Below are 115,029 nucleotides of genomic sequence, written 5' to 3'. Positions count from 1 at the left end.
GCGAGCACGACCACATATGGGCTGGGGCTGTGTTTAGACATGACGCTGTCCTTTGTTCGATTGGAGATATGTCGCCACGAATTCGCGCGACGGCTGCTCCCCTTCAGGTAGATTGGTCGAGGTCTGGGTGAACCGTCAGTCTGCGGCAGGCTGTCTGCCGGGATCCGGAAGGATCTGCGGGATGCCGTCAGGTAGGACTGCGGCGTGCGATAACGTCCAATGCGGACTGGTAGAGCTTTCGCGTCAATTCCTCGGCACCAACTTTTATAGCAAGACGGGAGGCCTGCCCCGACCAGAGGTTCGTGAAATCGTTCCTCGACTCCGCCTCGGCTTTTGCTCTGATGGGAACGAGAGCTCCTCCAGCAGTTGGAAATGCAGGCACGGCATCTGAGATTGGACCTAGATCGCGCATCAGACGGTTTACGATGCCTCTCGCTGGACGGCCGGTAAAAACGTTCGTTATCGCGGTGCTGTCGTCTCGGGCCGAAGCCAGCGCCTCTGCCTGAACTGCGGGAATTCTCGCCTCAGGGCAGAACAGATAGGCTGTCCCGACCTGGACGGCGGAAGCTCCGAGCATCAGGGCGGCGGCGACACCTCTCCCGTCGGCGATCCCGCCGGCGGCGATGACCGGCACCCGCACCGCGTCGACCACCTGGGGCAGGAGCGCCAAGATTCCAACCTGTGTCGTCATGTCCTGGCTCAAAAAATTCCCGCGATGTCCGCCGGCTTCGAAACCCATGGCGATGACTGCGTCGACGCCGTATTTTTCGAGCCAGACGGCCTCGGCCACGGTCGTGGCAGATGATATGATCTTCGCGCCTGTCGCCTTCACACGCTCGACGAGTGACTTTTCGGGCAGCCCGAAATGAAAGCTCACGATCTGCGGTTTCAACTCCTCGACCACCTCGCAAAACGAAGAGTCGAATGGTGCACGGCCCGCCGCGGCGATCGGCGCGGCGGGGTCAATTCCTTCGTCTACGAAGTAGGGCGCGAGCAGAGCTCTCCATCGCATCTGCGCTGCCAGATCTTCGGCGGGGGTTACATGTGAAAAGAAGTTCACGTTCACAGGCGCGTGGGTAGCGCCGCGGATCTCATGGAGGGCCTGACGCAGCCCCTCGACGTTTAACTGAGCGCTTGGCAGAGACCCCAGACCGCCGGCCTTGGCTGCGGCGACGACCATTTCGACCGTCGTGGCTCCGGCCATCGGCGCCTGGATGATGGGAAGCTCGATTCCAAACAGGTCGAGAATTCGGCGATCCGGCCAGCGGGTCATGTGGACTCCTTGTCATGCGTGACGTTGCAACGCTGATACCTTCGGCCACGACCCGCGTCTATTGGACCTTGATGTCCTGAAGAGCGACCCAATCCGAAGGTATCGGGAACACCTTGGTACAATATCGGGTCCCGATTTTCGGCGCGATTGTCGTGGCAGAGCGGACGACGGCGCGACCGCCGGGAAGCTCCCGGCCGATCGCTGGATCAACGCATCACACGAGGAACAAAGCGACCGACCGCCACCTGGCGGACGAAGGGTACCCGCGTCGCCACAACGGAGGCAGGCATGAGCGTGCATAAGACTGTTATCATCACAGGCGCGTCGCAAGGGATTGGAGCCGGACTCGTCAAGAGGTTCCTGGACAAGGGCTGGAACGTCGTCGGAACCTCTCGGAACATCAGCGAGAGCACGCTTTTCGACCGTGCGGGGCGACTGGAACTGATCAGCGGCGACGTCGCGGATCCCAAAACCGCCGAGCGGGCGGCGGCGGCGGCGATTGAGCAGTTCGGCTCGATCGACGCACTCGTGAACAATGCCGGAGTGTTCTTCACCAAACCGTTCCTCGAATACACTATTGACGATTTCCGGCGCCTGTGCGCGACGAACGTCGAGGGATTCCTCCATTTCACGCAGCGCGCGATCGGACAAATGCTGCGCCAGAAGTCCGGCGGGAGCGTCGTGACGATCACGTCGTCGCTGACGGACCATCCGATTGCCGGCGTGACCGCGTCACTTCCTATGGCTACCAAGGGCGGCCTCAACGCCGTCACGAAGAGCCTGGCGCTGGAGTTCGCCAAGGACAACATCCGCGTCAACGCCCTGTCTCCGGGGGTGGTCGACACTCCTCTCCATGCGAAAAACCCGCGGTCCTTCCTCGAATCCTTGTCGCCGATGGGGACTATCACGGCGGTTCAGGAGATCGTCGACGGCGTTGTCTATCTGACGGAATCCTCCAACATCACCGGGGAGGTGCTGCACGTCGACAACGGCGCACATCTGGGCAAATGGTAGTCGCGAGCGCTGAGGCGCGCATCAAGGAACTGGCGATAAGCCTCCCGAAGGCGCCCACGCCATTCGGCGCGTATGTCGAAGCGTTCCAAAGCGGCTCGCTGCTTTTCCTAAGCGGCATGCTACCGGTCGCCGGACATTTGCCACTCTATACGGGCCTCGTCGGCCGCGAGCTGTCCGTCGCCGAAGGCTACGACGCGGCGCGAGCGGCCTGCCTTAGTGGTCTAGCCGCCGCGCTGTCGCAGCTAGGAACGCTGGACAGGATCCGATCGGTCGCCAAGCTGGGAGTTTACATCGCCTGCCCCGCCGATTTCCATGAACACCCCAAAGTCGCCGATGGAGCGTCAGAGCTGTTGCTCGACGTATTCGGTCCCGCCCGGCTCCCTCCCCGTGTCGTCCTCGGCGTTTCCAGCATACCGCTTGGAATGCCCGTCGAGGTCGAACTGGTCTTCGAGATCGGGCCAGCGTTCGCCTCACAAACTCAAGAACGGAGCCAAGTATGAAGTTCAGACAACCAACCAGGACAAGCGCCATCGCGATGTCGTCGAAAGCCCTTACCGCTGCGGCGCTACTGCTGCTTCCAGCGCTCGCCCTTTCCGGTCAGACGAAGGTCGCCGAGAAAGTGGATCGTGCTGCAGAGGTCAAGGCCGACCCAGGTCGGGAACATGCACAGATCAAGGTGGACAAGCGGACGCCCGCCTACTGGCGCGTCACCTTCGACAACCCGCCCTTCAACATCTTCGGACCGGAGACGATCCCTCAGATGGAGAAAGTGGTGGCCGAAATCGAGAGCGATCCTAATCTTCGAGTCGTCGTCTTCGACAGCGCTGTGCCGGGGTTCTTCCTCACCCACTACAACTTTACGCCGCCTCTCGCCGAATCCACCAGGCTCCCTTCTGGCCCGACCGGTTTGCACCCCCTGCCCGACATGCTGGTCCGTATCAGCAAGTCGCCAGTCGTCTCGATCGCGCTGATCCGCGGCCGCGCGACGGGGGTCGGAAGCGAGCTTGCTCTCGCCAGCGACATGCGCTTCGCGAGCCGTCAGAAAGCAATTCTCTCTCAGTGGGAGGTCGGCGCGGCACTCGTCCCCGGCGGCGGCCCGATGGCAAGGCTGCCGCGGCTGATGGGGCGCGGTCGAGCGCTGGAGGTCCTGCTTGGCTCCGACGACATCAATGGCGATCTCGCTGAGAAGTACGGATACGTTAATCGCGCCTTCGACGACGACAAGCTCGATCCGTTCGTGGACGCTCTCGCCACCCGGATCTCTGGCTTCGACCGCCAGGCGATCGCCGACACCAAACGCCTGGTCGACTTCGCGAGCCTTCCGAGCGACCCAGAGATCGCCGCAGGCTGGGACGCGTTCATTACGTCGGTCCAGCGTCCGGCGGCGCAGAAGAACATCGGACGCCTGATGGACATGGGCCTGCAGAAGGACCCGGACATCGAGGCCAGGCTCGGACACTACACGCAAACTCTGGCCGACGAGTAGGCCGAGGCGGTGCCCGCGCAAGGAACTCGGCAGGTCGCGCGGGCATCAACATCCTTCAACGCACTCAACGACAAAGGAGAAGTCTCATGCACAGCCTTGAAAACCAGATCGTCGATTCCAGCTTTTCGGCCATCATCAACGCCCCGATCGAGAAGATCGATATTCCGACATGGTGTTTTAACCTGCCCGAAAAGGAATACCAGGGATGCTCGCCTGCCCACATCGCAGCGGGCTTCACGACAGCGGACGACGGCACGCGGATGTCGATAAATGTCGAGACAATCGGCGGCAGTCTGATGGTCCAGCATTACCACGAAACAATCGGCGAAAAGGATCATCTCATCCTCGACTCCGATTCCGACGTCTTTACGCCGAACGGCCGGGTCACCATCCACGTCACCTGGGAACTGAGTGTGAAGAAGCTCGATGCGAACCGCTGCGAATTCACCAACCGCGTCCAATCCTATGCGACCGACGAGATGATGGCCTTCCTTGATCGCCAGGGCATCCCGTTCGAACTCTTCCGCACGCAGCGACAGCCGATGTCGATTGCTCACAACAAGGGCGAGACGCCGCTGTTTGCGGCGAGCATTGAGCGCGCGGCCCTGAAGAACTCGGCCACGAAAGCGGCTTAGCCGAAGGAAAACATCATGACAGAACTTTCCTTTGATCGGGACAACACTGGCCTGCTGGTGGTCGACCCCTACAACGACTTCATCTCGGAGGGCGGCAAGATTTGGCCCCGGATCAAGGAGGTCGCCGAGGCAAACAACTGCGTGCCGCACATGCTCGAAGTGCTAACCGCCGCCCGCGAAGCCAAGCTCCGGGTCTTTTTCGCGATGCATCATCGCTATCGGGTCGGAGACTACGAGAACTGGAAGTATGTGGCGCCGATCCAGCGTGCGGCCTGGCACCGCAAGAGCTTCGAGTTCGGCACGTGGGGCGGTGAGTTTAGAGCCGAGTTCGTGCCCGTGGCCGGCGAGGTCGTCGCATCGGAGCATTGGTGCTCGAGCGGCTTTGCCAACACCGATCTCGATCTCGAGCTGAAGCGGCATGGCATCCAGCGTGTCATCGTGATCGGATTGGTGGCCCACACCTGCATCGAAGCAACCGTCCGGTACGCCGCCGAACTTGGCTACGACGTGACCGTCGTTAAGGATGCGGTCGCCGACTATTCGCCGGAAATGATGCATGCGGCACTGGAGGTCAATCTGCCCAGCTATGCCAGCGCCATCATCGACACCAAGGAAACCGTGGCGGCGATCGCCCTCACCCAGGTGGCGTAGGCAGCCATTTTACGGGCTACTTGCATTCGGGAGGCATCAAGCTTGCCGGATGCAGCTCCATTTGAAAAGTAATACTATTTGCATGCCGAGGTTGGCAGGCCTCGCGTCGACGCCTATTTGAGGTCAAAGCCAACTGCCAAAGGTTCGCGTCGAGCCTCCCACATGAGTGGAGGACAGTATTGGCTCTTCGTTTCGAAAGGATCCACAATGACACTCTCAAGCGACCTCCTCATCGGCGGCGCGAGCATGCGCGGCGCGGCCGCGACATTCTCCGCGACCAACCCAGCCAACGGCAGCTCCATGGTGCCGAGCTTTGCGGGCGCGACCAGGGAGCAGGTCGAGCAGGCCGCGTCTTTGGCTTGGGACGCCTTCCCGGTCTACAAGGAAACATCGCTCGATGATCGGGCTCGCTTCCTGGAAGCGATCGCGGAAGGAATTCTAGCCATCGGGGATGAACTTGTCCTACGAGCAATCGACGAGACGGGACTGCCGCGCGGCCGCATCGAAGGAGAGCGTGCCCGAACGGTCGGACAGCTTCGGCTCTTCGCGAAGGAAGTCCGCGACGGCGTTTTCCAGGAACTGCGTTTCGATCCCGCCGACGCCGACCGCAAGCCGGTGGCGAAGCCTGATCTTCGGCTCCGCAACATCGCTCTCGGACCGGTCGTAGTGTTTGGGGCGTCGAACTTCCCCCTAGCCTTTTCCGTCGCTGGCGGCGACACTGCCTCCGCCCTCGCCGCCGGCTGTCCGGTGATCGTCAAGGCCCACTCCGCCCATCCCGGAACCTCTGCACTGGTTGGCAGGGCCGTCGTCGACGCCGTCGCGGCATGCGGGCTCCCGTCGGGGACTTTCGCGCTGTTGTTCGACGCAGGATTCGAGGTCGGCCAGACCCTGGTCGCCGACCACCGGGTACGCGCAGTTGGTTTCACCGGCTCGCGCCGCGGCGGCACCGCGTTGATGAAGATCGCGTCGGAGCGGAAGCAGCCGATACCCGTCTACGCCGAAATGAGCAGCATCAACCCCGTCATCCTCTATCCAAATGCACTGCTGGGCCGGGGCGCGGAAATCGGGAGATCGTTCGCGGCTTCGCTGACCCTCGGCGCCGGTCAATTCTGCACGAATCCTGGGCTGATCATCGCCATCGAGGGAGCGGGCCTCGACGCTTTCATCGAGAGCGCAGCGGAGGCGTTGGCCGAAGCGCCGGCTCAGACCATGCTCACAGGCGGCATCTACGAGGCGTATCGAAAGGGCGTGGCAAGGCTGTTGTCTTCACCGTCCGTCTCACACGTCTCTGCGGGGAAAAACGGAACGGCTCATCAAGCGTCCGCCGCGCTTTTCGAGACGACGGCGGCTGCCTTTCTCGCCAATCCAGAGCTCGAGGAAGAGGTGTTCGGCGCGGCGGGGCTGATCGTTCGTTGCCACGACGACGACGACCTCCGTAAAGTGGTCGAATCCTTAGAAGGACAGTTGACGATCGCGCTACACGTGGATGCCAAGGACGTCGATGCGGCCTCGCAGATGATCCCCCAGTTGGAACTTCTCGCCGGCCGGCTCCTCGTCAACGGCTTCGGGACGGGCGTCGAAGTCTCCCCGGCGATGGTCCATGGTGGACCTTATCCGGCGACGTCGGACGGAAGATCGACGTCGGTGGGTACATTGGCGATCTATCGTTTCCTGCGACCCGTCTCCTACCAGGACTTTCCGGTCGACCTGCTTCCTGCCCCTCTCAAGGACGGTCGGTCCGCCCCTCGCGTGTAGAAGATAAAAACGGAGCGGGACGGCTCACGCCCCCGCTCCTTGTCCGGCAAGGGTTAGACCTCTGAAGCCTTCGCAGCCATCGTGGCCTTCGCCCACCACACCAGCTCGTCGAGCGCAGTCTTCGCCGATGGCAGGAGATTGGCTTCGATTTCTTCGATCGGCTTGTTGCCGCCCATCGAGAAAACGGTGAAGAAGTCGCTGCCGCCAATATGAACGGCCGCATGGGTCGAAACCATCTGCAGCTCTACGCCGATGCCGCGAAGATGCTCGAGAGCACGCGACCCGCCCGCGGTGCCGTAGGCGATCGCAGTGAACGGCTTGCGCGCCCATTCCACATAGGACTGGTCGAGGGCGTTCATCAGCACGCCGGTGATCGAGCGATTGTATTCAGCGACAACGAAGATGTACCCGTCGTAGCGGGCGACGGTGTGCTGCCAACGAACGGCTTCGGCACTCTGGCTGGGTGCGTAGGCGTTCGACGCCACCTCGTCGAAGAACGGCAGGGGATGGTCACGCAGATCGACGATTTCGACGTCGATATCGTCGCGGGCCTGAGCCTGCTTCAGTATCCACTGTGCGGGCTTGTCGGCGAAACGGGTCGGCCGGGTGGAGCCGATGATGATGGCGATCTTTGGTTTCGTAGGCATGGCGTTCCTAATTTTATGTCGGTTGATGATAATGACCCTCTGGGAGAGGATCAGTCGCTACTCAGGGCGTCTGCATAGGCATAAAGCCCAGGAGAACCTCCCGTCATGACGAACAGGACGTTGGATCCTGGCGCGATGACTTCGTTTTCGATATCGGACAGCAGGCCGGCAAAGGCTTTCGCTCCGTAGACGGGATCCAGAAGCAGACCTTCAGAGCGGCCGACGAGCCTGATCGCATCAATCATTTCGGACGTCGGCATGCCGTAGCCGCCACCAAGCTGCGCGCCGTCTATCGCCAGCTCCTCCGCTCGAATGCGGTTTTTCTTCCCGAGGAGGTCGAGGACCGCATTGACCTTCTCCACCGTCGCGGCGACGCATTTCTCCGCTGGCGAGAGCACGGTGTATGCTTTGATCCTGGAAGGATTTTTTCCGACCAGGGCATCTCCCACGGCCAGACCGGCGTGCATGCCGCCGCTACCGTTCGGGATGACGACGTGGTCGAACGCGATGCCGATCTCAGTCGATTGCGCTGCGATTTCGAATGCGCAGTCGACGTAACCCAGAGCTCCGACCGGCGTCGAACCGCCAAGCGTGCCCACGAAAGCCTTCCCTCCGGCCGCGGCGATCTCCGACGCGCGGGCCGTGGCGAACGCGCTCGCATCATCGCCCGTGCCGAGGAGGTGTACGCGGGCGCCAAAGATCCAGTCCAACAAGACGTTGCCGTTGGCCTGGTAGATCTCGGTCCCGCGGGGCACCATTTGAGCCAGAACGACCTCGCATGCCAGTCCGGTTCTGGCGCAGGCGGCCGCGGCCAGACGGGCGAAATTTGACTGCACGCCGCCGGTTACGACGAGGGTATCGCAGCCTTTCGACCGGGCCTCGCCGATCAGGAATTCAAGCTTGCGGAGCTTGTTGCCCCCACCCCCGAGTTCCATCAGATCGTCTCTCTTCGCCCAGATCGAGACGCCTCTTCGGCTCTCGCCGAGCACTTGCTCCAGACGATCCAGCCGCTGGATCGGCGTCGGTCCCTTCACCAGGCGTACGCGCGAAAACCGGTTCAAAAGGTCCCAGTCGGACATCTTTGCCTCGCTTCTTGAGTGTTGTCGCACGGGTGTCAGGACGCCAGTGCCGACGTCCGGTAGCGCGGGGCGGGAACGTTGCGAGAGAGGTTCGGCATCAGCTTTTGACGAGCCGCCTCATATGAGTTCCAGTCGGCGATGTCAGGAACCGAGGGAAGAGTGATCAGCTCGCCCATGTCGAGACCGGCGAGTGCCGCATCGACGGCGTCTTCCGCCTTCATGACGATCTGGTCGGGAAGACGGTCGAGCGAGCCCCCCGACGCTTCCCAGAACGGAGTCTCCACCGCGCCGGGAAGGACTGCCTGGATTCGAATATTCTTTTCGGCCAGCTCCTTCTGCAGCGAGAAAGTCAGGGCGATGACGAACGCCTTCGTCGCGCCGTAGACGCCGTTGAGGATCTCAGGCGCGATCCCCAATGCGGAAGCCATGTTGACGATCGTGCCGTGCTCGCGGGCCACGAACGACGGCGCGACGGCATAGACAAGACGGGTCAGGGCCGTGACGTTCAGCTTGATCATCCGCTCCATCGCCTCGACGTCGGACATCAGGAGAGGCTCGACGGCCCCGACCCCGGCGTTGTTGATGAGCATGGTGATCGACGGGTCGCTCCGAAGGATTCCCTCGACCTTGAGAAGATCGTCTCTCTCGCCGAGATTCGCGCGAACCGTTTTCACGCTGCGGCCTGTCGCCTGCGCGATGTCCTTTGCAACCCTTGTGAGCGAATCCTGACTACGCGCCACGAGTATGAGGTCGTAGCCGCGTCGCGCCAGCCTGTCGGCATAGAGCGCACCGATGCCGGACGACGCGCCGGTGATGAGGGCCGTGCCCGTTGGGAAGTTCGTCATGGAAGTTATCCTTGCTAGAGTGAAAAACCGTGGGCTGTCAGCGTAGCGTCCTGAACGCGGCCCGAAGCTCAGATGCGAAAAGGTCCGGTTGCTCCCAAGCCGTGAAATGGCCGCCCTTGTCGACTTTGTTGTAGTAGATGAGGTTGTGGTACGCCTTCTCCGCCCAGCTCTTCGGAACCTGGTAGATCTCGCCGGGAAACACCGTGATCGCGGCCGGAATCTTGATGTCGACGGCGTTGAAGTTGTTGGCGTTGTTCTCCCAGTAGAGCCGCGCGCCCGACGTGGCGGTCCCTGTGAACCAGTAGCGGGAGATGTCGTCGAGCATCTCGTCCTTTGTCAGAGACTTCTCCGGATCGCCGCCGCTGTAGGTCCAATCGGCGAACTTGTCCTAGTACCAGGCGGCGAGACCGACGGGTGAATCGGTCAAGGCATAGCCCAACGTCTGCGGCCGCGTTATCATCATGAGGGCATAGCCGGCGCCCTTTGTGTAGAGCGCATTCATCTGTTCGTCGGCGGCCTTTTCGTCCTCGGAAAGACCGACCGGCGCCGGTTTGCCGTCGGCGAGTGCCTTCGCAATGTCCGGAGGAACGGTGGCAGGCATGTTGGTATGGATGCCGAGCGGTCCTTCAGGCGCCTGGGCGGCCATCTTGTCGGATACGACAGCGCCCCAGTCGCCACCTTGCGAAACGTATCGATCATAGCCGAGCCGCTTCATCAGCACGTGCCATGCGCGCCCGATGCGGTCCGGTCCCCACCCGGGATCACTCGGCACCTCCGAGAAACCGTAGCCGGGCATCGACGGTATAACGACGTGGAAGGCGTCCTGCGCCGCGCCACCGTGCGCGGTCGGATCTGTCAGCGGCCCAATGGTCTTGATGAGTTCGAGCACAGATCCCGGCCAACCATGTGTCATGATTAGCGGCAACGCGTCCGGGTGTTTGGACTTGACGTGAATGAAGTGAATGTCGAGACCGTCGATCCTGGTCATGAACTGCGCATGCGCGTTGAGCTTCTTTTCGCCCCTCCGCCAGTCGTATTCCGCGCCCCAGTACTCAACGAGCGGCTTTAGCTTTTGAAGTTGCGCGCCTTGCGAACGGTCGGAAACCGTCTCCTTGCCAGGCCAACGTGTCGCACGCACACGGCGGCGCACCTCGTCGATCTCCTTCTGCGGTATAGCGCATTTGAACGAACGAATTCCATCTTCTGCCGTCGTCGCCCGGACGGGCTTCGGCAGGATGCTGAGGGCCGCGGTCGCGGCCGTGACTGCACGCAGTTCCCGCCGCGTCGGGGACAGTGCGGTTGCCGTTTCTACTGCTGCTCTCATGACGTCCTCCATTGAAACTGAGTGGTTTGATTGCGTCCTAGGGATCATCCTGCAGGGCTGCCGAAGATATTGTTCGAAGGTATCGGCGATACCAATGGATCGGTGCTCGCGCATCAACACCTTCGGACAATGGACATCGTGATCAGTGACGGCGCATCGTGCCCATCGCGGTGAAAATGACCGCGATTAACAGGGAGATCGAGATGGCTATCCAGGAACCCACCCCAACCAATTCCGTCAGCACGGATCACATCGACACGAAGCTCGAAGTCGTCGTCATTCCCGTGTCGGACGTCGATCGGGCCAAGTCCTTTTACACCGGCCTGGGCTGGAGAACTCGACGCCGACGTGTCGGGCAAAGAAGGCTTTCGCGTCGTGCAGGTGACCCCGCCGGGCTCGCCTTGCTCCGTAATCTTCGGATCGAATGTGACCGCCGCCGCACCCGGTTCCGCTCAGGGCCTCCACCTCGTCGTCACAGACATCGAGATGGCGCACGCGGCCCTTGCCTCCCGCGGCGCCGAGATGAGTGGCGTCTTTCACGACGCCGGCGGCGTCTTCCACCACAAGGGCGCCGACCAACGGCTGCCAGGACCACATCCGTCCCGGTCGAGCTACGGTTCTTTCGCCTCCTTCTCAGACCCCGACGGCAACGGCTGGCTGCTACAGGAGGTCACCGCGAGGCTTCCCGGTCGCATCGACGCCAAAGGCGTTGCGTTCGCATCCGCCGGCGACCTCGCACAGGCGCTGCGAAGGGTCGCTTCCGCTCATGGCGAGCATGAGAAGCGCGACGGCGGCAAGCACGACGACGCCTGGCCGGACTGGTACGCCGACTACCTGGTTAAGGAGCAGGCTGGCCAAACCCTACCGACGTGACCGCTTCAATCTTTCACTTCACGGCTTTCTGACCGCCCACCCCTCCGGGTCTGAAAGCCTGCGCCCCAGGCGATCCTCCCCGCCTGAGCGTCGCGCAAGAACGCCGGTCCTCTCCGGCCGGCGTTCCCTCTGCCTACCGGCGGCACTCGTCCGTCCGCCTCGGATACGGACGCTGAGCAGGTACCGAGCTCTTCACCGCAACTATGAGATTAGCTGGGGAGAACGCCGCGGAGAACCGTCATTTACCCGCAGACAGCCAACCGCTTTCGGCACAATTATTCGAGGCTGCCGGATTCCGCGGCGATGCGTCCCAGTTCCGAACGTAGACGTGGGACTGCAAAGTCGATGAAGGCTCGTACTTTCGGAACGGCTGCGCGCCCTTGAGGCGTTAGGATGTGGACAGGTAGCGCAGGTGGCTCCGCCTGAGCAAGGACGACTTTGAGGCGGCCGTCTCGGACATATGCCGCGACATGATAGGAATAGAGCCGGGTCACGCCCATTCCTTCGGCGGCCGACGCCGCGGCTGCTCGGACGCTATTGACCAGATAGCGTGGGGTGAAGTGAAGGGTTCTTGGAACGGAAGTACCTTTGGCCGGCGCAAAGCTCCAGGATTCGAGCCCGAAGTTCGAGAAGGCGATCAAGTCGTGGCGAGAGAGTTCCGACGGCTCGTTGATGGGAGCTCGGCTGTCGAGATATCGCGGCGCCGCGACCACGACGCGGCGGACATCTCCGCCGATGCGGGTGGACATGTGAGTCGAGTCGGCGAGATTCCCGATCCTCAGGGCGACATCCACTCCCTCGTCGACGAGGTTCACGAACCGGTCGAGCATCAAAAACCGAACTGAGACGTTGGCGTTCTCACGCAGAAAGCTGTCGAGGATCGGCCGGAGCACCTCTTCACCTAGGATGGGGGCGCCGAAATTGTCAACGTTCCTCGCGGAGAGGATCGCTCGGAGCCGGCGATCATGTCCGCCTCCTCGAGATCGACAAGCACCCTGCGGCATGCTTCGACATATCGCTGGCCCGCTTCGCTGAGCTTTAGACTCCTTGTCGTGCGGTGAAGGAGCTCCACGCCAACATGTTGCTCGAGCAGACCCAATGCCCGGCTGATCGCAGTCGGCGACCGCTTCAGCCTACGAGCGGCGCCCGCCAGGCTTCCTTCTTCAACCGCAGTGACGAAGACCTTCATTGCATCGATACGATCCATTATCTGCTCCCGACCCGCTCTAGGCACCGGCGACCCGCGCGAAGTTGCCGGTCACCGGCCTTCTACCCAACAAGCAGGTGACGCGCGACCCTTCAGGCCCGATACCATCGTACAATGGACTTACCCGCTGGACTGCTCATTCTGTCCAGGCTTGCTAAGCGAACTGATGAGTTTGTCGCTAAGCCACGTTTCAGATACCTTTTTCGGGAAGTTGGCGACGACCTGACAGCGCTTTGGGAGAGCACATGTACCGGATGACCTCCACGGTGACCACTTTGAACCCAAGCGATCAGGATCGACCGACAGTTTTCGTCGTTGATGACGATATTTCCGTGCGAGAATCGCTGGAGCTGCTGATTGGCTCCGCCGGGTGGCTCCGCTGCATTTTGATTCCGCGCAAAGTTTTCTCGAAGCACCGGTTCTGGCCTCTCCCTGCTGCCTGGCTCGACGTGAATATGCCAGGACTAAACGGCCTCGATCTCCAGAGCATGATTGCGATAAGCCGGAGTAGGATGCCCATCATATCGTGTCCGGTTTCGGCGACGTTCCGACGAGGGTGAAAGTCGGTCTTTCAGTCTGTCGCTCCATCATTGAGAGTCATGGTGGGCAGCTTTGGCTGAGCCTAATCAGGGGTCGTGCGTTACCATGCACTTCTCCGTACCAGCCGCCGAAGAGGCGACAGTCGGAGGAACCAGCCAATACCAAGGTGTTGTGCATACCTTGGTGCAATTGTTGCAGAAGGCCTTCAGTGCGAATTTCCTCCTCGTCAAAGAACAGCGCACGAGCGAGGAGGACGCCATGTCCCGAGTAGAGTCAAAAATAACCCGTCGAACACTGCTTGCAGTCGCTGCGTCCGCCAGCGCTATCGGGGTCTTTCCCGAAGCGTTCGCAGAGACCAGTACCGTGTCTGGGTTCCGACCCTTCAAGTTCACCGCGTCCAAGGATCAGCTGGCCGATCTCCATCGACGCGTTGCCGCCACCCGTTGGCCGGACGAGGAAAACGTCACAGACGACAGCCAGGGCGTCAGGCTCGACACGATTAAGAAGCTCGCCAACCATTGGAAGACCCATGACTGGCGAAAGGTCGAAGCTCGGCTTAGTTCCCTTCCACAGTTCCTCACAGAGATTGACGGCCTCGACATCCATTTCATTCATGTCAAGTCGAAGCACGAAAATGCGCTGCCGATAATCATCACCCATGGCTGGCCTGGATCGGTTATCGAACAGATGAAAATCATAAAACCCCTCACCGATCCGACCGCCTTCGGTGGCACCGAAGCTGATGCCTTTCATGTGATCATTCCTTCTCTGCCGGGCTATGGATTCTCCGCCAAACCCAGGAACGCGGAGTGGACGCCACCCCGAATTGCCAAAGCATGGGCTGTTCTAATGCAACGCCTCGGCTATTCAAAATATGTGGCCCAAGGTGGCGATTGGGGCAATGCCGTCACAGAACTGATGGCGGTGCAGGAGCCCGCGGGGCTCCTCGGTATCCATACCAACATGGCGGCTACCGTCCCTACCGAGATAACCAAGGCGCTTGCCGCCGGCATTCCACCTTCCAATCTCTCAGCAGACGAGAAGCGGGCCTACGATCAGCTCGACGATTTCAACAAGAATGGGCTTGGCTACGCGATTGAGATGAACAACCGGCCACAGACCCTCTATGGAATCGTAGACTCGCCGATCGGGCTCGCGGCCTGGATGCTGGATCATGACATCCGGAGCTACCGAATGATCGCAAGGTCTTTCGATGGCGAACATGAAGGCCTTACGCCAGACGACGTCCTAGACAATATCACCCTTTATTGGCTTACGAACACTGCGATTTCGTCAGCACGACTCTATTGGGCCAACGCGCATTTCCCGTCTGGCGGTTTCTTTGATCCGCGTGGCATCAAAATCCCGGTCGCTGTCAGCGCTTTTCCGGACGAGATATACCAGGCGCCACAAAGCTGGGCCGAAAAAGCATACCCAAAGCTGATCCACTACAATCGGCTACCTAGGGGTGGGCACTTCGCAGCCTGGGAGCAGCCGGAGCTGTTTACCTCGGAGCTGCGGATAGCTTTCAAGTCTTTGCGCGACCAAATCTAGGTCGAGCCTTCAAACCCCACCCCTCGTGCCATCTTCAGTATGCGGCGCCCACATCGGGCGCCGTGCGGGAAATCCGCCGATGTGTATTGGGAAGGTTTCCAGCTTCCTGCACTTCTGCGCGGGAGCATGACGTGGGCGACGTCCTCCGCCTGTCCGACACTTGAGAAGACCGACAGCGCTTCCGCGCCGGCGCGCGTGTCCGGCGAGGCCAGCTATTCGGCATTCATATCGGTTTCTTTCACACCCGGCAGCACGGCATTGACGGTAATCCCGAGCGTTGCAACTTCAGGGGCCAGCGCCAGTGTCAATGTCTCCAGCGCTCCCTTGGAAGCAGGCGGGATCTCGAACTCAGTTGCAGTCAATTACAACTCAAGCTTCGCTCACTGTGACCTTGTCCCAGGTCTTATCCCCACCTTTGAGTTCGCTCCTGCATATCCCTCCGGGAGAGTGGGCAAACACTCCGCGCAATGGGCGTTCCGCTAGACGGTTGTTCTGCCGGCGATCCCGAAGTTTGAAACCAGCGTGGCTTTCTCTCTCCGCAGTCACTTCAACTATTTTCCATAGATATAGGAATGTACTGTACGTGTCTCCCTTCGCGCCCGGTTGAGAAAACATCCGCCTCTGTGGCACACTCGCCAGTACCCTATCGCGCCGATTATGTGATGTTGCTTATGCATCTTTCGGGAGGCACACCAGACCGATGTGTTTTTCGGCCGGGCATCAAGGTATGGTATCAGCATCACCGAGGCCAAGGGAACAAAAGCTCTCGCCGGCCTTTCTTTGCGGAGAGGCCACTTTGGACACGCGCATGGAAGCTCCTCCTCTTGATCGAAAGCTAGCCGCCATCCTCGCTGCCGACGTGGAGGGTTATTCCCGGCTCATGCATGTAAACGAGGAGCGGACTCTGGCTACTCTGACTTCGCATCGCACGATCGTCGACGGCATCATCGAACGGGCAAAGGGGGAAATCTTCGGGACGGCTGGTGACAGCGTTCTTGCTGAATTCCCATCGATCGTGCTCGCGTTCAATGCCGCCGTTGCAATGCAGCAATCTATCTGGCGCGCCAACCAAGCTTTACCTGACGAAGAGCGCATGAATTTTCGTATCGGCATTAACGTCGGCGACATTCTAGTCAAGAACGGGAATATCTTTGGCGATGGTGTAAATATCGCGGCTCGGTTGGAAGGCATGGCGGATGTCGGCGGCATCTGCGTCACCCGCGGTGTCAGAGACCACCTGCGGGATCGTGTCGACGCGACGTTCGAAGATCTTGGTGAGCAGACATTTAAAAACATCGCAAGACCGCTGAGGGTCTTCCGGGTGCAGTTCGACCGGGAGGCAGACCCGATCATCGATGGACCCGAGCCCCGCTTCCCGTATCTCGACGATGGGAGCGACAAAGGCACTTGGGTACAGCATGCCGAACCGATACCGACCGATTACCGAACCCCCGACGACATGCAGCAGGTCGAGATTGCTTACTGGGACTCTGTACGGGAAAGCAATGACCCCAATGAGTACCGACAGTATTTGACGCGATATCCGAACGGCAAGTTTGTCGATCTGGCGCAGGCTCGCCTTGAAAACGGCAAGCCGTCGACGGAAGAGCTGGCGGTCGAAGTTGCCTTCTGGGACACGGTACGCAGTGATGGGAATGCTGCAATGATCGAAGCCTACCTTGCCAGATATCCCCAAGGACAATTTTGTGACTTGGCGCGTCTGATGCTCGCGGGACCGGGCAGGTAGAATTATCAAACACAGAAGCTGCCGCGTTTATTGTCTTTACCTGCGGCTCAACCAAGGCGCACAGCTGCCACAAGCGAAATCGAGGATCGCATGTTTTTCCTTTCAGTTGCGGCAATCTGGGCCATCGCCTCCATGACGCCCGGACCAAACACGCTGCTGTCCATCCGCTATTGCCTGACATCGACACGCAAGGTTGCGCTCACCGCGGCTTGCGGTACCGTCACTGGGACGTTCGCTTGGGGCCTGGCGGGATGGTTGGGCATCAACGTGTTGTTTCAGGCCGCTCCGTTTGCCTATCTGGCTCTGAAATTCGCCGGCGGGCTCTACCTTGTTTGGCTCGGGCTGAAACTCTTCCTCGACGTACGGAAAGCACGCGGCGGCGATGCGGACATTTTGCCGGCGTGCATTGAAGTACCATTAGCCACAGCTTATCGCATGGGTCTTGCGACTAACCTTGCCAATCCGAAAACAGCGCTTTTCGTCGCGTCGCTTTTCGCCGCGACAATGCCGGCGGGCACACCCTTCTATTACGGCGCGGCTGCAATTGCCGAGATGATGATGATCTCAACCATCTACTACACCTGCCTGATCAGCCTGATTACCCATCCAGCGGTGGCCGCCGGCTATCTCAGGGCAAAGCGCAAGATTGATGTCGGTGTGGCGACCGTGTTCATCGGCTTCGGCACAAAACTTCTCCTATCGCGGCAGTAGGATCAACACGAAAGTTTCATGCCAGAGCTGAATTGGACCTGGGAAATCCGTTTGCGTGGGCTATCATTGTGCTGAGCGCCGTTGCACCGTTGTTTTGGTTCTGGCGCAGAGGGTGATTTTGAGCCTATACTATCGGAAACCTTGCTTGCCATCCTACCGACACCCAGCAACACATCTCTGGCCTTTGAGGATCGGTCGCCGAGCGCGCCCACCTTGGACAGCGCCCGACGGAGGGGTCGAACAACCTTTGTGCATCCTGCCGGCGACCAGTGAGCACATAGGCATCAGCCAGCCAGAAGCTGCACGCCAGGAATGCGCCTTCCCGGCCGCCGACCCCATCGTCGGTCTCGTTCGTGGAGTAGCGCATAACGAGCCCACCCTGCAGAAGCTCCCGCTCCACCGCGGCGATTGTACCAATGACGCGCGGGTCGTCGGCTGGCAAAAAGCCAACCTGTGGCATCAGCAACAGGCTCGCATCGAGCGTGTCACCGCCTTAGTATTGCACAAAGCTGTTCTTTTTCTCATCGAAGCCTTTGGAACAGATCTCGGCATGAATTTGCTGGCGCATCTCACGCCACTCCGCGACAGGGCCTTCAAGACCATGCCGCTCGGTGCAGATGAAGGCTCGGTCGAATGCCACCCAAGCCATCATGCGCGAGGGCTGAATGCCCGCGCCGGCCCCCCGACTTCCCAGATGCCCCGATCCAGCGTTTGCCACGCAGTCATCAGGTGAGCGAGCAGCACCTTTTGCAGCCGCCACGCCTCCTCTTGCGGCTGCAGTTCGGCATCGCGCGCAGCATTCAGAGTGTCGATCAGTTCGCCATAGACGTCGATTTGTACCCAGGTAGTTTATTGCAACTCGTGCACCCTCGGCGGCGAAGGCCCTAGAGATCGCCGCGCCGAGACCAGAGTTGCCCCCCGTCACGAGAACACGTCTGTTGTTAAGTCCGAGGTTCATCGTGATGTTCGAGCATCGATCAAAAGGAAGCTTCATCGCCACGACCAATAACGCCAATCGGAAGCGCGTTGTTCCTGGCAAGTGAATTGCGTCAGCGAACCGCAAATCGGAGCGCCCTATCCCATTTGATGGTGTCGTCGAATTCCAATGAGCTTTGCTGATGTCTTCAACATGTAGAGCAGCCGTTCCTGTTGGCCTGCCGCCATGGTCTCTCATGCGCGAGAACACCCATCTCGGTGACAATGGCAGTAGAATTTGCCCAGCCTCTCGAGTTGCAGCTCGAACCGAAATCGGATTCCTTCCTCCCATCAGGAGGCGTCAGGATGAGCCAGAACGAGTTTGCTTATGTAGGTTTGGAGCGAGATCGAGCCGCGAATAGGATTCTCGGGATACTCGGGACCATCGGCGGTGAGAGCCGTCATCCTTGCATATGACCGAGCCGCTGCGTCGGAGAAGCCAAAGCCGCGAAATGCGTCTTGCCAGCTTTCGCGCGGGATCACGTCGACGCGAACGGTCCGGCCGAGAGCGCCTGCGAAGGCCGCGGCGACATCATTAGGGGAGTACCGGTTCGGCCCCTCTACGGGATATGTGCCGATCTGTTCGACCGGCGCCTGCAATAGCTGCGCGGCCACCTTTCCTAGATCCTCCGGCGCGACCATCGGCAGCTTGAGGTCGGCGGGGAGCATGGTCGATAGCACCCCGTCCTTCGTGACGGATCCCACCATCGCATCCCAATTGCTGTAGAAGTAAGCTGCGCGGATGATACTGGCAGGAATTGGCTGGTTCCTCAGGCCCAATTCCAGTTCGTAAAGGACGTTGAGATCGCCGCATTCCTCGCCCGGCTGCGCGCCCATGGTTGAGTGCGCCACCACCTTCTCGAGTTCCGGACCCTTCAATCGCCTGAAGCAGGCAGCGCACGGTCTCGCGTTCCTCCCGATCCGTGTCGCTCGATACGTCCGCGTTCGGGTTAAGTAGGAAGGCCCGCTTCTCTTGGCGGAACGCCTCCCGCATCGAGGCTACGTCGTGGACGTCGACGAGCGCGACCTTCGCGCCCTGCTGGCGCCAAGCGGCGGCCTTATCAGGGTTTCGCGTGACGACGGTGACGGCCTCGCCCTCGTCGAGAAGCGTCTTCGCCACGCCGAAGCCGACGTGGCCCGTCCCGCCGACAACAATGTACATGGTGCTGTCTCCATCAAAGATGCGGGACGAAACGTTTCACGCGTGCAAGGGGTTCCTTCCGGTTTCTCACTGATGCGGAGCACTTTTCGCCTGGACTTGCCATAACCCGGCGGCTGCTCATTTGTTGGGCGAGGCAACGTTGACGAGGCCTTCGAGCAGAAAGTCCGGGACCTGCGCGGCGCCAAATCGATGGTTGAAGCCGTTCTTGCCGGCGGCCTGCCACGCAACATCGCGATCGGCGGTTCTGGTTTGCCCCCTGCGGATCAGCGTCGTCGGTTGCGCCCTTCCAGGCTCTGCCTGCGGTGCCATTGCTCAATTGAACACTATCGCGATATTAATCGGAACAGTCGACGGGACACCCGAGTGTCCGTTCGCCGCCTCTTTGATTTTGAAGGCGCTTCGCGATCTTTTATGAAAGGGTTGCGCGCAGGCATCGGCTCCTACAAGGACACAGATGGCGCCTCGGCCGCGCGCAACCCCCTGCTTCGCCTTTACTTGGCCCTACTGACGCTCGCCTCAATCCTCCCCAATTGAGAGCTCGCGTAGTCGCCGTGGCGAAGCTTTGCGAATTCGTCGGTGGCTTGTGCCGGTGCGCTCTTGAAAACGTACCATTCACCGTCCGGTTCGCGTTTCTGATAGATCAGGCCGCCCTTCTTGCGGTGGCTGAAGCAGGTGATTGCAGTCGCCGTTCCGGTCTTGGCGTGCCAGTCGGCGTTGAAGCAGAGTTTACCCGTTTCCGTGATGAACCAACGGCCCGTGCCGAAAGACGGCGAGCCGCTTTCCCGCGACCAGGCGGTAAAGCGGCGCGCCTTTGTGGAGAAGTAGCCGGCACCGGCTTTCCACATCCAGGATTTCTGGTTGTAGAGCTGATAGATTTCCGCGCTGCTCATCGGCTTTGCGGTCTCGCTCCCCGCGGGCTCATTGGTTCCGGCAGCGGACGCGGCCGTGGCGATACTGCTGGTCAGGGCCACGGCCAGGAGCATTTTTTGAAGTTTGGACATGTTGAGGTTCCTTGTTGTTCAATTGATGCTTTCGCGGACGACCCGCCAGTCGGGGCGGCCATAGCCGTCCGGCCACGGATAGACTTCGCGGTCGTTGAAGTAGATAACGGCGCTCAGGGCCGGGAACTGGGGATAGCGTTTTGTTACGCTCTCAGCCCAGTTTCGCACGAAGGAATCGCCGCCTTCGTAGCCGAGTTCGGCAACCATGATGGGCTTGCCGTAACCGGCGACACGGGCGTATCCGGGCGCAAGGTGTTCGGCAAACGTCTGGTCACGGCCAGTCTTGTACCTGTCGTATTGTTCCAGACCAAAGACCGAGAGCCCGATGAGATCGACGACATCATTGCCGGGATAAAAGGCTTGAAGCCCCTCATTGCCCTTCGGTGACCACATGTATTTGGCCGTCTTCAGGTGGACCTTGCAGACCTCCACCATCCGCCGATAGGCCTTGACATAATCGGCGCCCTGCCAATGCGACCATGAGAACTGGCTGTCGGTTTCGTCCATTTCCTGTCCCCAGCGAATGATGACCGGGCTTTTCAGCTCGGCAGCAGTCGAGCAGACGGCAGCCATGTTCGCATCGCGCGAACCGTCCAGGATGCTGTGCAGCAGTTCCTGCGAGGTTTGGCGCCAATCGGGTGACCAGGTCCAGGGCTCGACCGAGATCAGCAGCGTGCGGCCACGCGCCTGCGCATAATTGTCGGCGACCGCGAGCGTGCCCAGATCGACATCTTCCCAGGGCAGGAAGAGGTGTTCGATCTTCGAATCGGGCGAGGCGCCTGAGATCTCCATGCGGATCATAGGCGCCGAACGTGATCGACTCCTTGGTGACGACCGGCATTTTGGCCGGCGGCGCGATCGACGATGTCGTCACTGTAAGCGGCTGCCCTTCGGCAAAGCTGCCCAGAGCGGTCGGCAGGACCGTGAACTCCCGACAGCAACAGGCCGGTTAACGACAACAGGGCTATTTTGGATGGGCTATGCATTGTGTGTTTCCTCCACGCTCGGCCGCACATCCGGGTGAGCGGCATCGGTTCTCAGTTGGATCTCCTCCGGATCGGAAATCCATCGTGGTTTGAAAAAGATCGTGCGCAGGGCGCTCCCGCCCCGGCCTGCACCCGAGACGGCATAGCGCTCTTCGAACAGCTGAAGGCGACCGCTGCCCCAGGCGAGTGCCTCGGTCGCATCCTTGCCGCGCATGGTGGTTGCAACCCCCGGCAGCGCGACGAGCGCAAGAAGCACGGTCGCCATCGCCGGACGGTAGAAACGCGGGGCCGCCGCAACCATATTTTCCTTCGAATGACGCCCGACGATGACCAAGAGCAGCGCGCAGTAGATTGCCGCGTTCAGGATGGTAAAGAAGTAAGCCCCCTTGGAGGCGCCGGCATCGCCGATTGCCAGGGCGGGCAGCACCGCCATGAGCGCCAGCAAAGCGTAGGGCGCCAGGACACGCACCGGCAGCAGATCGACTTCGGACCGCCCTTTCGGAGTGACGCGGAAATCGACGAAGGAGCCCGTTACAAAATCGTGCATCGCAGCCAGCGTGCCGGCGAGCGCCCAGGGCCAGCGCGCGAAGAGAAATAGCATGCATTCCCAGCTCAGGATCTTGGCGTCGTAAGGGCGAAACGAGCTGCTGGCGCGCCAGCGATAAGCCATCACCACGAGAGCGATAGAAAGCGGTGCGAAATGCGCCAGGAAATCTGGGTAGGTCACCGTCACGAACTGGCCGCGCACGAGCGCGATGATCGGCAACGCAAACATGAGCAACATAAAGAACGCAAAAAGCGGATACCAGAGTTGCGAAAAGAGGAACTGGAACTTGAGCCGGGGCGGCAGCCGGCCGACGAGGCTCGGCGAGTACCGCAACAGCACCATGACCAGGCTGCGCGACCACTGGAATTCCTGCGTCACGAGATCGCTGAAGGTTCTGGGGCCGTCACCATGGGCGATGGCATCCAGCGCATGCACACCCCGCCAGCCGCCGGCATTCATCATCAGTGTCGTCGAATGGTCTTCAGCCAACTCCGGACCGAGGCCGCCGATCTGTTTGAGGGCGACGGTACGTACCGCGTAATGCGACCCTATGCACATCGGCGCCAGGCCGCCATTGTAGCCGGCTTGGAGCGAGCCATGCATGCTGGCCTCGGCATAGAGCCTTCCACGTGCCGACCAGCTTTCGGAAGCGTTCTTGTCGCAAATGCTGGGGGCCGAAACATAGCCGACCTTTGGATCGGCGAACGGACGCAACATGTGGAAGAGATAGTCGGGCGCGGGAACATGATCCGCATCGAGTTGCGCCACGAAATCGTAGCGGCTGTAGCCGTAGTGGTCGTAGAAGAAGGCGAGGTTGCCTTCCTTGCACCGCATGCGTCGGGGCCACGACGTCCGATGATAATCGGATCGCCCCTTGCGGGTCGAGACGAGGACCCCGTGCCGGGAGCACCAGTTAAGAGTCTCGGGGGAAGGGTCTTCATCGGCAAGCCAGGTGTCGTGTTCCACCTCCTGGGCCAGCATTGCCAGCAGGGTTTCACTGACGACCGAGAAGGGTTCGGCCGGCGCCTTGGTCACGACCATGGCCACTCGACTGCCCGCCGGCAGGCGCAAGGGACCGTTCGGTCTTGCCGCCCGATAGAAGACGACGATGAAATAGGCCGGCAGAGCGGTAACCCAGGCAAGAACGAGGCTCACTGTAATCGTGCCGAAAGCATCGACGTGATGGCGCGGCTCCAACCACCAGATCCAGAAATAGGCGAAGGCCCAGGCCCATACGGCCGCCGAGAACAGATATTCGGCCCGCCGATGTCCGGTCAGAACCGGGACAAGAAGCGGCTCGTGAGAGGGTTCCGGAGCACGCGTCGCTTGGGTAATCGCAAGTTCGGTCACGCGCGCGCCTCCAGTCCGAAGAACGGAGCTGCCGTTCGCACGATGGTTTCGAGGTCGGAATATCGAGGTTGGAAGCAGAGCGTCTCGCGGGCCAAGCTGGCGTCGGCGTAGAGGCTGGGCGGATCGCCCGGCCGGCGTGGATGAATGACGACCGGGACTTCGCACCCGGTCGTTTCCTGGATCGAGCGCAGGACTTCCCTGATGGAAAAACCCCGCCCGGTGCCGAGGTTGACGGCGAGGTTTGCTCCGCCTTTGGCGAGATGGGTGAAGGCCTGAACATGGGCGCGCGCGAGATCTGCGACGTGAATATAGTCCCTTATGCAGGTGCCGTCAGGGGTGTCGTAATCATCGCCGAATATTTCCAGGTGCGGAATCCGGCCGGCCGCGGCCAGCAGCGCCCGCGGAATGAGATGGGTTTCCGGAACGTGCCATTCGCCAAGCTCGCCGTCCGGATCGGCTCCACAGGCATTGAAGTAACGCAGGGCAACATACCGCAGGCCGTAGGCCGCCGCATAATCGGCGAGCATATGCTCGAAGATCAGCTTGGTCTTGCCGTAGGGATTGATCGGAGCCTTCGGCAACGTCTCATCGATCGGCAGCACGGAGGGGACGCCGTAGACGGCACAGCTCGATGAGAAGATGACGTTCTGAAGCCCCGTCTGCCGGCAGGCATCGATAAGCGACAACGCACCGCAGACATTGTTGTTGTAATATTTCGCCGGGTTTTGCACGGACTCGCCCACGTAGGCAGAGGCAGCAAAGTGGATGACGGCATCGGGAGCATATTTCTCGATGGCCTCGATCAGACATGGCGAGTCGAGGACGTCACCTTCGACGAAAGGGCCCCAGCGCACGGACGAACGGTTTCCGGTCGTAAGATTGTCGTAGACGACAGGCTCAATCCCCTCCGAGCGGAGGAGCTTGGCAGTGTGGCTGCCGATATAGCCGGCACCGCCGGTGACAAGGACCCGGGGCGCATCCATCAGACCGCCTCCAATTCGCGTGCCGGACGGGTGAGAAGACCATCGAAATAGTCGATCGTCTGACGCAGGCCGCTCGACAAGTCGATCTTCGGCCGCCAGTCCAGTTCCTGCATGGCGAGCGAAATGTCTGGGCGACGCTGACGAGGGTCGTCAACCGGCAGAGGGCGATGGATGATTTGCGACCGGGAGCCGGTCAATTTGATCACCTGTTCGGCCAGCTCCCGGATCGTGAATTCGCCCGGATTGCCGAGATTGACGGGCCCCGTCAGCGACGACGGTGAGGCCATCATGCGGACCATGCCGCCGATGAGATCATCGACGAAACAGAACGAGCGGGTCTGCGAACCGTCGCCATATATCGTGATGTCTTGCCCTGTCAGGGCCTGAACGATAAAATTCGAGACGACGCGGCCGTCGTCCGGACGCATCCGCGGGCCGTAGGTGTTGAAGATGCGGATGATCTTGATCTCGACGCCGTGCGTGTTGTGGAAGTCGAAAAACAGGGTCTCGGCGCATCGCTTGCCCTCGTCATAGCAGGAGCGCGGGCCGAACGAATTGACGTTGCCCCAGTAGCTTTCGACTTGCGGGTGGACGTTCGGGTCGCCGTAGACTTCGGAGGTGGATGCCTGGAGGATGCGTGCGCCGGTGCGCGCGGCCAGCTCCAGAAGGTTGAGGGAGCCCAACACGCAGGTCTTCGTGGTATGGACCGGATCGGCCTGATAATGCGGGGGCGATGCCGGGCAGGCGAGATTATAGATCTCGTCGACTTCCAGATCGAGTGGCTGGACGATATCGTGGGCGACGACATTGAAGCGCTCGACGCCCTTCAGATGGGCGATATTGCGCCGCATGCCGGTGGAAAAGTTGTCGAGGCAGATCACCTGGTGTCCGGCGGCCAAAAGCCTCTCGCACAGATGTGATCCGAGGAAACCTGCGCCGCCGGTGACAAGAACTCTCTTGGGCGCACGAGAGTTTTCGGATGAATAACTTTCATCATGAGACGAAGTCTTCGCAGTGCGCGCACGAATCCTACTAAGGTAGTTCATGACTATCCCCCGTGTTTTTCAGATTTTGCTGTGTTCTTTTCGATCTGTACTTCGCCATACCGCGAAGCTAAGTCGTTCGATCATGCGAATATTTTATTCGCCCGGTTTTTCTTTTGGAAAGAACCGATGTTTATTTAGATACAGCTAAGGGAAGCAATTGTCGTTATCCCTAGATCCTGGAAATTATCGCTCCGTACATTTCAGAGCGAAAGGAGTATGATAACAACTTATGGATGAGACTCTTCCGGCACTTCCGCTTTCTCAGACGGGGTTCTGCGGAGATTTCAGCCGGAAAAACAATCGCTTTTCTGAATTTCCATGGCTTGGGTCGGGTTATGCGCTGGAGGAGTTAATGGCTATAGGGTCTGAATCCGACGATGATCCTGTCGGGGAACAGCGGCCGGCGCATATGGAGCGGCGACGCTGGGCGCGTGAACCGGCCATGGGCAAGGAACGACCACCCAATGCCTCCCCTGCACTCGTGCCGCTGCGATTCTCGACGCAGGACCTGCCACCGACAGAACAGTTCCCGGCCTGGCGTGCACATATGGCGCCGCTCGTGGATGTTCATTTGCCGGAGGGAAAATCACCGGATGACGGGTTCATCGCGGAGCAGATCGGCTGGCATCTCGGCGATATCCTCGTCGTACAGCAGCGCGTGCATGCCCACAGATATGTCCGCGATCAGGCCATGCTCCGATCGAGCCCCATCGACCACTGGAATGTCGGCCTGCAGCGCAGCGGCCAGGCCTGGACCGAGGTCAACCGTCGTGTCACCGAGACAGGTGCAGGCGAGATATTGTTCATGTCTCTCGGCAGCCCCTATCGCGGACGGATGACAGATAACGAAGCTTTGCTCGTGTTCCTGCCGTATGAGCTGCTGGCGCGCGATGCGAGCCTTCTCCAGAGCGCCGGCAACGCGGTTCTTTCGGGCAGCCACGCCGAGTTGCTCACGGGCTATCTCACAGGCCTCGAAACGAACCTCGGCAATCTGACGATCGAGGAAGTGCCCCGGATCATCCAAACCATCGGCGATATGGTCGTTGCGGCCGCCGCATCATCCGCAAGGACTGATACCGGTCAAAACCAAACCAACATGGGACTGATGGAGCGGGCGCACCGCTACATTCACGTCAATCTCCATTCGGCGAACTTGACACCGGACATGATGTGCCGCGCGTTAGGGATTTCGCGTACGCGGCTTTACCAGCTGTTTGAGGCGAGCGGAGGTGTGCTCAACTATATTCGCAAGCGACGATTGCTGCAGGCCTATGCGGATCTCAGCAATTCGGCCGACCACAGGCCGATTTCAGAAATCGCAGAAGCTGCCGGTTTCGAGGTCGCTGCCAATTTTACGCGCGCCTTCATCCACGAATTCGGGCTGAGCCCGCGTGAAATCCGAAGGACTGTGACAACCCAACAGCGGCCAGCTCCGGCCATCAGCTCCACGCGGCGCTACGGAAAAACGATCGGAGATTGGCTGGCCCCGAGGGGTTGATCCGGGTCGGGCTGAAATCCAAACTCGAATCACGTTAAGCGGCGGCCGACGCGCTTGCCGAAGGCACCGCGGGCTCACTCCAGACCGATGGCCAATCGCCTGTTGCGGTCTACGATGCCTGCTGCTCATCATCTTCGCAAATGTGCAGCGACTCCCCCTCCTGCCCGGGCCAGTCCGCAGCGGATGGCTCCCGCGCTCGCCACCTCGTCCAGCATGCCTTTGTGTGCCGATTCCAATAAAGCCGCGCCTTCATTCCAAGACGATTGCGCCCCCGGATTCCGGGATGACCTCGCCCCTCGTCGCCCGGGCGATTGGTGCCACGCCAGAATATGAGCAGTCCCGGCATCGTCACAAGAAGGTCGAGATGCTCCTTGCACACTTGAAACGCATTCTACGGATGCCCCGTTTGAGGCTGCGAGGTCCGTGCGGCGCGCCAGATGAATTCCTGCTTGCGGCAACCGCCCCAAACCTCAGGAGACTGGCCAAACGGACATTATAAAGGTCGCTGCACGGCGGCATCGCTGTATAAGAGTGGCATAAATCGATACCTTGCGCACAGGCGCAGGGCAAATAACAACTCCCCGCCCAACAGGCCTAAACGACGGGTTAAGCGACTAATCCATAGAGTTTTTTAACGATATCGGCGCGCCGCGGAGCTATAACCTTTACGGGCCTGTCGTGTTCGTCCCCCGTGGACGGAACTGCTTTCATAGTTGGGCGTTTGTGTCAGTTAGATCGGGTGCTGCTGGCATTCCGCGGGCACTGCCGAATGGGAGAAAAATCATGAGAACGATATTGATCGCCTTAGGTGCGTTAACTGCTTTAACTGGGTCTGCTTTTGCGGCCGAGCCTGCCAAGATGGTGGATACGAAAATGGGCAAGGTCCTGGCTACTGAAAAAGGCATGGTCCTTTACACCTTCGACAAAGATACAAAAGGAAAATCCAATTGCGATGAGGATTGCCTGAAGAAGTGGCCGGCGTTCCACGCTGGAGCCAAGGCCAAGGCAGAAGGCGAATGGACTCTAGTCAAGGCTGCGGATGGCAAGGAGATGTGGGCCTACGAGGGCAAGCCGCTATACACCTATGTCGAGGATAAGAAAGCCGGTGAAGCCAACGGCGATGGCGTTGGGGGAGTTTGGCACGCGGCCAAATAGCTGAACCGACGGCCGTTTGAACGGACAGTCGTCGGATCGCCGTGAACCGAAAGACCGACCTCTGAAACTATATATCCCTTCTCTACGGCTTTCGCCGACAAAACCGGCCTGGCTCGAGCGAGAAAGCTGGCCTTGGCGTCGAGAACGTCTTCAGCGTCGACGTCCTAGATGTGAGCTTTCCGGAGGTTGTCCATTCGGAGCGGATTTAGGAGACTGGAGTTACCACACCTCAGTTTTCCGGGATCACTCTGAATGGTATCGCCAAGTTGTTTGAAGCAAGTTGCGCGCGATCAGCTGGACTAAGCTCAGGCGGTCATTTCCGCGGTATAGTCATGCCAGAGGGCAAACGCATCCGCCCTGGCGTGACGGCAAGACGCGGCGTGATTTTGTGGCGGTGGGGCCGGAAGATCAGATTGACCCGGCGGTGGGCAGCGAGAAACCTCTGTGCTTGCCGCGGTGACTTGAACCTGCCGAATATCTTCTCCCGCTTTCGTGTCGGCCTGTGCGAGACTTCGACCGCACTATTGAGTCCTTTGTGCGCCCGATGCTCGGCCGCGAGGGGTTCGGATCGGCTTGATGTAGCTGCGGAGTTTGTCCGTAACGACAACCCTTGGCATGCCGAACCGAGCAACCAAACCGCGCAGGAAACGCCTTGCGGCCTTCGCATCCCGACGTGGCTGAACCAGAATGTCGAGCACACATTTATCGCGAGGCGCAGGTCGATCTCGCCGGACACAGACTGCAAAATGCCGCCCGAAGCGATTGACCCAAAGCCGGATTGCTTCCCGCTGACAACGACACCGCGTTCGGCAAGCAGGTCTTCCACGTCGGCGGTGCTCAGCGCGAAGCGATGATAAGCCCATACCGCATAGGCGATGATTTCACGGGCAAAGCGAAAGCCTTTCAGGCGCGGCATTTGGCACGGGATATTCATCCGGGCTCGAATAGCCGACGCAGACAAGTCAAACAACTTGGCAATACCGCTCAATGTTCATGGCCAGGTGACGGATGTCATGCAGATCGGCTGGCTCGCAGCTGAACTCGGCATCCCGGTCAGCCTCGGCAACGCTTTCCTGGAAGCCGGCGTCCACATGGCTGTCGCACTTCCGGAGGTCGAGTGGCTCGAATGTTCATTCCAGAATTTCTTTCATCTCGTAGAGCAGCCAATAGACGTCCGCGATGGTTTCGCCCATGCGCCGACCCGCCCGGGACATGGCCTCGTTTTGAGCGAGCCAGCCCGGCAAGACTGGGCGCGTCTAAAGCGGTGGATCGATCAGCCCTTGGAAGGTTGGCGGGCGCAGCGATGTCGCCTGCGGCTGCACAAGTGGGTCACATTCGACGAACGTCAGGCATTGCAGCTAGTTCAGACGTCGCCCTGTCGATTTGTCGAAGAGATGGATTGCTCCGGCATAACCCTTCAGATGGATCTTTTCTCCGACGGCGATGTCCGTTTCGCGGGGCAGTTCCACCGTCAGCATGCGAGCGTCTCCGATCTCGACATACGCGTAGGTGTGACTTCCGAAACGTTCTGCAACAGACACCTCTCCCGAAAACCATGCCTCCTCGGGTGAACAACGGGTGAGATCTTCCGGTCGAATGCCAAATACGATCGATGCCGCACGACCACCATGTTCCGCGATCTCGATCTGGTGTCCGAGCACGGTGATCGAATTACCGTCTGCAGGCGCTGCGTCGATTGTGTTCATCGTCGGGCTGCCGATGAAGCGCGCCACGAAAAGACTTGCTGGTTTGCGATAGAGATCCAGGGGCTTGCCGATCTGCTCGACCACGCCAGCGTTCATCACCGCGATCCTGTCAGCCAAGGTCATGGCCTCGACCTGGTCATGGGTGACGTAGACCGTGGTTGCCTTCATGCGATTGTGAAGCTTGGCGATCTCCAGACGCATTTCAACGCGCAGGGAGGCATCGAGATTGGAGAGCGGTTCGTCGAACAGAAACGCCGCCGGCTCTCGAACGATCGCGCGGCCCATGGCGACACGCTGGCGTTGGCCGCCAGACAATTGGGCAGGACGGCGCTTGAGGAAATCCTTGATCTTGAGGACGTTGGCAGCGTTTTCGACCCGCCTGTCGATTTCGTCCGATGCCGCACCACGCATCTTGAGGCCAAACGACATGTTGTCTTCAACCGTCATGTGCGGATAGAGCGCATAGTCCTGAAATACCATGGCGATGTTGCGCTCGGCGGGCGATAACGTGTTGACCGTGGCGCCGCCGATAGCAAGTTCGCCTCCCGTTATATCTTCGAGCCCAGCGATCATCCGCAGCAGAGTGGACTTGCCGCAGCCGGAAGGCCCGACCAGCACGAGAAATTCGCCGCTGGCGATATCGATGTCGATATCGTGGATAACCTGCAGTTCCCCGTAGGATTTGCTGATCTTGTTGAGCGTGATGCCGGTCACGACGTTCCTCCATGTCTTTTCGCCTTGACGGCCATTATCGATATCATTATTGATAACGATAAGACAAGCGAGATGCAATCGGCAACAGGTTCGATCAATGGCATATTTTTCCCCAGGCCCACGGTCACCAAGCCGCCCAAGGCTTCGCTCGCCTTCAATGCGCTGAAGCGCGACATCATGCTGGGGAACCTTGCGGCCGGAACCGGTCTGACGGAACTCGACCTCGCAGCGCATTTTCAATGCAGCCAGGGAACTGTTCGCGAAGCGCTGCTGCAGCTTCAGGAGGAAGGCCTCGTTCGGCGCCAGGGTCATCGCGGGACCCAGGTTTCCGAATGCACCGCGGATGAGGCGGTGGAGATGTTCCGCTTGCGCACCCACATCGAGTGCAGTGGTCTTCCTCGGACGATGCGGTCGCTCGGCAAGGCGTTGATCGCAGATTTGAACGCAATGCTCGACGATATGGTGGCCGCGGCCGAGGGCGACGATGAACTTCATCTCGCGGCAATCGACCGGGATTTCCATCGGCGCATTCTCGAAGCCGCCAATCTTCCGGCCCTCGATCCGATCTTGCACCGGTGCCTCGTACACAACCACCGCTTCAAGATATCGAGGAGCCGCTCGGCGCGCGACCTTCGCGCGACGGCGTTGCGCCATCGCAGCATCATAGACGCCATCGAAAGCGGCGACATTGCTAATGCCACCGCTGTCATGCGTCACCATATCGCGACGATCGTCGACTTAGGTCCCGATGTTTTTCCGGATGCGAACCAGTGAGTGCGGTCGCGGCAGATCCCGGAGTGCTGTCGGCCGAGATGCAGGCCCTGTGGGCGAGGGTTGCGGCCGACACGGGTCCGCAGACCGATCCGACACTCCTGCCAGCTGCCGAGGGCCGTGCGCAGTCGGCACGCAACAACGAGCGCTGGAACGTCAACCTGCCGCCGATGGCGGTAGACCGGCAGGTGTGGATCGCTGCCGACAGTGGACTTGGTTCTCACCCCTGCCGCATGCGTATCCTATCGCCGGCGGATGCCGAAGGCGGCGTCATATTTTTCGTGCATGGCGGCGGTTTTGCCTTTTGCAGCCCAGAAACACATGAACGTTTAGCACGCGTCTTGGCCGCGGAAGCGCGGATGACCATTGTCATGCCGGATTATCGGTTGGCGCCGGAAAACCCCTTCCCGGCCGGGTTGCTTGATACGGTCGCATGTCTTCGGGCCGTGCTGGACGGCAAAATCGAAGGTGTCGATTGCCGGCCTCTTCTTATCGCGGGCGATTCCGCTGGCGCCAATCTGGCGCTTGCCGCAATCCTGCATGAATTGCGCGACGACCGCGCCCTTCCTGACGGCGGACTGCTATTTTACGGCTGTTATCGGTGCGATCTCTCCGGCGAGTCCTATCAGCGCTTCGAAACCGGACCCGGCCTGACGACGGAGCGGATGCGCCGCTATTGGAATTGGTATGCAGGTGAGCAGGCAATCGCTTCTGATGAACTTGCCTGTCCACTGGTGGCAACGGATGACGCGTTGTCGAGGTTGCCACCGCTCTATCTGATGGCTGCGGGGGTCGATCCGCTCTTTTCAGATACGATGGCGCTTCATGCGCGCCTCAGGGAACTGCATCGCAATGACCCTATCCACATCGTTGCTGGGGTCACGCACGGCTTTCTGCAAAACACCAATGAGCTTGAGGCAGCGCGGGAGGCGTTGCGCTCGGCCGGTGCAGCGGCGAGGGCTTTGAAGAACAGAACGTGAGAATTGCTGAAACTGGAGGAGATAAAGGCAATGAAACTCTTGAGGAAACTGGCCTTGGGCGCGGCGATGGCTGCCTCCCTTGCGCTCAATCCAGCACGGGCCGCAGAGACAGTCCGCTTCTGGTACCACTTCGACAACCCCGCAAACCCGATGTCCGATCTGGTAGCCAAATTCGAAAAAGCCAATCCCGACATCAAGATCGAGGCCGAAAACGTTCCCTGGAACAGTTACTACGACAATCTCTACACGGCCCTTGTCGGCGGCAACGCACCCGATGCGGCCATGGTCAAACTTTTCGCGCAGCCGCGCCTTCTTGAAATGGGCGCGCTGGAGCCGATCGGCGACCGCATCAACGCGTGGCAGGGCAAGGCAGATCTTCTCGACAATCTGCTCGAACTGAACAAGGGCGCCGATGGCCAGCAATATTACCTGCCGATCCAGTATGTGGTGCTCTACCTCTATTACCGCGCCGATCTGTTTGAAGCGGCCGGTCTCAAGCCGCCGACGACTTGCGAGGATTTCCGCGAGGCGGCGATCAAGCTGACCAAGGCGCCCGACACCTACGGCTTCGGCCTGCGTGGGGGCAAGGGTGGCTGGGATCAGTGGGGCGCTTTCGTATTTTCGAAAGGCGCCGAACTGAAGCCCGGCGGCCTGACGACGCCAGAAGCCGTGGCCGCCAATCAATGGCTGATCGACTTGTTCCAGAAAGACAAGGTCATTCCGCCATCGGCGCCGAATGACGGTTTCCAGGAAATCATCGCGGCCTTCAAAACCGGCAAGACGGCGATGACGATCCATCATATCGGCTCGTCCAAGGATCTGGTTGCCGCTCTGGGCGACAAGGTTTCGGCGGTACCGGTGCCGAAATGCGGCGGCAAGCAGTGGACGTCCTATGGCGACGAAGTCGCTTGCCGTCTTCTCGTCGTCCTCGGTCAAGGATGCATCCTGGAAATGGATCTCGTTCCTGGCGGAAGGCGAAAACAATGTCGCCTTCAACACCGCGACCGGCCAGATGACCGTGACGAAAAGCGGGGCAGCCGATTGGAAGCTTCACGAACGCCGCTTCGTCGACGCTACTGTCCAGTCCCTGCCCTTCGCCCACGTCCTGCCCCAGAGTTCCGGGACGTCCGAATTCGTGAACACGGCCTGGCAGACGGCGATGCAGCAGGCCCTGACCGGCCAAACCACGTCGCAGCAGATGATGGAGCAGCTCAACACGCTCTTTGCGGAGTAAATGCCCGTGGCTCCGGTGGACCATCCACCGGAGCCACCCCATCGCGTAAATTTGAAAGTCAGGATTTTCGCATGTCGACGATCGTTTCCACGCCCAGGGAACAGAAGGTAAAACCGTTCTGGCAACGCCAGCATTTTATGCCCTATTGGCTGCTGGCACCGGCTGTTTGCGTCACCGCTGTGATCGTCTTCCTGCCGATGATCCAGGCCGTTTTCACAAGCTTCTACGATCTCGTCCTGTTCAAGCCGAATGCAAGCCGCTTCGTCGGATTCGGCAATTACGTCAAATTGTTCAACGACCCTGTGTTCTGGAGCGCCCTGTGGAACACAGTGATCTGGATCGGCCTGACGGTGCCGCTGCAAATGGGCCTTGGCCTCCTCACAGCGCTGCTTCTCAACCGCGAATTTCCCTGGCGCGGGCTGGCGCGCGCCCTTGTCATCATCCCCTGGGCGCTGCCAAGCGTCGTCATCGCACTGATGTGGCGCTGGATCTATGATCCGAACACCGGTGTCCTCAACGATATCCTGCTCTACCTGCACGTCGTCCAGACGGCGGTTCCATGGCTCGCCGATCCGGGCGTCGCGCTTTACGCCATCATCGCAACGCTGACGTGGCAGGGTTTCCCCTTCTTCGCGGTGATGATCCTTGCCGGGCTTCAGGGAATTCCGAAAAGCCAGTATGAAGCCGCCTCGATCGATGGCGCATCCGCCTGGCGGCAATTCGTGCACATCACCTTGCCGGGTATCGGCCCGGTTCTGGCGACGGCCGGCCTGCTGCGGGTAATCTGGGTCGCCAATTCGATGGACGTGATTTTCGTCATGACCGGCGGCGGGCCAGGCTATGCCACCCATACGCTGCCGCTCTACGCCTTCATCAAGGCGCGTCAGAATCTCGACTTCGGCTACGGCACCACCATCGCCGTCACCTTCACCCTTTTGCTCGGCGCTTTTGTCGCCGTCTATCTTGCCCGCACCATGCGCGATGTTGAACGATGAACAAATCCAGCACCTTACGCCGCATCCTGACGACCGACCTGCCGGTTCTCCTAATCGTGATCTTCGCCATGGCACCCTTTGCATGGATGATCTTGACATCGCTGACTCCAACGGCAGTTCTCAGTGCCACAGGCGTTTCCATTTCGCCCTCGGGCTGGAGCTTTGACAATTACGTCCGCCTGATCGAACAGACGTCATTTCTGAAGAACATGCTGGACAGCCTGATCATCGCCGTAGGCACCGTCGTTGTCGGACTGCTGGTTTCCGTCACGGCAGCTTACGCCTTCTCTCGCTTCAGGTTCGCAGGACGCAAAGCGTTCATGCTGCAGTTTCTGTTGATCAACATGTTCCCGATCGTGCTTCTGATCCTGCCGCTTTTCGTGCTGTTTCGAAAGCTCAACATCCTCGACACGCATTTCGCGCTGATCCTCGCCAATGCGACGGCGGCCATTCCCTTTGCCGTCTGGATGCTGACCAGCTATGTCGGCGCAATCCCCAGGAGCCTCGACGAAGCGGCGATGACGGACGGGTGCACGCGGCTGACGGCATTGCGCCGCGTCGTGTTGCCTCTGATGATGCCCGGCATCATCTCCACCGGAATTTACATCTTCATCACCGCCTGGAACGAATATCTCTATGCTCTGACGCTCGGCGGCAAGAACGTTCGCCCCGTGACCGTCGCGATCCAGACGCTGATCGGCGAATACCAGATCGAATGGGGCTTGCTTGCCGCCGGCGCCGTCGTGGGAGCCTTGCCGGCGACGCTGCTTTTCCTTCTCGTGCAACGCCGCCTGATCGGCGGGCTGACCCAGGGTGCCGTAAAAGGTTGACCACCATACCGCTCCGCGAATGCCGGGCCGGTCGATGAAAGAGGATACACACATGAACCCGATCGGGTTGATCTCCATGCAATATGCAAGGCCTTTCACGGCCGAGCATTTCCCGCTCTTTACGCGCATGCGCCAGCACGGCTACGATTTCGTCGAGCTGCTGGTTCCCGAAGTCGGCGAGATCGACATGAAAGAGGCGCGCAAGGCTCTGGACGATGCCGGGCTCGGCGTCGTGCTGGCCGCACGCGTCAATCTGCAGCGCAATCTCTCTTCGGCTGAGGGAGACGCCCATCGCGCCGGCATAGACTACCTGAAATACACGGTCGATTGTGCCAAGGCGCTTGGCGCGCAAATCGTCGGAGGCCCGCTGACGGGCAATCCCCTGGTCTTTGCCGGCCGCCCGCCCCAGCCCGTGGCGGAAGAAGAACGCCTTGCCCGCAAGCGGCGCTGCGTGGCGGGTCTGCGCGAGGTCGGCGACTATGCCAAGGCCGCCGGCATTCTGCTGGCCGTCGAGCCCCTTAACCGTTTCGAGAGCGACGTGCTGTGCACGACGCAGCAGGCCATCGAACTGCTCGATGCCGTTGACCACCCCGCGATCCAACTGATGCTCGATACCTTCCATATGCACATGGAGGAAAGCTCGATAGCCGAGGCCATTCTTCTTGGCGGCACCCGGATCGTGCATTTCCAGGCGAACGAGAACCATCGGGGCTTTCCGGGAACCGGAGCAACGGACTGGGTCTCGGTCTGCCGCGCCCTGCATGCGGTTGGCTATAAAGGGCCGATATCACTTGAGCCCTTCCGCCGCACCGACGATCGGTTCGGTGTTCCCTTCGCGCAATGGCGCCCACCTCATGAGGATGAAAGCGATCGTCTCAGCGCCTCCAGCGCCTTCATCAAGTCTCATCTCACACTGACGGAATATCGCCGATGACATTGAAAATTGGTTGGATCGGGTGCGGCGTCCACGCTACCCAGATGCTTCTTCCGCAACTTGTCCGCCATGACGTCCAGATCGCGGCGCTCTGTGATATAGACGGAAAACGGCTTGCCGATGCGGGCCGGCAGTTCGGCGTCCAGGTATTGGCCAGCGATGTCGAATCGCTGCTTCGCACCCCCGGCCTCGATGCCGTCGGCATGGCCGTCGGTCCAGATCAGCATCTCGCTTTCGGCAAGGCGGCTCTCGAGCGTGGTCTCGGCGTGTTCATGGAGAAACCGCCTTCGGGCTCGGCGGCCGGCGCACGAGAGCTTCTTGCTGCATCCGAAAAGGCCAAAAAGCCGCTCCTTGTCGGCTTTATGAAGCGCTATTCGATCGGCAACAAAATCGCCGCCAATATCGTCAAATCGGGCCGTTTCGGCGACGTTCTAGGCCTGACCGGCTATTACATGACGGCGCCCGGCTACTTCGCAGGCAACGTCGATTATACCGGCTTCTTCCTGCATCATTGCGTGCATTACATGGACCTCGTCTCCTTCCTCGTCTCGCCCGTGCGTTCGATGTCCGCGCGCAAGGTGGAAAAAACGCCGGGCCGCGTTCTCTTCCATATCGGCTTCGAATTCGAGTGCGGCGCCATCGGTAACATCGCCATGGGTACCATTCAGTCTCGGGGCACGCCTGTCGAACGCATCGAACTGATGGGCGACCATCAGCGTATCGAGGTCGAGAATGTCATCGAGGTCCGCTGGCATCGCAACCCGCCCTTCAAGACAGATGATCCGGCCGCGACACTTGCTGACCACGTCGATACCCTGACCTGGAAGCCGAACTTCACGGCTGCCGCGAATGAAGACCCAAAGGGTTATTATTCGCTGCTCGCCGACGTCGTCCCGGCGCTTGGCGGGGCTCAAACCGCGGCACCGACCATTGCCGACGGCGTCATCGCCATGGAGCGGCTGGAGACCATGCGGCGCGAGCTAAGCCTGTGACAGGACTGCCTGGTCAAGATTTCAACATACTCCCCAGCACCAGTAGGTCCGGTCCGCGCACTGCTGGACTAACCGTCGGTAGGAAGAGAGGAAAATCAATGCTGCATGCAGTCCGTGTTCTAACTGGTCTGGTATTCGTGAGCGCAGTTCCGCCTTTGGTGGCGTGTTCAGCTGGTACAACGTCCGAAGTTAAAAGTGGCCGATGCGATGCCGCGGCCGCGCAAACACTCATTGGAAAGCCCAAGCCGACCGACGAGGAGGCCAGGCGGACAACCGGAGCAACCATTGCGCGTCAGATCGCACCCGACCAGCCCGTTACACATGATTACAGAGCTGACCGAATTACCATCGAGACCGATCCCGCCTCCGGCCGGGTGCTGAGAGCCACCTGCGGATGATATTGACGCAAAATGCTGTGAGTGCATTGCACTTGGTCGAAACGGGAATGCGGCTAGCTGTGAGCCTTGGGACCAATAGCCGCGCAATGCTGGCTCACGGTCCGACGTCGCGAGGTGCTGCCAAACTCGCGCGGAATCGCCTGCTGTGGCCAAGTGTCCAGGCGGTGCCTGAATATCCTGCCGTCGCTCTCCAGCACTACCTGCGAGAGTGGAGAAGTCTTTCTAGATCATCGGACACACGCTCGAGAGCTACCCGATGACCATGTTTCTACCCGAGACTTTGGCCTGATAAAGGTTTTCGTCCGCGGCTTTCAAACAAGAGTGGGGATGGAACCCCGGCTGGCAATGAAACACGCCGACACTCGCCGACATTCGCACTTTCGAACCTGACGGAGATCGCAGATCGATACGCGCGATCTCTTCCCGAATTTCCTCGCAACGCATAAGCATCTCGGCAGCCGTCAAATTGCCTTGAAACAGACCGAACTCTTCGCCCCCGAGGCGTCCCGCGAAATCTGACTGTCCTTGGTAGCGGGCGAGGACACGACCGGTGCAGCGAAGAGCTTCATCGCCGGTCGCATGACCATATCGGTCGTTGATCGACTTGAAATAGTCCAGGTCCAGAAACAGCAAGGCGCCGGATATGCCGCGCTGACTGGTCGCGTCTAGATCTTCCATGAAGGCGCTGCGAGTGAGAATCCCCGTCAGGCCATCCCTGCGAGATTGGACGCGAAGGGCGTCATAAGCCTCGGCGATTGTTCAATGCCTCTTTTGTCGCAGCTTCAGCGCGTCGGACTTTTTCCGACTGAGTAAAATGCAGCGCCGAAGCCGGGATCGATATCGCCAGGGGGCAAAAAATCGTCATGAATAGCCCAGCGCCTGCCACTTGCCCGCCCAACAACGGAACAATGATCAACGTAAGAGCCAGGGAGGCGAACACTGAAAGCAGTCCAGTTAAAATAGCCTTTTCGACAATACGACGCATCAATACCACCGTGACGAAGTGAAATCGCTATGGGCTCATGAATTTAAAATGCGTTGAAACACATCGATAAAAATTGATTTATGCGTCCATTTCGTCGAGATTTCGCCGCGAATGGCCAAAATCCTCTCTTGGCTACCACATCGTTGCGACGCAGGGCGTCCTAAATTTCTCGAGCGAGCCAGCGGATCATATTGGCCATCAGCAGATCATAGCCGGGCCATCGCATGAACTCCTGCGACAGCCAGTGCGGGCCGATATCGGTCGTCCAAGCCAGGGTTCGGCCGGCGCCATAATCGCGAACCGATAGGAGCGGCATTTGTCCTGTGCGATGGCGGCAATGGATCAGTGTTTTCGTCTCCGTACCGCCGCGGGCGGCAACGCGGTTCATGCCAAGGAGATAAGGTATAGGCGATGGCACTCCCGCCAGTATCGAATGACCGATTTCATGAATGACCGGGTCCAAGCCCTCTGGCGCCTCTAAGCCATCCGGTCCGGGAAAACACTCGATAGGCAGGCATTCCTCGACAGCGGTGCCACGAAACATGGCAAGACCATCGATGCCTTGAAAGCTGCAATATCCGCCCGCCATCATCAGCGCCCCGCCTTTTTCCACCCAGTCCCTAAGAAGCTCGAGGCGATTGACGGAGCGGCGGCCCGCCCTCGTCTGCGGGGTATAGAGAAGCGACAGCGCACCCACATCGGAGAGCAGGACGACGGAATAGGCCGTAAGGCCTTCCAGTGTCGTCGGGAATTCGCTTTCGCAGCGCTCGCCGCCGATCTGGACGACCGCGATGTCCTGCGCCGCGAGGCCTTGAATATAGCGCTCGGCACCGTTGGAATAGCGTGACGATGCTCCAACCTCATATCCCTTGGCGGCAAAGGACGTGACGTGAAACGTCTCGCCGGCGAGCAACACTGGCTTCATGGTGGCCTCCCGATGTCAATTGGAACGGGTGGAGCCATGCGGCGCCACCCTTCAGCTCGAGGATTTCAGAACTTGAATTCTTCGACGTTTGCCGGCGTCACGATGTCAGCTGGTCCGAGAAGAACTTCGCCTTTTGCGCCAACCTTGTAGGAACCCAGCCTGCCGGCTTCGAAGGTCTCGCCCTCCTTGCCGGTCAATTTGCACTGCGCGACGGCCTGGGCCGCATAGTAGGTGAGATAGCCAAGATCCTTGACGTTCCACCAAATGTCCTGGACCGAGCCGTTCTGGATGTATTTCTTGATGAGGGTGGCTGGAGCAAGACCGGTCAGCTTGATCTTACCGAGAAGACCCGCCTGGTCCATGGCACGGGCAGCCGCGGGCAAGCCGATGCCTGCCGGAATGATGATGCCCTTGAGGTTCGGAAATGCCTGTGCCAGGGCCAGAGCCTGCTGCTGATTGACCTGTTCGCTCTCCTGGCCATAGGCGACTTGAACGAGCTTCATCTTGGCGTATTTCTTGTCGGCCGCCATGGTCTTCTTCATGAAGTCGATCCAGGCATTCTGGTTCGTCGCCGTCGGCGTCGACGACAGGATCGCAAACTCACCGTCGTAGTTGATCATCTGTCCCATCGATTCCAGCATCATTTCGGCCAGGCTGTCGCCGGCCGCCTGGTTGAGGAAGACGGAACGGGCGGCAGTCGACACGTCGGAATCATAGGATACGACTTTCACACCCTGCTTGGCTGCGCGGCGCAAAGCGGGGGCTACGGCATTGGCGTCGTTGGCGGAGATCGCGATGACACCGACTTTTTGCGAAACCAGATTGTTGATGAAATCGATCTGCGCCTCGGCGGTCGCCTGCGACGGAGCCTGCTTGATCGCCTTGCCGCCGATTTCCTTTGCAGCTTCTTCCGCACCTGTTTGCGCGACCTGGAAATAGGGGTCGGTGTCCAGTTTCGGCAGGAAGCCGACCGTGACCGGTTCCTTGGCGCATTCCTGCGCGTTTGCCGCCGCGATGCTTGCGATCACGCTGCCCGCGACCAGCAGGCTTCTAATAAGATGCGATGTCATGACGTTCCTCCTCAAGATATCCGGTTGAATGAAGCAGGCTAGCCCCGGAAACTACTCGCCTGCTTTGACTTTGAAATATCGCGTTCGAACGCTGGCAAAGACGCGCTCCGCCGCATTGCTGGCCAGCAGTGAAACGATGAGCAGAAGGCCGATGACCGTCCCCTGCGCGTCGCCGCCGATCTGCAGCAGACCAAGGACGTTGCGGATGGTGGCGACCAGAAGCAATGCCCACAGCACGCCGGTCAGCCGGCCACGCCCGCCGAAGACGCTGATCCCGCCCAGAAGCGCGATGGTGATGACGTCGAGTTCGATGCCGACCGCATTGTTGGCGCGGGCATTCGCCAGCCGGGCCGCGTAGACCATGCCGGCTGCCGCGCAAATCACACCAGATGTGACGAACAGGCCGAACACGGTGCGAGCCAGGCGAATGCCGGAATAACGCGCGGCGTCAGGGCTCCCTCCGATCGCATAGATGCGCCGGCCGAGCGGCATCTTTTGAAGCGATATGGCGAAAATCGGGGCAAGCAGCAGGAAGGGAAGAATAGTCCGCGGCACCGGCGATGTGCCGACAGTATCGATGCCGAAATCGAGGAAGCTGTCGGGAAAATCGTTGATGGAGTCCGAGCCGAGCAGAATATAGGCAACGCCGCGAAACAGGGCCATCGTTCCGAGCGTCACGACAAGCGAGGGAAGACCGAGCTTGGTCACCAGCACGCCGTTGAAGCCACCGCAAATTCCGCCGGCGACAAGTGTTACCGGAATGGCCAGAAGGAGTGGCGCGCCCTGCTGGATGAGCAAACCGAAGATCACGCTGGTGAGCGCCAATATGCTGCCGACGGACAGGTCGATTTCGCGCGCGATAATCAGCAGCACCATCGGCAACACGATGAGCGCCCTTTCCGAAATGCCGGCAACGGCCTGCGAAATATTGAAGACGGAAGCGAAGTTCGGCACGCCCAGGAGAGCGTAGGCGATAACGGCGATCGTCAGCGCCGCCAGGAAATTATCCCAGTTGGCAAAGCGGGTGACGAAGTCGGAATTGCGCTCGGAATTTGTGTCCATCAATGTGCTCCCTTGCGCTTGCCGGCGGCGCGGCGGGCGACGAGTGCGTCGATGCCGATGGCGGCGAGAATGACGAGGCCATAGACCCCCTGCAGCCAAAGTGGATCGACACGTACGAGTGTCAGCCCGTTGTTGATGATGAGCAGCATCAAGGCGCCGGCGGCGACGCCGAGCACCGTGCCGGAGCCGCCACGCACGGCAATGCCGCCGACGACGACAGCCGCAATCACCGTCAACTCGAAACCGTAGGCAACGCGTGCATCGACTGTGGCATAGCGCGAAGCCCAGAGCGCACCGTCGAACCCGGCCAGAAGCCCGGCTGCCGAAAACGCCATGAGGATGCGCGCCCGCGAGGGAATGCCGATGAGGCTCGCTCCGCCGGGATTGGAACCGATGGCGAACATTTCTCGACCGATCGAGGTATTTCGCAGGATGTAGGCGACGACGAGCAGCGTGGCGATGGCGATCAGGAGGACAGCCGGAACCCCGAGAATATTTGCCGCTGTCATATCCAGCCAGGCTTGCGGCACCTGGTCGGCACTCACTTGCGTTCCGCCGGCCCAGAGGCTGTTGATGCCCCGGAAGATGGACATGGTGCCGAGCGTGACGACGATGGCCGGTACGCGGCCGTAGGTCACGATGAGCCCATTCAGGAAGCCTGCGGCGAGCCCGATCGCACAAGCCAATACGACCCCACCCATCACGCCGATCTCGGGATGCAGATGGATCGTCGAGGCCGCTCCATAGGCTGCAAGGCCTATGATCGCAGCCACGGAAAGATCAATGCTTCGGGTGATGACAACAAGCATTTGGGCGACTGCGACGATCATCAGAAGGCCGGCATCCATTGCCAGGGCGGATAGATTTGCGCCGCTGAGCATACGTATGTTCAATATTGAAATCGGAATGACGACAGCTGCAATGGCCGCAAACAGGCCCAATTCCCGGCGGGCGAGAACCCGCCGCCATGTGCCCTGCGCCGCTCTTTCCGGGAGCTCCAATTTTTCCTCTTGATGCGGGACCGGCTTGGCGACAATCTCGCCGTCCACCTTCTTGACGATCGCGTCTGTCGCAGCACCGATCACCTTTTCTTGCGTGGCCTCGTCGTGGAGGAATTCGGCCGTAACCAAACCTTCTCTCAGCACGATCATCCGGTCGGCCATGCCTAGCAGTTCTGGCAGCTCGGATGAGATCAGGATGATCGCCATGCCTTTGCCGGCGAGATCAGCCATCATCGCATGCACATCGGCCTTGGTCTGAACGTCGATGCCTTGCGTCGGCTCGTCGAGGATAAGGATGCGAGGATTGGTCGCCAGCCATTTTGCCAGAACGACCTTTTGCTGGTTGCCGCCGGACAACGCGCCGACCGGCTGATCGAAGGATTTGAAACGCAGCCGAAGGCGATCGAGAAACGGCTTTGCAAGGTCAAGCTCCCTCTCGCGCGACATCAACCCACCTCGGGTCGCCTTGTCGAGCACGGTCAACGACGCATTGTTCAAAATGGAGAAATCCATCACCAGGCTCTGCCCGATCCGGTCTTCGGAAACATAGGCGACGCCATTGTCCATGGCATCTTTAGGAGAGGCGAAGCGCAGTGCCTTGCCATCGATCCTGATTGTTCCCGCAGTCGGCTGATCGATCCCGAACAACACCCGGGCAATGTCGGTACGGCCACTGCCGACCAATCCGCCGAACCCCAGAATCTCGCCCGCTCTCAACTGAAACGACACATCCTTGAACGAGCCATCGCAGGACAACCCCTTAACATCGAGAACTACCCCGCCCGGGGAGGCGCTGTTGCGAGGATAGAGCCCGTCCAGCGCGCGCCCGACCATCATCTGAACGGCACGTTCCCGAGACAGATCAGCCGCGACTTCCGTTCCGACATGTCGCCCGTCGCGCAGGACGGCGATACGATCGGCGACGCGATAGATCTCGTCCATGCGATGGCCGACGAACATCATCGCCACCCCTTGGGACCGGAGATTGTCCACGACTGTGAACAACCGCTCCACCTCTCTTTGGGACAGGGCCGCGGTCGGTTCGTCCATGATCAGAACGCGCGCGTCGAGCGAAAGCGCACGGGCAATTTCGACCAATTGCTGCTCTGATGTCCGAAGCCCCCCAAGGGCGCCGTGACATCCACCTCGAGGCCGACGAGCGTAAGGAGGCGCGCCGCTTCGGAGCGCATATACAGGTGGTCAAGTTTCCAACGCAGCCCGGTCTGTCCGATGAAGAGATTTTCAGCAATGCTGAGATCGGGAAAGAGACCCGGATGCTGATGCATAACCGCGACGCCGGCATGCTGGGCTTCCAGCGGGGACGCGAATGTGACGGCTTTCCCCAGAATGGAGACCTGGCCGCCATCTGGGCGATGCACGCCGGCGAGCAGCTTGACGCAGGTACTTTTGCCCGCCCCATTCTCCCCAAGCAGGGCCAGCACTTCGCCTGCGCGCAGTTGGATAGACACATCCGCAACGGCGACGGTGCCGCCAAAAACCTTCGTGACGCCTTCGAGCGACGCGACGACCTGGCCGGCCTCCATCGTTGGCGCCGCGGTTTGACGGCCTGAAATTTCAAGCATTCCGAGCGTCCGACATAACCGGAATCGCTAACCCTGCACAGCACGTCATCTGTTCGATGCCTCCTCATGACCGAGAGCGTATCTCTCGCCCCAACTCCCATCGGGCATTTATTAAAGCAATTTACTATAATAATGGTTGAATGTCGTCAAGCCTCGTCTTAATGATTATCTGGGGAGACGGTTTTTGCTTCCGGCGCAACGAGTTGCGTTCATTCAGCGGTCGCGCTAGGTGTGGCGCACCGGCATGCGCTTAAAGCAAAGTGCTTTTGACTATGGTTTTCAACGGTGGAATCGGATGGCAGGAAAAGGCAGCAATTCCGTCCAGCTCCGTCACTACAACGAGCGCGTTGTCCTGGATGCCGTTCGGCGTTTCGGCCAAGCGTCGAAGGCAGAGATCGCGCGGTTCGCGCATCTTACGCCACCAGCTGTCGCTGCGATCGTCGAGGCTCTCGTCGCCGGCGGCTACCTGGTCGAAAACGGCAAACGCTTCGGCGGCAAGGGCCAGCCATCTGCCATGTACGGACTTGCCAGCAGCGGAGCCTATTCGATCGGCTTTCATATCGGCCGCAGGGCCATGGATGCCATCCTGATCGATTTTGCCGGGCAAACCTGCGCATTCGAGACCCATGACTACGACCATCCGGATCCTGAGAGCATAAGGCGTCTCGGTGACGGGGCGATCGGGCGGTTCAGGACCCAGCTCGGGAGCGACGAAAGTTCGCGCCTGATCGGCATCGGGATATCAGCCCCTTATTTCATCGGCGGGTGGGACGAGGAGCTGGGCTTTCCCGGTGATGTCCAGCTCGCCTGGCGGTCCTTTGACCTGAAAGCCCATTTCTCAGACACGCACAATCTTCCCGTCATGATCGAGAACGACGCGTCAGCAGCCGCCGTCGCCGAACTGGTCTACGGATTGGGCAAGAAGTTTTCCGATTTCCTGCATATTTCGCTCAGCACATTCGTCGGCGGAGGGCTTGTCGTCGACGGAACGTTGCAGACCGGTCCGAACGGCAATACGGCCGCGTTCGGGCCTTTCCCGGTCACACATTCAACTTTAAGCTCCGCTCCAAAGCCGACTGGAAAATTCGAAGTCCTGCTGCATCGGGCGTCGATCTACACGCTCGTCCATCATCTTAAAACAAACGGGATAGACATAAAACGTGTCCGGGATCTCGACCCGATGCCGGCCGCCGCGCGGACCCTGGTCTCGGAATGGCAGGATGACTGCGCGGATGCCCTTGCCCAGGCAATCATCGGAAGCATTTCTGTCATCGATGTCGAAGCCATTGTCATCGATGGGCTTCTCCCCGCCCCACTGCTGATGGAGACCGTTGCCCGCGTCCGGCAATGTTTTTCGGAGATGGTGCCCCCGGCCTGATCGCACCCACGATCGCCGCCGGCGCTCTGGGAGCCCGGGGTTCTGCGCTCGGAGCAAGCATTCTTCCGCTTTACCTGATGTTCGGGCCAGATACCGGCGTCCTTATGAAAAAGGGCAACGATAAGAAGCCGCTCTTGATTGGCTCGTAGGAAGTTGACCGTGCCCTTGGTTTTCACCAAGGCGATTGAGGTTTCAGCCACAGCCCTGTCCATTAACGGGATATATCCATGTGATTAACCATGTTGCTTAGCCTTTGATTCATCCTCACGGAGCAGTTTGCGGCCGGGATGTATAGAAACCAGCGCGATCGGGAGTCGGGGCTGGGAAATCGAGTCGTAACGTAGCTTTTCGCAGGCATCTGCGGCATTCGAGATCAATTCCCGGAGGAAGACATCTTTGTCGGAGTAAGCCGAGTGCACCATCATGTGGAGCAGCCGACTGACATCCGCTTCGAACGCATGTTGCTCAGGCTGCCGCTCTTCTACTGTCGTCATCGACAATCCCCATTTTGCAGAAGTCACGCGTCAGATGGTTTTCCGCTGACGGATTTCAAGCGCCCCACCTTAGCGGTTGATAGCTCGGCTCCGAATGTCCGGGAACGTTAAGTGGCTTTTAGAGAGCGAGAAGTTTTGCGCAACGTTGCAGACGAGTTGCCCTGCACTTACCGGTCGAAAGATCCCATTGATTGCTCAAGTCGATCCTCCCTTGTCGAGACGTGGTGTTTCAGGCGTCGCGGCGATCAACATGTACCGCGGCTAGCCGGTCGCATACTTGCGCCGCCGTGACTGCCATCGCAGGCGCGCCTCCTTCAAACAATGAGCATATCAAGGCAAAGGCGCTTCCGCGCCGGCGCCAGTTCGCGCACGGCTTGACCGGTTCAAAGGTCAGCCGCAGGAGGGTTAGCAAAGCGCCGCTCGCAACGAGCGGAACCCGGGTCCGAAGCTTTGCGGGAGGAGTGCATTGCTTCGCTGACTTAAGATATCAGAGGGTGCCCCGACCGCCAGCGCTCAGGTCGCAGTGCAGCCATGCGCTTGCTGCAATGCAACAGAAATCTCCGCTTATTTTTCCACCATTGTGGTCGGGAGGCAGCGTTCTCAGGTACTGGGCTCGAAACCGACAACGAACTCGATCACCTTGGCAGTGGACATTTCGCACGGCTTTAGGATCGACCCCGGTCCAGCCAATCGATAGAGGTTGAAGCTGACGATATTTGTTCCGCTAAGCTCCTCTCCGTATAGCCAGATCCGTTTGCCATCCTGCGACCGCTTGACGGTCACGCCCCATGATCGCTGATCAAAATGTCCGTCGAGATAACCGTCGGGCAATTTCGCAAGCGCGTCTTCGAACGTCGCCAGAAGAGGTGAAGGTGTTTCTCTGCAAGCCGTCATGGTGTCAGGCATTCGTCGCAGATTCCGCAGCTATCGTCATTCATGATCGATGCCGGTCGTATCTTTCGACAGCAGGGACATGTCGTTGAGTCCGCCGTAAACGTTTCGCGCTCCGGCGGAAAAATTTCGATCCAAACTTTCGCTGCCAGCATATTGGGTGCTCATCGATCCATGGCGATGCTCCGGGTTTGGGCTTACACCAGAGATAGTATGCCTCGACGGCTGCACAAGCCGGCAGATCGCTGTCAGGCCGATCCCACTTCACCAGGGCCACAATCAGGTGCCATTTGACAATTTTCTCCCGTGATAATCAGACCTTCCGCGATTGCGGCCGCCACCGCAGGCTTGCTGGGAAGTGATGGTAGATATCGGCGGCCGACATTTGTTGCGGATTTTTGCTGGCTGTCTCTCTGCCCATGCGGTCACCTCCGCACACGATGCCCTAAAGGCCGTCAAGGGAGGTGGGGTCCCAACCATTGCCGTGGCCACACAGCGCCCTAATTGCAAGGACTTGGCGAGAGCGACCGACATGTCGATGTCTTCGAGCAACGCCAAGTTCACGGAGGCGGAATTGGAAAAAGACCTCGTCCCCCGACGTGTATATTCGACCTCGCCATCCTCCCCATCACGAATGCCTGCCTTCGCGAGTGTACTCGCTGTTATTGCTATTCTGTATTTCGGCAAGGAAGTACTTCTACCTCTAGCAATCGCAGTCCTGTTGACGTTCGCCTTGGCTCCCATTTCCTCCCGTCTTCGAAAGCTTGGCCTGCCTCGTATTCCGGCGGTCATTATCACTGTCGTGCTCGCTTTTCTTGTCCTTGTCCTGTTCGGGCTTGTCGTAGCGGGACACATTGCCGAAGTTGCGCAGAACCTTCCGGCCTACCAGGGCAATATCATAGCGAAAATCCGCTCTCTGCAGGAAAGTGGAACGGATAGTGGCATTGTGCGGCGCCTGACGTCAGTCGTTGAAAGCGTCGGTCGTGAGCTCAGCAATGCGGAGGAGCGCCCAGTTGCTCCCGGTACCGCATCGAGACCAAGGGAGCCTGTGCTCGTCGAGATATTCGCGCCGAGTAGACCAATTGAAACGCTCACTAGCCTGATTGGTCCTCTGCTTGGTCCCATCGCCTCATTGGGTTTGATCATCGTCGTGGTAATATTCATGCTGTTGGAACGGGAAGAGCTTCGCGATCGCTTTATCCGGCTCGTTGGCTATGGCGATCTGCATCGCACAACAGAAGCCATCCAGGAGGCGGGAAGCCGCGTCGCACGGTATCTTCTTATGCAGTTGGTGGTGAACTGCGCTTATGGCGTTCCATTGGCTCTTGGACTGTGGGCGGTTGGCATTCCAAATCCAGCGCTCTGGGGGATGCTGGCCATCGTCCTTCGATTTGTCCCCTATATCGGGCCTGTCATCGCTACAGTTCTGCCGCTGTTCCTGGCCTTTGCAGTAGACCCTGGCTGGAGCCTTGTTCTCTGGGTTTCGGCCATTTTCGTCGTGCTGGAACTGACCAGCAATAACGTCATCGAGCCCTGGCTCTATGGTTCTCGTACCGGCCTCTCTCCGCTGGCAATCATCGTCGCGGCGATTTTTTGGGCATGGCTGTGGGGACCAGTCGGTCTTGTGCTGTCCACGCCCCTGACCGTGTGTCTTGCAGTGTTGGGCCGGTATGTCCCGCAGTTCGAGTTCCTTGAGGTCGTTTTTGGTAGTGACCCGGTGCTCGATCCCAAGGAGCGGCTGTACCAGCGGCTTCTTGCCGGCGATCCCGATGAGGCGACCGACTACGCTGAGGAGTTCCTCGAGGAGGATTATCTGGAGGATTACTATGGCAAGGTTGCCATTCCCGCCCTTCTACTCGCGGAGAAGGACAGGCGTCGAGGCGTCTTGACCGCGGAGCAGATGGAACAGGTGTTCGGGACCGCCATCACACTGGTCTCGAACCTCGGGGAAATCGCGGAGGAAGAAGAGCAGGAAGAGGAAGACGAACAGAAGGAGACGGAAGCGGCAGGTCGGCCCACCACCCCCCTCAAGGAAGGAAATGGGGATGAAAGCGAACTACCTGATGGACGGGGCAAGACCGTCTTTTGCGTCGGAGGCAGGGGCCCGCTCGACGACGCGTCGGCTGCGATGCTTGCCCAGATTCTTCAGGTACAGGGAGCCGAGGTGGTCGCAGCGAGGCATTCTGACATCCCCAATCGCCGTGCCATGAGCCTCGTTCCGAAACAATCGAACGCCGTCGTGGTTTGCTTCCTCAACGAGGACTCCGCAAGGCACGCCACCATACTTGTTCGTCGGTTCAAGCGCATATACCCGGCCATTCGGGTCGGCGCGGTCCTTTGGGTGGAAAATCAGGAGGAAGAGCAACCGCCTGCGCTTCGGGAGGCGGATTTCGTTGCCACCACCTTGACCTCAGCTGCCCGCGAGGCACTCGCCGATGCACCAGCATCATTGGTGACGCCCGCGCGCAAAATTCGAACGAGGCGATCCTCGAAAAAGACAGGCATACCCCCCGCACAGTCCAGAATTTAGCGGCAAGTCTTGCCCGGATATGCCGGAACTAGATGTGATGGGACCAGAAGTCCTACGTCGTATTCGTCAACGCTCCAATGCGTCTCGGAGCGGCCGAACGCCAGGAGCTGCGCGTCATTCGTCCGTTCTCGGCCGACATTGATTCCACGAGGTAATGACACGGTGCTCGACCAATTAGGGTTAGGCCGATGTGCCCGTAATCCAAGAGGATGTTCTGCCCTTGCGTTCCACCGCGGGCTCCTGCTGGTCGGCGACCGTTCCCAGGACGCTCGATTTCACCGCCTCATTCACGACAATTTCCCCATCGGCTGGCGGGTTGGCTGCGGCCCCCCCGACTGACGGATGCCGCTGAACGGCTGATCAAATGACATCGATCTCCCGCCGTTGACATGAGCCTCCGGCCCCGCCGGAGTATCCGGCGCACATTGGGTCGATTACGAGGTTTACGGTGCGTATTTTCGTTAAGTGGAAGCGGCGCCGAGAATCCAATCTCTAAGGGCAGAAACTTTCAGATTGCTGTGCTTCTCTTCGGGATAGACCAGGTAATAGGCGAACGTCTCCATATGGGTCGGTTTCGCGAGCTTGACGAGGCGCCCTTCGTTCACATCGAGCGCCACCATCGCGGCCGGGAGCAGGCCTGCACCTTGGCCGGCGATCACAGCGCTGAGGAGTAGGCTGGAGTCGTTAAAGGAGGGGCCGCGAGGGACCTCGATCTCGTCGATGCCTTGCGCTTGAAACCAGAGGCTCCAGCCCTTCCGGTCGGCGTCGTGAACTTGCGGCCACCGCGTCAGTTCGTCAGACAGTTCCGGCATACCCAAGTGCTCAACAAGTGACGGCGCCGCAACTGGCACCATCTCGACGGAAACGACGCGATAGCTCCGCAAGCCAGGATAGCGACCGACGCCGTGGCGCACGGCAAGATCAACGCCGTCACGCGAAAAATCCACCAGTGCGCCGTTGGTAAGTATCTGAAGGTCGGAGCCGGGCGCGATGGGCGTGGCCCGACAGCGGATGGTGATAAAGTTTCATGTGATCGCTCCTGATTGAAGGCCGGGTCCGTTCCCGATCCATGCGAACAGGATGCAACGGGCGATCAGCGGCCTGAATACTCATGTTTGACAGTGCGCCGTTACGCTGTACGCAATAGTGCTTGGAACCGCCCCGCGCGGTGAGCTCATTCCGCAAAGCAACGCATAGTCGGATGGGCCTGCTGAAGTCTCCGGGTTACCGGAGCCCTGGCGAGAAATTCTTCAGTCCTGAGGCGGGCTCTCAATGTGGCTGCTATGCCGAACGTCCTTGATGAGATCGACGAACCGCCGCAGTTTGGCGGGGATATTCCGTCTTCCGGGATAATAGAGGCAGAGCCCCGGATAGGGCGGGGTCCAGTCGGCAAGAACCTGCTCCAGCCTTCCAGCGGCGACGTCGTCTGATACCTGCCGTTCGTTGAGATAGGCAAGTCCGGCTCCTTCTCGGGCCGCCCGGAGCATCAGGTCGCTGTCGTCGAGCGTGAGCTTGCCGGGAACGTCAAGCGTGAAGCTCTCTCCTCGCTTTTCGAACTCCCAGCGATAGAGCGTACCGCTCGCCATCCGGGCGCGGATGCACATGTGGTTCTGAAGGTCGGCCGGAACATGAGGCCTGCCATGGCGGCGAAGATAGTCGACCGAACCGACTATGGCCGGACCGACAGTGTCGCCGATCGGAACGACGACCATGTCATGGGGAACAGCCTCTCGGATTCTGATCCCGGCGTCAAAGCCCTTGGCATTGACGTCGACCAGCGCGCCCTCCGTGACAATCTCCACCGCCATCTGCGGGTTTCTGCGCATGTATTCCAGGATCAGTGGCGTCAGAATCATGCGGGTCGCACCCACCGACGTGTTGATGCGCAAGATACCCGTGGCTTCCGCACGATGCTCGTCGACATGCTCGACGGCGCTGCGAATTGCCTCCAGCGCCGGACCGACGCTCGCCACGAACTGTTCGCCCGCGGCTGACAGGACCACGCTCCGCGTCGAGCGGTTGAACAGTCTAACGCCCATACGCGCCTCCAGCGCGGCGATCTGCTGGCTCAGCGAGGACGACGGGATTCCAAGCTCGCTCGCTGCGGCCCGAAAACCACCTTGGGAAGACACAGCGAGAACTGCTTCGAGTTCGGCGAGCGAGCCACGCATCATTGTCCGTAATTCCCTATCAGGCTGAGCAATTTTAGCCAGCTTATCAGGACAATGGAGAAATGCCAGATAGGCCTGACAGTCGAAAGGAGTTAGACATGCGCAACCTCGACAACATCTATATCGACGGTGAGTTCGTCACGCCAAAGGGCACCGAAACGGGCGATCTTCATAATCCGTCCACGGAAGAGAAGATCGGAACGGTCCGGCTTGCCGGCGTCGAAGACGCGCGGGACGCCGTCGCCGCGGCGAAGCGCGCCTTCCCCGCATTCTCACGCACGTCGAAGGCCGAGCGCATCGACATGCTGAACCGATTGAACGCCGCCGTCGCCGGGCGCGTTACCGATCTTACCCAAGCAATGGCGCTCGAATATGGCGCTCCGCAAAACTTCACACGGTTCGCGCCCTTCGGCAGGCCCGCTTCATGCAGGCACTCGGTCAGGATCTGCGTCTGGGTCGCGCTCATCTCGCTTGGCTTGATGACGATCGTCGAACCGGCGGCGATGGCGGTTGCGAGCTTCGAGGTGATGAAACCGATGTTGCTGTTCCAGGGAGTGATGGCCGCGGCGACGCCAGACGGCTGCATGACCACCCGCGCGCGGCCCCTATAGCGTTCGAATTCATAGTCCTCCAGAACGGATGCCATGGTCAGAAAACTCGAAGCAGCATGGGGGATGGTGATCAAAAAGGGTTCCACGGTGTAGCTGTATTGCTGAGCCTCATCGGCCATCCATGCGCGGATAGCATCGCGTCCCATATGGGTCTTGCCCTTATCCTTCACGATGCCGTTTTCGGTGAAGGTGCCAGCGATGGCATCCGGACTGCCTGTCCGGTCTGCCTCGAAATAGGCTTCGATGGCCTTTGGTAATTTGATCGTCATTCGGTCCTCCAGTCATTCTCTCTGTATCGACGTGGTTCGACTCTTTGACGTCGACTGACAGAAAGGTAGACCACCCTTATTGACGGGATAAGCCGGATAAACGAGGATGAAACGTTGCGAAAAGAGGGACAATGACCCGATCCGTTCTCGCTGAACTCGATGCCGTTCTGGCGATCGCCCGCATCGGGTCCTTCCGAGCCGCCGCCCTTGATCTGGGCATATCCACCACTGCCTTGAGCAATTCCATCGGGAAGCTTGAGCAGCGACTGGGCATCCGCCTGTTCAACCGGACGACAAGAAGCGTGTCGCTGACCGATGCGGGGCGAACCTTTGTCGAGCGGGTTGGGCCGGCTGTGACCGATATCCGTGACGCGATGCAGGCGGCCCAGTCGCTACAGGAGGTTCCGACCGGCACACTGCGCATCAATGCGTTTGCCACCGCCGCCCGAGAGGTGATGGAACCGCTAATCCTCTCGTTCCTCCAGCGCTATCCGCAGGTGCATGTCGACCTGGTCACTGAAGGCCGGATCGTCGACATCGTCGCAGCGGGCTTCGACCTTGGCCTGAGGCCAGCGGATCTCGTCCCCGCTGACATGATCGCCGTACCACTCGGCCTCAAACGCAGCAACGCCGTTGTCGCGTCGCCGGAATTCCTGCGTACGCATGGCACGCCAAACGTCCCAGCCGACCTCTACCGGTTTCGCTGCATCCGCGCCCGTCTTCCCAACAACGCGCTGTTCCGATGGAAATTCGAGAGGGACGGGGAAGCGCTACAGATCGACGTGCAGGGTTCGATCACCTTGGACGAGTCAAGTCTTGTCAGGATCGCGGCGCGGAATGGCATCGGTCTCGGCTACGTTATGGAGGCGGACGTGCGGGATGACATCGTTGCCGGTCGGCTTGTACGTGTGTTGGAAGACTGGACACCGTCTCTGGCGCCACTAGCTCTGTACTACCCCGGCAGGAAGAACCCCCGGCCGCTTTCACCGCGTTCATTCAGGCTGCCCGCGAGTTCGCGAGAGGTTGAGCGCCCGAGGTTGCATCCTGCGACTGCTGCTTGGTCTCGATGTTGCCGGTTTCCAACATTGATCGAGACCGTGATTGCGTCTCCGCCGGTCGCCGGACACCGCCACACATTCATCACGATGTTGCGGACCGGATGCATTGACCGACCATGCGGTTCACACCATCTAGGCCGCATGGCGAAACACGAGAAGAGCGACATCGAGCTGATTAGGACGTGGACCTTGTCGACAGCGGTCACCATGGGGTCGTTAGTGAGGGCAAAGGGGCTTCTCCAGGAGATCCAGGCGCGACTCCCACCTATGTTCCAAGAAAGCGATCTCCCTCGAAGGAGTTGATCTTATCTTGGCAATGCCAGCCGATGCTAAGGCTGCTTTCAATGCCGTGGCTTCGGTCGTCTCCAAAGCGTTAGAAGAAGCGCCATCCCTGCCCGTCATCCCGCGCGAGATCCAGGATATCCTCGGCATGAAGACGAGCGAGCGGCATCGCTGGCTTGCAGACGGCCGGCTTCCGAGCGCTGGAACGAGAACCGTGAGGCTTGCGGGACGCGCCCGCCAGAGTCTTTGATCCGAAGGTGGTTGAGGATCGTCTTGACCGTGGTGCCGTCGATGGTGGCGCGTTGAGGATGCGAAGGCGAAGGCCGAGAAGAGAGCGAGGGCTGCGTCGAGCCTCCGGGGCTGGGAAGACTTCGATCTCGATGGCCTAATTCGTTGATCGACAGAGTATGAAGACGCCGAGACATGATGATGAGTTCGGGTGAAACACCACATTGAATATGCGCCAGTGCGAGGATGGCTTTGCTACGCAAGCTTTGGCCCTGATAGTCGCGGGTAAACCGCTCACTCCGTTTTACGGAGCCCCAGTGGCGAGCTGGTTGATATCACACCCGTTGAGGACCGTAACTTTGCTAACCGGCGTTTTGTCGAGCACTTAGGAGATGATGCCGCAATTTTGGAGATGAGAACCGGGATCTTTATCACCCTTAGTTGTCAGGGCCATTTGCCCCCGCCATCACTCGATCCCATGTTGGCCTTGCAGGGCTATCAGCTGGAGGACGCTGAAGGCCTATTCTGAGATTTGTCCGCGCCTAAAAAGCTAGGCTGGAGCCGGCGTTTGGAATGATCGTGCCGGTGCGACAGCGCATAATAGTGGGCGTTGCCACCGAATCTGACCCAGCCACCGAGCATCGTAACTGGAGCAGATCTGGTGGCAGAAGGGATTCCTGTTATTTGTGAATCATGATTCACTTGCTTTATGACGAAGCGCCGCCTCCCCCTGGCCGCGCATGCCGACACGCTGTCGCTGAAGGCGCTGCGGGAGTTGGTGACTGGTCTGGTGGAGCGGGCTGATCGGGCAGAAATCCGGATCGAGAAGCTTGAGGCTGACAACCGAAAGCTTCGTGAAGACAACGACCTGCTCAGGGTAGAGAACACGCGGCTGAAGGTCGACAACCAGCTTCTGCGCGACGAGATTGCGCGGCTTAAAAACCTGCCGCCGCGCCCACCCTTCAGGCCGTCGGGCATAGAACAGGCAACAAGTGACAAAACGGTTGCCGGCAGCCGAAAGCCTGCGCGGCGTCGCGGGCCGAAAGGCGACAAGGGCAGCGTCACGCGCGAAGAGGTGCTGCCTGCCAACGCACCACCCGGATCGCGCTTAAGGGCTACAAGGATTGCGTGGTGCGGGATCTGGTCGTGCGGGCCGAGGTGACCCCTGGCCTCCCTGGTTGCAGCTCGCGCCTGAACGCTCTCGGCCCTTCGAGCACCCTGCTCGGCGTCAGACATGCTGATTGTGTCGGCACGGCCATCAAATCAGCCCCGCTTACGAGCATCAGCCATGAATCCATTAGTTTGGAAGATTGTAACATTATGAAATCATGGTAACTAAATCACCAAGTGGAATTCATTGGCCAATTTGCTTCCGTTAGAGAAGCGGAAGAACAGTTGGCATTGTAACCATCGATAAGTACCTCTTATCGATGGTAGATTGATTTCGACCCGCAAATCAGAAAGAATCGCAGCAAATCACGGCCATGGAGGCCGCCGAGACCGTGCTTTTGGAGCGCCTGTGGCCAAACCCAAGAAATCATTGTCCGCGGTTGAGCGGCGCGCCGAAGAACTCGACACGATCGCCGCCGTCCTGCCGATCGAACGCCGTAACGAGCTCGCCGAGCTACTGAGCGACCACGATGTCGAGACGCTGCGCCATCTCGTCAACCAAGGCATGGGCGACAATACGCTGCGGGCGCTGACTTCGGATCTCACTTACCTTGAAGCCTGGGGACTGGCGGCGACCGGAAACCCCCTGCCCTGGCCGGCGCCCGAGGCGCTGCTGCTGAAATTCGTCGCCCACCACCTTTGGGACCCGCAGCGCCGCGAGACGGATGCGGATCACGGCATGCCCGCAGACGTCGACGAAAAGCTTCGGCAACAGGGGTTTCTCAAATCCGTTGGCCCGCACGCGCCATCGACGGTGCGCCGGCGACTGGCCAACTGGTCGACATTGAGCAAATGGCGTGGCCTCAATGGTGCCTTCGCCTCCCCTGCCCTCAAGTCGGCCATTCGTCTCGCCGTGCGCGCCGTCCCCCGGACGCGGGGTCGCAAGAGCGCCAAGGCGGTCACCGGCGACGTGCTGGCCAAATTGCTGGCGACCTGCGCGACCGATAGCCTGCGTGATCTGCGCGACCGGGCGATCCTGATGGTGGCCTTTGCCTCCGGCGGGAGAAGGCGGAGCGAAATCGCCGGGCTGCGCAAGGAGCAGTTGACAATCGAACCGCCGATCCCGGTCGAGAATGGTACCCCCCTCCCCTCCCTCGCCATCCATCTCGGTCGCACCAAAACCAGCAGCGGCGAACAGGACGACGTCGTCTATCTGACGGGCCGGCCGGTAGAGGCACTCAATGCCTGGATGGCGGCGTCGAAGATCGAGAGCGGGAGCGTGTTTCGGGCGATCGGGCGGTGGGGGACAGTGTCGCGGCGGGCGATCGATCCGCAGTCGATCAATGCCATCCTCAAGCAGCGAGCGGAGATGGCTGGGTTGGATCCTGGGGAGTTTTCCGCGCACGGGCTACGATCTGGATATCTGACCGAGGCGGCAAACCGTGGCATCCCTCTGCCGGAGGCGATGGAGCAGTCCCGCCACCGCTCGATTCAACAAGCGTCAAGTTACTACAACAGCGCGACACGTCGAAGCGGGCGGGCGGCTCAGATGGTGTGATATATGATGTTCGTATGCGACGCGCGGATGCAGCGCTCTTCTGTCACCGAGGAGAGGCCATTGATCGCCGAGCATCCCATGCCGAGGCGGGGAATTTCGCGGCCGTCCCAGACAGTCGCCAGCGCGACCGGCGCGGCGAGCCGTTAGGCACACACCAATGTGTACGCCGCGCGACGCGCCAACTGATACAGCCCAAACTCAACATATTGTCCTTGCAATTACGGAATTACCCTCCATAAATGCAAGGATGATTGAACGTCGAATATCTACAAAACTGATTGAGTTGATCGATTCGAGCCCCGCCGTTGCGCTCATTGGCCCGCGTCAGGTCGGCAAGACGACGCTGGCGCTTGCCATAGCCGAACAGCGCCCATCAATCTATCTCGACCTGGAATCGGATGCCGACCGCGCCAAACTCACCGAGCCGGAACTATATCTCAGCCAGCACAGCGACAAGCTCGTTATCCTGGATGAGGTTCACCGGCTACCAAATCTTTTTCAGAACTTGCGTGGGCTTATCGACCGGGGCCGGCGAAATGGAAGAAAGGCTGGCCATTTCCTGCTGCTCGGGTCCGCATCTATCGATCTATTGAAACAGTCGGGTGAGACGCTGGCCGGTCGCATCGCCTACCTTGAAATGGGTCCGATCGACGGCCTGGAAGTGCCAGTTGACGATCTGAATACGCTATGGGTGCGGGGCGGCTTCCCAGATAGTTTCCTAGCAGCGAGTGATCGTGAAAGCCAGCGCTGGCGGCAAGACTTTATTCTAACCTATCTGGAACGAGACATTTCCTTGCTTGGTCCTCGCATTCCAGCCGAGACATTGCGGCGCTTCTGGACCATGCTTGCGCATCACCAATCAGGACTGCTAAATGCCGCGGAATTTGCGCGTTCGCTCGGCGTCGATGGCAAGACGGTCGCCTCCTATCTCGATCTCCTGGTTGATCTACTCCTCGTACGACGCCTAGAGCCCTGGCACGCGAACATTGGCAAACGCCTGGTCAAATCACCGCGGGTCTATGTTCGCGATAGCGGCATCACCCACACCCTTTTGGGACTGACCACTCAGGAGGACCTTCTCGGGCACCCGGTCGCCGGAGCAAGCTGGGAAGGATTCGTGATCGAGACCTTGATTGCAGCAGCGCCGCCCGGAACTCAGTGCAATTTTTATCGGACGTCGGCTGGTGCCGAGATCGACGTTCTTCTAACGCCCCCGGGCGAACGACCTTGGGCTATCGAAATCAAGCGGAGCCTGACACCGAAACTCGAGAAAGGCTTCTATCTTGCATGTGAAGATCTCGACCCGGCACGACGCATCGTCGTTTACCCTGGGCAGGAAACTTTCCCCCTAAAGCACGATGTGGAAGCAATGCCGCTAGCCTCGATAGGCAAAGCTCTGATTAGTCTTACTTAGGGCGTATCCGGATTTAGTTGAATCGGCAGGGATTCCGTTTTTGGGTGTTTTGTGATTCAAGATGCTGGCTGGAGTGGAGGCCAGCATCGAATGACGCGACCTCTTTCCAATGATCTTCGTGAGCGTATTGTTGCTGCAATCGAAGCCCGTGAGAGCTGCCGGTCGGTTGCGGCGCAGTACGGTATTGCCGTGTCTTCAGCGGTAAAGTGGTGGCAGCGTTATCGTTCGAGCGGTTCTGTCGCGCCTGGGAAGATGGGCGGCCACCGCGCTGCGATCGGCTCACCGCACCCTGTGTCTTCGATGGACCGATCAACGGTGAGTGCTTCGCGCCTATGTCGAGCAGCAACTCGTACCAGCGCTCAAACCCGGCGACATCGTCGTGATGGATAATCTCGGCTCCCACAAGTCGACCGCCATCCGTCAGATGATCCGCAACGCTGGTGCTCGGCTCTGGTACTTGCGGCCACACTCACCCTCCGAAAAACGTCCACATCCGATCCTTTGCTGACGCATGCTCATACGCTTTGAGTGCTGGTTGTAACGCAGCCGAACGCGGCGCGTTTGATTGCCGACACATGGGTTTGCTGTCCTTTGGATGACGTCGATTCGAACCTTTCAAGGTGCTCTCTGGGTCTCCGCGACCACCTTTGATCCATTACATGAGCGATAGAGTTCATTTCTATCACTCATCGCAATAAATTATCGTGAGTTATAGAGGCCGCCTATAACTCATGAAGTGGAACTGGACGTAGGAAGGTTGGCCGCATTTCATCTATGTTCATGCGCCGCTTGAACCACTCGAAAGCCGATTCCTTCTGTCCTCGGGGGAAGTGATCGGCGCAATTCGTCACACTTTGAACGTCAGACCGCTCGGCACCTACCGGTAACGTCCGAAGTTCCCCGAAGCTGTGTCGCTTTTAGTGAGTGAGCTTTTTGAGGTAAGAGAAGGGTCACATCCTTGTATGCACTCAAAAGGTAACAGCTGTTACCTTTTGAGTCCCTCTTATTGAGATCGCGTGGTTCGCCCAACGCGACCAATAAAAAAATTCAGTTGATGTCCCGGCCAAACGGGTGTGTCGACCGGACCCTGCCCGGCCCTCTCCGTCCGTGGATAAGCAGCTTATGTCGGATAGAGGAGGGAAAACGAGGCGACGATCGGCACCCCCACCCGTCCATCTCTCCCGGGCGAGACGGCCCCCAGAACTCACACCCGAAAGCGCCATTGCCGTCATACCTGGGACTCTTCTGCTTGGCGGGTGCCGCACACCCCGACTACAAGTTCGGGACCTCTAGGCATCAATGCACAATTATCTCCAGCGGGGCACAAGCGCGACGAAACAGGTGGCATAGCTTCCTTAATGAACATTCGAAGACCTCCTTCGCCTATGCCCTCCAACACCCATGTTCTTCTGCGAGCCGAGTAACTCCAAGGGCGCGCAAAGCTTTTCACCGCCGAAAAGCATGAAGCACGCAGGCAGGGAGCGAGATCGCAACCGCCAGAACCGTCGACGCTGATCTCCGTGATCGATACTGAACAATCAACGGCGACACATTCACGTCGGAGGGTGTTCAAGATCGGCAGCCAGGCAGGGTCTTTCAGTGGACACGAGGAATGACGCTAGTCGGCCACGGCTTTGAGGGCAGATACTTCAGTGCAGTTGCCAGCCCTCGCCGTCTTGCTGTGAAATCCAGATGCAATATGGCTGCATTGACGTTCGGCGCAAACGGATACCCGTCGAAACGACCACTCTTCCTGTATGCACCGCTCCATTGCCGCCCATCCGAGCCAGATACCAAGGCCACCCCCTTGAACTCGATCACTTCCCGTAGCGCCTATAACGCAAACTCGGCGCGATGGACCCGTTCCTCAAGCCCAAGGGCGGGGTAACAGCTGTTACTTTTTCGCCTATCTATTCCGCTTGTTCATCTCGCTACCGGCAAGACCGTGAAGGCTTTTTGAGAGGTGAAGACTTCCATCGACCGCCCGGTCGACCATTGCACGGAAATAGCCCCCGGGCTTTGCAATCAGCTCCGGATCACGCAAGGATTTTTCGAGCACGGTCGCTAAGATGGCGGAGGCTGCATAACGGCCGACCCGCCCTACGCCGTCTACCCATGCAGCCTCCGACAGGCCGATCATGCGCCGCATCATTTCGGCCGCCCCGACAACATCGGACCATCCGTCAAACTCCACGCTGACACATTCCTGCGCCGCCCGGCACCCGACCTGCAGCAAGCCAACCGGCACCGTAGCTAGAACGGCACCTTGGATATCACCAACTGTCGTTTCCACCAGCGGCAACCGGGATTGCATGTCACCCGCCGCTGCTTGAGGCTTATTTTCATAAGCCATTTCGACGGCGGAGCCGTCGTCAGTTGAAATTATGTCTCGCTCGTGAGAGCGGGTCCGTTGATTACTATCAGAAAGGTTTTTAGGGGTTGTATTAATAATAGAGGTGACGCTGATGTCACCCGCGCATGACATACTATGCTCATGGAAACGTTGTTCAGCGTACTCAAGAACCTCTGCGTGGATTGATTCGAGACCGCTTGCCTGTTCGGCCCTGTCGGCAACGCCGTCGATGATTGCTTGCGCAGCGCTCCTCCAGATATCTGCCTTTTCCGGGAACGCCTCGCAGGCATCGATGATTGCCCTGGAAACCCTCGTGACCGCGCGACGTGCATCCTGGCTGGCCTTGAGTTCCCTTTGATAGTTCTCGACGCTCTCCCTGATCTCGGCGAGCCGTACGCGCGCTGGCGTGAAATCAAGCCCGAAGCCACTGGCAACTATCCCGTCACTGTCGCGGTACACGAAACGCCGGCCCGTCGGACTGTCACGGTAGGCGGCGATCCCAGCCTCGACGATCCTGCGCAGGCAACGTGTCACTGTGCGCTCGGAGCGCAGCGTATATTCGGCAAGCTTGGCATTCGAGATGGCAACGATCGGTCGCCCGCCGCCTTTCCAGTCATCAGCGCGCGAGAGGCCAAGGAGAATGTCCAAAACATGATAGGTCGTGCCGTCGATCCCAAGGATCGGCGCTGCCTTTTTCAGCAGGAGAGAGATCTCCGACTTCGAGGTGTCCGGTATGTCGTTGGCCATCGCCATACGCGCGCTTGCGAGAATGGCCGGACTGACGCGCCTGAACGATGCGATTGCCGTTGCTTCTGTCATGGGCTAGCTGCCCGCAACGCCTTGGCGTGCGGCTCCATCGAGATTCTTGTTGATGAAAGCCGGCAGACGGGCACAGTTTTTCATTCCCGGCTGTTACGCAGGGGTTGATTGTGCCAGCGGTCCGTCATAGAATCAGTTTGTAAGAGCTGATGTCGATGGGACGTTTTCGTACTGTCGGCTAGGATTCAAGGGTTCGCCGATTGCCGTCGGTGAGCCCTTTCCTATTTCTGAATTAGCCTACCCCATCGGCGCCTCTCCCGTTTGCTTTCGGTACTCCTCCACCAGCGCCGGAAGCCTTTCGACGAGCCAAGCCGAGAGGCCCGGCACCTTGCTTTCCGGAATCGTGATAAGCGTTGAAGAACGCGAGGATTTCGCAGTGATTACGGCGCCGCCACCGACGTCGACCTCTTCGCCCTGACTTCCTCGCGCCGCCTTGTGTTCGAGCGCGCTCATCAGCGCGGCGAAGCGGTGATCGCTCGTGGCAGCGGCCCATACAGCCGTCGAGGTCACCTTATCGATGATCGCCTGGGCCGCGGCCGGAGCCTTGCCATCCTTGAAATGGGCGGCGAGCTTTTCCCACTTGGGGCGGCCGATCGATGGAGCCGGACCAATTCTGCCGATCAGTTCCGCGGGGACCTGTTCTGCGATTCCAATCAGCATCGAAACGTAGGTCAGCTTGCCATCCGCCCTGCCGAGCGCGGCGGCGATCGTCTCCCGCCGGAAGCCGCGCGCCTTGAGGGTCGCGGCAAAGAACGCCTGCTCGATGAAGGAGAGATTGGCGCGTTCGGTATTCTCGATACCTTGAGCGACCACCAGTTCATCGTCGGAGAGATCGCGCACGATCGCTCTCACCGGCCGTTCAAGGATCTGACAGGCGCGCAAGCGCCTGTGCCCGTACGCGACCTGAAAGTAGCCCTGCCTGTCGGGGGAGGGGCGAACGAGGATGGGAAGTCTCTGGCCGTTTTCCCGAATGCCCTCGACGAAACCCTGGAACTGCGGATCTCCCTCAATATCAAGGCGGTCCCTGACAAAGGAAGGAACGACAAGAGCGGAGTCAATTTCGACGATGGCCTCAGAACTGCTCAATTGCAGGCGGAGGCGTTCATTCTCCTCTTCGACGGCAACGAAGGCCCGGTCCATCGACTTGACGGCTCCAGATCCGACTTTGACCGCGGGCCCAGCTGAAATTTGCTTGGCAAGACTCCGCGGAATCGACATTCGCAAAAAGACTTTTCATCCGACTGGAGCGTTCTTTGGCATTCGTCATGACCGTCCCCATACCGATTTGAGGTGGTTGAAGATCTCGAGATTGACCGCGTCGACGGAATCCAGGGCACGCGTGAGCGTATCTCGACCAACCGAACCACGCGCCATTTCGTAAAGGCTCTTCTTCTCAAGGCCGGCACTGGCGATTGCGGTCGTGTCCACCACCGCTGGCGCCAGCACGTCCTCGCCGAACAGGGAGCGCAGGAGCGCGACGACGTTCACCTGCGGCACGTCGTTCGGATTGTGCCTGGTGATGACATATCGAATGAAATCGTGTTCCAGAACACCGCCACGCTCCTCGATGACGTGCATGACATCGCTCATCATCGCCAGGAACTGGTTCATGCTGGCAACGTCGATCATCGCCGGATGAACGGTAATCAGCAGTGAGGTCGCAGCACAAAGCGCGCCCAGGGTCAGATAACCCAGTTGCGGCGGCGCATCGATCACGACGACATCATAGTCTTCCTCGACGCTGTTTATGACGGCGCCGAGACGTCGAAAGAAGATCCCGTCGCCGCGCCCGCCGCCGCTTGCGATCGCCTGCGGCGTCTCATGCTCGTATTCCATGAGCTCCAGGTTGCCGGGTATGAGATCAATTCCGTCAAAATAGGTATTACGGATGACGTCGCGCAGCGGCCGGCGGTTGTCGTCGTCATAGCGAATGGCCGCATATATCGTCTCATTGTCGCTGACATCGAACTCCGGCTGGTAGCCGAACATGGCCGACAAGGATGCCTGCGGATCAAGATCGATCGCGAGCACCCGCAAACCCGTCAGAGCGAGATAATGGGCGAGATGAACGGTCGTCGTCGTTTTGGCCGATCCGCCCTTGAAGTTCGCAACCGCGATAACCTGCAGCTTCTCACCGGGACGCCGGCGCGGCAAGAAATCCAAAGCTTCCATGGGCCGCTTCACCGCCAGGTATCGACGGATCTCATTGACCTGGGCGAGCGTGTAGCTCCTGCGGCCATTCTCCAGCCGCTCGGGCATTGCACCTTCACCGTCCAACGACATCTGTCGGAGGGTCGATTCGGCGATCCCAAGCATGGTGGCCACGTCACGCGAGGTAAACGTGCGCAACGATTTCATCGCCTCCGGCGGATACATATGGGTGCGAAGAGACTGCAACTGCGCTGACAACATCTGCGATTGGCGTGTAATCTTCACAGCGGAGGATTCGCTCGTTGGCTTGCGTGTCGTCATCTGATCCATTTTCACCTCGCGACGGTTTTTCACCGATCATCGCGCATTTTCCGTCGCAAAGGTTGCAGTTATCGCGTGAGTCGTCAAACGTTCTTTGGTTAACGAAAACTTAACGAATGACCTGTTGCCTGCAATGTGTTGCAGGCCTTCACCATATTTTTCATATGCTTAAGATGATCAAGTGGCCTTCAGCCCCTGTCGCTTTACCCGCAGTTTTGCGAGTGGGACCCAGTGTCGGCCGGTCGCCCCGGCGCGCAACGCAGCGTCGCCATCGGCCCTGAACCATGCGCGACTCACAGATTTGCGACTGGAACCAACCCGCCGCTTTCCGCAAACCAGGATCCGCAGACCAGCCTAATTGCGGAGCGGGATCATGAAGCTGATAGCACTCAAGACGACGAAATCGCGCAAGGACGCGGCCCTTCTCGATCAAATGTACAGGCTGCGGTCGCGGGTTTTCGCTGACCGGCTCGCCTGGAACGTTTCCAGGTCCAACGGGCGGGAGCGCGATCAGTTCGACGAATTCGAACCGACCTATGTTCTAGCCTTATCGGATGGCGTGGTGATCGGCTGCGCACGGCTGCTGCCAGCCATCGGTCCGACCATGCTGCAGCAAGTCTTCCCGCAGCTTCTTTCGGCAGGACGGCTCGACGCCGATCCGTCCATGATCGAAAGCTCTCGTTTCTGCGTCGATACCGCGCGGTCCCGTGGGGCCGGGGAAGGGGGCCTGAGCGACGTCACGTTCGGCATGTTCGCAGGCATCCTCGAATGGTGCCTAAATCAGGGTTACCGCGAAATCGCAACAGCCACGGATGTTCGCTTCGAGCGAATCCTGCGGCGCGCCGGCTGGCCGATGCTGCGCCTTGGTCAGCCGATCATGATCAATGAGACGCTGAGCGTGGCCGGCATCCTGCCGGTCAGCTGGGAGAACTTCGAACGGGTCAGACCGCACGCCTATCGTTCCGCATTCGGTGCGCGGCGCCAGCATGCGGCATAAGCAGGCAGCCGCGATGTCGATACCGACCCTGGCGCTGCCGCGCCTCATCCGCAAACTCGAGGACGCTCTTGGCGAGGAGCTTTGCCTTGCCCTCAACGATCCGAGCGTCGTCGAAATCATGCTGAACCCCGACGGAAATCTGTTTGTGGAGCGTTTTGGACGCGGGATCGCCCATGCCGGCCAGATGGAAAAGCGCGCAGCCGAGGTCGCCATCGGCTGCGTTGCCCACGTGTTGAATACCGAGGTGGGCGACCGAAAGCCGATCGTCTCTGGTGAATTGCCCCTTGGCGGCCATCGTTTCGAGGGCCTGCTGCCCCCGATCGTCCCCGCGCCGTGTTTTTCGATCCGCCGGCGAGCGTCGCAGCGCATCCGGCTCGAAGACTATCTGACAAGCAGCGTTATGACGGCCGGCCAAGCCCTCATAATCCGCCAGGCGATAGATAGGAGGTGGAACATGGTCATCTGCGGGGGGACAGGATCGGGCAAGACGACCCTGACCAATGCGGTTGTCGCTGCGATCGCCGAGCAGACTCCGAACGACCGATTGGTCATTCTCGAGGACACGGTCGAGATCCAATGCGTCGCCAGCAACGCGGTCGCATTGCGCACGAGCGATCGTGTCGACATGGCGCAGCTGCTGAAGAGCACCATGAGGTTGCGGCCGGACAGAATCATCGTCGGCGAGGTTCGCGACGGCGCGGCGCTCACACTCCTTAAGGCCTGGAACACGGGCCACCCGGGCGGAGTGGCGACCATTCACTCAAACACCGCGCAATCGGCGCTTCGACGGCTGGAACAACTGACCGCAGAGGTCAGCAGACAACCGATTCAAGCAGTCATAGGCGAGGCAGTTGACCTGATCATCTCGATCGATCGAACCCCAAAAGGCCGCCGCGTCAGCGATATCCTGCGCGTTCACGGATTTATAGGTGGCGAGTATCAGCTCGAGACTTATGGAGACATGCAGCATGCGGCTTGAACGCTCGATAGACCTCGCCGCCGTCGCGCTTGCGTTGGCCTTCATCCTAATTGATCCGGCTTGGGCAAGTTCGGGCGGCGGCCTGCCTTGGGAAGATCCTCTTCAACAAATCCAAGAGTCGATCACCGGTCCGGTTGCCGGGTTCATCGCACTTGCTGCTGTCGCAATCGCAGGCGGCATGTTGATCTTCGGCGGAGAACTCAACGACTTCGCCCGCCGGCTTATGTATGTGGTGCTCGTTGCCGGCATTCTGCTCGGCGCAACCCAGATCGTCGGCCTGTTCGGCGCGACGGGCGCCTCTATCGGCATTGCCGATCACAACCTGAAGACCCGTAATGGCGAAGAGGGGAGGGCAGGTAATGGCGGTTGAGGCGACCACCTTGCAGCGCAATTCCATACATCGCGCGCTTTCTCGCCCCAACCTCCTGATGGGCGCGGACCGGGAACTGGTACTGATCACGGGACTTGCGGCGATCATCCTGATCTTTGTCGTCCTGACGATCTATTCCGCGCTGTTCGGAGCGACGCTGTGGATCGTCATCGTCGCGGCGTTGAGGATGATGGCAAAAGCCGATCCACTGATGAGACGCGTGTATATCCGTCACATGGCCTACAGACCCTCGTACCGGGCCACGTCCTCCCCTTGGCGACGCTACTGAGAGGCAAAGATGGTATCCCTTCGCGCTTTCCGTCACACGGCGCCGTCCTTCGCGGATCTCGTCCCCTACGCAGGTCTTGTCGACAACGGCGTCCTTCTGCTCAAGGATGGCTCACTGATGGCCGGCTGGTATTTTGCCGGACCTGACTCCGAAAGCTCCACCGATTTCGAGCGGAACGAGGTGTCGCGCCAGATCAATGCCATATTGTCCCGTCTCGGTTCCGGTTGGATGATCCAGGTAGAGGCGGTCCGGCTCGCGACGGTCGACTATGCCTCGGCTCGAAAATCACATTTCCCCGATCCGGTGACTTCTGGCGATCGACGAGGAACGACGAGCCCACTTCGAACGCGAGCAGGGGCATTTCGAAAGCCGCCACGCCATCATTGCGACCTATCGGCCGACCGAGCAGCGTCGATCGAGGCTCAGCAAGTACATCTATTCCGACGAAGACAGTCGAAAGCAATCCTATGCCGACACCGTGCTCTTCATCTTCCGCAATGCGATCCGGGAAGTCGAACAGTATCTCGCCAACATCATTTCCATCAGGCGAATGCTGACGCGGGAGACCGCCGAGCGCGACGGCACGCGCGTTGCTCGCTATGACGAACTGCTGCAGTTCATCCGCTTTTGCGTCACAGGCGACAACCACCCTGTCAGGGTCCCCGACATTCCGATGTACCTCGACTGGATCGTGACCGCCGAGCTTCAGCACGGACTTGCTCCCAAGGTGGAGAACCGTTTTCTCGGCGTGGTGGCAATCGACGGCCTTCCGTCCGAGAGCTGGCCGGGCATCCTGAACAGCCTGGATTCTTTGCCGCTTGGCTATCGATGGTCGTCGCGTTTCATTTTCCTCGACGCCGAGGAGGCGAGGGTGCGTCTCGAGCGCACCCGCAAAAAGTGGCAGCAGAAAGTTCGACCTTTCTTCGACCAACTTTTCCAGACGCAAAGTCGCTCGGTCGACCAAGACGCAATATCGATGGTCGCCGAGACCGAGGATGCAATCGCACAAGCGTCGTCACAGCTCGTCGCTTATGGATATTACACACCAGTCGTCGTGCTGTTCGACAACGATGCCGAACGACTTAACGACAAGACCGAGGCGATCCGGCGTCTCATCCAAGCCGAGGGCTTTGGCGCACGGATCGAGACACTGAATGCGACCGACGCCTATCTGGGCAGTCTGCCTGGAAGCTGGTACTGCAACATTCGCGAGCCGCTGATCAACACGCGCAATCTCTCCGATCTCATCCCGCTCAACTCCGTCTGGTCCGGGAATCCGCAGGCACCTTGCCCGTTTTACCCACCCGATTCACCACCGCTCATGCAGGTCGCGACTGGATCCACGCCCTTTCGGCTCAACCTTCACGTCGATGACGTCGGCCATACCCTGGTGTTCGGTCCGACAGGCTCAGGAAAGTCGACGCTCCTTGCGTTGATCGCAGCACAGTTCCGCCGCTACGAGAACGCCCAGATCTTCGCCTTCGACAAAGGCCGTTCAATGCTGCCGCTGACACTTGCTTGCGGCGGCGATCACTACGAGATCGGCGCCGACGAAGACACCGGGCTTTCCTTTTGCCCGCTCTCCGAACTGTCATCGGACGGCGATCGTGCCTGGGCGTCGGAGTGGATCGAAAGCCTGGTTGCGATGCAGGGAATCACGATCACGCCGGATCACCGCAACGCCATCTCCCGCCAGATCGGTCTGATGGACGGGGCTCCCGGTCGTTCGATCTCGGATTTCGTCAGTGGCGTTCAGATGCGCGAGATCAAGGATGCTCTCCATCACTACACCGTCGACGGCCCGATGGGCCAGTTGCTGGACGCCGAGAGCGACGGCCTCGAACTGGGCCTTTTTCAGACGTTTGAAATCGAGCAAGTCATGAACATGGGCGAGCGAAACCTCGTGCCGGTGCTCACCTATCTCTTCCGGCGCATTGAAAAGCGCCTCACCGGCGCACCAAGCCTCATCGTCATCGACGAAGCCTGGCTGATGCTCGGTCATCCGGTATTCCGCGACAAAATCCGGGAATGGCTCAAGGTGCTGCGCAAAGCCAATTGCGCGGTGTTGCTTGCAACCCAGTCGATCTCGGATGCCGAACGCTCTGGCATCATCGATGTCCTGAAAGAGAGCTGCCCAACGAAAATCTGCCTGCCGAACGGTGCAGCCCGCGAGGCCGGCACCCGGGATTTCTACGAACGGATCGGCTTCAACGAACGGCAGATCGAGATCGTAGCGACCGCCATACCGAAGCGGGAATACTACGTCGCGTCCCCCGAAGGGCGCCGCCTGTTCGACATGGCCCTTGGCCCGCTGACGCTCTCTTTCGTCGGCGCGTCGAGCAAGGACGACTTGAAGCATATCCGTGCGCTTCATCACGAACATGGCCCTGAATGGCCGCTTCACTGGCTCCAAAAGAGAGGGATCAAGGATGCTGCATCGCTTCTCGAAGACGCATAGGCTTCTGCTGGTCGCAGCCGTGTCAAGCGCACTCGTTCAGCCAGATCCTGCAAACGCCGGCAGCGCGACGGGCGCGGCAACGGAATGGACACAGCTTGCCAACAATGCCGAGCTGATCAAGCTGCTCGAAAGCTCCGGCGTCCAGGTCGAAAACCAGCTTACCCAGATCAGCCAGCTCGCCGAGCAGATCCAGAACCAGCTGAAAATCTACCAAAACATGCTGCAGAATACAGCGCAGCTTCCCAACCACATCTGGGGCGAAGTCGAGAGTGACCTCAAGCGCCTGCAGAGTGTCGTCTCGCAGGGGCAGGGGATCGCCTTTTCCATGGGCAACGCCGACGATATCCTCAACCAGCGTTTCCCGAGCTATGCGGATCTCAAGACCAACCTGTCGGACGGGACGAGCTACTCCTCGACCTATCAGTCCTGGTCCGACACCAACCGTGACACGATCGCGGGCAGTTTGGAGGCCGCAAGCCTGACGGCGGATCAGTTCGAGACCGAAGAATCCACCATGGCCTCGCTCCGCTCGATGTCGCAAAGCGCGGACGGGCAGATGAAGGCCCTGCAGGTCGGCCACCAGATCGCGGCGCAGCAGGTCGCCCAGCTGCAGAAGCTGCGCGGTCTACTTTCCCAGCAAATGACGATGATGGGCACCTGGTTTCAGGCAAACCAGACCGACAGGGACCTGGCGCAGAAGAGAAGAGAGAAGTTTTTCGCTCCCGCGGGAAGAGGAATCCCCGATGGACAAATGATGGAGCCGCGCTGGTGAGCCCTTTCGCGATCATTGCTTTCCGCGTGGGTACGGTTGGAGTAGCCACCGCAACGATCCTCATCGTGGTCGACACGCATTTCTATCCTCCCTCGACGACCGCGACAGCCGCCGAACAACGCCTGAGGGAATTCTTTAAGCCGTTGACGAAGCGGTATCTGAGGCACGGACAGGAGATGCGGACAAGGTGGTAAGCTCACGACGGACGCTCGGATTGATCATGCTTGCGATCGGCCTTGCGATCGTGGCGGTAGGGCCAGCCTTCGCCCAGCAAGGATCGGCGCTCTCGACCCTGGAAAACCAGGTGGTTAATGCTGCGAAGGATTGGGAGTTGACGGTGTCACGGGCAGCTCAGTCGCTCTTTTGGATCCTGGCCGGGATAGAAATTGGAATAGCAGCAGTATGGCTAGCGCTCCAAGCTGCGTCACTGGATAGTTGGTTCGCAGAACTCGTTCGCCGGATCATGTTCGTCGGTCTCTTTGCCTTTATCCTGGATCGGGGACCAGCCCTCGCCAAAGCGGTGGTGGACAGCCTATACCAGTTAGGCGCGGAAGGTGGCTCCGCTTCTCCGGCCGCGATCTTCGACGCAGGCATAGAGGTCGCGGACAAAATGTCCGAACAGGTTCAGTTCGGCCTCTTTGAGGACAACTCTCTGGCTATTGCCGCCGTCTTCGCCATGGTTGTTGTCGTCATCGCGTTCTCGCTCGTCGCTGCGGTGTTCATCGCTGTCATCGTCGAGATGTATGTGGGCTTGTTGGCCGGCATGATCATGCTTGGCTTAGGTGGTTCATCCTTCACCAAGGACTTCGCAGTCAAATATCTCGTCTATGCGTTTTCAGTCGGTATGAAGTTGATGGCACTGGTAATGATCGCGCGCATCGGCTCGGAGGTTCTCATCGGCTTGGCCGAGGCATCAGTCGCGGCGGAGCAGCAACTCATCACCAGCCTGGCGATCGCCGGCCTATCAGTTGTCGTCTTCATCATATCGATCTACGTCCCAAGCATTCTGCAGGGTGTCGTCCAAGGCGTCTCCGTCAGCGGCGGCATGGAGGTGATTCGCCACGGCGGGCAGGCGGCATCATTCGCACTGGGCGCGGGGCTTCTAGCCGGCGGTGGCGCCAGCGCGGGCTTTGCCGCCGCGCGTGCTGCGCGTGCCGAGGGTGCGTCCATGACGGGCGCTACCTTGCGCGGCATCGGTGCGGGATTGAGCGCGACGGGCGAAGCGGTCGGATCCGCGGTCAAGGAAAAGGCGATCGGCTCACCCGGCGCCCATGCCGGCTCTCTACTTGGACTTGCCAATGCGAAACTCGATCAGGCCCAGGCACGCGGCGGTTTGCGCCCGTCGCCGCCTCGCGACGACAAAAAATAATCACTGCAAGGATCGGTCGATGGCAATGCAACGCGCCCCTGAGAACCCATATCTCGCCGCCAGGCAGGAATGGAACGAACGATATGGTTCCTATGTCAGGGCGGCGGCAGCGTGGCGCGTTGTCGGCATGATCGCACTGGCAATGGCCGTAATCGGCTTCGTCTATGCGCTATATTTGAGCACGCAGGTCAAACTCGTCCCCTATATCGTCGAAGTCGACAAGCTTGGGACCTCGGTCAGCGCGGGCTTTCCCCAGCAGATCGAATATGCCGACCCACGGGTGGTTCGCGCCACGCTCGGTGGGTTCGTCACAAGCTTCCGGTCGGTGACGCCAGACGCCGTCGTTCAGAAGCAATACATCGATCGGACCTATGCGCTGCTGCGGACATCCGACCCGTCCACCGAGAAAATCAATGCCTGGTTCCGCGGCAATTCGCCATTCGAGAAAGCCAAGAACGCGACAGTTGCGATCGAAGTCAGCAACATCGTCGCCCTTTCCAACCAGTCCTACCAAATCGACTGGACGGAATTCGAGCGCGATCGGAAGGGCAAGGAAACCGGAACACGCCGATACCGCGGAATTGCGACCGTTACGTTGACGGCGCCACAGGACGAGGGCGTGATCAGGCTTAATCCGATCGGCCTTTATCTGAAAGACTTCGAGTGGACCGCGCAGCTTTAAGGGCAGGGAACTTCAATGAGAAGAGCAACATATCTCGCGGCCCTTGGCTGCGCTTGGATCGTCGTCCTTACGACGAACGGAGCCACGGCGCAGAGCATGACCGCAAACGAAGCAAAGGGCGCGAACCTTTCGGGAAAGTGGCGCGGGGCCACCGGGCTCGTCACCAAGGGGGAGGATGGAAAGGTCATCTTCCTGTTTGGAGAAACTCAGCCGTCGGTGGTGTGTTCGCCGCTGCAGGTCTGCGACATCGAGCTTCAGGGCGGCGAGGTCGTTCGCGATGTGCTTGTCGGTGACACTGTCCGATGGAAGGTCGAACCGGCAACGTCCGGTGCTGCGGCTGGCCAGGCGATCCATCTCATCGTCAAACCGTCGGAACCGGGCCTCGTCACCTCCATGGTGGTGACGACCTCGCGCCGGACCTATCATATCCAGCTCAAATCACACACAAGCCAGTACATGGCGCGCGTCGGCTTCGACTATCCGGAAGATGTGTCGAGCAAGCTTGCCGATGTCAACGCCCGCCTCGAAGCTGGAAGGACGCCGGGAGCAGGCGTCCCGTCGGAGCAATTGACCTTCGCCTATTCGGTGAGCGGCAAAGCCTCGTGGAAGCCCATGCGCGTCTATTCGGACGGCATGAAGACCTACATCCAGTTTCCCCGCTCGATCGCCGGTCAGGACGCGCCGGTGCTTTTTGTCGTCTCAGGCGGCCAAAATCGGGTCGTCAACTACCGAATGAAGAACGACATGATGGTGGTGGACTATAATATCGACCGCGCGGTTCTCATCTCCGGTGTTGGAAAGCACAAGCAGAAGATCACCATTCGCAGGGGAGGGTGACCATGCGAAGCCTCCTACTTTCTTTCATCGGGTGCCTGCTGTCAGGCTGCACGACCGCCGCGGACGGCCCTACCGCCACCTCAGCCTCGCCAGACCTCTCCGACCCTGCCGCCAGCGCGATCGCAGGCGATATGGTCGGTCGGCTTGCAGAACAGGTCGACCCGGGGATCAACAGGGTCAAATGGAATGGGGACGCCACGCCCTTCGGGCAAGCCATTGAAGCTGCCCTGAAGGCGTGGGGCTATGAGGTCGTGACGGCGCAGGGGATCGACGAGAAGAAGCGCATGGTTGCCCTGAACCTATGGCGTAGACGACCTTGAAGGCCAGGCGCTTGTTTCGATATCGGCAGGTTCGGTTGAACTCGCGCGGGCTTATGCCACAAGCGCGACCGGCGCATCGCCGGCCAGCCCCGTCTCCGTCAGGCGCAATTAGGGGAGGGGAGGGGGTGGTCCAATCGCTTCAGCTTGGCGGCGCTTCAAACAAGGACAGCAGCAACAGGCGGCTGAACCGAATCCCGATCATCGTCGCCATCGCCCTGATCGTGCTCTTTCTCGGCGTGATCAGCTATGGTCTTTCGTCGCGCGGGTTTTATTTTCAAGGGGCGGATGGCATTGGTCAGGCCTCGAACGCGCCGGCCTCCACTTATGCCGATCAGCTGAAGCGAGGCGTCAAGGATGCCATCATCGGCGATCCCGAGCAGACACAGATCTATCAGCCGGCACCTGTCAGCAACAGGCAAGAAGAGAAGCCGCAACAGACGGTCGAAACCGAAAAAACCGAAAGGGCGCGCAACAAACCCGGTCTCGAGTCGGAAGAAGAATGGCTTGCCCGCCTCGGGCGCGAGCAGCGAGAGCAATTCCTGCGGGAGCGCCATCGCCAGCAAATGGCACGTCTTCAAGCCAAAGCCGCGGCGCTCGATTCACCACTTGCCATCGATGTCAGTCTAAAGGATCTTTCCGGCCCCGATACGTCCCAGGCGAATACCCAAAGCGCAAAAACACCTGCGGGGGCCTCCAACCTGTACGCCGCGGCGATGCAGGCGGGACTTTCAGGGCAAAACGGCGATCCCAACATGCAGTCAGCAAAAGAATCATTCTTCAACCAGGACATCAAGGATATCGGCTATCTGCCGAACAAGGTGGTGCCTCAGCTTTCCCGCTACGAGCTGAAACGCGGTTCGGTCATCCCAGCCACGCTGATGACCGGTATAAGCTCGGATCTTCCGGGGCGGATTACCGCCCAGACAAGCCAGAATGTCTATGACAGCGCCACGGGCCACCAGTTGCTCGTCCCGCAAGGTGCCAAGCTCTTCGGCCGCTACGATCACAAGATCTCTTTCGGTCAGTCGCGCGTGCTGGTCGTCTGGACCGATATCATCTTTCCCAACGGCTCGACCCTAAAGCTCGGCGGCATGGCAGGGACGGACGCTGAAGGCTATGGTGGCTTTCGGGACCAAATCGATCGGCATTACCTTCAAACGTTCGGTTCGGCGGTTCTCATCGCTCTTATCGGCACAGGGGTCGACATGGCCATGCCGGAGAGTTCGACGGAGGATACCGCCTCGGACGCTGCCCGGCGGAATTTCGCGGATGTGTTCGGACGGTTAGCCGAACGGAGCGTGGGCAAAAACCTCGACGTCCAGCCGACACTTCAAATCAGGCCCGGCTACAAGTTCAACGTGCTGGTCGACCAGGACGTCGTTTTCCCGGGGGCTTATCGCAACTGATCTATATGCGCGCCAGCTAGGCCGTCAGATCAGCCCGAACCGGCTTGCGACCGCCACGGCCTGTTTCTGGGTGTAGACGCCAAGCTTGGCCTTTACTCGATCGAGGTCCCAGCGGACGGTGTGATAGGTCAGGCCCGTCACATCGGCGATGGAGTGCATCGGAAGGCCTTCGGCCGCCCATCGCAGGCATAGCGCCTCGCGATCGGAAAAAATGAAGTCGGGTCTTTGGGTGGGCGTAGTCGTGCCTTGGAGCCGGGCATGTATCAGTGCCGCCGCGCCAGCCGCGCCGACCGTGTCGAGATCGTCCGGTCCCGTGGTCTCCAGATGCCTGGCTGAGGCCAGCGTCAAGATGGCAAACTGGCCAAACCCCGTCCAGATGGGAATCGACAGACCTGACCGGATTCCGAATTCAGCCGCGGCATCGTAGAATTCCTTGACGCTGTCGTCCGCGCGCCGGCGTTCAACATCGACCGACCATCTGAAAGCCCGCCGCAGTCGCTTGGCTGCCGTCACCACAGGATCGATGGCCATATACGAACGGGAGAAATAAAGCGATTGCCATTCCTTCTGGTAGGTGGAGACGGCAAAGCTCTTTGCGGTATGGAGATTGAGGTATGCAAAACGCTCAAATCCATGCGCGCGAGCAACGTCGCTCAATGCCGTCTTGAGGGAATGTTCGTTGGCGGCGGCGACCGTCGCGTCGATCAATCGATCGAAAAGAGAACTTCCATGCATGGGACCACTTGCTCCCTGGAAATCTGGCTGGCGACCCGGGCGACGCATCGGCGATGGCCGTTCAGCGATAAGGATCTCCCTTGGTGATTTTTAAACTCAAACTGCACGCGTTTGCGTGGCGTCCGCGCTGATCGGTTTAGATGTGTCACAAATGTCCTTCAACCTGTTGGCGCCCCGAGCAACAAAACTTAATATTGTCGCTCTCTCGCGCCCCAAGCAGGCCGCGACGAGCTTGCGGCCCCCGTGGGATATCTTCCGGGCACTCATTTCGTGCGGCGCACTTGACGATCAGGCGCGGGCGCTGCGCTCGGCGACGCAGGGTATTGGCTCCAGGCGTCGCAGACTCAAACGTTCGCGCAAATTCAGCTCGTTCACAGAGCCGCGCTCACACCCCCGCTACGGCTTGCTATCCATCGGTTTCAACAACCGCGGCAAAGAAATAGCCGCCCATCCGCACGGTCTTGACGAGGCTTGGGTTGTGGGGATTGTCCTCGATCTTGTGTCGCAATCGGCTGATGTGAACGTCGATGCTCCGTTCAATGGGACCCGCCAGACCTGCGTGAGTAGAGCTAAGCAATTCTTCCCGGCTGAGTATCCTGCCGGGGTTTTGACAAAAGACAACGAGCAGGTCGAACTCGGCCGCCGTCACGTTAACCACGGCCCCATCCGGTCGCTGCAACGTGCGTTGCCATGTGTCGAGGCGCCACCCATTGAATCGGAAAGGCTTTGGCAGGCTGTGCATCGCGCGATCATGCGATGCCCGTCGCAACACGCTGCGGATCCTGGCAATCATTTCCCTCGTCCCGAAGGGACTGGAGACGCAATCATCAGCTCCGCTTTCGAAAGCGGCAAGGATGATGTCCTCACGCCCTTGCGCAACGACCGCGATGATCGGGATCGTGCTGAGGGTACGGATTTGCCGGCACAGATGAAGCGCATCTTCGGGCCGGACGACGGCATCGAGGATCATCAGATCAAACCGGTGCCTGCCGGTGAGGGCACGCGCCCGCGCACCGAAAGTGACAGTCGTAGCCATCATGCCCTCGTGGATGACCGCGTCCGCTAGCGTCTGCCCGACGTCCCCGCCTGCAGCCGCGATCATGATCTCCGTTTTCTTCTCTCGATGCGGCTTCCCGGTGCCCGATCCCACTCCCGCCGTCCACGGTTTGCTGGCGCGCTATCGGCAACGTGCGTTGACGTCGCCGATGCTGAACAAATCGCAGGTTGGCTTCCCGATGCCAACCTGCAATTCTGCGGGCATTGACATGCCTCGTCTCATAGGCCGAGGATGGCAACAGGCGTGTTTCAGACGTCAATGACGCGATCTGACCTCGTCAATCGCCAGCCGAGCCCGCCCGTGACAGTTCCTGCTCTGGGAGTGCGCGCACCGGACAATTCCCCGAAAGACGCCGCCGGCAGGCAACGCAGTCAAGACAGGCAGAGCCGCTGACGCCTGCTCGCGGGGAGGGCGGGCCATTCGACGGTGAAGGAGAAGCATCATCCAAGCTCCTCATGCTGACCGATCGCGCCACACTCATGTTCATCTCCGATTGTCGCTGATGGAAAGAGGATGCGCGCGTTCGCCTGGGCTTTCCAATTCTGCTCGAACGGCATCCATGCGAAATCACGATCAATCGGCCTGAAACAGCGCGGAACGCGGGACATAAATCTTAATACGTAAGGCGCAGACAGCATTTGAATTTCCTCAGACACCGTGGGATCGTACGGCCTCACGCTCCGCACAACCCTCGGTGAAAGCCCAGTGAAGCCGACCATTGTCATCGGTTCAACGGACGCGGATTTCTGCCTGTTTGCCCGCCATATACTTCGGCAGACCGGCTTTGAGACGCTCCTGACGACCAGCGCGAACGAGGCGATCGCCGCGGCAAGGACCGCCGGAGTGCGGGGCGTCGTGATCGATGGCAGGGTGGCGAATTCGGTTTCCGCCTGCGGAAGCTTGAAAGGCGATGCGACGACGGCAGGACTGAAGGTCATCGCGCTGGTCGAGGCCAACTCCGCCCGGCAATATGCCGATTTCCTCAATGCCGGCGCCGACGAAAGCTTCGTGCGGCCCATTTCCCCGGACCACCTCCTGCGCGCATTGAACTCGCTTTCATCACAGTCAGGCGCTTCGCAGGAGCGATTATCGTGCGGCGACATCGAAATGCATGTGCTGGCGCGGCGGGTCTGGAGGCGGGGCGTCGAGTTGCACCTCCCGCGTCTGGAGTTCGCCATTCTGCTGCATCTGCTCAAAGATCCTGGGCGCATCTATCTGAGGCATGAGCTCGCGTCGGCGGCCTGGCCGGCAGGTGTCTTCGTCGATCCAAAAACCATCACCGTTCACATTGGTCGGCTGCGTGAGACCTTGGCGGCGGTCGCGCCCACCGATCCGATCAGGACGGTTCGCGGTGTCGGCTATGGACTGGTGGCAACCGGCTGGTCGGAAACAGAGGTCCCGTCGAATGCCCCCTGACACTCAAATCGTCATCGTCGGCGGACGAATTGTCACCGGCGATGGAACGACGCTCCACGACCGTGGGGTCGTGCGCATCCGTGGGACAACAATCATCGACGTCGCTCGGGGTGAGGCTGATGCCGGAAGCGAGGCTATCGTCCTCAACGCCACCGGATGCACGGTCATTCCCGGTATCGTCAATGCGCATGCTCATGGGTGCATCCACGGTCCGTCCATGCCGAGCGGGTCGGTGCCCCTCCGGGCCACGGATGTCGACTACTTCAGAAACAGACATCTCCTCTCCGGGACAACAACCCTGCTCAACGTCTGCGGCCTGGCGCTGCCGGACGAGATCAATGGCCCCTCGAACCGACGCCATGCGATGGATATCCATCTGACGACGGCGCATACCGCGAGCAATCTGGCTGCGGCGATCGCGATTGATGGCGGCGGATTATCGAAGCGGCACAAGATCGCGCGCATCGATGACATGGTCGACAAAGGTGCAAAGGCACTCGGAGAAGCAGGCGGCGGGCAGACGCTCGGTGGCGGGGCACAGGACTATCGCTTCATACCCGCAGCTATCGAGGCCGCTACCGGAATATCAATCCATCCGAAAGAGGCGCGCGCACTCAAGGAAGCCGTTCTCGGCCGCTATCTCGATCGTGGCTTTCCCGATCTTCCGCGGCTCAATGCTCTTCTGATCGAATGCGGTCTCGCCGCTAAGATTGGCGCGTCCGACCTCATAAAGCTGATCCGCGACACGGTGATGCCACCCGTGGCGCTGTCACTGAAGGGTTTTGACGAGATCGCGGCAGCGTCTGAACGCCTCGATTTTCCGGCAATCTTTCACAATGCGGCACCCACCGCGGCGACACTGCTCAAGCTTGCGGAGACATATCCAAAGGCCCGCATCATCGCCGGGCATTCGAACCACCCGATGTTCCTTCCCCAAGAGGCAGTGCGTTTCGGCCAGCAACTGAGGGGGCGCGGCGTCACAATCGACGTCTCGACGCTCGATTGCATCGAAACACGCTGGCGCAACGACACCGCAAATATCGATGCTCTGGTCGAAGCGGGGCTCGTCGATACCCTATCGACGGATTTTGCCGGTGGCGACTGGGACAGTATACTATCGGCCATACAGCGAATGGTGCGAAAGAGCCAGCTTTTGCTGCCGGCCGCGATCGCGCTTGCGACCGGCAACGTCTCGAAAACATTCCCGGAGCTTGCGGCCGATCGTGGCTTGCTGGAAAAGGGCAAACGCGCCGACGTGGTCATCGTTGAGACCCACAATCTCGGTCGTGTCCGCCATGTCGTGGCAAACGGGCAGCTTGTGGTGTTCAACGGGGCGATGGGGGTTGGGGATTTGCACGCTTACGCCATGGGAGAGCGCCGTTAGCGGGGCGTAGGACGCCGACCTCGGCGGCCCTGACAGCGTGCGCAATAAGGTGTCGACCGCCCGAGGCGATGCCCGTCATTGCGTCAGTTTCATCTGCCGGCAAGGATAGTGGCCGGCATTGGTTCGGTACCGTGTCCTACCCTGGAAAGCGCAGAAGCCGTAGAAATGGGTCTAGCTCTCCACCCGCGAGGCCGAGAACGCCATCGATGATCGCCTCTTGCTTGGAAGGCGACAGGACATGCCGCGTGACGCGCAAAAACTTCTCTTCGATCGCGTGCCAGTCCATCGGACGCTGGGGATCGCCGGTGGGGCCATCCAGTACCGAGACGTACTTGTGCCGTCGTGTCTCGACAGTCACCTTCGCCAGCGTCTCGGCGGGAAAGAGCGCGTCGATCTCGGGATTGACGGTGATCTTCACCTGTCGCGCGAGTTCAGTGAGGTCCCGCCGATGAAGAAGGCTGTCGCTGACGGGAGCAAGGGCGCCGCGGCCATCGATCGCTGCAATGGCGACGCAATAGGGAAGACTATATTGAATGTCGACAAGGTTCGCGGGCGAAAGCACGTTGCCGAGCTTGAGCGCCCAGCCAAAGGTCTCTACCTCCACCGAGACAATGTCCGCGGCCCTCAGTTCGTGAACCTTCACAAGATCGAAGAGGCGATCGAGCGCCGGGTGTATATAGCGGCAACAGGCATAAGGCTTGAAATAGGTGCCGCAAATTTCAAAACGCTGCCCCAGTCCTTCCAGTATCCTCTGCCTGTCGTAGTAGCCGGGATGATCGAGCAGATCTTCCGGCCCAGTATAGCCTTTGCGGGCGAGGTCGAGAGCCATGAGACCGGTGGCGGCACTCCAGGGAATCCCTTCCTTGACGTCATTGCCTGTGAGCCGGGAGTAGCCCGAACTTCCATTGGCCTGTTGGTTGGGGGCAAGCACGCCTGCGATCGAAAGCGCCTGCGCGATCAATGGCGGCTCGACCTTGAAGAGTGACGCCGCTGCCGCAACCGCGGCCAAAGCGGCCCACCGTCCCGACTGCCGGGTCTGAATTCCTTGGGCATTTTGGGCCGCCGCCACTCTGACGCCGACATCATAGCCCGAAACGATTGCCGACAGGACGTCATCGGCCGAGACGCTGGCAAACGGCGCTAACGTCAAGACGGTTGGAACAACGCAGGCGCCCGGATGTCCTCGCGCTGCGCGGTGTCCGTCGTCCAGGTCGAGCGCCGACGCCGCGGTCGCGTTGGCGATCACGGCCGCGATGGGCATCACTGTCCGATCCGTCATCCAAATGGCCGCCTCGCCTTTGCCGAAGAGCGCGGCAGCGCTATCACGGGCCGCACGACTGCACTGAAGGGCGGAACCAGCAACCGCCGCCCCGACAAGATCGAGAATACAGCGCAAGGCAGTGTCACGAGTGCCGACCGCAGGCGGAGCTGAGGAGAGCGAATGGACGTGCTCGGCGAGGAGGTGCGTGGTGTACATGGAATTTGTGGGCGTATTCATCGCTCGGACAGCCCTTCAGGCATTTTCCTGCGTGCGAGCGAGGTATTTCTCATAGGTCGCTTGCACGGCATAAAGGTCGAGCATCGGCAGGCCGACGCAGGTTACGCAAACCGGCGTGTCCGCCTCTCGGACCCAGTCGATCGGCGCAGAGAGCTCCCGCACGCCAAGCAACGGACCGATCTCCTCCAGAGAAAGCCCTTTTCGGGAGAAGTGGAGGGCAATGCTTTGCGAGTTTCTGCGCGAGACCGTCTGGATGTCGTCACAGACGACGGTCCCGCTTTTCAAGGCTCGCTGCAGATAGGTTTCGGGCACTTCGTCTCCGCCAAGATGAAGCGTCACCGCATCCCTGTTCAACTCCTCGTCCTCAAACAGCGGCTGGCGGGCATTCGTGGCGGTAATCAGCAGGGCGCATTCCTTCAGCCTTTGGTTGTCGGTTACGGCGTGAAGCCGAAAAGATGTCCGATCGGCGAAGTCCGACAGAAGTCTTTCCACGCCTTCAATCGATCGGCTGCGGATGAAGATGTCTCCAATCAAGTCGGAACAGGCGAGGTTCAGGCATTCGACCACACTTCGGGCGACGGGTCCCGATCCGAAAATGAAGCCCGATACAGGTGCCTGGCTGCGAACAAACAGCTGAGCCACCTTCGACGCATAGGTGCCCGTTCTCAGCGCGGAAATCGCCGTCCCGTCGAGTATCGCCAAGGGCCGAAGCGTCCGTTTTTCCAAAAGGACGACAGTCGACGTCGAGCGAGGCAGGCCAAGATGCCGATTGAAGGCGTTTGCGCCGATGATCTTGACGCCGCCATGGGTCGGATTGACGCAATAGAGAGCCGACAGCTTCCAGCCGAGGCGCTCGTCGACGAAGTCGCGCCTGAATGGGGCGACGCTCTCCCGCTGCCAGAACTCCTCCTCTGGAAGCGAGAGGACGGCCTTTCCCCCGAAAGCCAGCCCGCTGTTGATATCCGCCCATGCAGCATCTATGGCTGCATGGATTTCCGCGATCGTGAGCTCCGCGCCAGCCGACTGCAAATCCTGGCGGGTGAGAAAGCGGACATCGCCGTCCGTGCTAGTGTCGAACATTGTTTCCTCCAACGACAAGACGTCGTTCCTCGAGGCAGAACCTAGCACCTGCCTGCGGGCCGCTAGATCAAGCTTTGATGAAGCTTCCGCATTGTCGATAAAGAGAAGGCAAAGTTTCGGCGACGGAGGAGGCACGTCCGCCGGAGCTGGTCGGCCCGCGGCCAGGCTTCAGCCAGCAGTCTTTGAGCGATCTGGAAAGAGGAAAGCGCTATCCAACGATCGTGATGTTCCACGAACTGGCCCGGGCGCTCGAGGTCGGTCACGTCGAATTTGGCCGCATCGACGAGCCGCGGCAGGGATGATATCTCAACGCCTTGGCTTGGTCCCAGGGGACAGGCGAACCTGCCTATCCGCGAGCAAAACGCGGTGCTCGGCCATCGGGATCAGGCGCCGAACCTCAGGCAGTCGAGCGGGGTCGATTTCCGCCACAAGCACGCAGACGTCGTTTTCGGCGCGCGCGACAATCTGCCCCCACGGATCGCACACCATGGAATGACCGAAGGTCCGGCGGAGCTCTCCGTCCGGCATCGCATAGCTTCCGCACTGTCCGCAGGCCGCGAAATAGGCTTGGAATTCGATCGCGCGTGCCCGACACAGCACCTCCCAATGAGCCTGCCCGGTCTGCTGGGTGAAAGCGGCGGGCAGGACGAAGATATCGACCTCTTCCTCCGCGAGGCGATCGAACAGGCGCGAAAAACGAAGGTCGTAGCAGATTACACAGCCGATCCGATGGCCGTCGAGTTCATAGATGAACAGGTCGCGCCCCGGCGCCACCGCGGCAGACTCGGAATAGGTCTTTCCATCGGGTGCGGTAATGTCGAAGAGGTGGATCTTTCGGTAGAGGCCGACCTGCTCGCCCGTGGCGTTGAACACCACGGTGGTGTTGTAAACACGGTGATCCTGGCCGCGGCGCTCCATCAGGCTACCGGCATGGACCCAGACAGCGTTATCCTTTGCGAACTGCTGAACGAGGTCATATGCTTCGCCACCTGGTACGCGGTCCGCCGCGCGCCTCTTGTCCGCGACCGTCCCGCCAAGCCAGTCGAAATGTTCCGGCAGCACGATCAGGTCGGGTCTGCCGATCATAGCCTCGCGCATCAGTCGCGCGGCTTCGGCAAGATTATGGGCACGATCGGGCTGCGAACTCATTTGAACGAGGGCGATTTTCAAGACCTCGGCTCCTTGTCAAAATCGAAGATCGACCGGCCGGAGGCCAAATGACACCGGACAGCCACCGAGCGCTTCTGGCGCTCCAATGCCGCGTCAGCGAGGATCCGCATGCGGTCGCGATCGGCCACGAACACACCTTCATTGTCGGCAAGCACCCCATAGCCAGGCAGAACCGCGGCCACGCCGCAGGCAATTGGAACATTGAGCGAGCCGCCAATCTGAAACTGGCGGTTCGTGGTTTTGGCGGAGACGCCGCGACACCACACGGGAACGCCGGTGGCGATGATCTCATCGACATCCGTGCACGGACCATCGATGACGATGCCCGCAGCCCCCTTGGCCTTTGCGGCGGCAACAACACCGCCACCGACGCAGGCGATGTCGTCGCGATCGACGCGCGAGATCACCAGGATGTCACCGGGCAACAGGAGATCGATCGCCTTGTAGATGATGACGCCGTCACGGCCGGGAGCGGCGACGGTGAAGGCGGCACCGGCCACGCGGGCAGGAAATAGGGGTCGGATATCACCGCCGACAAATCCCAGGTGCTCGACATGGCCGATGGTCGCCGTATCAACCAATGACAGTCGCTCGATCAGGTCAGCGGGCAGGGGAGGGCTTCTGTCGATCATCTGATAGAACGCTGTCATCGATTGGGCTTTCTCTGTTCGGTCAGTGGTGCCTGATCGGCTCAGACCGGCCGCTCGCCGGAAGTGGTGGTGCGATGCATGATCCGGATCGACGCGGGATCGAAGGAGTTGCGGCGGTGCATGGTGCAACGATTGTCCCACATCATGATGTCGCCCTCATCCCATTGCTGCACGAAGATATGCTTCGTGTTCGTCGTGTGATCCCACAGTTCGGCGAGCAGCGCGTCGCTCTCATCGCGGCTCATGCCAACGATCCAAGCGCCTTCCGTCGTTCCACCGAGGTAAAGTGCCTTGCGGCCGGTCTCACCATGTGTGCGCACCAACGGATGCACGATGCCGCTCCATTCGCGGAAGTCCTGGCTTTTCGGCGTGGACTTGCCAAGTCTGAGTTTGCCCGTCTTGTCGTAGACGTTCTGGAAGAAGATCTGGCGCCCATCGACGGCGTTCTTGAGAGGCGCCGGTAGCGTGTCGTAAGCGATATAGGTCGAGAGGAAATAGGTGTCGCCGCCTGAAGGCGGAACAGCGACGGCACGCAGGATCGCGCCCGCCGGCGGGCGTTCGTAGAACCACGTATCGGTGTGCCACGTCGCCTCGCTATTGCCCATCGCGCCGCTTGGCTTGCCGTCCTTCATCGCATTGCTGATGACCAGGATTTCCGGGTGGGTCGGATGCCCGCCTTCCTGCAGCTGCTTGGGATGGATGACGAACTCGCCGAAGTGATGCGAGAACTGCACCTGCTGGGCGCCGGTGATGCCCGCCTTCTTGAAACGGACGACGCCATATTGCAGCCAGAACTTTCGCACCGCGGCGATGTCGTCGGCGTCATAGTCATTGAAGTCGAAACCCTCGATATCGCCGCAGACATTGCTGGCATGCTGAACGGCGCGAAGCCTGATTTTGGTGAGCATTCCTAAAACTCCTGTTGCTGACCTTCCTCTAAGGTCGCGATGATCGTAGGGCGGGCGAGGGAAGCATCGCCAATATCGATTGGATCGGATTGATAGGCGTGGCGTATCGATCGTCATCGGCTATTCCGGCAGGACCTGGATGTCGTCCGGGTCGATGGAAAGCGCGACGACGTCGCCCATAACCGGAAGTGAGGCCGACAGCGATGAGCGTGTTAGCACCGTCAAGACGACATGCGGATCGATCTCGACCGCGAGCTCCAGCGACGGACCGAGGTTGATGACTCGGCGCACGGTTCCGGACAGACGATTGACGCTGCACCCGCCGGCGTCACCAGTGTTGTTCAGCACCGCGATGTCTTCGGGCCGGATGCAGCAGAAGCGGGCTTGCTGACGGTTCGGCGGGCGCTTTGCCCGCAAGCTGATCGCGCTCCCGGACAGGTGAAGGTCGAGGGTGGTTTCCTGCTCGCTCGTCCCTTCGATGGTGAGGATGTTCGATTTCCCGATGAAATCCGCCACGAATGAGCTCGCCGGATGACGGTAGATCGAAGCGGGCCCGCCCGTTTGGGCAATGACCCCCTGCCACATCACCACGATCCGGTCGGACATCGCCATCGCTTCTTCCTGGTCGTGCGTCACGTAGACGAACGTCATGCCGAGCTGCTGCTGGAGCTCCTTGAGTTCGAGCCGCATGGCCTCTCGAAGCTTCAGATCGAGATTCGAGAGCGGCTCGTCGAGGAGCAGGACGGATGGGCGTGGCGCGATGGCACGCGCCAGTGCCACGCGTTGCTGTTGTCCGCCCGACAATTCCCTCGGATAGCGCGCGCCGTAGTCGTCAAGATGAACACTTCGCAGTGCCGATGCCACGCTCGTCTCGATCTCCGATCTCGCCGTGCCTTTCATCTTGAGGCCGAAGCCGACGTTGTCGGCGACCGTCATGTGCGGAAAGAGCGCGTAGTTCTGAAACACCAAGCCGATATTTCGCCGTTCTGGTGGAATGCGGCCCTGGCTCCTCCCGCGGATCCTGATATCGCCGACCGACGGCTGGTTGAAGCCGGCGATCATGTTGAGCGTTGTCGTCTTCCCGCAGCCGGAAGGTCCGAGAATACTGACGAACTCACCCTGCGGGATCTGCAGGCTAATGTCCTTCACGACGGAGACCGCCCCGAAGGACTTGCTGACGGAGACGAGTTCAATATCGACGCTGCTCATTTGCTGCCACCATGGAGTTTGACGGAAAATCCGCCGATCTTTTCAAAAGGAAGATCACCGCGAGGATGAAAATCATCGACGCGACATTGACTGCCGCCATCACCGGATCGAGGCTGTATTCGAGGTAGTTGATGACGGTGATCGGCAGCGTCGTATCGCCTGGTCGAACCAGGAACACCGACAGCGGAATGTTATTGAAGGAGATGATGAAGGCGAAGGTCATGCCTGACAGCACACCAGGCCTGATCGCTGGCAAAAGAATGTACTGCACCCGCTGACGCTTGTTCGCCCCCAGGATCTGACCCGCCCGATCCAGATTGCGGTCGAAGTTCGCAATAGACGTCGCCACCATTCTCACGACGAAGGGTAGGGCGAGGACGATGTGGGCGGCGATGAGCGCAGGCGTGCCAAGGAAGGACTGCAGCCCGACAAGTGACAGGAATAGGACGATCGCGACGCCTTTGACGATCTGCGGCACCGACAGCGGCGAGAGAAGCGCCGACATCGCCGCCTCACTGCCACGTATCTTTTCATAGAAGACGGCATAGGCTGCCATGACGCCGATGATGCCGCTGACGATAGAGACGATCACCGCAATCTTGACGCTGAGCAGAAAGGGCAGAAGCCAGCGCTCCGAGACAAGGTCGCCGTACCACCGCGCCGTCCACTCCCACGGCCGGAACGTGACTGCGGAGGTCGGGCTGAATGAGGCCGCTATTACGACGGCAAGTGGCAGCGTGATGAAGGTGAGGACGCCGGCTAGCATGAGCCGGAAGAGGACCGAGAGTAGCCAGTTCATGACGTGGCCCCCCCGGCGCCGCTTCGTTTGGTACGGTGCCGCGCTTCAAACCGCACGCCAACGAACGAGATCACCAGCATCAGAAGGAGAAGCGCGTTGGCCATGACGGCGGCAAAGGGCCAGTCGACGTAGAAGAGGACCTGCTCGGAGATCATCGTCGCCAGGACTTTGAAACCGGCGCCGCCAAGGAGTGCGGGTGTCGCGTAGGCGCTCGCGGCCATGGTGAACGAAAGCAGCAGCGAGCTGACAAGTCCCGGAACGGAAAGCGGGACGATGACGTGGCGGACGACGGAGACGCGCGAGGCTCCGAGCATCTGAGCCGCGCGCTCCAGACTTTCGTCGATGCCCTGAATGCTCGTCATCAGCGAGAGAATGCCGAACGGCAACACGACGTGCGTCAGGCCGACCACGACCGCAAAGAGATTCTTCGAAAGCGGAAGCGGCGACGAAATGAGACCGAGGTCAAGGAGAACATCGTTGATGAAGCCGCGGTCTTCCAGAATGATCAGCCATCCGTAGGTCCGCAGCACCACGCCCGCAAGTTCCGGTGCAAGCGCAAGGGCAAAGACGAGAGCGCGCCACCGGCTTCTGGAACGAGCCAGAAAATAGGCGACCGGATACCCCAGCACGGTAACCGCGATCGCGACCAGTCCGGACATGACGGCCGTGCGACAGAATCCTGCAACCGAAAGCCCATCGGTGAAAAACCGTCGGTAGCTCTCGACGGAAAATCCACCGACCTCCTCTTGTGAAAAGCTGATGCCGATCATCATTCCCATCGGAAGCGCGAAGAAGACGCTCAGGAATAGGGCAGCTGGCGTCAAAGCCATAAAACTGTAGGATCTTCGGATTGGAGAAAGAGACGCCGCCGGAACCGCAACTGTGATGGTGTTCATCGCGATCTCTCAGTCTGCCTGGGGAACGACATCGCGGTCCCACTGCTCGGCCCAGCGCGGCAGGCGCTCGGCGACGAGCGACAGGTCCGGAAGGAGCAGGGTCTCAAGGTCAGCTTCCGAGGTGATCTGCCGCGCGCGAATCGCCTCCGGGACCTCTACGTCGGTTCGCGCGCTCCCGACCTTATAGCCGCCGATCCAGGCTTCCTGACTTGTCTTTTCCAAGAAGAAATCGATGAACTTCATGGCCGATTGCTTGTTTTGCGCACCCACGGGCACGTTGAGCGTGGCGATGAGGGGAATGGTGCCTTCCTTGGGACGGATGTAGTCAACCGGTAAGCCGGCATCGACGAGGAGTTGAGCGCGGCCGTTCCAGAAAGGCATGGCCCAGACCGTGCCGTCCTTGATGTAGCTTTCGAGAATGGCAGATGACTGTTCGAATCCGATGGATTGCCTGGCGACGGCTTCCATCGCCTTGAATCCCGGATCGAGATTGTCGACAAGGTCGCCACCATTGATCACGGACATCATCTCCACGAGGTAGATGGCCATGATGTTTTGAAACGTCGGCAGCACGATCCTCCCCTTCAGCTCGGGGCGAGGAGCGCCGACCAGGACGACGGCGTGGCAAGCTTGTCCTTCCGGTAGAGGAGCGACATGTACTGCACTTCGTGCACCGCACCGCAGGGACCGGCCGCGGCTGACAATCTCGGCATGAGTTTGGCAAGGTTCGGGATCGCAGCCGCGTCAAGTTTCTCCAGCACGCCGTCACGGCAGCCCTGCAGCGACTGCGAAGCGGTCATGACGACGACATCGAACTCCGGTCGGCCCCCGGTCGCCTTGATTTTCGCATAGTCCTGCGACGCCGAGCCGACTGGATCATAAATGACATCGATACCGAACTTGGCCTCGAACGGTTCGATAATCGCTTGTTCTATGATCTCCTCGTAGGGGCCGCCGTAGCTGTTGACCACGAGCGTTTCTGCTCGCAAAGGGGTGGACAGGATCGCTGTCATGATCGCCGAAAGGAGAATCCGGCTTTGCTTTGTTCCCATGGCTCGTCTCGCTTTTTTGTTGTTGCGGTGGGGATGGTGGACAGCCGGCGGCCGAGGGTCCAATAATGATCGTCGAAGATTATTGCTCCGCAGCTATCAATCGGGGCTATCGCGGTTTTCTCCCGACAGTGGCAGCGATGACGATTTCGCATTCACAGGGTAGTGTCTCGAAGCTTGGCGCCGCATCCTGTTCGGCGTTGTCTTCCCGCGGATCGCTTTCGGTCGAATGAACATGGTCGGCTGCCCGCCCCAGGGCCCGTGCTCTCGCCGCGCGCGGTGCTATGCCTGGCGTGGGCAAGACGAGGAAGGCCGGGCTTCGGAACGGCGATAGTCGCCGATACCAGAGGCGGAACCGTGCGGCACCATCTCGATGAAGCCCGCAAAACGCTCACGCGCGATGTCGATGCCGCAATTCGTGGCCAGCAACATCATCGCTTTACTGCGACCATCAGCTGCCTTATATATTCTTCTCAAGGAGAATGATTATGGTCACTGTCTCACACGCCTACACGCCTGCCGAGGCCGCCGCTGTCAGCGAGATTGCGATAAAGTCGGTGCACAACGCGATCGACAAGCGGATCGTCGCCAATCGTCCGTCCAGCACCGAGGGCCGAGCCCTCACCGAAGAGGATCTGCTTCGCTTGAAGCTCTGGTACGGCGTTGGATCGATCCTATCTGCCGAGCGCCGTAAACGACTGTTCGATACCATCGATGAGAACCCCGGAGCCGATACCGTAAGGGCCGACGATTACCTTATCATCGACGTCGCGCGGGCAAGAGAGCAATTGGCCGCGCGCGCCGAGGCGCTTCGAGAGGCTGAAAAATTGATCCAGAGCGTCAAAGGGGTTGTCGGCGGCGAACCGGTTTTTAAGGGAACCCGCGTTCCCGTGCGAACAATCGCCGCGATGAAGGCCCAAGGCGCGAGCACCGAGGAAATCGTCGAAGGCTATCCTTCGCTGACGGGCCGAATGGTGGAGCTTGCTGACATCTGGACAGCAGCACATCCCGTTCGGGGACGGCCACGCAAACTTTCGGAGCTGGGCTTGAAGGTGAAGTCGGAAAAGCGTCTTCGGCTCGGAAATGAGCGCCTTCCACAATCGTCGGATTAGTCCTCTTGAAATTTCTGATCGACGAATGCCTCCACACATCACTCGTGGCCGTGGCTCAAGACCACGGCCACGATTGTTTTCATGTCAACTGGTTGGGGTTAAGCGGCGAGACCGACTGGGACCTGATGCCTCGGATCGACGCGGAAGATTTCACCTTCGTGACGAACAACGCTCGCGACTTTCGCAAGCTCCACGCCAACGAACAGCTACACGCGGGTCTCGTGATTATCGTGCCGCAAGTCCTACCTGCGCTTCAACGGGAACTGTTTATTCTTATTCTGCGGGAACTGGCAGGGGTGCAATATCTCGTCAACGAGGTGCTGGAAGTGACCATCGAAGAGGATACCGCCGTTCTGACGCGCTATCTGCTGCCGGAAACCTAGACGCTTTCCAAAGCTTATTTAGCGCCAATCCGGGACAGATCGATCCGCATTTCCGCTGCTCCGACACCACCGCTATTCTCGCTCTCCTTGAGCTTCGAAAAGGGTGGCGCGCTATCGGTGTGGGGGTCTTGTTCGGCCACGGGTGGGACGGTCAATTTCACAGATAAGCCGGGATCATCGGCCCGAAACACGCTCACGCCCTCGAACTCGCCGGTCTTCCAGGCATAGACGGCATCCTCGAATATTTGCGGAAAGACTTGCCTGTCGGTGGGATTGCCGTACCACTTGGCGACGATCCTCACCACTTTGGCGAACATCCCCGTTCCGAGGCGCAGATTTTCACAAGCCTGTAGAAGATCAGACTTGAGCTCAGAGACATCCTTGACGCCGATGCCAGCCGGGACCTGGGTGATCCCGACGCGGACCACGGCCTGGCCGACATATCTACGGATAAGCTCCATCGCCTCGTCCGGCGTTTTCACCTTCGGGACGAGGATCAGCCGCTCACCGGCTTTGACGGTAACCGCCAACGGGTCCGAGGAGCCAGCCCTCTGGACGAACTGCTCGACAATGGCAGGCGTCAGTGAGGGATCGGCGCATTTTTGTATCATCGCGGTATCGAGCATGACTGCCTCCCGAGTTCAGGTGTTGAATGAAATGACGAGCGGTTTGTCGAAGAGGCGCGCGAAGGCCCCGGCACTGGCCCGCTGGATCGCGACGATCGAGGTATTCGCGGTCCACCAACCATTACCGACGGCGACGATGACATCGGGATCGTGCAACATGGATTGCAGGGCGGGCCAGGCAACGAGCTGTTCGTAGCAGATCAGCGGCGCGACCTTGTAGCCGTTAAGGACGACCACCGGGTTTGCAAAAAAGTCTGCCGGCGCGCCTTTGCTATCGCCCCACCACGGCTGCCACATCGAGCCGGGGACAGGCATGCGCTGACGATAAAGGACGCGGCCGCCTCCGGCCGACACTGCCACCAAAACATTGTCATAGCCATCCGCGCCAATAACGGACGCGCCGGCGATCACCGTCACGGGACTGCCGGCCAGGGCCCTGGTCCATAACCGTTCGACGGTGGGCGTCCAGAAGCCGAGCGCACTTTCCGGCAGGACGATATAGCCAACACCATCGCTCGCCTCCTTTTGCACCGTTGCGATCAGGTCACGCTGTCGCTGAAGTCCGGCCTCGCGTCCGAGCGAAGCGCCCATTTGCCAATCGACGCCGCGCCATGAGTGAGGCACTTCTGGATCGGTCCAGGTTGCGGCGGACCAAGCCCACGCGCCTGCCAAGGCGATCGCGACAGCCGGCCAGATCCGGGTTACGAGGCCGATCAGGCCGGCTGTCGTGGCTGCCAGTCCCCACCACCCCCATCCCGGAAAAGAACGCCCGCCGCCATGATCGGATGCGCCCACCCGGTTATGCCGAAAGGGGGTAGCCCCATCATGATGCCAGCGGCCACGTACCGATGGGGTCTCTTGGTGCGAACCGATGTCCAAAGCACCGTGTGGACCCCGAAAAAACTGACCGATGCCGCGAGCCAGAGCAGCAGTCCTGGCCAAAGGTCGGACGAATAGAAGGTGGCTACCCCTTGCGGCAGCCCATGTGAGGCCGCGAGGAAATATGCCGCAGAGACCAGCCCCGCCGCCATCCGATTGGGTGCATGTGTCCATAATACAGGAAAGGCGAGGGCGGTTGGCAGGAGAAGCACCTGGCCGCTCCATCCGATCGAGGCGGCCGCGATGGCAAGGCCGATCAGCGCCGCGGTACCCACGTGGTCACGGCGCATAGGTGAGCACCTTTTGCGCCAGGCCGAGGATGCCGGACACGGGCAGTGGACCGAAATAGCGGGAATCGTAGGAGCCCGCGAAACCGGAATGCAGAAAGACGTGTCCCGCTGGCACGGCGCCACTCGCAAAAGCCGAAAGCGGTCGACCTTTTCCATCTGCTTTGGCAACTGCCGAATTTGTCACGGTGATGCCATCGACGAACATGGCTGACCTGATGTCCACCCTTTGACCCTCGGTGGCGATCACCGTTTTGATCAGTGGGGCAAAATCGCCCGGGCACGAACCGGAGCGCAGATAGCCGCGCTGTCGGGCCTCGCGCATCCTGTCGTTTTCCGGCGGGCAGATGAAGACGACATCGCCGACGGCGGGGGGCCGATCGAGTCCCGCGACGCGCCAGAGGCCGAGCGGTTCGCTCGGCGTCAAATTGATGCGGAACCCGCCGACCGTGGCGGCGACGAACAAGCCAAGGGCGAGCAAGGCCGTGGCCAATAATAGCGCCGCGGCGGGGCGTATTTTCTCGTATGTCGGGCGCTGGCGCGTGATTGTCGGAATCATTTCAGCGAAAGTCCCTGGCTCCTGGTCTGCCGCAAGGTCTCGGCCTGCTTCAGCGCTTCGGTCGTTTTCTCATGAGCGGAGAGACTGCTGGATGGTACGCATCGAATTCCAGGCGGTTTGTACCTCCGCCTTTTGCGCGGGGTTCATCCCTGCCGTGACGGACTTGAAAGTTTCTCCGCTCGGATCCTTCGACGCGATGCCGAGGAAGGTGCGTTCGCCGAACCGTTCCGAGACGGCCTTGGCGAACCGATCGAGTTCGGCCTTCACCATTGTGTCGGCAAGTGCATATTCGAGACCGGCGGGAAGATCATTGCGGTCGATCGCATCACGCACGCGCTCGAGCGTTTGCTTTGCGGGCGCAGAGAGCGCGGGGATGTCGACCGAGACTTGCCGGCGAACCGCGCGTTCCTCCGTCTCATGCTTGCGTTCGATCTCGGCACGCTGGCGAAGATAGCGTTCGAGATTACGGGCCAGGGCCGGCACGTTGGCGATCGCCCGTTCGCGGTCCTTCTTGTCGCCCCGGTTGGCAAACACGCCCGTCTTACCCCTCAATGCACCGAAGCGCTCGGGTTCGCCGGCGATCTTCGCCAGCGTGGTTTTGGCGATCGTCGGATCCTTGAGCATCGCGTTGACATTGACCGCCTTGAAGGCGCTTTCCGGCTGGGCGTAGACGAGATGGAACCTGGTGGAGACATCCTCCCATTGTTTTTTGAGACCTGGATCCGCTGCGAGCTTGTCCTCGACGGACTGATCGATGGATTTCGGGAAAGTAGAAATGCCAGATACCATGGGCTTCGACTCCTTGGCGGTCGGTTTGGGTGATGTCTTGGCGCTGGCGGCGCGTCCGAGTTTCACGCCAATCGCCGCCAGGCGGGCGCCGAGATCGGCGAGTTTCTGCTTCTGCCGGACGACCCAGTGGAGGCGATCATGGGCGATCGTGCGGGCGACGTTCATGAGGTGCAGGCCTCGCGCCTCGGCAAAGCGCAAGGCTTGGCCGTACAAAGAGCTCTTCTGGTAGTCGAGCGCCGTCTCCTTGGCGTTGCGGCGCGACAGGATCGGGATAAGGCCACCGGACTTGCCGAAAGAGCGTCGGCCGTAATAGACGGCGAGATCCTCGCGATGGCGCGTCATGGCCACATAGGTGAGGTGACGGTCCAACGAGAGGGATGCAAGCACCTTGACGCAGTCGACGGTCGCGCCTTGGCTCTTGTGGATCGTCGTCGCATAGCCGTGATCGAGCTTGTTGTAGAAGCGCTGCTCGATCGTGACCAGACGGCGATGGTCCCCTTCGCCAAGCGCCACCACGAGCCGTCCAGGTGCAGCCTCGATGACCTTGGCCAACATGCCGTTCTTGACGCCAAGGCTACCCTCGTTCTTCAGGAACACCATCTGGTCGCCGGCCGCGAACATGCGGGTTCCGTCATCGGTCTTGAAGGCAAAGCCGACTGCGACGATGCCGCGCTCGACCAGCTTGGCGCGAGCCATATCGTTCAACATCCGAACATCGCGCCGAAGGTGTGCGAGGATCAGGCTGCTCTTCGAAGGATCGTAGTCGCGATCCCAATCGGCGATCAGGCTTTCGATTGCCTGCGCCTTGAGGTCCAATCCCCTGACATGCCCATGGTCACGATAGGCATCGACCGCTTGGCTGACATTGCCGCGCGCCAGATCGCGCGATGCGTCGCGCATCCATTGCTGGCGCTGACGATAGATCGTCTCGAGTTCGGCATAGCCGATCCGGTCGGCGATCGCCCGGAAGGCAGCTCCCGCCTCGATCGGCTGCAGCTGTTCGGGGTCGCCGACCAGAACCAGTTTCGCACCGGCCTCGACGACGGCCTCGACGAAGAGCGCCATCTGTCGGGACGACACCATGCCGGCCTCGTCCAGCACGAAAACGGTTCTCGCGTCGATCCGGTCGCGGCCCCGGTTCCAGCGCAGCTCCCACGACGACAGTGTGCGGGACTGAATGCCGGCTTCCTTCTCCAGGCCCTCGGCTGCTTTGCCGGCAAGCGCACCGCCGACGACACGATAGCCAGCCGCTTCCCAGGCTTCGCGGGCCGCCTTCATCATCGTCGTCTTACCGGCGCCGGCGCGGCCGATGACGGCGGCGATCCGTTCGCGGCCAACCACACGTTCGATCGCCGTCCGCTGTTCATCCGACAGACGGGCATGGCGCGCAAACGTCACCTCCAGCAGCGCCTCGCCTACGCCATGAGAGGCGCGCTCGGACAGCAAGATCGCCCGGTTGACCATCTCGGCTTCAAGCCGGATCATCTCCCGCATCGTGTACTTGGCTGTTGTCCGGATACCCGTCGCAAAGTCGATCCGGTCACGTTCGAGACGCAGCGCCTCCGGGCTCTGCAGAACCCTCATCATCAGGTGCTGAAACAAAGCGGCATCGTCGATATAGCGGTGCAGGATCTTCGCCACGTCGCGTTCGTCGAAGACGCTCTTCTCCCGCGTGATGAGGTCGAGAACGATTTCCGGACGGCGCTGTATGCGTCGGGCATTTTCCGCGCGGCGGTCTTCCTGCAGTTCAACGCGTTCGAGCTTTGGCGACCATGCCGACGACCTTGCGTCGGCTTGGTCCGCCTTGCGGTCGATCGCCTTGGTGGCGACACCAAGATGGATGGTCGGGGTCAGTTCGATGCACTGCTTCTCGAAGGACCGCCCGTCGACGCGGATGTCGAGACCCGCAAGGGCAAGATGCCTATTCTGACAGGCGAACCAACCATCGCGAACCGCATTAAAATCGTCCGCGCTTCCGGCCCAGAGTTCATAGACGATCTTGCCGGCATCGTTGCGCATCGGGTTACCGTCCGGACTGGTCACCGCGACCTTCTTTGCGCCGAACCCATACTCTGTCAGCGGCCTGAGCGTCGTCATCAGATGGACATGCGGATTGCCCGGTGCGTCATGATAGACCCAGTCGGCGACCATGCCCTTCGACGTGATGTGCCGCTCCACAAAATCCCGGACGAGAGCAACGTTCTGCTCGGCAGAGAGCTCGATCGGAAGGGCAATGGTGACGTCTTTGGCAAGCTGCGCGTCCGATCGCTTTTCGAACGCCTCGACCTTGTTCCAGAAGGCTTCGGACGCTCCTGACACCGACCTGTCGGCGATCATGGCATGCAGCCATGTGGGAGCCCCCGCCGGAATGACGAACTCCTCATGCAGGAGACCACGCTTGCGCGTGTAGTCGATCGTCCGGGCTTCCCGCTCGAAGTCCATCTTCGCGCAGTGACGGTAGGCCGCCGACAGCACGGCGCTGCGGCCGGAGCCACGGGCGACGATGCTGACGGAGAAATGCGGGACGGCCACGGCGCGATACTTTCCCGGTTGCGAACGAGTTCATCGAAGTTCGTCGAAAGCGGCGGGCCAGATCGGCCTCGAGCAAGGGCGTCGCGTCAGCGACGTATAATTGCGCCCTTGGAAGCCGCTCCTCCGGAACGGCCGGGATCATGACCGGAAGCGCAGGTTGCGCCTACTCGCATTAGTGTCGGTAGATCGGCAAGCCGGTCTGGAGGAACCTCACAAAGGTTCGAAGACGAAACGACAGACACGGGACCATCCGGAATGAAGAAACACTCCTCGAAAATCCGCGACGAAATCGCCAAACTGCAAGAGCAACTTAAAACCGCCGAGACTCTCGAAGCGAAGCGAATCGGGCGGATCGCGCTCAAGGCTGGCCTTGGCGAGATCGAGGTTGACGAAAACGAGCTGCAGGCAGCGTTTGAGCACCTGGCCGAACGGTTTCGCAGGGGCGAAGTCCTTCCGACCGAAGAAAAGGGGGCAAACGAGCATAGTCGCAAAGGGGCACATGCCATACCGGTCGCGTCTGGCACGGCTGCGGGCGGCGATAGCGAGGCTTGAACGGATGGCGAGGACGAGGACATTCGAGGCCCGCAAGAAGGATACACGCGAAAAGATCGAACTTGGCGGGCTGATCGTCAAGGCGGGCCTACGATACGAAAAGCGCGCGCTGCTGCTCGGGGCACTGGTCGAAACAGCACGACGCATCAGGAGCGATGAGGGCGAGCGATCCCGGCTCACGGCGATCGGAGCGGAGGCCTTCGGCAATGACGACGAATAAGATCGCGCTGGTCAGCGTACCCATAGCACTGATGATGCTGGTCACCATCGGCATGACGGGTTTCGAACAATGGCTTTCCGAATTCGGGAAAACCGAGACAGCTCGACTGATCCTCGGTCGGACTGGAATCGCCTTGCCCTATATCGCGTCAGGCGCCGCCGGCATCATCTTTCTGTTCGCGAGCACCGGCTCAACGAACATCAAGCTTGCCGGATGGGGCGTTGTCGGCGGCAGCAGTGCGACGATCGTGATCGCTGCGCTGCGCGAGACCGTGCGACTTTCCGCAATTTTCGACCACTTTCCGGCAGTTCGATCGGCGCTCTCCTATGCAGACCCGGCAACGATGATCGGGGCTGGGGCGGCGCTGACGTCTGCCGGCTTTGCACTTCGCGTAGCACTTGTCGGCAATGCGGCGTTCGCGCGCTCTGAGCCACGCCGCATTCGAGGAAGGCGCGCACTGCATGGCGAAGCCGAGTGGATGAAATCGGCGGAGGCCGAAAAGCTTTTTCCAGATACCGGCGGCATCGTCATCGGCGAGCGCTACCGCGTCGACAAGGACATTACGGCGAAGCAGTCGTTCCGGGCGGACAGCGTGGAGACGTGGGGTGCTGGCGGCAAGTCGCCGCTTCTCTGCTTCGACGGCTCGTTCGGGTCCTCGCACGGTATCGTCTTTGCCGGTTCAGGCGGTTTCAAGACGACGTCGGTGACGATCCCGACCGCCCTTAAATGGGGCGGTACATTGGTCTTGCTGGATCCGTCAAACGAAGTCGCGCCCATGGTGATCGAGCATCGGACAAATGCAGGACGCGACGTCCGTATCCTCGATCCAAAAACGCCCGACACAGGCTTCAATGCGCTGGACTGGATCGGGCTTCATGGCCGCACGAAGGAAGAGGATATTGCCGCCGTTGCCTCATGGATCATGAGCGACAGCGGCGGCGCTCGCGGCGTGCGCGACGATTTCTTTCGCGCATCGGCGCTGCAGCTGTTGACCGCATTGATCGCCGACGTCTGTCTATCCGGCCGCACCGAAGAGGACGACCAGACACTCCGTCAGGTCCGCAAAAATCTGTCCGAGCCCGAACCCAAGCTGCGCGCGCGATTGCAGTCGATCTACGACAATTCGATATCCGACTTCGTAAAGGAGAACGTCGCCGCCTTCGTCAATATGACCCCAGAAACGTTTAGCGGGGTTTACGCGAATGCGGTGAAGGAGACGCACTGGCTATCCTATCCGAATTATGCGGCGCTTGTCTCGGAGTTGACTTTTTCGACCAAGGACATTTCCGCGGGAAACACGGATGTCTTCATCAACATCGACCTGAAGACGCTGGAGACGCATTCGGGTCTTGCTCGCGTCATCATCGGGTCCTTCCTGAACGCGATCTACAATCGTGATGGAGCGTTGAACGGGAGGGCGCTGTTCCTTTTGGACGAGGTGGCACGCCTGGGCTACATGCGGATTCTGGAGACGGCTCGTGACGCCGGCCGAAAATACGGCATCACGCTGACAATGATCTACCAGTCGATCGGCCAGATGCGAGAAACCTATGGCGGCCGCGACGCGGCGAGCAAATGGTTTGAGAGTGCGAGCTGGATCTCGTTTGCTGCCATCAACGATCCTGAAACGGCCGACTACATCTCGCGGCGTTGCGGCATGACGACGGTCGAGATCGATCAGGTCAGTCGCAGTGTCCAGTCGAAGGGTTCATCGCACACGCGTTCGAAACAACTTGCCGCCAGACCGCTCATCCAGCCGCACGAAGTTCTGCGCATGCGGGCCGACGAGCAGATCGTGTTCACGGCAGGTAATGCGCCGCTTCGATGCGGTCGTGCGATCTGGTTCCGTCGTGACGATATGAGGGCTTGCGTCGGCGAGAACCGGTTTCATTCACCGGTCAGCGGCGACAAGAATGCGATAGATCCTAAAACTCCGATGAAACTACGCCGGTAGCGTCTGCCAGGATTTAGGGGAGTTGTTTGGCGACGAATCGTAACGCCGTTCGGAAAACGGTGGGGTCGTCGTCGGGCCGCTTGCGGCGCAGCATTCCAACACTCGTCGTCTGGGCGGCGGTGATCGGCGTCGCCAATTTGCTGTGCCTCCATCCGACGGGAGAGGAATAGGGGTTTGGGGAAAGGGAGGAGTGAACCGTCCTCTATCCCCATGGGAGAAAGTTTGAAGGAGGGGCTTGCCCTTCCGTCATGGGGTGAGCTTGAGAGGGGCGGCGCAGCCCCCCTTTCGCAGCCGAGCCGGTCGGTCGATCCGGCCGAACCGGGTCATAAGGCAAGGCAAAGACCAGAGGCGGCGGCCGCCTCTGGTCTGGGTCTCAACCCGCGGGATCGAAGAACGGCTCTCTATCCTCGACACCGATATGCCAGCGCTTATCGGACCACCGGGACGGAAGGTAAATTTCGTCGCCGCCGAAATATGCGATGATGATCCGGTCGGCCTGATGGAACAAGCCGAAATCCACCTTTTTGTCGATCGCAAAGAGTAACGCTGCCGACAGAAATTCGCGTGGGATATCGGCTGGAAGATGGACTTCCGCATCGAAATTATGACGCAAATTTTCAAGCAAGTCCGACTGTTGAGGCCGCAGCTTGGGGACTTCTCCATCCATTTGATTGATTTCATGCCTTGTCATCAGAGTCTCCTTTTCGTTTTCTGACGAAAGGGGGCCGCATCGTAGCTCGCGAGGGGTCAGGGACTGCGGAACGCGGCCGCCACGCGGCGAGCGGAGGAACCGATTTTCTGTGCCGCCTGCGGTGCGGAAAATTGGAGGGGCCGCGATGTCCTTGACGCCGGAGCGGCGGGTGCACAATGGGCAGTCAGAGAGATAAAACCGCGTCCTGAAAGGACGCGACCGCCTGCCAGCATTGCTGGCCACAATAGACGGTTCGGCAAGCTCGACACGACGATTTCGTGCACAGTCTGCTTTGCGTTGCAAGAGGATCTTGACCGGATCCGGCGAAGACCGCCAGCTGGCCTCGGTCGCGATGCGATGAGAGCCGTGCGCCAATGGCGCCTCGCCCCGGTGCCATCCATCACAAACTTGAATCGGTCGCATGTGATTGATTCAAATGTGTCGTTGGACGTCGCAATACTGTTTGGCGATCATGGCAGCATGCTTGCACAGCCCTACCACCTCTATATCGAACGCGCTGATCCGGCAAAGAACATGGCGCGCTACTACGCCATGGAAATCGGGCAGACAATGTTTGGAGAAGCCTGCCTGATCCGGCGATGGGGACGCATCGGCCAGCATGGCCAGGAGAAACAGCACGTCTTCGAACGGGAGGAGGAAGCGGTTCGCCTGTTCCTCGCCCTGGTGAAGCAAAAACGTGCCCGCGGCTATCAGCCAAGATCAACTCTCCGATATTTGCAGGGATGATCCGATCGCCTCGGTCTTGAAGCATTACCACGACCGCCGAAACGGCCCCTGCTGGCACATCACTGCCGCCGGTTCCAGTAGGTCTCAAGAGTGCCGCGCCGACCTCGCTGAGGAACGATATCGGCCAGTCGCGGTATGGAGTTGGCGAATTGTTGCGTGATGTCTTCCATTTAAGTGCGCTCATCACTGGTATCCGCTCTAAAGGGTCGTGGGCGGCCTCGAGGCCGATTGTCGGCTTTCTCTAAGCGGGCCGCTGGCCCCGCCTCAAGCGGCGGGGCCAGCGGGATCTCAGTCTCGGTTTTGGCGGGACCAGATCAACTGGTAGTCGTCCTCGCCTTCGACCACCGAAAGCGTCGCGTAGATCGGGGCCGGGAAGCTCGGGTCGTCCAGCTTGACCGAGAGGTAGTCGCGGTCGCTCTCGTTGGAACGCTTCTGCCAGGCCGCACCGAGCTCGACGTTGCCAGCGTAGATACGGAAGTGCGGACCCTTGTCGGATGGATTTTCGACGCGGGCGATGCGGGCCTTGACGTTGAGCGCGAGAGTGCGGATCGAGCCGGTGAAGCCGTTTTCGTTTGCGGTGAAGATGCCGATGGTAGCCATGTTCAAGTTCCTTTCGTGTGTATCGGGCCGCGCCCATCGCGGCCTCGATGGCTGTCGCAAAGACCGGTGACGATCGGACCGCACCTGATAAGGCCAAAATGAAATGGAGGGCGGCAAGACGCAGATTTGTTAGCGGGAGAGGAGGACGTGACGTCCGGGGTAAGAAATCTGCGAATGGCCGTTGCGGTAAGACGATCGAGGCGCAGCCGGTCTCCGGTCAGACATGCCTCATCGAGCCCGCGGAGGAGCGGCCCACGACAGCAATGGGAGGTACTGGACATGGGGCCAGCGTCTCGATATTGCCGTACCGATACACTGCAACGGCAAGCCCGTGCTCTGTCCTCAAGTCATAGAGTCGAACCCGGATGCGACGAGTTCACCCGGCCGGGCAGTTGCCCTTTGTCATCAATGTGGTTTGCCGAGTCTGCGGTTCGCCGCCCGGAGATCCATGCGTCGCGCCAAGCCGTCTATCGTCGAAATCAGGCCGCCCCAGAAAGTTGTGGCCACCGATCGGCGAAACCCGGAAGCTTTCGACCGCTGGGGCGATTACCCAAACCAGTCGGTCGCACGCAAAATGGCCGAGGCACGGATGACGGCTCTCGATGCCAGGGGGCTGCCCGTCGCTGCACATATGCCATCGTCGCGTGCAGTTAGTCGAAGGTTGCTCTTCGCCCCGCAGATGCGTGGCGTCATCGTTGTCAAACGACGGGGTACCTGTAGATTGAGGTAGCCGGCTACATATTTTGCGGCGTAATCAACGTTATGGAACTTGTGTATGGGCATACCATTTGGACGCATGCAACCGCAAAGACCAGCTCAAATGACGCGTTGGCTGGCGCTGATGCTGCTGCGGCTATGATTGACGGAACTCGAGCCGCGTTCCCTTGCGGCGCGATCATCTCCATTGCATTGGCCATTACGGCCTTCTTCGTCAGAACGCCGGCTGGCGAGCAATGCTACTCCTCGGTCCGGGCCAGCACGAAATCGTGCTCTATCTGCCAGAACTTGCCAGAGAAACCGAAGTCTTTAGCGCGCACCGAATTTTCGACGTGCTGGAACTTGGCAAGCAAGCTCTCCTTCACACCAAAGACGGCGTCAGAGTGTATGTACGGGTCGTCCGGATCAAAAATATGCGTCGTCAGTGTCTCGAAGCCGTCGGCCTTGATAATGTAGTGCAGGTGAGCGGGCCTGTAGGGATGACGACCGAGCGCGCCGAGCAGCTTACCAACCGGTCCATCGTCCGGGATCGGGTAATATTTGGGCTTGACGGCTCGAAACCAATAGCGGCCATCCGCGCCGGTGCGGAAGATGCCGCGAAGGTTGAAGTCTGGTTGGATCCCCTTCTGCTGCACGTCGTAGAAGCCTTCGTCGTTAGCCTGCCAGACGTCGATAACAGCGCCGGCAACCGGCTTGCCGTCCGTGCCGAGGATGCGGCCGCCAATCACCATGTCCTCGCCCTTCTGATCGAGGCAGATATTGGTACCCATCGGCAGTTCCGGCGCGTCGGCAACGTGAAACGGGCCAAGAACAGTGCTTTCGGAGGCGCCTGAGGGCTTGCGGTTATTGATGGCGTCGACCAGCATCGATACGCCGAGCACGTCCGACAGCAGGATAAATTCCTGTCGCCATTCGTTGCATGTGTGCCCTGTGCGGGTGAGAAAGAGGATTGCCTCCATCCATTCGTCCTGCGTCGGCTCAAGCTCCTTCACCGCCTCGTGCAGCTTGCGTGTCACGACCTCCATCACGCGCTTCAGGCGCTGGTCTTTGGCGGTGGCGTTACGGCTCGTGACCACCTCGACAGAGTTCTCTTCTGTGAAGAAACCCTTTTCATGTGCGTCAATCATTGCCGTGTCTCCCCAAAACCGTGGTCATCACGCGTCGCAGCTCGGCTGACGGATCTTCAACGATCGCTTCACTTCGCCAGGCGACATGATGGTCGGGACGCACGAGGAGGACGCCGCTGTCTCGAATTTCGCGCATATTCGCCCAGTCGCCGGCGAAGTCCTGCCAGGGTTGACGTGGACCGATCAGGTGTGCGGCAATATCGATGCCCAGTTCCTTCCCAAGGGTTCGGGCGGCCTCGATCCAGCCCTGCCCGCCAATGCCGGTGAGCACGGTAAACTTGCCATGTCCGGCAAGGTCCAGCGTCGACAGCGTTTCACCTGTCGCCGAATATACCCAGGCATGCGGCAGCCTTGCCCCTGGCCAGCTCGTCTGCTGGCAGTGCAGTTCCGGATCCCTGGCGAAGGCCGGTTCCGCCTGGCCATCCGTTACGATCGCGCCGGATCGATAGCGCTGGTTCATCTCGACGCCATGGCAATCGAACTCGTAGACCTTGTCGGCAATCGCCTTGCGGATCGCGGCCCGTTGCTCCTCGGCCGCGACAGTGTTGTTGCAGCGGGCATCCATGTTCTGTTGCATCTTCACCGGATCAATCGAATCAAGCAGACCAAGCGCCTTGAAAATCGGCCCGAACTCTTCGATCGACTTGTTGGCGCGGGTGACGATCTGCTTGGCGACAGGCGCTCGCTCATCCTGATAGCTATCGAGAAGCCTCGGGTCAGCGGTGCCCTTGAGGACGAAAGCCAGCTTCCATGCGAGGTTGAATGCATCCTGGATCGAGGTGTTCGAGCCGAGCCCGTTTGACGGCGGATGGCGGTGGGTGGCGTCGCCCATGCAGAAGACGCGGCCATTCGACATTGACGTGGCGTACATATTGTTGACGGTCCAGGTCGAGACCGACTTGATGGTCATCTCGAGATCGGGATCGCCGACCAGGTCGCGCACGACCTTCTTCGCATGCGCTTCATCCACCGAAGGGGGTGGCTGATCGATATCGTAACCCCAGACGATCAGCCATTCGTCCCAGGGCCTGACCATACGCACCAGCCCCATGCCGATGCCGCCGACATCAGCACCCGGCTGCAGCACCCAATAAAGCACCGAGGGACGATGGGCGACCAGTCGCGACAGATCGGCCTTGAACAGAATGTTCATCGAACCGGCAACACCCATCTTGCCTTCGAATGTGAGGCCCGCATGTTCCGCAACCTTGGAATTGCCGCCATCGGCACCGACCAGATACTTTGATCGGACGGTAAATTCCTTGCCGGTCAGCCGGTCGAGACAGGTTGTCATGACCCCGTCTTCGTCCTGCGCATGGCTCAGATATTCCGTCGACATGCGCGATTGGCTGCCACGCGAACAGGCCGTCTTGAACAGCAGCGGCTCCATGAAGGTCTGCGGCAGATCGTTCATATGAGCCGGCGATGACAGCTGGTGCTCGGCGCGCGATAGCGGATGTTTGCCCCAGCTCTTCATCCGGCCAATCTCCTCCCCGGTGAGCGAGGTGCAGAACACGTTCTCGCCCATCAGGTCTTGCTCAGCCGCGAACATATAAGCCTCGTCCTCCACATCGCGACCGAGATCACGCAGCACTTCCATGGTGCGCTGGTTGGTGATGTGGGCGCGCGGCGTGCTGGCGAGCCAGCGGTAGCGGTTGATCACCAGGTTCTCGACCCCGTAGGACGAGAGCAGTGCGGCGGTGGCGGAGCCTGCCGGGCCGGTGCCGATGATGAGTACGTCAGTGGTAATGTCAGCCATGAGGCCCTCCCCTATGCGTGAGATTGAGCGGCCCGCCCTTCAGGACGCGGCGAACCGGAAAAAGCTGGATATCGGTGCGCTCGGAGAACAAACCCCAGAGGCCGCGCGGCGCGAGAAGCATAGTGGCGATGCCGAGAAGGCCGAGCACCAGCAGGTACCAGGAGCCGTAGTCGGCCAACAGGTTCTGTAAGAGAAAGAAGATGATGACGCCGAGGATCGGTCCCTCGATCGTCCCGATACCGCCGATCACGACGATGAAGATGACATAGGCCGTCCAGTCGGTGACCGAGAAGGCTGCGTCCGGCGAGATGCGGGCCTTCTGCACGTAGATCAACGCCCCGGCAATGCCCGTCATGAAGGCGGTGGCGAGATAAACCAACATCTTCGTCCGCCGCGCATCGACGCCGACGGCGCGGGCGGCCTGTTCGTTGTCACGGACGGCCGCGAGACCGAGGCCCTGCTTGCTGCGCAGAAGTCCATAGATGAAGCCGATTGTGGCGACAACGAGGATCAGCGCCATCCAGTAAGTCAGCGCATCGCCCGCCTCAGAAGCTTTCATGCCGAAGAGGTCGCGCATCGCGCCGACACCCATCATCTCACGCGTCGCATCGCGCGGCAGCGAGGTGCCGGTGCCGCCGCCGAGCGCCTTCCACTGGGCCAGCAGCAGCCGCACGACCTCGGCCACCACCCAGGTGCCGATGGCAAAATAGGGACCGTAGAGACGGAAGGTGAAGAAGGCCGTGGGAATGGCAAGGGCAACCGAAAACACGCCGGCAATCAGGATGGCCGCGATCGGATCGAAGCCGAACAGGATGACGCAGCCGAACATAGTGTAGGCGCCGAAGCCGACGAAGGCCTGCTGGCCGACCGAGATCAGCCCGGCATAACCGGCAAGCAGGTTCCAGTTCTGCGCCAGCACCAGCATGGTGAGGATGAAGAACAGGTCCTGAATGACGCCGCGCGAGACAATGAAGGGTGCGGCGAAGGCAAGCAGCAAGAGAGCAATCACTGCCACGGCGGACAATGCTGATGCCCTGGTGCGTGTCTCGACGGTGAAGGATGGAATGGCCATGGTCATCGATGCACCTCAATCCACTGCGCGCGGGAAAAGGCCGCGCGGTCTGAACAGGAGAACGGCGAGGAATGCCAGATGACCGGCAAGGATCTGCCACTCCGGATTGATTGCGGCACCCACCGTCTGGGCAACGCCCAGGATGATGCCGCCGGCAAGCGTGCCCCAGAGCGACCCAAGCCCGCCGATGATTACCACTTCGAAGGCATAGATCAGCCGCGCCGGCCCGGAGGTCGGATCGAAATTGGCGCGCGTCCCGAGATAGAGGGCGGCGATCGTCACCACGACCATGGCAAGCCCCGTCGCCATGGCGAAGATGCGTTGCGGCCGAATTCCCATCAGCCCTGCCGTCACCGGATCGTCCGAGGTCGCCCGGAAGGCGCGGCCAACGGATGTGCGATAGATCAGCTGATTGAGGCAGATGATGACGGCGACGGCCGAAATGAAGGTCATCAGCGGCATGATGCCGGCGGTGACCGGGCCGAGATTGACGGAGGCGCTTTCTAGGCTGCCGGCAAAGACGCGGCGGCTATCGGCGGAAAATCCCTCGAGCAGGGCGTTCTGGATCACGACCGACAGCCCGAAGGTGACGAGCAGCGGAGGCAGGATATCCTTGCCGAGCGTGCGGTTGAGCAGGAAATATTGCAGGCCCCAGCCGATGGCAAACATCAATGGCGCCGCGATTGCGGCAGCCACGAAGGGATTGAGCCCGAGCGTCGTCACCAGGATCAAGATCAAGAAGGCAGCAAGCACGATCAGGTCGCCATGGGCGAGGTTGACCAGCCGCATGATGCCGAAGACGAGGCTCAAGCCGGCCGCAAACAGCGCGTAAAGCCCGCCGAGCAGCACGCCCTGGAGAATGGTATCAAGCCAGTTCATGGTGATCCGTCCCGAAATAGGCCCTGTGGATGTCGTCGCGGCTGAGGTCTGAGGCGCGGCCGGAAAGCGTCACGCGCCCCTCCATCATGCAGTAGACGCGGTCGGCCACCTTCAGCGCCTGAGCAATATCCTGTTCGACGATGACGATCGAAGCGCCGGTCTCGCGGATCCTGGGAAAGGCGGCGTATATATCGCGGACCACGACCGGGGCGAGGCCGAGGCTGATCTCGTCGCAGAGCAGTAGCGCCGGATTGGACATCAGCCCGCGACCGATCGCCACCATTTGCTGTTGCCCGCCGGAAAGTGCCGTTGCCGGATTATTGCGCCGCTCCTTCAGGATCGGGAAAAGCACGAAGATGCTTTCGAGAGTCCACGGGCCGTCGACCTTGCGGCCATAATTGCCGATCAGCAGGTTTTCCTCGACGCTTAACGACGGGAAGAGTTTCCGACCTTCCGGCACCATGGCGACGCCGCGCGCCAGAATGTCCGGTGCCGGCAGTGCGCCGATCGGTTCGTCGCGATAAAGGATCGACGCCGGCGCATTGGTGAGCTCGCCTGAGACAGAGCGCATCAGTGTCGTCTTGCCGGCCCCGTTGGCGCCAATGATGGCGATGGTCTCGCCGGCGCCGACGATGATATCGATGCCAAATAGCGCCTGGAAATCGCCGTAGGAGGCGGTCAAGCCTCTGGTTTCGAGAAGCGCCATCAGATCTCGATCCCCAGATAAATTTCACGCACATCGCGCGACGCCATGATGTCCTCGGGCTTGCCGATGCCGATGACCTTGCCGAAATGCAGCACCAGCAGCCGCTCGACGACGGAATTCAGCGCGTGCAGCACGTGCTCGATCCAGATGACGGCAACGCCGCGCGCGTGAATGGCGCGGATGGTGGCCACCAGCGACCGGCACTCGCCCTCGGTCAGTCCACCGGCGATTTCATCGAGCAACAGCAGCTTCGGTTCCGTCGCCAGTGCCCGGGCCAGTTCCAGCCGCTTGCGTTGCAGCAGCGACAGGCTTCCGGCCAGCACATTCGCCTGATCGATCAGCCCGGTATCCACCAGGATTTCGGCGCAGCGGTCCGACACCTCGGCCTCGCGTCGCCGCGAGCCGAAGGCGCCGGCGACCAGGAGGTTTTCGAAAACCGTCAGCTTTTCGAACGGCTGCGGGATCTGGAAGGTGCGGCCCATTCCCGCAAGGCAGCGCGCCATCGGCGGCGTGCGCGTCACATCTTCGCCGAGAAAGCGGATGCTTCCGCTGTCGGCGGGGATATTGCCGGTGGTCAGATTGAACAGCGTCGACTTGCCGGCGCCGTTCGGCCCGATAATCCCCAGCGCCTCGCCTTCGCCGACGGCAAAGGAAATCTGCTTGGCGACTGTCAATGCGCCGAACTTCTTCGAGACCCCATCGAGTTCGAGAATTGCCAAACCCATTCCTCCCAGAAACAGGCGGGGCCTCTAGAGGCCCCCGCGCCCAAAATCAGGCGATTGCTTCCATCTTGCCACCGACCGGAATGTTCGGCGCCGTCTTGTTGTCGGTGATGACGAGATCGTAGCCGCCGCCGTCTTTGAGCCGCCACTGTCCGCCGACGAGCGGCGTCTTGGCGATGTTCTTGGCGGCAAAGGGAGGCAGACCCCTGCCGTCCCAGGCGATCGGCCCGACCAGTGTATCGAGCTTGGTCGCGGCAATCGCCTGCGCGACGGCATCCCCGTCTGTCGGATCTCCGGCCCGCTTCATCGCATCCACCGCCAGTTCGAACAGCGCACGGGCAAAGCCGATCGGCTGCGTCCAGGGCCTGTTGGTCGCCTTGGTGAAGGCGTCTGCCACCTGTGCTGTACTTTCCCCGTCAAGGACGACTTGAACGGATGGCTCGGCGTCCACCAGACTTCAGACGACAGATTATGCCCCGCACTGCCGAGCGCCTCGACGGTCTGCGGGAAAAGCAGCGCCTTGCCGATCGAGGCGATCTTCGGTGCGAAACCCTGCTGCTTGGCCTGGTTCCAGAAGGTGGTGAAATCAGGCGGAATCACCACGCCGGTGATGATTTCGCACTGGCCCGACTTGAAGGCGTTGATCTGTGCGGAGAAATCATCCGTCATATTCTGGTAGCGGCCGGGGTCGATCAGGCCATAGCCCATCTTTTCCAGCACCGGCGGGAAGCCAACGACCTTGTCTCCCCAGGCATTGCCGTCGCCGTCATTTGGGAAGAGACCGCCAACCTTCTTGTTGGTTTCGATCTGCGCCCACATGTTGGTGAAGACCGAGATGACGTCCTCGAGACCCCAGAAGAAGTGATAGGCGTAGTTGAACGGTTTCCAGGACGTGGGGTCACCGGGATTGCCCTGCTGGCCGATGAACCACGGTTGCCAGGGCGCGACCGTCGAAATGCAGGGCATTTCCTCGGCCTCGCAGGTGGTCGCCACCGGATTGGTGGTCTCCGGCGTCGACGCAACGAGGATCAGGTTCACCTCATCGGTGACGATCAGTTCCTTGGCGACTTCGGCCGCCCGGTTCGGATTGGATTGGCTGTCCTTGACCACAACCTCATAATTGAGCCCCTTCGATTTGGTGACTGCCAGAAAACTGTCGATGATGAATTTGTCGGCCTCACCGAAGGCGGCAAGCGGCCCCGTCTGCGGGCTGACATAACCAAGCTTGATCGCAGCATTCTGTGCGATCGCGGGGCGGCAAGCCCGGATGTCGCCACCAGTGCCCCGGTGGCGGCCGTCGTCTTCAGAAAATCGCGTCTCGTAAACATGTTTCCTCCTCCCATTTTTCTCTCCTCCCAGAGAGCGTGATGTCTGCCGTCGACTCATGCCGGCCGTTTGCCCTCCCAGGCATCCTGCAGAAGGGCACGAATGGACTTCCGGTCGATCGGCCTTGGATTCCAGTAGGGATTTTCGGTAGCCATCTCGGCTGCGCGATCGAGATCGGCTTCGCTGAGGCCCAGACCCTTCAGCGCCAGCGGTGAACCGATCTGCCTGGCGAAATCCCAAAGCCCGCCGCCGACCGAGCCGCCGAAGATATCGGCGACCTGCGCCAGAAGCTCCGGCACGGCTGCGGCATTGTAGGCGGCGGTGTGCGGCAGCATGATCGCATGCGTCTCGGCATGCGGCGTATCGAAAGCGCCGCCCAGCGTGTGGCAGATCTTGTGGTGCAGTGCCATGCCGACCGTGCCGAGCACGGTGCCGCAGAGCCAGGCGCCGTAGAGCGCATCGGCGCGGACATCGGCAGCCCGCGGCACAGCAACGATGTCAGGCAGGCTGCTCTTGAACGCCCGCAGCCCCTCGGCCGCCATCAGTGTTGAAATTGGATTGCGATCCTGCGCGTAGAGCGCTTCGACCGCATGGGCCATGGCATTCAGCCCAGAGGTGATGCTCATGCTAACAGGCAGGCCAAGCGTCAGCGCCGGGTCGTAGATCACCACCTCAGGCAGGATGCTCGCATGGCGCACGGTGGTCTTTCGCCCGCCCTCCGTTTGGCCGAGGATTGGCGTCACCTCAGATCCGGCATAGGTCGTCGGGATGACGATTTGCGGAAGATCCGTGCGATAGGCGATTGCCTTGCCAAGCCCGGTGGTCGAGCCGCCGCCGAGCGAAACGACGCAATCGGCCTGCGTACGGAGAACCACATCCATCGCCTCTTCGGTGACATCGACTGGAGTGTGCATGACGGCCCCGCCAAAGACGCCGACGGCGAGAGAGCCCAGCCGCGCGGCCAGCGCTTCGGCATCGGCCTTTTGTTGGGGCGTCGAGAGGACGAGCGCCTTGGCGCATCCGAGCTTTTCCACCCACTCGCCGGCGGCAGCGCACTGGCCTTCGCCGAAGACGATATGGGCAGGGCTGCCACTGTAGATGAAAGTCCGGCTCATGTCCCGGCTCCCCTCCTGGCGCGGACCATGATGAAAGTCAGTTTCAACAACCATCCCTTGCCCTGCTGCTCGAAGGTTCGCACCAACTCGGGTTTGACGGCGAAGATCGCGTCTTCGGCCAGATGCGGATCGCTGCCGTCATAGATATGCGTGGTGACCGTCTCGAACTCCGGCGCCTTGATCATGAAATGAAGATGCGCGGGGCGGCACAACGGATAGCCCGCCTGCCGTAGGAGCTTTCCCACGGGACCATCATCGGGCACGCCATAGCCGCATGGCTTGATGGTCCGATAGTGGAACCGTCCGTCCGTATCCGTGCGAAAACAGCCGCGCAGGTTGAATTCTGGCTGCAGGTCCGGTTGCTGGTTTTCGTAGAACCCTTGCGCATTGGCCTGCCAAGTGATGATCTCGGCATTTGCGATGGGATCACCATCGAGATCCTGCACGCGGCCGAAAACGTCCAGCGTCTCGCCGATGCCATCGAGCGATATATTGCCGCCAAGCGGCAGTTGCGGAACGTCGGCGCGGAAGAAAGGTCCGCGCACGGTGTTGGGTGTGGCCGTCTTCGGACGGCGCGAATTGATCTCCTCGACCAGCGCCGACGCGCCGAGCAAATCCGACAGCAGCACCCACTCCTGGCGCCGCTCGTCGCTGGCATGGCCGACGTCGGTGAGGAATTCGATCACCTTACGCCAGTCCGCCTGGGTCGGCCGCAATTCCCGGATAAGGGCATGAAGATGCGTCACCGCAGCCGCCAGAACTTGCGGCAGGCTGTCGTCCTTCGATTGCGGAAGTCGTTGCGCGAACATGTCGTGCGAGGTGGCCTCGCTGAAATTCAGCGCCGTCGGACCCGGCATCATGCGTCTCCTCCAGAGCATTGGCTGGTAGAGATAAATTAGCGCGATATCACGTTGCCTATGATGATTTTATTCCAATTCTATATATCATATCGTTATGAAGATAGATGAACGACACCTTGTCCAACTGGCCGCGGTTGTCAAAACCGGCGGCGTCACAGAAGGCGCTGCCCTGCTTGGTCTATCCCAACCAGCCGTATCGCGCACGCTTTCCATGCTGGAAGCGCGGATCGGCGAGCCGCTCTTCATCAAGGGCCGCCGTCCGCTGCAGCCGACGCCACTCGGCCGCGCCTTAGCTGACCACGGCCAGACCATGCTGTCGGCATCGCGCAAGGCGTCCGATGTCGTCGAGAGTTTCCGGGTCGGCAAGAGCGGCGTCGTGCGCGTCGGCGGCACGCCCTTTTTCATGGATGCGCTGATCGCAGGCATGATTGCCGAGTTCCAGAACCTGCATCCCGACGTACGCATCGAGCAGACCTATGGTTATTTCCCAGACCTCCGCGCCGCGCTCAATGCCGACCAGATCGACCTTGCCATCTGTCCGATCGATATTCTCGACGAGGGCTCCGGCCTCGAGTTTCAGCAGATCCTGCCCGGCCGCAATGTCATCGCCTGCCGGGTAACCCATCCATTGCTGCTGAAGCGGCGGCCTCAGCCGGCGCACCTGCTCGATTTCCCCTGGGTGGCGCCCCCGCCAGGCAGCCCGCTGCTCACCGACCTGCGCAGCATGCTCCTGTCTTTCGGCGCAACTGAAGTCAAGATCCGCTATTCCGGCGGCTCCCTTATGAGCGTCGTCCACTACATGAAGGCGGCCGATGCGTTGACCATCATGCCGCACAGCGTCGTCTTCGCATTGCGCAACGAAAAATCCATCACCGCCCTGCCCGTCCCCATCTCCCATCCGGAACGCGCGCTCGGTTTGCTAAAGCGTTCAGACGCACCCCGCACGCCCGCCGCCGATCACTTCGCGCGCCACATCCGCGCGGGCTTCGATAACCTCAAGCACCTGATCAAGCGGCATGAGCAGTCAGTGGTCTGGGGCTCATAAGCAATATCCGAGAAACCTGCCGCGGGCCGTTGGCGCCCGTTTCAGGTTCGGTCTGACCAAGGATCTCGTCGACGGTGCGACCGGCTGCGGAGCGTCGCGTTGGCTTCATCGAGGAGGCACTGGAAAACCTGCGGGGCAGCCTGATCATGCAGGCTCTTCATCAGTTAAAGAAGAGACGGCTCACGCCGCCTCCTCCTCGTCGAGTTCCGGCTGCAGGGAATGCAGGTAGTCGAGCGCGCGCTGGGCATGTGCTGCCGCCGAGAAGATGGCACGCTTGTCGTTGCCCAGAACCTTCAGCCAGCCATCGAGATAGCATGCGTGGTCGGGGCGTGGTTCGAGCTCTGGGACAATGCCGAGATCGGCGCAGAGAAACGCGCTGCCGAGTTCGGCAATCAGTTCCTCGCGGGCACGATCGCTCCTATCTTTGGCGTAGCGGCTGAGATCGCGATCAAGCCTTTGCGGTGCGCCGGTCCAGTGCGTGATCTCGTGGCTGAGGACGGCGACATAGGAAGCATCGTCCCGGAAGGCATCTGGGCATGGCATCTGGATGTAATCACGCTGAGCGGCATAATAGGCAGCCGATCCTCCGTGGCGGATCAGCGCCCCGGTATTGGCAAGGAAGCGGCCGGCATCGCCGATGCGGCTCATCGGATCCTGGCAAGGTGCGCCGTCGTCAAAGCGGCCATCAAGGCCGGCGATCTGATCGGTATTGAACACCGTGTAGGCTTTGAGGAATGGAATGTCCTGTTCGATCTCGGTCCCCGTCTCGGTCGTCTCGGTGCGGATGAACGAACTGGCGAAGACCACGGTCGTGCCGGTTTCGCCCTTGCGAACGGCGCCGCCGAGCTCGATTGCCTGGCGAAACGTCATCCAGCGTGATGAGGCAAAGCCGCGGGCGATGGCTTCCGACCACAGCAGCAGGACGTTGATCCCGGTGTAGGGTTGGCCGTTGTGGCGCAGTGGCCGGCTGACCTCGGCCGTCGCATGTCCCGTCGTCCAGGGTCTGGTCCATGGCCGCACGCCCTGTTTGAGATCGGCGATGATCGTGTTGGTGATGCGGCTGTAGATATCGGATCGTTGATTGGATTGCTGGCTGCTCATGTTGGAACCTCCGTTTCGAGGTCGCGGCCATCGCGACCTGCTACGGCGGTCCGAAAGCCGGGCTGCAAGCGCTGCCTGCACCCGCAGGGCCGCAACGAAGTGGAGGACGGCAAAGCCGTTGCCGGCGGCGCGAGCCTGGCAGGACCAAAAGCCGGGGCAGGACGCGATGGCCGTAATCAAAGGGGGAGGTTCAGACGGAGGCGGACATGGCAGAATCGCGAGGCGGCATCATGTCGCTCACGTCACGGATCAACCACAGGCAATACAACATCACGCGCCGATCAAGATCATCATCCTGAGCGATGAACATCCAGGCATGGCGCGAGCATGAGCTCGACGGTCGGATGGCAGCGGTCGATCGCGCTCCTTACTGCCAACCGTAAGCCGGGCTGATGGTGGAGACGGAGGGACCGCCTACTTATTTCGGCAAAGGCAGGTGGAAGCGGAATTGCGCCATATGAAAGCCCGCCGCTAACTCCCTCTCACTCCGGCGGCAGGCCAGCTAACCTTATCCAGTTCGCGAGCAACGGAGCTCGTAATTTCAAAAGGCACATTGGTAGCGGTCGGGTACGATCGGAAATGACAATTTCAGCGCTCGAACCGATCCAGCATCCTCTTCAGTTGTGCGTTTTGCAGTCTAAGCTTCGTCGCCAGTTGATCGCGGAGCAGCCTGATTTCTCCATCGAGGCTCACTGCGTCGTCAGCAACGGCGGTAACGCCTGGAGAAGGTGAAACAACGACAGTAATCGTTTTCGCTTTCTTGCTCCCCCTGCCGCGCTTTCGCGTAGGACCTTCGCCTACCGGCAACGCCTTTGGTGCGGCGTGCGCGGCTACGTCGGCCTGATTGGATAAGGCCGGGTCAACGACTTTCGCGAGCGTGGCGCTTTCGCCATCTGTCGTGTCGTGAACACTGCTTGCCGCTCCTTCGGCATGATCCGGCTCTGCTGACACCGCCTCGCGTGCTTTGTGAATGACTGGTTTTTCGTTGGCCAACCGGTTGTTGGCCGCCGTTTCAGTCGGCTCTGTGATGGCTGATGCGTCCGGCTTCACGTCATCGGTCGAGCCGTGTTCTTGCTTTTGCTGGCGTCGCCGTGACACCAGCCCAGCAAGAAGTTTCCATGGAGACGCCATATTAATCGACCTCGAATTCTACTTCAGTATGCAAACTGCGCGCGAAAACGTTGGCGGCAGAACGAACCGCCGCCAAAATCTTCACGTCAATAAGCATGAGAATGCGGCCAGCGATTGGCCGTTCTGCGGATCAACCGAGGTTGAGTCGCTTTCGCAGATCGGCATTTTCAGCGCGGAGCTTCTCCGCCAGCAGCTTACGCAGTCTCTGGTTTTCCTCTTCGAGCTGCAGAAGATCCGCGATCTCATCAACTGCCGCCACCGACGGTGCAGGCGCTACCGACACAGCCTTCGGAGCACGTTTGACAGGCGCACGCCTCGCACTCGTCGCCCCTTCGTCAGGTTTTGCTTTGCGTCCTCTCGTCTGCTTTGCGGCTTTGGCACCCAAAGCCGCCGCCGGTTGCACAGAAACGGCGGCTGAGGCGGTTTCAGGCACCGCCTTCTTGGCGCGAGGTCTGCGCATCTTCTTCGCTACATCGGGCACGGCAGCGGCCGGCGTGTCAGCACTGGTCATTGTATTGTTTTCGTCGGCCATCATGGTCTCCTGTAAAGCCGATGCATTTGTCTCCTGCCCGATCGGCGGTGTCAACAACGGCCCGGACTGTTCTCCCGCTAAAAGCTTCTCGCTGCCGCTCGTGCGAGGCGCTACTGAAAGAAATGGCATTCCCTCGTCTTGCAGTTCTTGCGCGACGGACTTGAGATCCATGTCTCCCCAGATCGAGTTCGGCTTGGAATTGACTCTTCGCCGATCAGATCTGTATTCGACGGCAAAGCTGCGTTGTACTTTTTTCACTTAAGAAGCCTTCGATGTCAGCAGTGATTTTTTCAGCGACGCTTTCAGCATCGCAACATGTGCTGCAAATAACGACTGTTGCGCCGGCGGTCCATACCCCCGGCGACACCTGGGCTATGGGAACTCGGACGATGAAAGTCTCCAGCCGCTCACATGGAGGCAACATTGTGGTTCCCGGTGAGAGCCGCAATGGTCGCTGCCCCGTCAGACATGCCTGCCTTGACCGGAACCGTGAACTGATAACCGCCATTTCGGATCGTCCGAAAAAGGGGGCCGCTTTGAGTTTGACCAAGCTTGCGTCGCAGCCTGCTCATCAAGACGTCTATTGATCGGTCCATAGGCTCGCTCTTGCGCCCCTGCGTCAGATCAAGCAGTCGGTCTCGTGACAACAGTCGGCCCGGTCTCTCAAGAAAGACCACCAAAAGGTCGAACTCGGCCGCGGTCAACTCGATCTCCGGGCCAAGCAACTTACAAACCCGCCGGGTGCTTGTGTCAGCGACGAATTCTGCGAAATTGAAGACCTTGACGTCGCTGTCAGCGTCCTCAGCGTCAGCGG

The 115,029-nt window shown here is 60.1% G+C and carries 91 protein-coding genes and 28 pseudogenes (2 of these 119 running past the window's edge); 55 read left to right on the top strand and 64 right to left on the bottom strand.

What is annotated here, in order from left to right:
• Window positions 1-41, bottom strand: the 5' end (the start) of a protein-coding gene (locus tag MF410_RS28050) for a YbfB/YjiJ family MFS transporter (RefSeq protein ID WP_131711452.1). The gene continues 1,186 nt to the left of window position 1, outside the view; only the first 41 of its 1,227 coding nucleotides appear in the window; it begins with the start codon at window positions 39-41; its stop codon lies off the left edge, out of view.
• A 146-nt stretch (window positions 42-187) separates the two neighbouring features.
• Window positions 188-1,273, bottom strand: coding sequence for a nitronate monooxygenase family protein (locus MF410_RS28045; protein ID WP_131711451.1), 1,086 nt, complete (start codon window positions 1,271-1,273; stop codon window positions 188-190).
• Between the two features lie 288 nt (window positions 1,274-1,561).
• Between MF410_RS28045 and MF410_RS28040 the strand changes: the two genes are divergently transcribed.
• The 6 genes from MF410_RS28040 to MF410_RS28015 all read left to right on the top strand — a co-directional run bounded on the left by MF410_RS28040 (window position 1,562) and on the right by MF410_RS28015 (window position 6,814).
• Complete coding sequence (locus tag MF410_RS28040; protein WP_131711450.1) at window positions 1,562-2,287, top strand: SDR family oxidoreductase; 726 nt, start codon at window positions 1,562-1,564, stop codon at window positions 2,285-2,287.
• Complete coding sequence (locus MF410_RS28035) at window positions 2,281-2,787, top strand: RidA family protein (RefSeq protein WP_131711449.1); 507 nt, start codon at window positions 2,281-2,283, stop codon at window positions 2,785-2,787. Before MF410_RS28040 ends, MF410_RS28035 begins: the two co-directional genes overlap by 7 nt.
• On the top strand, window positions 2,784-3,773 hold the full coding sequence (locus tag MF410_RS28030; protein ID WP_222135055.1) for an enoyl-CoA hydratase/isomerase family protein: 990 nt from the start codon (window positions 2,784-2,786) through the stop codon (window positions 3,771-3,773). Before MF410_RS28035 ends, MF410_RS28030 begins: the two co-directional genes overlap by 4 nt.
• Window positions 3,774-3,859: 86 nt before the next feature.
• Window positions 3,860-4,408, top strand: coding sequence for a hypothetical protein (locus MF410_RS28025; protein ID WP_131711448.1), 549 nt, complete (start codon window positions 3,860-3,862; stop codon window positions 4,406-4,408).
• A 15-nt stretch (window positions 4,409-4,423) separates the two neighbouring features.
• Window positions 4,424-5,059, top strand: a complete 636-nt coding sequence (locus MF410_RS28020) for an isochorismatase family cysteine hydrolase (RefSeq protein ID WP_131711447.1) — start codon at window positions 4,424-4,426, stop codon at window positions 5,057-5,059.
• 207 nt (window positions 5,060-5,266) lie between these two features.
• Complete coding sequence (locus tag MF410_RS28015; protein ID WP_131711446.1) at window positions 5,267-6,814, top strand: aldehyde dehydrogenase (NADP(+)); 1,548 nt, start codon at window positions 5,267-5,269, stop codon at window positions 6,812-6,814.
• A gap of 53 nt (window positions 6,815-6,867) precedes the next feature.
• Here MF410_RS28015 and MF410_RS28010 read toward each other — a convergent pair whose 3' ends face one another.
• The 4 genes and pseudogenes from MF410_RS28010 to MF410_RS27995 all read right to left on the bottom strand — a co-directional run bounded on the left by MF410_RS28010 (window position 6,868) and on the right by MF410_RS27995 (window position 10,709).
• Window positions 6,868-7,461 carry an NADPH-dependent FMN reductase gene (locus tag MF410_RS28010; RefSeq protein WP_222135053.1) on the bottom strand — a complete coding sequence of 198 codons (594 nt, stop codon included), beginning with the start codon at window positions 7,459-7,461 and terminating at the stop codon, window positions 6,868-6,870.
• Between the two features lie 50 nt (window positions 7,462-7,511).
• Window positions 7,512-8,540, bottom strand: coding sequence for a D-cysteine desulfhydrase family protein (locus tag MF410_RS28005; RefSeq protein ID WP_131711445.1), 1,029 nt, complete (start codon window positions 8,538-8,540; stop codon window positions 7,512-7,514).
• 35 nt (window positions 8,541-8,575) lie between these two features.
• Window positions 8,576-9,385, bottom strand: a complete 810-nt coding sequence (locus tag MF410_RS28000) for an SDR family oxidoreductase (RefSeq protein WP_131711444.1) — start codon at window positions 9,383-9,385, stop codon at window positions 8,576-8,578.
• 37 nt (window positions 9,386-9,422) lie between these two features.
• Window positions 9,423-10,709 (bottom strand): annotated as a pseudogene (locus MF410_RS27995) (epoxide hydrolase family protein).
• Between the two features lie 203 nt (window positions 10,710-10,912).
• Between MF410_RS27995 and MF410_RS27990 the strand changes: the two are divergent.
• A pseudogene (locus MF410_RS27990) lies at window positions 10,913-11,582 on the top strand (VOC family protein).
• A gap of 275 nt (window positions 11,583-11,857) precedes the next feature.
• Here the strand turns inward: MF410_RS27990 and MF410_RS27985 are convergent.
• Window positions 11,858-12,789 (bottom strand): annotated as a pseudogene (locus tag MF410_RS27985) (LysR family transcriptional regulator).
• 245 nt (window positions 12,790-13,034) lie between these two features.
• On the opposite strand from MF410_RS27985, the pseudogene MF410_RS27980 reads away from it, so the two are divergent.
• Window positions 13,035-13,351, top strand: a pseudogene (locus MF410_RS27980) (response regulator); the annotation flags it as partial.
• A gap of 236 nt (window positions 13,352-13,587) precedes the next feature.
• On the top strand, window positions 13,588-14,883 hold the full coding sequence (locus tag MF410_RS27975; RefSeq protein ID WP_131711485.1) for an epoxide hydrolase family protein: 1,296 nt from the start codon (window positions 13,588-13,590) through the stop codon (window positions 14,881-14,883).
• 125 nt (window positions 14,884-15,008) lie between these two features.
• Here MF410_RS27975 and MF410_RS27970 read toward each other — a convergent pair.
• Window positions 15,009-15,215: pseudogene (locus MF410_RS27970) on the bottom strand (SDR family oxidoreductase); the annotation flags it as partial.
• Window positions 15,216-15,691: 476 nt separating this feature from the next.
• On the opposite strand from MF410_RS27970, the gene MF410_RS27965 reads away from it, so the two are divergent.
• On the top strand, window positions 15,692-16,630 hold the full coding sequence (locus tag MF410_RS27965) for an adenylate/guanylate cyclase domain-containing protein (RefSeq protein ID WP_131711484.1): 939 nt from the start codon (window positions 15,692-15,694) through the stop codon (window positions 16,628-16,630).
• A 90-nt stretch (window positions 16,631-16,720) separates the two neighbouring features.
• The gene (locus tag MF410_RS27960) at window positions 16,721-17,341 is read left to right on the top strand and encodes a LysE family translocator (RefSeq protein ID WP_131711440.1); all 621 of its coding nucleotides are present in this window, start codon (window positions 16,721-16,723) and stop codon (window positions 17,339-17,341) included.
• A gap of 316 nt (window positions 17,342-17,657) precedes the next feature.
• Here MF410_RS27960 and MF410_RS36830 read toward each other — a convergent pair.
• From MF410_RS36830 to MF410_RS27910, 10 genes and pseudogenes are all read right to left on the bottom strand, one after another.
• Window positions 17,658-17,990: pseudogene (locus MF410_RS36830) on the bottom strand (glycoside hydrolase family 15 protein); the annotation flags it as partial.
• On the bottom strand, window positions 17,990-18,121 hold the full coding sequence (locus MF410_RS36825) for a glycoside hydrolase family 15 protein (RefSeq protein ID WP_245500064.1): 132 nt from the start codon (window positions 18,119-18,121) through the stop codon (window positions 17,990-17,992). The gene MF410_RS36825 and the pseudogene MF410_RS36830, both read right to left, overlap by 1 nt.
• Window positions 18,122-18,607: 486 nt before the next feature.
• The gene (locus MF410_RS27945; protein ID WP_345774731.1) at window positions 18,608-19,153 is read right to left on the bottom strand and encodes an NmrA family NAD(P)-binding protein; all 546 of its coding nucleotides are present in this window, start codon (window positions 19,151-19,153) and stop codon (window positions 18,608-18,610) included.
• Window positions 19,154-19,247: 94 nt separating this feature from the next.
• Window positions 19,248-19,478: pseudogene (locus MF410_RS36820) on the bottom strand (NAD-binding protein); the annotation flags it as partial.
• 117 nt (window positions 19,479-19,595) lie between these two features.
• Window positions 19,596-19,787 (bottom strand): hypothetical protein, encoded by a 192-nt coding sequence (locus MF410_RS27935; RefSeq protein WP_131711438.1) that lies wholly within the window; start codon window positions 19,785-19,787, stop codon window positions 19,596-19,598.
• Between the two features lie 182 nt (window positions 19,788-19,969).
• Window positions 19,970-20,479: a DUF995 domain-containing protein gene (locus MF410_RS27930; protein WP_131711437.1), complete on the bottom strand. Its 510-nt coding sequence runs from the start codon at window positions 20,477-20,479 to the stop codon at window positions 19,970-19,972.
• An 18-nt stretch (window positions 20,480-20,497) separates the two neighbouring features.
• Window positions 20,498-21,438, bottom strand: a pseudogene (locus MF410_RS27925) (glycoside hydrolase family 26 protein).
• 19 nt (window positions 21,439-21,457) lie between these two features.
• Window positions 21,458-23,362, bottom strand: coding sequence for a glycosyltransferase family 2 protein (locus MF410_RS27920; RefSeq protein WP_097630053.1), 1,905 nt, complete (start codon window positions 23,360-23,362; stop codon window positions 21,458-21,460).
• The gene (galE, locus tag MF410_RS27915; RefSeq protein ID WP_131711436.1) at window positions 23,359-24,345 is read right to left on the bottom strand and encodes a UDP-glucose 4-epimerase GalE; all 987 of its coding nucleotides are present in this window, start codon (window positions 24,343-24,345) and stop codon (window positions 23,359-23,361) included. The genes MF410_RS27920 and galE overlap by 4 nt, the downstream gene beginning before the upstream one ends.
• Complete coding sequence (locus MF410_RS27910; RefSeq protein ID WP_131711435.1) at window positions 24,345-25,391, bottom strand: UDP-glucuronic acid decarboxylase family protein; 1,047 nt, start codon at window positions 25,389-25,391, stop codon at window positions 24,345-24,347. The genes galE and MF410_RS27910 overlap by 1 nt, the downstream gene beginning before the upstream one ends.
• A 352-nt stretch (window positions 25,392-25,743) precedes the next feature.
• On the opposite strand from MF410_RS27910, the gene MF410_RS27905 reads away from it, so the two are divergent.
• The 3 genes and pseudogenes from MF410_RS27905 (at window position 25,744) to MF410_RS27895 (ending at window position 28,044) form a co-directional block, all read left to right on the top strand.
• Complete coding sequence (locus MF410_RS27905; RefSeq protein WP_131711482.1) at window positions 25,744-26,889, top strand: AraC family transcriptional regulator; 1,146 nt, start codon at window positions 25,744-25,746, stop codon at window positions 26,887-26,889.
• 298 nt (window positions 26,890-27,187) lie between these two features.
• Window positions 27,188-27,388: pseudogene (locus MF410_RS27900) on the top strand (IS5/IS1182 family transposase); the annotation flags it as partial.
• 284 nt (window positions 27,389-27,672) lie between these two features.
• A complete protein-coding gene (locus MF410_RS27895) occupies window positions 27,673-28,044 on the top strand; it encodes a hypothetical protein (RefSeq protein WP_131711433.1) in 372 nt (123 codons plus the stop codon).
• A gap of 305 nt (window positions 28,045-28,349) precedes the next feature.
• Here MF410_RS27895 and MF410_RS27890 read toward each other — a convergent pair.
• Window positions 28,350-28,978 (bottom strand): annotated as a pseudogene (locus tag MF410_RS27890) (DDE-type integrase/transposase/recombinase).
• Between MF410_RS27890 and MF410_RS36815 the strand changes: the two are divergent.
• Window positions 28,920-29,216, top strand: a pseudogene (locus MF410_RS36815) (hypothetical protein); the annotation flags it as partial. The pseudogenes MF410_RS27890 and MF410_RS36815 overlap by 59 nt on opposite strands.
• 186 nt (window positions 29,217-29,402) lie before the next feature.
• Here the strand turns inward: MF410_RS36815 and ugpC are convergent.
• Window positions 29,403-30,464 (bottom strand): sn-glycerol-3-phosphate ABC transporter ATP-binding protein UgpC, encoded by a 1,062-nt coding sequence (ugpC, locus tag MF410_RS27880; protein WP_239620666.1) that lies wholly within the window; start codon window positions 30,462-30,464, stop codon window positions 29,403-29,405.
• 72 nt (window positions 30,465-30,536) lie between these two features.
• Between ugpC and MF410_RS27875 the strand changes: the two genes are divergently transcribed.
• The 8 genes and pseudogenes from MF410_RS27875 (at window position 30,537) to MF410_RS27840 (ending at window position 37,598) form a co-directional block, all read left to right on the top strand.
• Window positions 30,537-31,238: a GntR family transcriptional regulator gene (locus tag MF410_RS27875; protein ID WP_239620665.1), complete on the top strand. Its 702-nt coding sequence runs from the start codon at window positions 30,537-30,539 to the stop codon at window positions 31,236-31,238.
• A complete protein-coding gene (locus MF410_RS27870) occupies window positions 31,235-32,215 on the top strand; it encodes an alpha/beta hydrolase (protein ID WP_239620664.1) in 981 nt (326 codons plus the stop codon). The genes MF410_RS27875 and MF410_RS27870 overlap by 4 nt, the downstream gene beginning before the upstream one ends.
• A 30-nt stretch (window positions 32,216-32,245) precedes the next feature.
• Window positions 32,246-33,449 (top strand): annotated as a pseudogene (locus MF410_RS27865) (sugar ABC transporter substrate-binding protein).
• A 137-nt stretch (window positions 33,450-33,586) separates the two neighbouring features.
• Window positions 33,587-34,444 (top strand): sugar ABC transporter permease, encoded by an 858-nt coding sequence (locus MF410_RS27860; RefSeq protein WP_239620731.1) that lies wholly within the window; start codon window positions 33,587-33,589, stop codon window positions 34,442-34,444.
• Window positions 34,441-35,274: a carbohydrate ABC transporter permease gene (locus MF410_RS27855; RefSeq protein WP_131711430.1), complete on the top strand. Its 834-nt coding sequence runs from the start codon at window positions 34,441-34,443 to the stop codon at window positions 35,272-35,274. The genes MF410_RS27860 and MF410_RS27855 overlap by 4 nt, the downstream gene beginning before the upstream one ends.
• Before the next feature lie 52 nt (window positions 35,275-35,326).
• Window positions 35,327-36,208, top strand: coding sequence for a sugar phosphate isomerase/epimerase family protein (locus tag MF410_RS27850; RefSeq protein WP_131711429.1), 882 nt, complete (start codon window positions 35,327-35,329; stop codon window positions 36,206-36,208).
• Entirely contained in the window at window positions 36,205-37,200 is a 996-nt protein-coding gene (locus MF410_RS27845) for a Gfo/Idh/MocA family oxidoreductase (protein ID WP_131711428.1), read from the top strand. Before MF410_RS27850 ends, MF410_RS27845 begins: the two co-directional genes overlap by 4 nt.
• Window positions 37,201-37,298: 98 nt before the next feature.
• The gene (locus MF410_RS27840; protein WP_082933888.1) at window positions 37,299-37,598 is read left to right on the top strand and encodes an I78 family peptidase inhibitor; all 300 of its coding nucleotides are present in this window, start codon (window positions 37,299-37,301) and stop codon (window positions 37,596-37,598) included.
• A gap of 249 nt (window positions 37,599-37,847) precedes the next feature.
• On the opposite strand, the gene MF410_RS27835 is transcribed toward MF410_RS27840, so the two are convergent.
• The 6 genes and pseudogenes from MF410_RS27835 to MF410_RS36810 form a co-directional block, all read right to left on the bottom strand.
• Window positions 37,848-38,276: a GGDEF domain-containing protein gene (locus MF410_RS27835; protein WP_239620662.1), complete on the bottom strand. Its 429-nt coding sequence runs from the start codon at window positions 38,274-38,276 to the stop codon at window positions 37,848-37,850.
• A 61-nt stretch (window positions 38,277-38,337) separates the two neighbouring features.
• The gene (locus MF410_RS27830; protein ID WP_239620659.1) at window positions 38,338-38,583 is read right to left on the bottom strand and encodes a hypothetical protein; all 246 of its coding nucleotides are present in this window, start codon (window positions 38,581-38,583) and stop codon (window positions 38,338-38,340) included.
• A 160-nt stretch (window positions 38,584-38,743) separates the two neighbouring features.
• Window positions 38,744-39,508 (bottom strand): glutamine amidotransferase, encoded by a 765-nt coding sequence (locus tag MF410_RS27825; RefSeq protein ID WP_222135050.1) that lies wholly within the window; start codon window positions 39,506-39,508, stop codon window positions 38,744-38,746.
• A 65-nt stretch (window positions 39,509-39,573) separates the two neighbouring features.
• A complete protein-coding gene (locus tag MF410_RS27820; RefSeq protein WP_064649948.1) occupies window positions 39,574-40,578 on the bottom strand; it encodes a rhamnose ABC transporter substrate-binding protein in 1,005 nt (334 codons plus the stop codon).
• Between the two features lie 51 nt (window positions 40,579-40,629).
• Entirely contained in the window at window positions 40,630-41,640 is a 1,011-nt protein-coding gene (locus MF410_RS27815; RefSeq protein ID WP_131711426.1) for an ABC transporter permease, read from the bottom strand.
• A pseudogene (locus tag MF410_RS36810) lies at window positions 41,640-44,224 on the bottom strand (ATP-binding cassette domain-containing protein). Before MF410_RS36810 ends, MF410_RS27815 begins: the two are co-directional and overlap by 1 nt.
• Window positions 44,225-44,519: 295 nt before the next feature.
• On the opposite strand from MF410_RS36810, the gene MF410_RS27800 reads away from it, so the two are divergent.
• Window positions 44,520-45,602, top strand: a complete 1,083-nt coding sequence (locus MF410_RS27800) for an ROK family transcriptional regulator (protein WP_239620656.1) — start codon at window positions 44,520-44,522, stop codon at window positions 45,600-45,602.
• Window positions 45,603-45,913: 311 nt separating this feature from the next.
• Here the strand turns inward: MF410_RS27800 and MF410_RS27795 are convergent.
• Window positions 45,914-46,096 (bottom strand): annotated as a pseudogene (locus MF410_RS27795) (hypothetical protein); the annotation flags it as partial.
• Between the two features lie 600 nt (window positions 46,097-46,696).
• Window positions 46,697-47,002, bottom strand: a complete 306-nt coding sequence (locus MF410_RS27790) for a hypothetical protein (protein ID WP_131711423.1) — start codon at window positions 47,000-47,002, stop codon at window positions 46,697-46,699.
• A 523-nt stretch (window positions 47,003-47,525) separates the two neighbouring features.
• On the opposite strand from MF410_RS27790, the gene MF410_RS27785 reads away from it, so the two are divergent.
• Window positions 47,526-49,517: an AI-2E family transporter gene (locus tag MF410_RS27785; RefSeq protein WP_222135069.1), complete on the top strand. Its 1,992-nt coding sequence runs from the start codon at window positions 47,526-47,528 to the stop codon at window positions 49,515-49,517.
• Between the two features lie 461 nt (window positions 49,518-49,978).
• On the opposite strand, the gene MF410_RS27780 is transcribed toward MF410_RS27785, so the two are convergent.
• Both MF410_RS27780 and MF410_RS27775 read right to left on the bottom strand, forming a co-directional pair.
• Window positions 49,979-50,509 (bottom strand): LysR substrate-binding domain-containing protein, encoded by a 531-nt coding sequence (locus tag MF410_RS27780; RefSeq protein ID WP_343228888.1) that lies wholly within the window; start codon window positions 50,507-50,509, stop codon window positions 49,979-49,981.
• Between the two features lie 258 nt (window positions 50,510-50,767).
• Window positions 50,768-51,691: a LysR family transcriptional regulator gene (locus MF410_RS27775; RefSeq protein ID WP_239620654.1), complete on the bottom strand. Its 924-nt coding sequence runs from the start codon at window positions 51,689-51,691 to the stop codon at window positions 50,768-50,770.
• A gap of 95 nt (window positions 51,692-51,786) precedes the next feature.
• On the opposite strand from MF410_RS27775, the pseudogene MF410_RS27770 reads away from it, so the two are divergent.
• Window positions 51,787-52,092 (top strand): annotated as a pseudogene (locus tag MF410_RS27770) (aldehyde dehydrogenase family protein); the annotation flags it as partial.
• On the opposite strand, the pseudogene MF410_RS27765 reads toward MF410_RS27770, so the two are convergent.
• Window positions 52,092-52,355: pseudogene (locus tag MF410_RS27765) on the bottom strand (aldehyde dehydrogenase family protein); the annotation flags it as partial. The pseudogenes MF410_RS27770 and MF410_RS27765 overlap by 1 nt on opposite strands.
• 344 nt (window positions 52,356-52,699) lie before the next feature.
• Between MF410_RS27765 and MF410_RS27760 the strand changes: the two are divergent.
• From MF410_RS27760 to MF410_RS27730, 7 genes and pseudogenes are all read left to right on the top strand, one after another.
• Window positions 52,700-53,595, top strand: a pseudogene (locus MF410_RS27760) (LysR substrate-binding domain-containing protein).
• A gap of 172 nt (window positions 53,596-53,767) precedes the next feature.
• Window positions 53,768-54,305, top strand: a pseudogene (locus MF410_RS27755) (hypothetical protein).
• A 540-nt stretch (window positions 54,306-54,845) separates the two neighbouring features.
• The gene (locus tag MF410_RS27750; protein WP_206099948.1) at window positions 54,846-55,298 is read left to right on the top strand and encodes a hypothetical protein; all 453 of its coding nucleotides are present in this window, start codon (window positions 54,846-54,848) and stop codon (window positions 55,296-55,298) included.
• Between the two features lie 357 nt (window positions 55,299-55,655).
• A complete protein-coding gene (locus MF410_RS27745; RefSeq protein WP_239620651.1) occupies window positions 55,656-56,804 on the top strand; it encodes a site-specific integrase in 1,149 nt (382 codons plus the stop codon).
• A gap of 247 nt (window positions 56,805-57,051) precedes the next feature.
• Window positions 57,052-58,218 (top strand): ATP-binding protein, encoded by a 1,167-nt coding sequence (locus tag MF410_RS27740; protein ID WP_222135065.1) that lies wholly within the window; start codon window positions 57,052-57,054, stop codon window positions 58,216-58,218.
• A 90-nt stretch (window positions 58,219-58,308) separates the two neighbouring features.
• Window positions 58,309-58,693: pseudogene (locus MF410_RS27735) on the top strand (transposase); the annotation flags it as partial.
• A gap of 295 nt (window positions 58,694-58,988) precedes the next feature.
• Window positions 58,989-59,069: pseudogene (locus MF410_RS27730) on the top strand (Fic family protein); the annotation flags it as partial.
• Window positions 59,070-60,124: 1,055 nt separating this feature from the next.
• Here MF410_RS27730 and repC read toward each other — a convergent pair.
• From repC to repA, 3 genes and pseudogenes are all read right to left on the bottom strand, one after another.
• Window positions 60,125-61,390 carry a plasmid replication protein RepC gene (repC, locus tag MF410_RS27725; RefSeq protein ID WP_222135039.1) on the bottom strand — a complete coding sequence of 422 codons (1,266 nt, stop codon included), beginning with the start codon at window positions 61,388-61,390 and terminating at the stop codon, window positions 60,125-60,127.
• Between the two features lie 237 nt (window positions 61,391-61,627).
• A pseudogene (repB, locus tag MF410_RS27720) lies at window positions 61,628-62,669 on the bottom strand (plasmid partitioning protein RepB).
• A complete protein-coding gene (gene repA / locus MF410_RS27715) occupies window positions 62,654-63,871 on the bottom strand; it encodes a plasmid partitioning protein RepA (protein WP_097629540.1) in 1,218 nt (405 codons plus the stop codon). Before repA ends, repB begins: the two are co-directional and overlap by 16 nt.
• Before the next feature lie 364 nt (window positions 63,872-64,235).
• Here repA and traI point away from each other — a divergent pair, with 364 nt between their 5' ends.
• From traI to trbI, 12 genes and pseudogenes are all read left to right on the top strand, one after another.
• A complete protein-coding gene (traI, locus tag MF410_RS27710) occupies window positions 64,236-64,859 on the top strand; it encodes an acyl-homoserine-lactone synthase TraI (RefSeq protein ID WP_064649789.1) in 624 nt (207 codons plus the stop codon).
• A gap of 13 nt (window positions 64,860-64,872) precedes the next feature.
• Window positions 64,873-65,838, top strand: a complete 966-nt coding sequence (gene trbB / locus MF410_RS27705) for a P-type conjugative transfer ATPase TrbB (RefSeq protein WP_222149005.1) — start codon at window positions 64,873-64,875, stop codon at window positions 65,836-65,838.
• Window positions 65,828-66,208, top strand: a complete 381-nt coding sequence (locus tag MF410_RS27700) for a TrbC/VirB2 family protein (protein ID WP_097629539.1) — start codon at window positions 65,828-65,830, stop codon at window positions 66,206-66,208. The genes trbB and MF410_RS27700 overlap by 11 nt, the downstream gene beginning before the upstream one ends.
• Window positions 66,198-66,497: a conjugal transfer protein TrbD gene (locus MF410_RS27695; RefSeq protein ID WP_064649791.1), complete on the top strand. Its 300-nt coding sequence runs from the start codon at window positions 66,198-66,200 to the stop codon at window positions 66,495-66,497. Before MF410_RS27700 ends, MF410_RS27695 begins: the two co-directional genes overlap by 11 nt.
• Before the next feature lie 9 nt (window positions 66,498-66,506).
• A pseudogene (locus MF410_RS27690) lies at window positions 66,507-68,955 on the top strand (conjugal transfer protein TrbE).
• Window positions 68,927-69,727 carry a P-type conjugative transfer protein TrbJ gene (trbJ, locus tag MF410_RS27685; protein ID WP_222149003.1) on the top strand — a complete coding sequence of 267 codons (801 nt, stop codon included), beginning with the start codon at window positions 68,927-68,929 and terminating at the stop codon, window positions 69,725-69,727. Before MF410_RS27690 ends, trbJ begins: the two are co-directional and overlap by 29 nt.
• Entirely contained in the window at window positions 69,724-69,921 is a 198-nt protein-coding gene (gene trbK, locus MF410_RS27680) for an entry exclusion protein TrbK (protein WP_003554501.1), read from the top strand. The genes trbJ and trbK overlap by 4 nt, the downstream gene beginning before the upstream one ends.
• A gap of 20 nt (window positions 69,922-69,941) precedes the next feature.
• Window positions 69,942-71,096 carry a P-type conjugative transfer protein TrbL gene (gene trbL / locus MF410_RS27675; RefSeq protein WP_275593037.1) on the top strand — a complete coding sequence of 385 codons (1,155 nt, stop codon included), beginning with the start codon at window positions 69,942-69,944 and terminating at the stop codon, window positions 71,094-71,096.
• Window positions 71,097-71,115: 19 nt separating this feature from the next.
• On the top strand, window positions 71,116-71,778 hold the full coding sequence (locus MF410_RS27670; protein ID WP_012760245.1) for a conjugal transfer protein TrbF: 663 nt from the start codon (window positions 71,116-71,118) through the stop codon (window positions 71,776-71,778).
• A 15-nt stretch (window positions 71,779-71,793) separates the two neighbouring features.
• Complete coding sequence (gene trbG, locus MF410_RS27665; RefSeq protein WP_003554506.1) at window positions 71,794-72,615, top strand: P-type conjugative transfer protein TrbG; 822 nt, start codon at window positions 71,794-71,796, stop codon at window positions 72,613-72,615.
• A 2-nt stretch (window positions 72,616-72,617) separates the two neighbouring features.
• Window positions 72,618-72,935 carry a hypothetical protein gene (locus MF410_RS27660; RefSeq protein WP_239620647.1) on the top strand — a complete coding sequence of 106 codons (318 nt, stop codon included), beginning with the start codon at window positions 72,618-72,620 and terminating at the stop codon, window positions 72,933-72,935.
• 125 nt (window positions 72,936-73,060) lie between these two features.
• Window positions 73,061-74,341, top strand: coding sequence for an IncP-type conjugal transfer protein TrbI (gene trbI, locus MF410_RS27655; RefSeq protein WP_222149001.1), 1,281 nt, complete (start codon window positions 73,061-73,063; stop codon window positions 74,339-74,341).
• 24 nt (window positions 74,342-74,365) lie between these two features.
• Here the strand turns inward: trbI and MF410_RS27650 are convergent, their stop codons facing one another.
• Complete coding sequence (locus tag MF410_RS27650; RefSeq protein ID WP_097629533.1) at window positions 74,366-75,076, bottom strand: autoinducer binding domain-containing protein; 711 nt, start codon at window positions 75,074-75,076, stop codon at window positions 74,366-74,368.
• A 406-nt stretch (window positions 75,077-75,482) separates the two neighbouring features.
• Window positions 75,483-76,178 carry a response regulator transcription factor gene (locus MF410_RS27645; RefSeq protein ID WP_239620646.1) on the bottom strand — a complete coding sequence of 232 codons (696 nt, stop codon included), beginning with the start codon at window positions 76,176-76,178 and terminating at the stop codon, window positions 75,483-75,485.
• Between the two features lie 660 nt (window positions 76,179-76,838).
• Between MF410_RS27645 and MF410_RS27640 the strand changes: the two genes are divergently transcribed.
• Window positions 76,839-77,549 (top strand): response regulator transcription factor, encoded by a 711-nt coding sequence (locus MF410_RS27640; RefSeq protein ID WP_097629530.1) that lies wholly within the window; start codon window positions 76,839-76,841, stop codon window positions 77,547-77,549.
• The gene (locus tag MF410_RS27635; protein WP_131711410.1) at window positions 77,539-78,933 is read left to right on the top strand and encodes an amidohydrolase family protein; all 1,395 of its coding nucleotides are present in this window, start codon (window positions 77,539-77,541) and stop codon (window positions 78,931-78,933) included. The genes MF410_RS27640 and MF410_RS27635 overlap by 11 nt, the downstream gene beginning before the upstream one ends.
• Before the next feature lie 136 nt (window positions 78,934-79,069).
• Here MF410_RS27635 and MF410_RS27630 read toward each other — a convergent pair whose 3' ends face one another.
• On the bottom strand, window positions 79,070-80,431 hold the full coding sequence (locus tag MF410_RS27630; RefSeq protein WP_222135036.1) for an MmgE/PrpD family protein: 1,362 nt from the start codon (window positions 80,429-80,431) through the stop codon (window positions 79,070-79,072).
• Between the two features lie 15 nt (window positions 80,432-80,446).
• Window positions 80,447-81,511, bottom strand: coding sequence for an ornithine cyclodeaminase (locus MF410_RS27625; protein WP_222135035.1), 1,065 nt, complete (start codon window positions 81,509-81,511; stop codon window positions 80,447-80,449).
• Window positions 81,512-81,669: 158 nt separating this feature from the next.
• Here MF410_RS27625 and MF410_RS27620 point away from each other — a divergent pair.
• Window positions 81,670-81,813: pseudogene (locus MF410_RS27620) on the top strand (helix-turn-helix transcriptional regulator); the annotation flags it as partial.
• A 4-nt stretch (window positions 81,814-81,817) separates the two neighbouring features.
• Here MF410_RS27620 and MF410_RS27615 read toward each other — a convergent pair.
• From MF410_RS27615 to MF410_RS27585, 7 genes and pseudogenes are all read right to left on the bottom strand, one after another.
• Window positions 81,818-82,681: a carbon-nitrogen hydrolase family protein gene (locus MF410_RS27615; RefSeq protein ID WP_222135034.1), complete on the bottom strand. Its 864-nt coding sequence runs from the start codon at window positions 82,679-82,681 to the stop codon at window positions 81,818-81,820.
• Window positions 82,678-83,331 carry a dimethylmenaquinone methyltransferase gene (locus tag MF410_RS27610; protein WP_097629528.1) on the bottom strand — a complete coding sequence of 218 codons (654 nt, stop codon included), beginning with the start codon at window positions 83,329-83,331 and terminating at the stop codon, window positions 82,678-82,680. The genes MF410_RS27615 and MF410_RS27610 overlap by 4 nt, the downstream gene beginning before the upstream one ends.
• A 41-nt stretch (window positions 83,332-83,372) precedes the next feature.
• The gene (locus MF410_RS27605) at window positions 83,373-84,239 is read right to left on the bottom strand and encodes a TauD/TfdA family dioxygenase (protein WP_239620645.1); all 867 of its coding nucleotides are present in this window, start codon (window positions 84,237-84,239) and stop codon (window positions 83,373-83,375) included.
• A 120-nt stretch (window positions 84,240-84,359) separates the two neighbouring features.
• Entirely contained in the window at window positions 84,360-85,448 is a 1,089-nt protein-coding gene (locus MF410_RS27600; RefSeq protein ID WP_097629527.1) for an ABC transporter ATP-binding protein, read from the bottom strand.
• Window positions 85,445-86,247: pseudogene (locus tag MF410_RS27595) on the bottom strand (ABC transporter permease). The gene MF410_RS27600 and the pseudogene MF410_RS27595 overlap by 4 nt, the downstream one beginning before the upstream one ends.
• Window positions 86,244-87,143 carry an ABC transporter permease gene (locus MF410_RS27590; RefSeq protein WP_222135033.1) on the bottom strand — a complete coding sequence of 300 codons (900 nt, stop codon included), beginning with the start codon at window positions 87,141-87,143 and terminating at the stop codon, window positions 86,244-86,246. Before MF410_RS27590 ends, MF410_RS27595 begins: the two are co-directional and overlap by 4 nt.
• Window positions 87,144-87,152: 9 nt before the next feature.
• Window positions 87,153-88,195: pseudogene (locus MF410_RS27585) on the bottom strand (ABC transporter substrate-binding protein).
• A 485-nt stretch (window positions 88,196-88,680) separates the two neighbouring features.
• On the opposite strand from MF410_RS27585, the gene MF410_RS27580 reads away from it, so the two are divergent.
• A complete protein-coding gene (locus MF410_RS27580) occupies window positions 88,681-89,304 on the top strand; it encodes a DUF433 domain-containing protein (RefSeq protein ID WP_003554546.1) in 624 nt (207 codons plus the stop codon).
• A 5-nt stretch (window positions 89,305-89,309) separates the two neighbouring features.
• Entirely contained in the window at window positions 89,310-89,687 is a 378-nt protein-coding gene (locus tag MF410_RS27575; protein ID WP_222135032.1) for a DUF5615 family PIN-like protein, read from the top strand.
• 14 nt (window positions 89,688-89,701) lie between these two features.
• Here MF410_RS27575 and MF410_RS27570 read toward each other — a convergent pair whose 3' ends face one another.
• From MF410_RS27570 to traA, 4 genes and pseudogenes are all read right to left on the bottom strand, one after another.
• Window positions 89,702-90,313, bottom strand: coding sequence for a TraH family protein (locus MF410_RS27570; RefSeq protein ID WP_003554549.1), 612 nt, complete (start codon window positions 90,311-90,313; stop codon window positions 89,702-89,704).
• 15 nt (window positions 90,314-90,328) lie between these two features.
• Window positions 90,329-91,482: pseudogene (locus MF410_RS27565) on the bottom strand (conjugal transfer protein TraB).
• The gene (traF, locus tag MF410_RS27560) at window positions 91,472-92,038 is read right to left on the bottom strand and encodes a conjugative transfer signal peptidase TraF (protein ID WP_003554553.1); all 567 of its coding nucleotides are present in this window, start codon (window positions 92,036-92,038) and stop codon (window positions 91,472-91,474) included. The pseudogene MF410_RS27565 and the gene traF overlap by 11 nt, the downstream one beginning before the upstream one ends.
• Window positions 92,035-95,359 (bottom strand): annotated as a pseudogene (traA, locus tag MF410_RS27555) (Ti-type conjugative transfer relaxase TraA). Before traA ends, traF begins: the two are co-directional and overlap by 4 nt.
• A gap of 255 nt (window positions 95,360-95,614) precedes the next feature.
• On the opposite strand from traA, the gene traC reads away from it, so the two are divergent.
• The 3 genes from traC to traG are packed head-to-tail and all read left to right on the top strand — an operon-like array spanning window position 95,615 to window position 98,085.
• Window positions 95,615-95,911: a conjugal transfer protein TraC gene (traC, locus tag MF410_RS27550; protein ID WP_097629523.1), complete on the top strand. Its 297-nt coding sequence runs from the start codon at window positions 95,615-95,617 to the stop codon at window positions 95,909-95,911.
• 4 nt (window positions 95,912-95,915) lie between these two features.
• A complete protein-coding gene (locus MF410_RS27545; protein WP_097629522.1) occupies window positions 95,916-96,131 on the top strand; it encodes a type IV conjugative transfer system coupling protein TraD in 216 nt (71 codons plus the stop codon).
• Window positions 96,118-98,085: a Ti-type conjugative transfer system protein TraG gene (gene traG, locus MF410_RS27540; RefSeq protein WP_239620644.1), complete on the top strand. Its 1,968-nt coding sequence runs from the start codon at window positions 96,118-96,120 to the stop codon at window positions 98,083-98,085. Before MF410_RS27545 ends, traG begins: the two co-directional genes overlap by 14 nt.
• 373 nt (window positions 98,086-98,458) lie before the next feature.
• Here traG and MF410_RS27535 read toward each other — a convergent pair whose 3' ends face one another.
• The gene (locus MF410_RS27535; protein ID WP_064649809.1) at window positions 98,459-98,776 is read right to left on the bottom strand and encodes a hypothetical protein; all 318 of its coding nucleotides are present in this window, start codon (window positions 98,774-98,776) and stop codon (window positions 98,459-98,461) included.
• A 480-nt stretch (window positions 98,777-99,256) separates the two neighbouring features.
• Between MF410_RS27535 and MF410_RS27530 the strand changes: the two genes are divergently transcribed.
• Window positions 99,257-99,523 carry a WGR domain-containing protein gene (locus MF410_RS27530; protein WP_179867192.1) on the top strand — a complete coding sequence of 89 codons (267 nt, stop codon included), beginning with the start codon at window positions 99,257-99,259 and terminating at the stop codon, window positions 99,521-99,523.
• A 288-nt stretch (window positions 99,524-99,811) separates the two neighbouring features.
• Here MF410_RS27530 and MF410_RS27525 read toward each other — a convergent pair whose 3' ends face one another.
• The 10 genes and pseudogenes from MF410_RS27525 to MF410_RS27480 form a co-directional block, all read right to left on the bottom strand.
• Entirely contained in the window at window positions 99,812-100,123 is a 312-nt protein-coding gene (locus tag MF410_RS27525; protein ID WP_003554568.1) for a DUF736 domain-containing protein, read from the bottom strand.
• Window positions 100,124-101,079: 956 nt separating this feature from the next.
• The gene (locus MF410_RS27520; protein ID WP_179867191.1) at window positions 101,080-101,964 is read right to left on the bottom strand and encodes an intradiol ring-cleavage dioxygenase; all 885 of its coding nucleotides are present in this window, start codon (window positions 101,962-101,964) and stop codon (window positions 101,080-101,082) included.
• The gene (locus tag MF410_RS27515; protein WP_239620713.1) at window positions 101,960-103,726 is read right to left on the bottom strand and encodes an FAD-dependent monooxygenase; all 1,767 of its coding nucleotides are present in this window, start codon (window positions 103,724-103,726) and stop codon (window positions 101,960-101,962) included. The genes MF410_RS27520 and MF410_RS27515 overlap by 5 nt, the downstream gene beginning before the upstream one ends.
• Window positions 103,719-104,804 (bottom strand): branched-chain amino acid ABC transporter permease, encoded by a 1,086-nt coding sequence (locus MF410_RS27510; protein ID WP_222148996.1) that lies wholly within the window; start codon window positions 104,802-104,804, stop codon window positions 103,719-103,721. Before MF410_RS27510 ends, MF410_RS27515 begins: the two co-directional genes overlap by 8 nt.
• A gap of 9 nt (window positions 104,805-104,813) precedes the next feature.
• Window positions 104,814-105,677 carry a branched-chain amino acid ABC transporter permease gene (locus MF410_RS27505; protein WP_064649813.1) on the bottom strand — a complete coding sequence of 288 codons (864 nt, stop codon included), beginning with the start codon at window positions 105,675-105,677 and terminating at the stop codon, window positions 104,814-104,816.
• Window positions 105,664-106,383, bottom strand: a complete 720-nt coding sequence (locus MF410_RS27500; protein WP_064649814.1) for an ABC transporter ATP-binding protein — start codon at window positions 106,381-106,383, stop codon at window positions 105,664-105,666. Before MF410_RS27500 ends, MF410_RS27505 begins: the two co-directional genes overlap by 14 nt.
• Entirely contained in the window at window positions 106,383-107,102 is a 720-nt protein-coding gene (locus tag MF410_RS27495; protein WP_222148995.1) for an ABC transporter ATP-binding protein, read from the bottom strand. Before MF410_RS27495 ends, MF410_RS27500 begins: the two co-directional genes overlap by 1 nt.
• A gap of 52 nt (window positions 107,103-107,154) precedes the next feature.
• Window positions 107,155-108,433 (bottom strand): annotated as a pseudogene (locus MF410_RS27490) (ABC transporter substrate-binding protein).
• Window positions 108,434-108,487: 54 nt separating this feature from the next.
• Window positions 108,488-109,546, bottom strand: coding sequence for a maleylacetate reductase (locus MF410_RS27485; RefSeq protein WP_097629517.1), 1,059 nt, complete (start codon window positions 109,544-109,546; stop codon window positions 108,488-108,490).
• Entirely contained in the window at window positions 109,543-110,406 is an 864-nt protein-coding gene (locus tag MF410_RS27480; RefSeq protein ID WP_064649816.1) for a dioxygenase, read from the bottom strand. Before MF410_RS27480 ends, MF410_RS27485 begins: the two co-directional genes overlap by 4 nt.
• Before the next feature lie 94 nt (window positions 110,407-110,500).
• Here MF410_RS27480 and MF410_RS27475 point away from each other — a divergent pair, with 94 nt between their 5' ends.
• Complete coding sequence (locus MF410_RS27475) at window positions 110,501-111,451, top strand: LysR family transcriptional regulator (protein ID WP_064649817.1); 951 nt, start codon at window positions 110,501-110,503, stop codon at window positions 111,449-111,451.
• A 180-nt stretch (window positions 111,452-111,631) separates the two neighbouring features.
• On the opposite strand, the gene MF410_RS27470 is transcribed toward MF410_RS27475, so the two are convergent.
• The 4 genes from MF410_RS27470 to MF410_RS27455 form a co-directional block, all read right to left on the bottom strand.
• Window positions 111,632-112,552 carry a zincin-like metallopeptidase domain-containing protein gene (locus MF410_RS27470; RefSeq protein ID WP_239620711.1) on the bottom strand — a complete coding sequence of 307 codons (921 nt, stop codon included), beginning with the start codon at window positions 112,550-112,552 and terminating at the stop codon, window positions 111,632-111,634.
• Between the two features lie 588 nt (window positions 112,553-113,140).
• A complete protein-coding gene (locus tag MF410_RS27465) occupies window positions 113,141-113,683 on the bottom strand; it encodes a hypothetical protein (protein ID WP_097629553.1) in 543 nt (180 codons plus the stop codon).
• 130 nt (window positions 113,684-113,813) lie between these two features.
• A complete protein-coding gene (locus MF410_RS27460) occupies window positions 113,814-114,473 on the bottom strand; it encodes a transcriptional regulator (RefSeq protein WP_131711687.1) in 660 nt (219 codons plus the stop codon).
• Between the two features lie 149 nt (window positions 114,474-114,622).
• Window positions 114,623-115,029 carry the 3' portion of a response regulator gene (locus MF410_RS27455; RefSeq protein ID WP_131711701.1) on the bottom strand. 358 nt of this gene lie beyond the right edge of the window, so the window shows 407 of its 765 coding nt (coding positions 359-765); the start codon falls outside the window, past its right edge; it ends in the stop codon at window positions 114,623-114,625.

Origin of the sequence: Rhizobium sp. C104 (genome assembly GCF_022354505.1) — a bacterium.
Classification (GTDB): domain Bacteria; phylum Pseudomonadota; class Alphaproteobacteria; order Rhizobiales; family Rhizobiaceae; genus Rhizobium; species Rhizobium redzepovicii.
The sequence above is the reverse complement of the archived record's forward strand: the minus strand, read 5'-3'. Positions and strand labels throughout refer to the sequence as shown.

Bases quoted from the DNA above. Each gene is read 5' to 3' on its own strand.
- MF410_RS27850 (WP_131711429.1), top strand. From the start codon at position 35,327: ATGAACCCGATCGGGTTGATCTCCATGCAATATGCAAGGCCTTTCACG.
- MF410_RS27530 (WP_179867192.1), top strand. From the start codon at position 99,257: ATGCTTGCACAGCCCTACCACCTCTATATCGAACGCGCTGATCCGGCA.
- MF410_RS27500 (WP_064649814.1), bottom strand. From the start codon at position 106,383: ATGGCGCTTCTCGAAACCAGAGGCTTGACCGCCTCCTACGGCGATTTC.
- MF410_RS27465 (WP_097629553.1), bottom strand. From the start codon at position 113,683: ATGGCGTCTCCATGGAAACTTCTTGCTGGGCTGGTGTCACGGCGACGC.
- traF (WP_003554553.1), bottom strand. From the start codon at position 92,038: ATGATTCCGACAATCACGCGCCAGCGCCCGACATACGAGAAAATACGC.
- MF410_RS27815 (WP_131711426.1), bottom strand. From the start codon at position 41,640: ATGGACACAAATTCCGAGCGCAATTCCGACTTCGTCACCCGCTTTGCC.
- MF410_RS27825 (WP_222135050.1), bottom strand. From the start codon at position 39,508: ATGAAGCCAGTGTTGCTCGCCGGCGAGACGTTTCACGTCACGTCCTTT.
- MF410_RS28030 (WP_222135055.1), top strand. From the start codon at position 2,784: ATGAAGTTCAGACAACCAACCAGGACAAGCGCCATCGCGATGTCGTCG.
- MF410_RS27470 (WP_239620711.1), bottom strand. From the start codon at position 112,552: ATGAGCAGCCAGCAATCCAATCAACGATCCGATATCTACAGCCGCATC.
- MF410_RS27960 (WP_131711440.1), top strand. From the start codon at position 16,721: ATGTTTTTCCTTTCAGTTGCGGCAATCTGGGCCATCGCCTCCATGACG.
- traC (WP_097629523.1), top strand. From the start codon at position 95,615: ATGAAGAAACACTCCTCGAAAATCCGCGACGAAATCGCCAAACTGCAA.
- MF410_RS27605 (WP_239620645.1), bottom strand. From the start codon at position 84,239: ATGCTCACCAAAATCAGGCTTCGCGCCGTTCAGCATGCCAGCAATGTC.
- MF410_RS27905 (WP_131711482.1), top strand. From the start codon at position 25,744: ATGGCTATAGGGTCTGAATCCGACGATGATCCTGTCGGGGAACAGCGG.
- MF410_RS27590 (WP_222135033.1), bottom strand. From the start codon at position 87,143: ATGAACACCATCACAGTTGCGGTTCCGGCGGCGTCTCTTTCTCCAATC.
- MF410_RS27775 (WP_239620654.1), bottom strand. From the start codon at position 51,691: ATGATGCGTGGCTCGCTCGCCGAACTCGAAGCAGTTCTCGCTGTGTCT.
- MF410_RS27945 (WP_345774731.1), bottom strand. From the start codon at position 19,153: ATGGGCGCGCAGCCGGGCGAGGAATGCGGCGATCTCAACGTCCTTTAC.
- MF410_RS27650 (WP_097629533.1), bottom strand. From the start codon at position 75,076: ATGCATGGAAGTTCTCTTTTCGATCGATTGATCGACGCGACGGTCGCC.
- MF410_RS27895 (WP_131711433.1), top strand. From the start codon at position 27,673: ATGAGAACGATATTGATCGCCTTAGGTGCGTTAACTGCTTTAACTGGG.
- MF410_RS28010 (WP_222135053.1), bottom strand. From the start codon at position 7,461: ATGCCTACGAAACCAAAGATCGCCATCATCATCGGCTCCACCCGGCCG.
- MF410_RS27545 (WP_097629522.1), top strand. From the start codon at position 95,916: ATGGCGAGGACGAGGACATTCGAGGCCCGCAAGAAGGATACACGCGAA.
- MF410_RS27800 (WP_239620656.1), top strand. From the start codon at position 44,520: ATGGCAGGAAAAGGCAGCAATTCCGTCCAGCTCCGTCACTACAACGAG.
- MF410_RS27510 (WP_222148996.1), bottom strand. From the start codon at position 104,804: ATGACCATGGCCATTCCATCCTTCACCGTCGAGACACGCACCAGGGCA.
- MF410_RS27820 (WP_064649948.1), bottom strand. From the start codon at position 40,578: ATGACATCGCATCTTATTAGAAGCCTGCTGGTCGCGGGCAGCGTGATC.
- MF410_RS27975 (WP_131711485.1), top strand. From the start codon at position 13,588: ATGTCCCGAGTAGAGTCAAAAATAACCCGTCGAACACTGCTTGCAGTC.
- MF410_RS27525 (WP_003554568.1), bottom strand. From the start codon at position 100,123: ATGGCTACCATCGGCATCTTCACCGCAAACGAAAACGGCTTCACCGGC.
- MF410_RS27535 (WP_064649809.1), bottom strand. From the start codon at position 98,776: ATGACAAGGCATGAAATCAATCAAATGGATGGAGAAGTCCCCAAGCTG.
- trbJ (WP_222149003.1), top strand. From the start codon at position 68,927: ATGCTGCATCGCTTCTCGAAGACGCATAGGCTTCTGCTGGTCGCAGCC.
- MF410_RS27840 (WP_082933888.1), top strand. From the start codon at position 37,299: ATGCTGCATGCAGTCCGTGTTCTAACTGGTCTGGTATTCGTGAGCGCA.
- MF410_RS27630 (WP_222135036.1), bottom strand. From the start codon at position 80,431: ATGAATACGCCCACAAATTCCATGTACACCACGCACCTCCTCGCCGAG.
- MF410_RS27750 (WP_206099948.1), top strand. From the start codon at position 54,846: ATGACGAAGCGCCGCCTCCCCCTGGCCGCGCATGCCGACACGCTGTCG.
- MF410_RS27935 (WP_131711438.1), bottom strand. From the start codon at position 19,787: ATGGCACCGCAGGCAGAGCCTGGAAGGGCGCAACCGACGACGCTGATC.
- MF410_RS27505 (WP_064649813.1), bottom strand. From the start codon at position 105,677: ATGAACTGGCTTGATACCATTCTCCAGGGCGTGCTGCTCGGCGGGCTT.
- MF410_RS27485 (WP_097629517.1), bottom strand. From the start codon at position 109,546: ATGAGCCGGACTTTCATCTACAGTGGCAGCCCTGCCCATATCGTCTTC.
- MF410_RS28025 (WP_131711448.1), top strand. From the start codon at position 3,860: ATGCACAGCCTTGAAAACCAGATCGTCGATTCCAGCTTTTCGGCCATC.
- MF410_RS27910 (WP_131711435.1), bottom strand. From the start codon at position 25,391: ATGAACTACCTTAGTAGGATTCGTGCGCGCACTGCGAAGACTTCGTCT.
- MF410_RS27670 (WP_012760245.1), top strand. From the start codon at position 71,116: ATGGCAATGCAACGCGCCCCTGAGAACCCATATCTCGCCGCCAGGCAG.
- MF410_RS27860 (WP_239620731.1), top strand. From the start codon at position 33,587: ATGCCCTATTGGCTGCTGGCACCGGCTGTTTGCGTCACCGCTGTGATC.
- MF410_RS27965 (WP_131711484.1), top strand. From the start codon at position 15,692: ATGGAAGCTCCTCCTCTTGATCGAAAGCTAGCCGCCATCCTCGCTGCC.
- repC (WP_222135039.1), bottom strand. From the start codon at position 61,390: ATGACAGAAGCAACGGCAATCGCATCGTTCAGGCGCGTCAGTCCGGCC.
- MF410_RS28035 (WP_131711449.1), top strand. From the start codon at position 2,281: ATGGTAGTCGCGAGCGCTGAGGCGCGCATCAAGGAACTGGCGATAAGC.
- MF410_RS27830 (WP_239620659.1), bottom strand. From the start codon at position 38,583: ATGCGTCGTATTGTCGAAAAGGCTATTTTAACTGGACTGCTTTCAGTG.
- MF410_RS27515 (WP_239620713.1), bottom strand. From the start codon at position 103,726: ATGGCTGACATTACCACTGACGTACTCATCATCGGCACCGGCCCGGCA.
- MF410_RS27570 (WP_003554549.1), bottom strand. From the start codon at position 90,313: ATGCTCGATACCGCGATGATACAAAAATGCGCCGATCCCTCACTGACG.
- MF410_RS28005 (WP_131711445.1), bottom strand. From the start codon at position 8,540: ATGTCCGACTGGGACCTTTTGAACCGGTTTTCGCGCGTACGCCTGGTG.
- MF410_RS27875 (WP_239620665.1), top strand. From the start codon at position 30,537: ATGCAATCGGCAACAGGTTCGATCAATGGCATATTTTTCCCCAGGCCC.
- MF410_RS28020 (WP_131711447.1), top strand. From the start codon at position 4,424: ATGACAGAACTTTCCTTTGATCGGGACAACACTGGCCTGCTGGTGGTC.
- MF410_RS27695 (WP_064649791.1), top strand. From the start codon at position 66,198: ATGGCGGTTGAGGCGACCACCTTGCAGCGCAATTCCATACATCGCGCG.
- MF410_RS27625 (WP_222135035.1), bottom strand. From the start codon at position 81,511: ATGTTCGACACTAGCACGGACGGCGATGTCCGCTTTCTCACCCGCCAG.
- MF410_RS27480 (WP_064649816.1), bottom strand. From the start codon at position 110,406: ATGATGCCGGGTCCGACGGCGCTGAATTTCAGCGAGGCCACCTCGCAC.
- MF410_RS27645 (WP_239620646.1), bottom strand. From the start codon at position 76,178: ATGATCGCGGCTGCAGGCGGGGACGTCGGGCAGACGCTAGCGGACGCG.
- MF410_RS28040 (WP_131711450.1), top strand. From the start codon at position 1,562: ATGAGCGTGCATAAGACTGTTATCATCACAGGCGCGTCGCAAGGGATT.
- trbB (WP_222149005.1), top strand. From the start codon at position 64,873: ATGTCGATACCGACCCTGGCGCTGCCGCGCCTCATCCGCAAACTCGAG.
- MF410_RS27790 (WP_131711423.1), bottom strand. From the start codon at position 47,002: ATGCCTGACACCATGACGGCTTGCAGAGAAACACCTTCACCTCTTCTG.
- MF410_RS27610 (WP_097629528.1), bottom strand. From the start codon at position 83,331: ATGACAGCGTTCTATCAGATGATCGACAGAAGCCCTCCCCTGCCCGCT.
- traG (WP_239620644.1), top strand. From the start codon at position 96,118: ATGACGACGAATAAGATCGCGCTGGTCAGCGTACCCATAGCACTGATG.
- MF410_RS27740 (WP_222135065.1), top strand. From the start codon at position 57,052: ATGATTGAACGTCGAATATCTACAAAACTGATTGAGTTGATCGATTCG.
- MF410_RS27845 (WP_131711428.1), top strand. From the start codon at position 36,205: ATGACATTGAAAATTGGTTGGATCGGGTGCGGCGTCCACGCTACCCAG.
- repA (WP_097629540.1), bottom strand. From the start codon at position 63,871: ATGGATCAGATGACGACACGCAAGCCAACGAGCGAATCCTCCGCTGTG.
- MF410_RS28015 (WP_131711446.1), top strand. From the start codon at position 5,267: ATGACACTCTCAAGCGACCTCCTCATCGGCGGCGCGAGCATGCGCGGC.
- MF410_RS27660 (WP_239620647.1), top strand. From the start codon at position 72,618: ATGCGAAGCCTCCTACTTTCTTTCATCGGGTGCCTGCTGTCAGGCTGC.
- MF410_RS28000 (WP_131711444.1), bottom strand. From the start codon at position 9,385: ATGACGAACTTCCCAACGGGCACGGCCCTCATCACCGGCGCGTCGTCC.
- galE (WP_131711436.1), bottom strand. From the start codon at position 24,345: ATGGATGCGCCCCGGGTCCTTGTCACCGGCGGTGCCGGCTATATCGGC.
- MF410_RS27580 (WP_003554546.1), top strand. From the start codon at position 88,681: ATGGTCACTGTCTCACACGCCTACACGCCTGCCGAGGCCGCCGCTGTC.
- MF410_RS27635 (WP_131711410.1), top strand. From the start codon at position 77,539: ATGCCCCCTGACACTCAAATCGTCATCGTCGGCGGACGAATTGTCACC.
- MF410_RS27475 (WP_064649817.1), top strand. From the start codon at position 110,501: ATGAAGATAGATGAACGACACCTTGTCCAACTGGCCGCGGTTGTCAAA.
- MF410_RS27600 (WP_097629527.1), bottom strand. From the start codon at position 85,448: ATGAGCAGCGTCGATATTGAACTCGTCTCCGTCAGCAAGTCCTTCGGG.
- MF410_RS27835 (WP_239620662.1), bottom strand. From the start codon at position 38,276: ATGGAAGATCTAGACGCGACCAGTCAGCGCGGCATATCCGGCGCCTTG.
- MF410_RS27855 (WP_131711430.1), top strand. From the start codon at position 34,441: ATGAACAAATCCAGCACCTTACGCCGCATCCTGACGACCGACCTGCCG.
- trbG (WP_003554506.1), top strand. From the start codon at position 71,794: ATGAGAAGAGCAACATATCTCGCGGCCCTTGGCTGCGCTTGGATCGTC.
- MF410_RS27930 (WP_131711437.1), bottom strand. From the start codon at position 20,479: ATGTCCAAACTTCAAAAAATGCTCCTGGCCGTGGCCCTGACCAGCAGT.
- MF410_RS28045 (WP_131711451.1), bottom strand. From the start codon at position 1,273: ATGACCCGCTGGCCGGATCGCCGAATTCTCGACCTGTTTGGAATCGAG.
- traI (WP_064649789.1), top strand. From the start codon at position 64,236: ATGAAGCTGATAGCACTCAAGACGACGAAATCGCGCAAGGACGCGGCC.
- MF410_RS27700 (WP_097629539.1), top strand. From the start codon at position 65,828: ATGCGGCTTGAACGCTCGATAGACCTCGCCGCCGTCGCGCTTGCGTTG.
- MF410_RS27785 (WP_222135069.1), top strand. From the start codon at position 47,526: ATGTCTTCGAGCAACGCCAAGTTCACGGAGGCGGAATTGGAAAAAGAC.